The organism is Paenibacillus koleovorans NBRC 103111 (genome assembly GCF_004000845.1).
GTDB classification, from domain to species: Bacteria; Bacillota; Bacilli; order Paenibacillales; family NBRC-103111; genus Paenibacillus_AA; species Paenibacillus_AA koleovorans.
On record NZ_BIMA01000005.1, the window covers coordinates 1 to 115,343 of the forward strand.

Here is a 115,343-nt window from a genome sequence, read left to right on the forward strand (position 1 = left end):
CGTAGGGGTCACCGGCTATAAGGTGTACAGAGGCTCAACACTGCTTACAACATTGACGGGTGAAGCATCCAGCTTTAATGTTACCGGGCTCACGGCGGGAACAGTCTATACTTTCGCAGTTCAGGCCGGGGATATGGCAGGCAACTGGACTTCAACCGGGCCGAGCGTAACGGTTACAACGGTAGCGGACAATGAACCGACTACCCCTTCGGAACCGACGCCAACACCAACGCCAACACCGACGCCAACACCAACACCGACGCCAACACCATCGCCAACACCGACGCCGACGCCAACGCCAACGCCAACACCAACACCAACACCTTCAACAGCGCCGGTTGTAACGACAACCCCGGGTAAACCGGCTTTCGATCTGAGCCAACCCGAGTCGGTTTCCTTATTGAAGGAGGTTCTGGAAGGCAAAATACAAGCTGCCAGTGATGATTCAATAACGTTCCAGGATGTATCGAATCATTGGTCGGTTGAGAGCATTGAGGTGTTTTCGAAGCTTGGGGTCGTTAATGGTTACGAGGATGGCACATTTAAGCCGGATGCTCAAATTACACGCGGCGAGTTTGCAACTATCGTTTCCAAAATCTTCAATATCGGCGCGGGCGAATTGAAGGATGCCCAATTTAGCGATATCAATGAAAGCTGGGCTAAGGAAGCGGTCCTCGCGCTTGCATCGAATGGCATCATCAACGGGTACGAAGACGGCACGTTCCAACCGGATGCTAACATTACCCGTGCCGAAATGGTTGCCATTATCGCAAGAATTATTAACCTGACCAATGTTCAAGGAACAAGCAGTACGGCGTTTACCGATATCGGCGGTTCTTGGAATAAGGATCAGATCGAAGCGGCGGCAAAGGCCGGCATTATTAACGGCGCAGGCGAAGGTTCCTTTGCACCGGACCAAAACTCGACTCGTGCCGAAGCTTTAACCGTATTGCTGCGCTCCATAAAATTGAATCCTGAAATCGCTGCTTTGATTAACTCGTTGACGTAGAGACAAATACAAATGAAGTGTCGGGAGCTATCGTCCGACATCACAGGCTGCCGGAAGACCCGGCAGTCTTTCCTTTTGGGCACCGGAAAGGCTATTGCATTTTTTGCACTCGATACTCCTTTTTTAACTTGGGTAGTCAGTCTGGATTCGTGTCGGGCAATTATTAAATCTTGCGGATTGACGTGATCTCGCATCAGCCTTAAGCTTAGAAGACCTTCCTAGTTTATTCGGCTGATTGTCGATATGAAGTTATACATTTTTCGGAAAATTATATAACATATGGGGGTCGAGTCATGGAGAAGTCGGCAAAGAGGAAATGGATGCCAATAGTCTCGATTGTTGCGGCAGCCTCGGTAGCTGCTACCGCATGCGGAGGGGATGAGGAAGCGGCAAAAAATGGCGCGGAACGTTCATCTTCCTCGACAAGCTCCATGGCGGCTCCCATTAAAATTACTTGGATGACGCCTCTGTATACCCAATTTGTTCCAAAAGACACGGTGCTGAAGCTGGTTGAAGAGAAGGTTGGCGCTAAATTTGAGATTACATGGGTGCCGGATGCGGTCAAGGAAGACAGATTGAATACGGCGATTGCGTCCGGCACCCTGACTAAAATCGTAGGGGTACAGGACATCAAGATGTCATCGTTTCAGAGCGCGGTGAAGGCCGGCATGTTCTGGGAGATCGGATCGCGGCTGAAGGATTATCCGAACCTGAACCAAATTAATCCAACGACGCTGGAGCATATTAAAATAAATGGAGAAATATATGGGATTCCGCGGGAACGTCCGCTATCTCGTCAAGGCGTTGTCGTCCGTCAGGACTGGCTGGACAATCTCGGTCTGAAGCAGCCCAAGACGATCGATGAGCTATTTAACGTATTGAAAGCGTTCACACTTAACGACCCGGACAAAAACGGCAAAAACGATACATTTGGCCTGACAGAGCGTTTTGATCTGAAATACGGCGCGTTCAAGACGGTGTCCTCCTACTTCGGTACTCCGAACGAATGGGGTTGGAAGGACGGCAAGCTATTGCCGGAATTTATGTTTCCGCAGTATACCGAAACTTTGAAGTTTTTTAATAAGCTGTACAAAGAGAAGCTGATGAACGACGATTTTGCGGTTACGAGCAAAACGCAGCAATGGGAAAAGTTCTCTAAAGGCCAGGCCGGGCTGTATGTCGGCAATATGGTAGACGGTAAAAACTTGTACAATGACAGCTTGAAAATAAATCCGAACGTTAAAATCGATATCTTCAACCGCATAGCAGGTCCTGACGGAAAAGAAGCAGTATGGGCGCAGGCGGGTCATAATGGCATTTTTGCTTTTCCGAAAACGTCGATCAAGACGGAAGAGGAGCTGAAGCAAATTCTTGCCGTGATGGACAAAATGAATACCGTTGAAGTGTTCAATCTGTTGAAAATCGGCATTGAGGGAATTCATTACAAGCTGCTCGGAGACAACAAATTCGAGAAGAACTTGGATGCGAAGGATGCATTCGAGCAGGAGGTTCGTCCGCTCGACTCGATCGTCGGTCTCGAGTTGAAGAACCTGAAAGCTGCCAACGATCCGCTGCGCGAGAAGTACGAGGCGCTTACGCTCGACAATGACAATATCGTCGTAACTAACCCGGCGGAAGCTCTGGTCTCCGACACGTTGACCATTCGTGGGACCGAGATGAGGAAAATAATAGATGACGCCACTATTAAATTTATTATGGGTCAGATGGATGAAGCCGGCTTCCAGTCGGAAGTGACGAAATGGCAGAGAAACGGCGGAGACCTCATTATCGAAGAGCTTAACGCTTCATACGCGCGGTCCAAGTTAATCCCATAACCCCCTGCGGCTGCTCTCCCTAAGGTGTCGGCCGCATTTGTATAAGAAGCCGAAATGCAACCAAGGGAGGTGCACCATGTCAAAGTTTTTGTTGCGACTGCTCTCGTTCAGTATTTTACTAGGTGCATTACCTATTATTTTTATAGGTGTTATTTCTTACCTGATTGCTTCCAGCGACATCGAGGAAAAGGTCAAGGAGGGAAATGAGCAAATATTGCTGCAGACGCGGATGCGGGTGGAGCAAGTGATGCGGACACTGGAGCTTTCGGCTGTCCAGTTAGCCAATTCTCCATTGACCTTGAAATCGATGACACAGACGCTGACTCCGGAAGATTACCAGCAAGTTCGTGATTTGTCGCAGGGGCTGTACAGCCTGCAGTCGTTCGGCAGTATCAGCGAGGCGTATTTGATGAGCCTGGATAGCGGCTGGTCGATCAACTTCCGCTCCTTTCAGCCGATAGACTCGTTGTCGAACTACAACGAACTAGTGGCATATGCCAGGCTTCCGAACACTCTGACCTGGATTACCCCGGTGATGGAAGAGGAGTCGTACAGCACCGAGCAGTTGCCTCAGGACATCATCCGGATGGTGCTGAAAATTCCGTTTGTACAAGCAGAGCGACCTCAAGGAATGCTTGTGACCGAATTGCCTAAAAACGAGATCAAGCAGTTGTTGACAGAATCGGTGAACTTCGGAGAAGTCATGGTGTTGGATGAGAAGGGCCATGATTTCCTGTTTGGCGAAGAAGAAGGGAAGGAGGACCGTGGCACCATAGCTCGGGAAATTTTTTCAGCTTCCCAGCTTGATGCGGTCGGTCAAGGCTCCTTCGAGATGGAGCGTGAAGGGGAAAACGTCCTTGTGACGTACCGCGTTTCGCCTTACAACAGCTGGGTGTATGCTTCGGTTGTTTCGATCAGTGAAATTACGAAGCAGTCGCGCAATATCGGCTGGATTACCTTTTTTGTGTGTCTGCTGATTCTGTTGGCTGTAGCGAGCTTTGGATTTTATGGAAGCCGCCGTATATATTCACCAGTCCATCGGTTGTTTGAATTTACGCGGGAGATTGAGCCGGAGTCGTCGGGAGAAAGCCGGCCGGCGACGGGCCAAGGCAAGGATGAATTTGTATGGATCGAAGATCGGCTGCGGCAATTATCCAGCAAAGGGCAACAGCTTCAGCAGCAAGTTCGTGGACAATATGTGCAGCTAAGAGAATTTTTTATGCTGAAGCTGTTTACCGGTCAATTGTCGGAGAGTGACGATGCGTATCGTTCGACGATGTATGGGCTGCCAACGGAATGGAAAAAGCTCGGAGTATTGACGCTGCAGATCGATACGCTGCAGTCCACGCGTTATGGCGAGCACGATCGCGAGCTGCTGCTGTTCGCCATTAACAATATTGTCGGCGAGCTGGTCAACGAGGAACGCTCGTTTAGTCCCATTGTGCTTGGCCAGTCGCAGGTGACGCTGCTCTTTCTGCGAGGGGATCATAATGCGGCCGCGCAAAAACAGGAGCTGCATGAACTTGCCGGCATTATTAAGGCGAAGGTGGACGAATATTTGCATTTGACTGTCAGCATTGGCATCAGCAGGCCGTTCGAGCGCATAACCGATGCCATGAAGGCGTACACGGAAAGTCTGGAAGCGTTGAAGGTAAGAATCAGCCTGGGCAGCGATCTGATCATTCATGCGGAGGATATTGAAAGCGGCAAGGAAATGAAGACCGCCATCTACGCGCATCTCAAGTTTATGGAGGATCAGCTTGTGCAAGTCGTGAAGCAAGGCAACAGGGAGAAAGCGGACGCTTTATTCAGCGAATATATAGCGACGATCGTTGTGCGAGATGTTCATTTTAATGAATACCCCGTACTAATGCTGCAGCTTGTGACCAAGATGTATCAACTCGTGCACGAACAGGGCAGCACCGTGCAAAAAGCGCTAGGCGAAGGCGCTACGGTGGAGGAGTTCCTTAGACTGACGACGCTGGATGCAATCGTGCGATGGTTCAAGCAGGCGCTGTTCGATCCGCTGTTTGCATTCTTGGAGCAGCGAGCGGAGTCGCAATATTTAGGAATAGCCAATCAAATGATCAATATGATTCATGAGCGCTATGAGGAAGAATTATCGCTGGAGATGTGCGCGTCTATATTGAATTTTCATCCGGTTTATTTGAGCCGGGTATTTAGAAAGGAGATGGGCGTCAACTTCGTCGATTATCTCGTCGAATACCGGATGACCATCGCCAAAAACTTGCTTGAGACATCGACGGACAAAGTATCTGAGATTGCCGATCGACTGCGTTATACGAATACAAGCTCGTTTATCCGTACGTTTCGCCGAATTACAGGGATGACTCCGGGTCAATATCGGGAGAAATTTCAACAGAAATGAGGGAGCGACATTTAATGAAGCTTTTTTCGACAATTAGGCTGCGATTTCTTGACTTTCCGACGCGCCAAAGTTACAATACAAACTAATATATGGGATTCATTGATGGGAACAAGTACTTCGGCGCCAAACCCGCAGAGAGGAAAGCCTTCGGCTGCAAGCTTTCCGGTTATGACCGAACGAACAGACATCCCGGAGAACCGATGGTGAACACGCGTTGCCTTAGCTGAAGGCGGCGAACCAGTAGCTGTTGTGCGTAGGCGGGCGTTAACCGCGTGAAGTGCGTGCCGGGCGGACGCCGATGAACGAAGTCGGATGGCTGCAGGCGCGAATGTGGGTGGCACCACGGGTGATTTCGCGAAATCGAATCTCTCGTCCCTGACAACAGTCGGGGAGGGAGATTTTTTTGTTTTTCCCGGACGGGAGAGAAAAGGTGGAGAGGGGTATGGCACGATGAGCATTCAAAAGCCGAAAGGCACACAGGATTTGCTGCCGGGCGTGGTGGAGAAGTGGCAGTACATCGAGGAGAAGGCGCGTGACATCTGCGCACGCTTCAATTACAAAGAAATCCGCTCGCCGATCTTCGAGAATACGGAGCTGTTCCAGCGCGGGGTAGGCGAGACGACCGACATCGTCGAGAAGGAGATGTACACATTCCTCGACAAAGGCGACCGCAGCATGTCGCTTCGTCCGGAAGGGACGGCCGGCGTCGTTCGCGCTTATGTGGAGAACAAGCTGTACGGGGAGCCGGACATCGCCAAGCTGTACTACATCGGCCCGATGTTCCGCTACGAGCAGCCGCAGGCCGGCCGGTACCGGCAGTTTCACCAGTTCGGCATCGAGGCGTTCGGGTCGACCGATCCGAGCCTGGATGCGGAAGTGATCGCGATGGGCTACTTGTTCTATAAGGAGCTTGGGCTGCAGGGCGTGCGGGTCGAGATCAACTCGGTCGGCAATCCTTCGTGCCGGTCGGTGTATCGCGAGGAGCTGCAAAAGTTTTTCGCGCCGGTCAAGGACCAGCTGTGCAAAGACTGCCAGTCGCGTTATGACCGCAACCCGATGCGCATCCTCGACTGCAAGAAGGACCAGGCTCACGGTGTAGGCGCACCTTCGATTCTGGATTTTCTAGACGAGGAGTGCAGCACGCACTTCGAGAAGGTGCAGCGCCACCTGACCGACATGGGCATCGAGTATGAGATCAATCCGCGTATGGTGCGGGGACTCGATTACTACACGCACACGGCGTTCGAGTACAAGTGCGCAGGCATTGGCGCGATCGATACGATCAGCGGGGGCGGCCGGTACAACGGATTGGTGGAGCAAATCGGCGGGGACGATCAGCCTGGCGTCGGCTTTGGGCTTGGCCTGGAGCGGGTACTGCTCGTGCTGGAGGCGCAAGCTGTCGCGATTCCGGCCGGACGTCCGCTGGATGCGTATATGATCGGCATGGGCGAGCAGGCGGAAGCCGAGGTGGCGAAGCTGCTGTTCCGGTTGCGGGCGGCAGGGTTGACGGCGGAGAAAGATTACCAGGGCCGCAAGATGAAAGCCCAGATGAAGTCGGCCGACCGGATGCAGGCGCGGTTCGTTGCGATTATCGGCGACGAGGAGCTTGCGCAGGGCGTCATCGCTTTGAAAAACATGGCGACCGGCGAGCAAGTCAAGGTTACGTTTGAAGAGATGGTTACCGCGTTAAGCGACAAGTAATTTAGTGAACAAACCCCTAGGAGGCAACAATTATGCTACTGAAAACCCATCATTGCGGCAAATTGGACAAATCGCACATCGGCCAGTCCGTTATTCTGAACGGCTGGGTGCAAGTGCGCCGCGACCTCGGCGGCGTCCTGTTCATCGACCTGCGCGACCGCAGCGGCATCGTGCAAGTCGTATTCAACCCGGCATTCTCCGGCAAAGCGCTCGAAGTGGCGGACAAAGCCCGCAGCGAGTACGTCCTCGCGGTGCAAGGCAAAGTCGTACAGCGCGACCCGGCTACGTTCAACCCGAACCTCGAAACCGGCGAAATCGAAGTGCAGGCTCATGAGATTGAAATACTGAACGCGGCCAAAACGCCTCCGTTCTTCATCGAAGACGGCGTGGAGATCGACGAGCAGCTTCGCCTGAAATACCGCTACCTTGACCTGAGACGGCCGGAAATGCAGAAGACGTTAGTGCTCCGTTCGAAGGCGGCGAAGTTTTTCCGAGACTTCCTGGACGACAACGGCTTTCTCGAGATCGAGACGCCGATCTTGACGAAGAGCACGCCGGAAGGCGCGCGCGACTATCTCGTACCGAGCCGCGTGCATCCGGGCGAGTTTTTCGCCTTGCCGCAATCGCCGCAAATTTACAAGCAGCTGCTGATGGTGAGCGGCCTCGAGCGTTACTATCAGATCGCTCGCTGCTTCCGCGACGAAGATCTGCGCGCTGACCGTCAGCCTGAGTTTACGCAAGTGGACATCGAGACTTCGTTCCTGTCCCGCGACCAGTTGCTTGACATGATGGAGCAGCTCGTACAAAAGCTTTTCATGTCGACGCTCGGTGTGGACATCCCGCTGCCTTTCCAACGTCTGAGCTATGCCGACGCGATGGGCAAATACGGCTCCGACAAGCCTGATCTGCGCTTCGGTCTTGAGCTGCAAGACATCTCCGATATTGTGGCGGAGTCGGGCGTACAAGTTTTCGCCAGTGTCATCAAGAAGGGCGGCCAAGTGAAGGCGCTGAACGCCAAAGGCTGCGGCACTTGGAGCCGGAAGGAAATCGACGATTTGCTGCCTTTCGCGGCTCGTTATGGAGCCAAGGGCTTGGCTTGGATTCAAGTGAAAGACGGCGAGTTCAAGGGGCCGATCGTCAAGTTCTTCAGCCCGGAAGAAATCGAAGCGTTGAAAGAGCGTCTGAATGTGGAAGAAGGAGACTTGCTCTTGTTCTCCGCCGACACGAAGAAAGTCGTCGCCGACGTGCTGGGCAACCTGCGTCTGAAGATCGGCCGCGACCTCGGCTTGATCAACGACAAGGAGTTCAAGTTCGCCTGGGTCATCGACTTCCCGCTGCTCAGCTACGACGAAGAGTCGAAGCGTTACGTGGCCGAGCATCATCCGTTCACGCGTCCTCATGAAGACGACCTGCCGCTGTTCGACAGCGACCCGGGGCAAATTCGTGCCCAAGCGTATGATCTCGTGCTGAACGGCTACGAAGTCGGCGGCGGCTCGATGCGGATTTTCCGCCGCGACGTGCAGGAGAAGATGTTCTCCGCACTCGGCTTCTCCAAGGAAGAAGCGAGCGAGAAGTTCGGGTTCCTGCTCGACGCGTTCGAGTACGGCACGCCTCCGCACGGCGGCATCGCGTTCGGCTTCGACCGGTTGGTCATGCTGATGGCCGGTCGCACGAACTTGCGCGAGACGATCGCCTTCCCTAAGACGGCAAGCGCGACCGACCTGCTCATGAACGCGCCGTCCGAGGTGGATGCGAAGCAGCTGGACGATCTGTCGATCCGCTTGGCGCTGAAGCAGCCGACGGGCAAATCATAAGATTCGGAGGATACGGATCGATTATGCTGCATCAATTTTCTAGAACGGAACTCGCGATCGGGCCGGAAGGATTGGACCAGATGCGCGGCAGCACCGTTGCCGTGCTCGGCATCGGCGGCGTCGGCTCAATCGCTGCGGAGGCGCTGGCACGGACCGGCGTCGGCCGCATCATTCTGGTGGACAAGGATGTCGTGGACATCACGAATATCAACCGCCAGATTCACGCGCTGACGACGACGGTCGGCCAGCCCAAGGCGGAGCTGATGCGCGACCGCATCAAGCTGATCAATCCCGAGTGCGACGCCATCGCGCTGCGGATGTTTTATACGGAAGAGACATACGAGCAATTTTTCAGCTATCCGCTGGATTATGTGCTTGACGCATCAGATACGATATCTTATAAGATTCACTTGATCCAGCAATGCCTGGAACGGAAAATTCCGATCGTTTCGTGCATGGGCGCGGCCAACAAAATGGACCCGACCAAGTTCCAGGTGGCCGATATTTCCCAGACGTCGATGGATCCGATCGCTCGTGTTGTGCGGCAGCGTCTGCGCAAGGCGGGTATTAAAAAGGGCGTAAAGGTTGTGTACTCGCTGGAGGAGCCGATGAAGCCGCGCGAGGACGTTACCCAACGGATCGTGCCGGAAAATGCGCCGGAAATTCGCAAAGCGCAGCAGCCTCCAGCAAGCAATGCGTTTGTACCGCCGGTCGCCGGGCTTATTATGGTGAGTGTGGCCGTGCAGGATTTGTTGAAAAAAGCGGGAAAGGCCTAGAATACGGGCTTCGCAAGCTTTTCGGCGAAGCAAGTGATGTGGCGAGTAGGAGAAGGGAGTCGGATAGCAAATGAAAATTTTCGCGGTGTTTCTGTTTATGCAGGATGAGGAGAAAAGCCGGGTTCACCGTCCCGAGCATTTGGCGTACTTGGATGTTAAGCGGGCGGAAGGGCGCATTTTCGCAAACGGTCGATTCGTCGACGGCTGGGGCGGCATGGTGCTGTACTGGGCGAACGACGTGTCCGAGGTCGAGAAGCTGGCGATAGAGGATCCATATGTGACGACTGGGGCCAGACGGTATGAGATCCACGAGTGGGATATGGTGCCGGGGCGGTTGAGCTTGGAGTAATAGAGTGTTGGTAGGGGAGCGCAGAAAAGAGAGCTGTCATCGCAGGATGGCGGCTCTTGCTGCTTTCCGTATAGGAGAGGGGACGGACAGATGAGGGACGATTTCGATTTGTTTTCTACGCATGAGTCGAATTCCTCCGCCGGCAAGCTGCTAGCCGATCGGATGAGGCCACAGTCGCTCGAGGAGTACTACGGCCAAGAGCAGATCGTCGGCCCGGGCAAGCTGCTGAGGCGGGCTATTGAGGCGGATCAGGTGTCATCGATCTTGCTGTACGGCCCGCCGGGGACGGGGAAGACGACGCTTGCGCATATTATTTCGAAGCATACGAAAGGGGACTTCGTCCGGCTGAACGCGGTTGACGCTTCGGTGAAGGATGTGCGCGAAGTGATCGAACAGGCGAAACAGACGAAGGCGATGTATGGGCGCAAGACGATCCTATTCCTCGACGAGGTGCATCGCTTCAACAGCTCGCGGCAGGATGCGCTGCTGCCTGCCGTCGAGCAGGGCGTCATCGTCTTCATCGGCGCGACGACGGAGAATCCGTTCCATTACGTGAACGGGGCGCTTCTGTCGCGCTCGACGCTGTTCCAGCTGCAGCCGCTGACGCATGAGCATTCGCTCGCGGCGATGCAGCGGGCGCTCGCGGACCGGGAGCGCGGCCTCGGCTTCTTGCCGATCGCCGCGGACGAGGCGGCCCTCGAGCACGTCGCGCGTATGGCCGGCGGCGATATCCGCCGGGCGCTCAACGCGCTCGAGCTGGCCGCGCTCACAACGGCGCCGGATGCGGAAGGGACGATCCGCATTACGCTCGAGGCGGCCGAGGAATCGATCCGGCGGCCTACGGTGAAGGCGGACGAGTCGGCGCAATACGACGTCCTGTCCGCCTTCCACAAGAGCGTGCGCGGCTCGAGCGACGCTGCGCTGTATTGGTTTCTCCATGCCGTAGAGAACCTCGGCATGGACCCGATGGTGTTCATTCGCCGGCTGATCGTCGCCTGCAGCGAGGACATCGGCCTCGCCAACCCGCAGGCGATGGTGCAGGCCGTCTCGGCGCTCGACGCGTTCCGCAAAATCGGCTGGCCGGAAGCGAAGTACAACATTGCGCAGGCGATCCTGTTCGCCGTCGAGAGCCCGAAATCGAACTCGGTGGCGATGGCCATTTCCCGGGTAATGGACGCCTTCGACCGTCCGGGCTTCGGCAATGTGCCGCTGCATTTGCGCGATGCGCACTACAAAGGCGCGGCCCAGCTTGGGCATGTCGGGTACAAGTACCCGCACGACTATCCGGGCCATTTTGTAGCGCAGCAGTATTTGCCCGACTCCGTGCACGGGGAGCGCTTCTTCCTTGCAACCGAGCAGGGGATGGAGGACAAAATGCGGCAAAACCAGCAGCTTCGCCGCCGCGAGGAAGAGAAGGGCTGAGAAAAGGGAATAAGCTTAGACACAAGCTCAACGTGCCTGATCCTAGCCGAGTTGGTGCCAAAATGGACCCGTTCAAAACTAATCCCTGTACAACCGTATCACGGCAACATGCTCATAAACTGCTGGGCAGCCGAAGACAAAGGAACGTCCCGCAGCGTGACGAGGCCGACGCGCCGGGGCGGGATCGGCGGCTCCAGCGGCACCTCCTGCAGTGTGCCGGCGAGCAGCTCGTCCTCGATGAAGTTGCGGATGACGCAGGCGAGACCGAGGCCGATCCGCGTGAACTGGACGAGCAGCTCGATGCTGCCGAGCTCGATCTCCGGCTGCAGCTCCAGCCCGTGCCGCGCGGCGAAACTATCGACGTAGCTGCGGGTGCTGCTGCCTCGTTCCAGCATGATGAGCGGATAGTCCGCCAGCATTCGGATCGGAGCGGGACCGGTCGGCACCTCATAAGGAGCGTCGGGGCTGACGACGAAGACGTCCTGCAGCTCCATGCTCTCTCGAATGTCCAGCATAAGATCGTGCTGCTCCAGCGGGAGATTGACGATGCCGAAATCGATCGCGCTTTCTTTCAGGAATCCGATCGTCTCTTGCGTTGTGCGATTCGTCACTTGGAACCGGATGGACGGGTACAGCCGATGAAATTGCTCCAGATAGGGCAGCAAAAAGTACCGGCACAGCGTATCGCCCGCCCCGATGCGAATTTCCCCTTGCTCCAGCGCTTGCATCTCCGCAAGCTTCTTTTCCCCGGTCTCGATGAGCTGATACGCCTGAGCAATGAACCGATACAGCACTTCTCCTTCGGCTGTCAGCCTCACCCCTTTGGGCATCCGTACGAACAATGGGCCGCCCAGCTTCGTCTCCAGCTGCTTGATCGCGTGGCTCACGGCAGGCTGTGTAATGTACAGCGTTTCAGCCGCCTTCGTAAAGCTCCCGGTTCGTGCCGTCATATAGAAAACGCGGTAACTCTCCAAATTTTCGATCATCTCGACATAAACCTCGCTAATGTAATGTATGAAAAGGATTCATTTTTCTAATGCCTACACTTTCATTATAATGGGAACTGGGAAAAGGACACAACCGAATCCAAGTGTTGGGGAGGATGATTTATATGCCGGTTACGGCAATTGTAGGAGCGAACTGGGGAGACGAAGGCAAAGGGAAAATGACGGATGCGCTGGCGTCGCAGTCGAAGATCGTTATTCGCTATCAAGGCGGCAGCAATGCGGGACATACAATCATAAATGAGTATGGCAAGTTTGCTTTGCATTTGCTGCCTTCAGGCGTGTTTACGCCGGGGGCGATCAATGTGATCGGGCCGGGGGTGGCGTTCCATACGGGCGATTTCTTCAAGGAGCTGGAGCAGCTGCTGGCCAAAGGAGTGCCGGCGCCGGATATCCGTATATCGGACCGAGCTCAGCTGGTGCTGCCGTACCATCAGCTGTTCGACGAGCTGGAAGAGGGGCGTCTCGGCGATCGTCAATTCGGTTCGACCAAAAAAGGGATCGCGCCGTTCTATTCGGACAAATATTTGAAGCTGGGCGTGCAGGTGGCGGATCTGTTCGAGGAGCAGCGGCTGCGCGAGCGGCTGGAAGCGGCATTGGCAGCGAAGAACGTCCTGCTGCCGCATCTATACGGTCATACACCGCTCAGCGCCGACGACTTGATTGGGAAGCTACTGCAAGACGGAGCCAGACTCGCCCCTTACGTATGCGATACGGGCAAGCTGGTGCGCGACGCACTCGCCCGTGGTGAACAGTTGCTGGCGGAGGGGCAGTTAGGCGCGCTGCGCGATCCGGATCACGGGATTTACCCGTTCTCGACATCTTCCTCGACGTTGGCCGGCTTCGCGACGGTCGGCGCCGGAGTGCCGCCGGCTTCGATTACGCGCATCGTCGCCGTGACGAAGGCGTACTCCAGCTGCGTCGGCGCCGGCCCGTTCGTCACCGAGCTCAGCGGCGACACCGCCGACGAGCTGCGTCGCCGGGGCGGAGACGCCGGCGAATTCGGCGCCACGACCGGCCGGCCGCGTCGCATGGGCTGGTTCGACGCCGTCGCGACGCGCTACGGCTGCGAAGTGCAAGGCGCGACCGAGGTCGCGCTGACGAACCTGGACGTCCTCGGCTACTTGGACGCCATCCCGGTGTGCACCGCCTACGAGCTCGCCGGCGGTGCGCACACCGAACAGTTCCCCGTCTCGGCGAGGCTCGACGAGGCGCGGCCGGTGCTGCGGACGCTGCCCGGCTGGAACACCGACATCTCGGCTGCACGCCAGTTCGCCGAACTGCCGCCTGCGGCGCAGCAATACGTGCTCGAGCTCGAGAAGCTCATCGGCGTGCGCATCCGCTGGGTGTCCGTCGGCCCGCGCCGCGAGCAGCTGATCGATCGCGGGTAGCCGTACTACTGCTGCCCGTGGCAACATTAAGCCCAGCGTCTTGCTGCCGCCACCACCCGCTTGTGCTGTGCTGGACGCAGAGTGTTGATTAGAATTACCCGGTTCGGACGAGTAACCAGCTTCCACTCTGTCATTCAAAGCAGCCGCTCCACCACCCAAAAGCCACCCACCGCGATTATCGCGGTGGAGCCGAGCGCATAGCCGCGCGGATAAATCCGGCTGCGCTGGAACAGCGCCAGAAACGGGCTGGCCGCCGCGATCAGCCCGATCTGCATAACCTCTATGCCGACATTGAAGCTGACGAGCGAAGCGGCGAGATGCGATTTCGGGATGTCCAGCTCGGCGAGAATACCCGCGAAGCCGAGCCCGTGCACGAGCCCGAAGGCGAATGTCAGCTGCCAGCGGCGGCCCCGGTTCCAGCCCATCATGTTCTCGACTGCGACGTAGACGATACTGAGCGCAATCAAAATCTCGACCAGCTTGCCGGGCATCGGGTTCCAGCCGAGCACGGCGAGCGTCAAGGTCAGACTGTGGGCCAAAGTAAACGCCGTTGCGATTTTGACGTAATCGAGGAGCGGCTGTTTGCGCAGCAGTAAGGCAAGCAGGAACAGCAGATGGTCATAGCCGGTCAAAATATGATGCATGCCTAAAAGGAAAAAGGAGTACCAAGCGGAGTCGGATGCTCCGGAATCGGAACTGGACGGAGCCTCGCTGGAAGCGGGGGCTCCTTTTCCCGTTGCGGCAGGATTGGCCCCGGAAGCAGTCCCACCGGAAACGCCATCCCCAGTCGTCGACCAGCGGATACCTCGATCGTCAACCGTGAAGGCCGCCAGCCGGCCGGAGCCGGAGCCGTTCAATGCTCGCTCCGCGACATGGCTTCCGGACCGAACGACGAGCAAGTTTACATATGTAGTATTGTTGTCGGTCGTATACAGCTTATCTTGCAAGGTAACGGCGCTTGCGGAAGCCGGCTTGTCATAACGAAGTTCACTGACGACCATCCGTTTCCCGCCTTTAGCCAGCAACGCGATGTCGATGACCCGCCCTTGGAGCGCGGTGCCGTCGGCCTTCAACGTCAAGCTATCGGCAACCCAAGCTCCAATTGCCGACTGACCGGCCGACACTTCGGAGTCTTCCAAAGCCTCATCGCGGTTCCGGTCAACTCCCGGCACAGATTCGATAACGGACAAGTCGTCAATGGAGAATTGCAGCAGGAGGGAATCCGCCGTCACTTGCAAGGCTGTATTGCTGACACTGAGCGGATGTGCGGAGACGGAAGCGCTGGCGGAGGCGGCGAAAAGGAGCGCAAAAACGGCGATGGTGAACAAAACCGATCTAGTTAAACGTTTGAAGGGGTGCAAATGCAAAACATACATAAACGATCCTCCTTGGCATGTCGATTCGTCTTCATGGCGGGTAGATCTGGATGTATGAGAAGCGTTGGTGTAGCTGTGCAGCTCGATGGATTACGGCGAAACGAGGCTGCGGACACAGAAGCCGCTATTTGTGAACAAAGAGGCCATAATGCCAGATGAGCGGACATACGATTCGCTATTTCGCCTAAAATTGAGGTTTTCGAGCATCAGAAGAGGAAATAAGAGCTTCTGTGTCCGCCAAAACACGGATTGCCCCCTGATTGAACACAATAAGGGCTCCTATGTCCGCTCCACCACCTCCACCACCTCTACCTTCGCTATTCCGTCCCGCCGTCCGCTAACCAATCCCCGCACCGGCATACCGCCCTCCGGGCCCCACTTCCCTTCTTAAAAAAACTTTAAATTTTTTCAACACGGCGGAAGGAATATGAAAACGTTTGTCAAACTATATATAACATATAGTGGTCTATACGTCTACATCATTGACGGTCGACTGCTAGAACAAGGATAGAAAGTTGGTCGCTGTACATGAAACCTACTCTGAACAAAAATATCCCGGTCCCGCTTTATTTTCAGCTGAAGCAGCATCTGATCGAGCTGATCGAGAGCGGCGAAATGAAGCCCGGCGACAGCATCCAGTCGGAGCGCGAGCTTAGCGAGAAATTCGAGATCAGCCGCATGACCGTTCGGCAGGCGCTGCTGGAGCTGGTCAACGAAGGACGGCTCATTCGGGAGCAGGGCAAAGGCACATTCATCGCCCAGCCCAAGATCAACCAAGGGTTGTTCAAGCTGACGAGCTTCAGCGAAGACATGGTGAGCCGAGGGATGAAGCCAGGCGCCTACGTTGTGGACGTGGTTGTGAATCAGCCGTCTTCGAGCGTGATGGAAGCGTTAAGACTGAAGCCAAGCGCAGCGGTCATTATTTTGACCCGTGTCCGGTTGGCCGACAACAAGCCGATGGCGCTGGAAGTGACGCATTTGCCGCTGCGACGGTTCGAAGGTTTGGAGCGGGAAAGCTTCGAGGGCGTATCGCTCTACCAACTGCTCGAGAGCAAGTTCGGCGTCAAGCCGTACTCCGCTACGCAGACAATAGAGGTAGGGATGCCGACTCCGCGGGAGACGAATTTGCTGCATGTCAGCCCCGAGGTGCCGGTCTTGTTGATCAAGCGGGTGACCTGCGATCAGGAAGGCGTTCCTTACGAGTTTGTCAAATCGATTTACCCGGGAGACCGCTACAAGTTTCACGCGGAATTGGTCCGCTAGCCTTGGGCTAGCGGGATGAATTACTGAAGGAGGTGAGGCGACAGCAGACAGAGCACAACGATCTTCATATAATCTTAACCTTCAGTGAAAAGATCTTCTGTTAGTATGGACGTATAGATGTATACATATAGTGGTCTATACGTATAATCCACCTAATCTATCGATCGGTTAGCTTGGGAGAGAAAGCGAGGACTATACGCCTATGAGCATGAGTATGGAACGTCCGCCGACCGGCGATTTGCAAGGCTTGTCGTCCGAACAGGCGAATGGGAGCTCTACAGACCTCGATCTGATGTCGACGGAGCGCATTCTGACAACGATGAACGAGGAGGACGAGAAAGTAGCGGCTGCTGTTCGTGCGGCGATCCCCCAAATCGCTCGGGCTGTCGATTTGACCGTCGGAAGATTCAACAGCGGCGGCAGACTGATCTACGTAGGCGCGGGAACGAGCGGCCGGCTTGCGGTGATCGATGCACTGGAATGTCCGCCGACCTTCGGTACGCCGCATGAGCAAGTATCCTTCCTGCTGGCGGGAGGCGATCAAGCGATGCTGGAAGCGATCGAAGGCGCGGAGGATGACCGCGAGCTTGGTGCGGCAGACCTGGAGCGAATCGGGCTGCGCCCAGAAGACTGCGTAGCGGCGATAAGCGCCAGCGGCCGCACGCCGTATTGCCTGGGAGCGCTGCAATACGCTCGCGAGCTTGGCGCCGCCACGATCTCGATCTCCTGCAACTCCAATGCCGCCATGAGCGCCTTGGCGGACACGGCGATCGAGGTGAACACCGGCCCCGAGATTTTGGCAGGGTCGACCAGACTCAAAGCCGGCACGGCGCAGAAGCTCGTGCTGAACATGCTGAGCACCGCCAGCATGGTTAGAACCGGGCGCGTATACGGCAACCAGATGGTCGACATGCAGCCGACCAACGTGAAGCTGCGGCACCGCGCCAAGCAGATCGCCGCAGGCGCCGCAGGCGTCGACGAGATAACCGCCGAGCAGGCGCTAGAAGCGACGGGCTGGAGCATCAAACAAGCGATCGTCTGCCTGCTCACCGGTGCATCGCCGGAGGAAGCGAGGCAGATGCTGAACGCGGCCGGAGGATTTCTGCGGCATGCGGTGGACACGAAATCTTAACCTGCACCATACCCACACAACTTGCACCTAGATCGCACACTAAACATAACACCCAAAACTCAAAACCGAAGCTGCCGGCCGCCAATGGCGCTACGCTTCCACTACCAACCAAGACTAACACACTACACGGGGACTAACACGCTGCACCCAGACCAACTCAAACATCAAACCAGGCCAACACAACCGAGAACCGCACAGGTTATAGAAAGGGGTTCCTCACACATGCATGCTGCCACGACAGAGCCGTGCTCGCCTCCGCGTATGACGATGCTCATGCGCATCCGCCGCTTCCTGAACCGGGAAGGCGTAGCCGGCTGGCTGTTCATCCTTCCGGTCGTCATAGGGGTAGCGATTTTCACATACTCGGCCCTCGTCTATTCGCTCTACTTGTCGCTAACCGAATGGGATTTGCTGCGGCCGCCGAAGTGGACCGGCTTGTCCAACTACCACACGCTGCTCACGCGGGACGAAGAATTTTTCGCCGCGCTCAAGAACACGCTGTTCTTCGTCGTGACGCTCGTCCCCGCAGGCATCGTCTGCGCCATGTCGCTCGCGATTCTGATGAACCGCAAAATCAAGGCGATCGGCTTCTTCCGCGCCGCGTACTACATGCCGCACATCACCTCGACGATCGCGATCGGCATGGTATGGCTGTGGATCTTCAACCCGGACGTGGGGCTGATCAACACGCTCCTGAAAGGGATTGGCGTTAGCGATCCGCCGCAATGGCTAAGCAGCGTGTTCTGGGCGAAGCCGGCCTTGCTGCTCATGCGCATCTGGCAAGTGACCGGCTACTACATGATTCTGTACATCGCGGGGCTGCAGACGATTCCGGACGAATTGTACGAGGCGGCCTCGATCGACGGCGCCAGCCCGTGGCAGAAAGCCCGCTACATCACCATTCCGCTGCTGGCGAACACGACGTTTTTCGTTACGATTATGCTGACCATCGAGTCCTTCAACATTTTCGAAGCGGTATATGCCATGACCGAGGGCGGTCCGGGAGGATCGACCAATACGCTGCTCTACTACATTTATACCGAAGCGTTCGAATCGTACCGGATGGGGTATGCGGCTTCCATCTCGTGGGTGCTGTTTCTGATTATTTTCAGCCTGACCCTGGTCCAGTTCGCCATTCGGCGCCGAAGAGAGCGCGAGCGGATGTAGCCCTCACCTCCCTCCACAGACAACCGTTATCGAAAAGAAAGCGAGGTAGATTCGATGAAAGCAAGACGCGCGATCTTGGCGACGCTCCTCTATGTCATCCTGATCGGCATAACGGTCATCATGATATTCCCGTTCATCTGGGCGTTCACCGCCTCCTTCAAGATGAGCGCGCAAATATTCAACGGCAATCCGTTCGACCTGATCCCGAAGCCTTTCACCTGGCACAACTATGAACGGGCCTGGACCGTGCTGCCGTTTTACCGATTCCTGCTGAACTCCGTCATGCTGTCGCTGATCGTACCGACCGGCATCATCATTCTGGCGTCGCTGTCCGCGTATTCGTTCGCCAGACTGAATTTCAAAGGCCGCGATATCGTATTCATGCTGCTGCTTGGCGTCATGATGATGCCGGGGCATATTACGCTCATTCCGAACTATTCCTTGATGCGGATGCTCGGCTGGATCAACGATTACAAGGCGCTCATCGTCCCGATGATGTTCCAGGGCTCGCTCGTGTTCAACATTTTTTTCATGCGCCAATATTTCCTCTCGATTCCAAAAGAGCTGGATGAGGCGGCGATCATCGACGGCTGCAGCCGGTTCGGGGTGTGGTGGAGAATCATCATGCCGAATGCCCGCCCGGCGCTCGCCACAATCGCGATTTTATCGTTCGTATCCGAATGGAACACGTTCCTGTGGCCCGTCATCGTCATCAACGACTACTTGAAGATGCCGATCCAGGTCGGAATTTCCTATTTCAGATCCAATGTCAACGACTGGGGTGTGCTCATGGCTGCGACTTCGATGGCGATCATCCCGCTTGTCATCGTGTTCGCCGTGTTCCAGAAGCATTTTATCAAGAGCATGCTGACCTCGGGTCTAAGCGGCAAATAAAGGCCGAGATGTCCGATCCGGAAAGGATGTGATGGAGTTCCGCCGCCGAACATGCAACCGCAAGAATAGTTGAGTTAAACCACCCATGTGCAGCAAGTAAAAGGAAGCGCTTTATTAAAATTATGAAAAAGGGAGTTCATCCGACATGTTGAAAATGAGCCGAAAATCGAGATTCAACCCGCTGGTGCTTATGACGCTGATCGTCGCCCTGGTAATTTCCATCACGGGCTGCGGCAGCTCCGGCGATTCCAAGGATTCGGGAGCCGCGACGCCGTCCGCCGGCACGACTTCCAGCTCGCCAACCGCAACACCGCCGAAGGAGAAGAAGAAAGTCCAAGTGATGTCCTGGTGGGATTTCACCACATCCGAGCCGCTTAAGCAGCTGAAGGCGAAGTTCGAGCAGATGAATCAGGATCTCGAGCTCGAGTATATGCAGATCGGGACCGGCTACGCCGACAAAGTGCTGGCGATGGTCGCAGGCGGCGGCGACCTGCCGGACGTCATGATGCTGGCAATGGACAAAGTGCCGGTGTTCGCCGATAAAGGCGCGATCCTGTCGCTGGAGAAGTACGTGACGAAGGACTATACGAGCAACCTGTACCCGGTCGTCTCGGACGCGCTGACGTTCAACGGCAAGCCGTACGCGGTAGCCCGCGATATTACGAGCAAGGTCATGTTCCTGAATAAAAAAATGTTTGACGACGCCAAGGTGCCTTACCCGGACGCAAACTGGACGCTCGACGATTTCCGCAACATCTCCAAGCAGCTGACGAAGAAGGATTCGACTTGGGGCTTCTATTTCCCGAAAAATGCGGACGGCTTCACTCATTTCCTGGTCGCTACGGGCGGCGGGCTGGTAACGCAGGACGGCAAGTCGCTGATCGGCAAAAAAGAAACCGGCGACGCGCTGCAGCTGCTGCAGGATATGGCGGTCAAGGACGGCTCGATTCCATCGGAAACGCAAGCGCAGCAGTTCGGCAAAACCGATCAGGCGGTGTTCATCGCGGGCAAGGCGGCCATGATCGCAGGCGGGCTGTCCTATACGACGGCGTTCCAGCAAGCGAAGGTCGAGTATCTGGTCCGTCCGCTGCCTCGCAAGGATAAGCAGACGAGCACATCGTTCGTCAACTCGTGGGTCATTCCGAAAGGCGCCAAAAACCCGGATCTGTCGTGGCGCGTCATGCAATTCATGTCGAGCAAGGAAGCGCAGCAAATCGCTCTCGATACGGGGATGGGGCTGCCGGCTACGAAGAGCGTGGACACGGCGGCATTCCTGAAGCAGCACCCGGACAACAAATATTTCATCGAATCGCTCGGCTACAGCGTACCGTTCCCGACCCCGGTCTACGGCGCGGACTTCAATAACGAAGTGCAGAAGCAGTTCGACCTGATGTGGCTGGGACAAAAATCGGTGGCCGATTCGGTCGCGGCGGTTGAGAAGACGGCGGCGAATGTGCTGTCGGGTAAAAAATGACGGCGCGGTTCGTAATCGGAGTGGACGGAGGCGGGACGAAGACGGCCGCGGCGGCAGCCGATCTCGCCGGCCGTGTGCTGGCGCGGGCGGAGGGGCCGGGCTCGAACCCGAACTTCGTCGGGCGGGAAGCCGCTTTCGACGCGCTGCGTAAGGTGCTGGACACCGTACGGAGCGAGCTTCATGCTGGCGTCGTAGTAAACGACGGCGACGGCGAAGAGGGCGGAGGCGGTTACGCAACTGGCGACTCGGACGCACAACCCGTGCATATCGCCCTGTGCGTGCCGGGCTTCCGCAATTACGAGAGCGAGGCGGCGGATGTGTTGGCGCTTTCGCCCGACCGCGTCTCGTACAGCGGCGACGTCGACAGCACGTTCTACGGCGCGCTCGGCCGTGAATACGGGCTCGTCGCCTTGGCCGGCACCGGGTCGTTCGTGACCGGCGCGAATGCGGCCGGCGAGCGGGCAAGCGCCGGCGGCTGGGGGCCGGTCATCGGCGATCCCGGCAGCGGCCAGATGATCGCCGTGCAGGCGCTGCAGGCCGTCGGCCTGCAGTACGACGAGCGCGGCCCGGCGACGGCGCTCACCCCCAAGCTGCTGCGCCACTACGGCGCGGCGACCTCGCAAGAGCTGAAGCGCCTCGTCAAGCTCGACAACGTCAGCAAGCTGACCGTTCTCGTGCGCGAGGCTGCAGACGAAGGCGACGCCGTGGCGCAAGCGATCCTCGCGGCGGCAGGCGGCAGCCTCGCCGAGATGGCGGCGTCGGTCGCGACCCGGCTCGGCATGGCCGGCTCGCCGTGCGACCTCGCGCTGGCCGGCGGCCTGCCGCGCATCGGCGAACGGTACACGCGTCCGTTCGCCGCACGGCTCGCCGAGCTGTGCCCGGCCGTGCGCGTCGCGGAGCCGCTCCTGCCGCCGCTCGGCGGGGCGCTGCTGCTGGCGCTGCGGGCCTGCGGCGTCGCCTGGTCGGCCGAGGTGCTCGCGGCGCTGAGGCATAGCCTCCATAACGCATAATCCCATTCCCATTTCCCAAGAGGTGACGCAGATGAGTCTTGTACACAACTATTTTACGAATATGAAGCAAGTGTTGGAGCGGATCGAACGCACACAGCTGGACAACATCGAACGGGCGGCCGAACGGATCGCCGACAGTCTGGAGAACGGCGGCATCTGGCACCTGCTGGATACGGGCCATATGCTCATGTACGAAGCGGTCGGACGGACGGGCGGCATGATGGCGGTGCGTCCCGTGCGAGTGACGGTCGAGGTGGACAATCCGACTCGCTATCGGGAAGAGGATATCGGCAAGAAGAAGCGGGTGTTCATGGACGAAGTCGCCGGCTTGCCCGCCTTCATTGTCGGGAAGAGCAAGATGATGCCGGGCGATGTGCTGATGATCGGCTCGGTGTCGGGGATCAACATTTTGCCGGTCGAGATGGCGATCTACGCGCGGGAGATGGGCATTACCGTCATTGCACTAACGTCGGTGGAGTATTCGGGTTTCCTTCAACCGATGCATCCCGGGGGCAAACGGTTGTACGAGGTATGCGACATCGTGCTCGACAACTGCAGCCAAGTCGGCGACACGGTCGTGCAGGTGGAGGAGCTGGGCCAAGGGTTATGCCCGTCGTCCGGCATCGCCGCTTCCTATATGATGTGGGCGATCCAGACTCGCGTCGTCGAGCTGCTGCTGGCCCGCGGCAAGAAGCCGAGCGTCTACGTGAGCAATCATATGCCGGGCGCGGCCAAACACAATAGCACGGCCTGGGCGAATTACGAGAAGGAAGGGTACTGACGCCGATGATGCACACGCATACGATCGAGAACAGCCGCCTGCGGATCGCGGTCGACTCGGGAACCGGGGCGCTTGTGTCGCTCGTCAACAAAATAACCGGGGACGAATATTTGAAGCATCCCTCCCGGCAGCCGTTGTTCAAGCTGGTGACAATGGCTTGGCAGGCCGACGAAGGCGGCTCCGGCGAGCGGGTGGAGCGGCTGCCGGAGTCGGAGCCGCGCGTGCACGTCGCACGCGATCCGGTGACCGGCCTGCAGCGGCTGCAGATCCGCACCGAGGAGCTAACGCCCCTGGCAGCCGGACCCGACGGCGGTTCGATGCGAGTCGAAGCCGTCGTGACGATCGAGCTGGAGCCGGACGCCTGCGAAGCCGTGTGGTCGCTCGAGCTTGTCAATCGCGATGCCGGCCATCGGATCGTCGAGGTGCTCTTCCCTTATATGCGGGGGCTTGGACTCGGGGAACGATGGGACGACGACACGCTCATCTATCCGCATCACGCCGGCGAGAAAACCGACAATCCCGTCGCCCAGTACGCTTCGGACAAGTACCGCGGCTTCTGGCGCGCCGAAACGGTGCTGGAGCCGGACGGTATATACAGCCGCGAGATCAATTACTGCGGGCTCGCCTCCATGACCTGGATGTATTTGTACGACCGAGACAACGGACTGTACTTGGGCTCGCATGACGAGCGATTCCCGCTTACCGGCCTCCGGGTCGAGACCGGCGGTCCGGAGCAGCCTTGGATGGGATTCGGCTTCCGCAAATATTCCGTGATAGGCGAAGGCCAATCGTGGTCTTCCGGGCCGTCCGTCATCGCGCTCACCGAAAGCGACTGGCGCTGGGGCTCGAAGCGCTACCGCGGCTGGATCGACCGCCATATCGAGATGCCGGTCAATCCTTCTTTTCTCGGCAAGGAGTATGTGCTGAACCAGTGCTACAACTTCAAACGCGGGGATCATATCGCCAACCGGTTCGCTGATATTCCGTCGATGTTCCGAGCCGGCCTGGAGCAGTACGGGATGAAGCATATGTTCATCGCCTCCTGGAATCGCAAGGGCTTCGACCGCGACTACCCGGAATACCAGCCGGACATGGAGCTGGGCACGCCTTGGGAGCTGTATGAAGGCGTCCAGGCGGTCAATGAGGGCGGCGGGTTTGTCACTTTCTACATTAACGCCCGCATTTTTGACAAGGACCATGATTTTTTCCCGACGCTGGGCCACAAATGGGCGATCAAGGATCATGCACAAGCCTTCATGAACGAGACGTACGGTCCGGTGGAGTTCACCGTCTCCTGTCCTTCGCATGACGAGTGGCAGCAGTACTTGCTCGACATGAGCCGCTGGATGGTGCGCAGCTACGGGGCGACCGGCATCTACCTCGATCAGCTCGGGTCGGCGGACCCTTATCCTTGCTATGACGCCGGCCATTCGCATCGGGACATCGGCGAGTTCAACACCGGCTACTTGCGGGTGCTGCGCGAGCTGCTTCCGGAGATCAGGCGGATGAACCCGGACAGCTTCCTGATGATTGAGAACTGCGGCGACATCTACGGCAGCTATGTGTGGGGCAATTTGACCTGGAACGGGGAGAACTACGACGAGTTCTACAACTTGTACAAATATACGTTCCCCGAATACGTCCAGGTCAACATGGTGAATCCGCGCCGCGGGCTGGAAGGGGACGCGCTCGAATGGAAGCTGCGCTGGGACATCGCACGGGCGATGCTGATCGGCTCCGTGTTCTGGATCGGGATGTACCGCTTCGAAGGGCCGGAGAACGAGGCGATGCAGCGTTTTCTGCTGCAGGCCGTGGAGCTGCGGGCGGCGCTTCAGCCGTATATAGAGAGCGGCGTGTATGTGGACAACGACGACGTAAGGGCGGTGTCGGAAGGGATCAACGTGGCGCGCTGGAAGCTGGCGGATGGCGGGAATCTGTACATTATTTCGAACCTGGACAGTATCGAAGGGGCTGTGTTTGAAGTGGCGCGGCAGGGGACTGCATCCGCTGAAACGACCGTCGTCGGAGCCGAGCTAGGCGGCGCCGCTCAGGCAGCGCCAGCGCCATTCACCGTTCAAGCCGAATGGCTGCAGCTGCCTGTACCGGCCGCCGCGATCAGCTACCGGGTGGTGAGGCCGTGATGCGTTTGACCGTGTTAGGCCGCTACGGGACGTTCCCGGCGGCAGGAGGCGCCTGCTCCGGCTATTTGCTGGAGCGGGCGGGCAAGTTCGTTCTGATCGACTGCGGGAACGGCGTGATGAGCCGCCTGCAGTCGTTTTGCCCGCTCGAACGTTTGGAGGCGGTCGTCATTTCCCATCTGCATGACGATCATGCAGGCGACCTGCGCATTTTGAAATATGCGATCGAGACGAAACGAGCGTTCGGCACGATGGATCATCGGTTGAAGGTGTATTTGCCTCCCGAGCCGGCGGAGGTGTACCGAGGGCTCGTCTACGACAAAGCGTTCGAGATGACCGAAATCGACCCAAGCCACGTGGTCGAAGCTGCCGGGATCACGTTCCGGTTCTCGCCGATGCGTCATTCGATCCCGTGTCTCGCTATCGCCGCGGAAGCGGATGGGAGGAAGCTGGTCTACTCCGGGGACACCGTGTTCCACGAAGGTTTGATCGACTTCGCTCGTGGAGCGGACACGTTCTTGTGCGAAGCGACGACGGCGGTCGAAGGACCGGTGCCGATTCCGCACTTGACGGCGGGGCAGGCGGGCCGGGCCGCACGGGAAGCGAATGTGGGGAGGCTGCTGCTTACCCACTTATGGTGTGAGGAAGAGGAAGCCGCTTGTTTATCGGAGGCGCAAGTCCATTTTGCGGGATCGGAGGTGGTGAAGGAGCTTTACGCGTATGACATTTGAATAACGATTCATCATTTTTCCTTGGGAGGGGAGAAAGTTGAAGAGCAACCGTTGGAAGAAACGGGTTCTATTGCTGACGCTAATTATGTCGCTCGGGCTGCTTCAAGTTCCATGGTCCTTGTTTCCGCGCGAAGCGCAAGCGAGCGAGCTGACCGCCTACACCCAGGCGCTGCGCTCCTTCGTGCCCGGCTCCGTGATGATGGCGACCGGGACGCTGTCGTCCGGTACCGTCTCGCTGCTCAGCCAGAACGACCAGCAGTACATGCAATTCGCCTCTTCGTTGTCCGGGAGCGTGCACAAGGTCGTCTTTACATCGGACATCACCCTGCAAACATCCGGCACCTCGACGAAGAGCCTGCAAGTGGCGCTGAACGGCAAAGCTTCGGCGAGCGGCGGAACGGCGACACTGGAGCTATGGAACAACGGCACATCCGCCTGGGACGTCGTGAAGACCATCTCGCTCGGAACGGTGGATACGGACGCAAGCTACGCCACCGCCACAGCGGCGACGATCGCCGGCTACATCTCCGGCACGAACGTGCTCAAGACGCGCGTCTCGATCAGCCGCAGCGCCTCGTTCACCGGGTATTGGGATTACTTCAATGTCGTGACGGAATCCGCCGCGCCGTCCGACTGGTACGCCGCTTCGTACGATGCGAAGCAGGCGACGCTGGAGAACGGCTCGATCTCCGCCAATACGGCGGCGAAGCTGACCGATCGCGACAAATCTTATTTCAGTGTCCAGTCCGACGGGACGAACAAAGCGGCCTGGTACTCGACCTTGACGCTCGCGGAGTCCGCTGCCGACATCAAGACGCTCGTCGTACGGTATTCCGGCAAATATTCGACGGCCGCAAACACGACCTGGATATCGCTATGGAACTATGCGACGGATAATTGGGATTCCGTATACGACGCGGATTCGACTACGACTTACGGAACGGTGGAATGGTCCACATCCGATCCGACGCTTATAGCGAAGTTCGTCTCCGCCCACAACGACGTGAAGGTACGGCTCTATAACTCCGGCAGCGGCAGCTTTGTGCGGGATGCGGACGCGCTGAACGTGACCGTCTATTACGGCGCCACATCGACGACCAAGACGTTCGCGCCCGACACGGTGACCGCCGAATTCGGCTCGATCACATCGGGCAATGCCGCCAGTCTGGAGCAGATCGACGCTTCCAGGCTGGTCATGTCGAGCAGCGTCGACAACAAGATCGCTTGGAACGCTGAGGTGACGCTAACCGGCGTCGATCGCCTGAAGGTCCGAGCGCTGACGCTGTTCACGAAGGCGAGCACGAGCTCGGCGGTCGCCAACAACTTGTACTTGTCCTTCTGGAACTACCAGGACAGCACTTGGGACGTAGTCCGTACGCAGACGCCGGATGCCGGGTCGGATACATTTCTCGCTACGATTCGCGATTCCGATTTGATCGAGAAGTACATTTCTTCATTAGGCAAAATGAAAGCCCGGCTCTACAATTCCTCCGCTACCACGAATCCTTCCTTTACCCGGCAGACCGACGTACTTTCCTTCATCGTGGAAACCGGAGACGTCTCAACCTTCACCTTCGCCCAACTGAGCGACGTGCACGAGCCGATCGGACACAACAACTTCCTGGCCATTATCAATGAGCTTAATACGACGATTCAACCCGCCTTCACCGTTGTGACCGGCGACATTTCCGATCACGGCACCGATGCGCAATACGCGCAATACGAGGACGACATGGCTCTCATCGACAGTCCGGTGTATACGACGCCGGGCAACCACGATGTGAGGTGGTGGAATTCCAACGGCAAGGATGATTTCACCGACCGAATCGGCTCGCTATACTCTTCCTTTAATTACGGCGGCGTCCACTTTGTACTGCTGGATACGACGGTGACGCTCGAGCTGGACGAGAAGTTTTCCAAGAAGATGCTCGATTGGCTGGCGGTCGATCTACAGGGCATCCCGGCGGGCATGCCGGTCATTTTCTTCGCCCATCATCCGTTCGAGATCCAGAACAATGTAACGGGCAAATCGGAGCTGCTCGATCTAGTGGAATCCTACAATGTGGTGGCTTTCCTGAGCGGACATCTTCACAGGTGGGGCAATCAGCTGGAGAACGGTGTTCCGTGGGTTTATATCGGCCAGATCAAGGATTACCAAGAATATACGACGGTCAAAATATCCCCGAACAAGCTGACGATCACTCGCAGGGACGCTTCGAACGGCTCTTCCAGCCTGTATTTGACCGCCCCGATGAACAACTATCGCAAGCCTGAAGTTTCCATTACGAGCGCTGTAGCGGCGACGAACGGCAATGTTACGGTAAACGTGTCTATCCCGGACGCTCCGGATGGTGTAGCTTCGGTGCAGGCGAACATCGACAACTACGGCTCCTGGACGACGCTGACGAAAGGGGGAGGCAACGTCTGGTCCGGGACGGTCAGCATATCCAGTATGTCTCCGGCGCTCCCGAAGGGGTACCATTTTGTGGCGGTCAAGATGACGGACGAGAAGGGCGGCGTATGGAAAAAATACAAAGAATATTTGTGGACCGGAACGGGCGGGGATGTCTACAGGAAGTGGACGTTCCAGACGGGCGGCCTCATCCAGGCGCCGCCGACTTATGACAACGGCACCGTCTACGTAGGCTCGGAGGACGGCAAGCTGTACGCGATTAACGATTCGAACGGCACGCAGAAATGGGCGTACACGACCGGCGGCGCGATTATTTCGTCCCCTGCCGTTGTCAACCTGGCCGCGCCGGCTGACGATGTCGTGCTCATCGGCTCGAATGACAACAAGCTGCATGCAGTCTATGCGACGACAGGCACGGTCAAATGGACGTACGAGACCGGCGGTAGCGTCATCTCCAATCCGGTTGTCGACGCAGGCGTTGTCTACTTCGGCTCCGGCGACAAGTACATCTACGCCGTTAACTTGTCGGACGGCAGCCTGAAGTGGCGCTACCAGACGAACGGCCTTATGCGGCAGCGTCCGGTCATCCAGAGCGGCAAGCTGTACGCCAACGTTCGCGACACATATGTGTGGTATGCGCTCAACATCAGCGACGGCAGCTTGTACTGGAGGGGCAACGCCAACACCGACGAATCGCTCTTCGTCGTCGCCGACGTCGAGCCGATCTATGCCGGAGGCCAGCTGTGGACGATCAATCCGATGCCGACCGATCTCAGCACGCTGAACCCGACGACCGGCGCGGTCACATGGACCGATTCGATCGGCACCGATTTCTCGGCCCGCGGCGGATCGACGGACGGTACGCTTGTGTTCTTCCCGGCGCACGGCGGCCGGTTCCTGTACGCGTTCAACGCGACGACGCGCAGCCTCGTCTGGTCCAAGGATCTGCGTGCCGGCGCGACGGATTCCGATCTTCAGGAATACCAGATCGACAGTGCGCTTGTGTACGACAGCGGCATCCTGTACCGGGTGGCCGAGCGGGGCCGGGTAACCGGCTATAATCCATCGAACGGTACGCTCCTGTTCAAGTACGACGCCGTCGGCTTCCCGGAGCGGGTGCTCTGGTCGACTCCGGAGGTGCATGACCAGACCGTCTATGCCGGCGGCCTGGACGGCAAAGTGTACGCAGTCGAGTACACCGGCCCATAAATGAAAGAGGGGATGCCGATCCGGTCAAAAATGACCGGTCGGCATCCCCTTTGTATGTGATAAGGTGATGACGTAGCGCGTTATCAGGCGAAAGCCACAAAAAAATAAGGTGATAGCTCGTTCGCAAAAAAATAGCGTTATGAAAACACCTTATTTGCTCGCCTTGTAGAGAATTCGGAAGAATAGCGTTATGGGATAGCGTTATTTCGACCTAAACAGCCGGATTTCGCTCCATTTGACCGGAATAACGTTTTTTCGTAACGTTTTTTATTCGTAGATCATGCATGTGGAGCAAATAGCGTTAAGGCAGACCTTTATTTGGCATTTCACGTAACCGCACCTATCTCCCATCTACGTGTATTCGAATGGTTAGCGCTTTTCTCCCATCACCGCCGCAGCAGTTGGCGCCATCGGCTTCACCTTATCGATGATCGCCCCGCCCAGACAAACGTCGCCGTCATAGAACACAACCGCTTGCCCCGGCGTTACCGCCTTCTGCGGCTCGTCGAAGATCACTTCGCATGTCGAGTCCCCGGTGAAGCGAATGCGGACACCCTGATCCGGCTGGCGATAGCGGAATTTCGCCGTGCACCTGAACGCAGCCGCTCCCGTCTCCGGCCGCGAAGGGCTGATCCAGTTCAAATCCGTTGCCTCAAGCCCGACCGAATACAGGCTCGGGTGTTTCTCGCCCTGCACGACGTAGAGAATGTTGCGCTCGAGGTCCTTGCCCGCTACGAACCAAGGCTCGCCGCTGCCGGAGCCGCCGATGCCGAGACCGCCGCGCTGGCCGAGCGTGTAATACATGAGCCCATCGTGCGTCCCTTTCACCGTGCCGTCCAGCGTGCGCATTTCTCCAGGCTTCGCAGGCAAGTAGCTGCTCAGAAACTCCTTGAAGTTGCGCTCGCCGATGAAGCAGACGCCGGTACTGTCTTTCTTCGCGGCAGTAGCGAGTCCGGCTTCCTGTGCCATTCGACGCACTTCCGGCTTCGGCAGGTGGCCGATCGGGAACATCGCCTTCGACAGCTGCTGCTGGTTCAGCGCGTTCAGGAAGTACGTCTGATCTTTACCTGCGTCCACTCCACGCAGTAATCGGTACTGGCCGTCAATCGGTTCGACTCTCGCATAGTGGCCCGTTGCCATGTAGTCCGCACCCAACGCCAGCGCCTTGTTCAGAAACTCGCCGAACTTGATTTCCCGGTTGCACATGACGTCCGGGTTCGGGGTGCGCCCCTTGCGATACTCGTCAAGGAAATACGAGAACACTTTGTCCATATATTCCTTCTCGAAGTTCACCGTATAGAACGGGATGCCGATCTGCGCACAGACGCGACGGACGTCTTCCGCATCCTCTTCGGCGGTACAATGGCCGAACTCGTCGGTGTCATCCCAGTTTTTCATGAATATCCCGATTACGTCATAGCCCTGTTGCTTGAGCAACAAAGCGGTGACCGAAGAGTCGACGCCGCCCGACATGCCTACAACTACTCGTATATGAGAACGATCGATTTCGTTCGAATGGTCCATCATTTGGAATACGCCTCTTTCAAATTTGAATACATTGTCGGATAGTGGCCGACTGACTATTTATTGTACCATAATTAAGATGAAATTTCGCATTGTGCAGGCAACTGATAATGTCTACAAAGCGGATCGGATTTTTGAAAAACTTTTCATGAGTTTGTCAAGGATATGGATACCACAATGCTGGGAACTATGTTAACATATAAATTGTAATGCTTCTTATCTTTTAACATTTCTAGTGAATGGACATAATAGACGATATAGAGTCGACCGGACAACCGGCGGTCTTACCAGAATTGCAGTTGTGAATGAGGTGCTTGCTTGAAGATTTCGACAAAAGGCAGATATGGACTTACCATCATGATGGAGTTGGCTTCCCGCTTCGGCGAAGGCCCGACTTCCTTGAAGAGCATAGCCGAGAAGCATCAGCTCTCGGAGCATTATTTGGAGCAATTGATCGCACCGCTGCGCAACGCAGGGCTCGTGAAGAGCATTCGCGGCGCTTATGGCGGCTATATTTTGTCCAAGTCCCCTGAGGAAATTTCGTCCGGCGACGTGATCCGCGTCCTGGAAGGGCCGATCAGTCCGGTCGATTTTACCGAAGAGGACGACCCGGCCAAGCGGGATTTGTGGATCCGCATCAAGGACAGCATCGCCGAAGTGCTGGATTCCACGACTTTATCCAGCTTGATCACGTATCAGGACGAAGGCAAGAACAGCAATTACATGTTCTACATCTAGCGGACGGATGAATCGATGATTTATTTGGACCATGCGGCGACTACGCCGGTTCATCCCGAAGTGCTGGAAGCGATGCTGCCTTACTTTACTTTGCAGTTCGGCAATCCGTCCAGTCTGCATGCTTACGGCCGCGATGCGAGGATCGCCGTGAGCCGGGCACGCGACGAGATCGCCGGATGGCTGGGATGCTCGCCGTCCGAGTGGCTGTTTACCGGCAGCGGAACGGAGAGCGACAACACCGCCTTGTTCGGCGCCGCCTCCCGTGCGGGTGAGAAGCGCCATATCGTGACGACGCAGGTGGAGCATCATGCGGTGCTGCATGCCTGCGAACGGCTTGAACAGCTGGGGTTTGAAGTGACTTATTTGCCGGTCGATGCGACTGGTCGGGTTTCGGTGGAGGAGGTACAAGCCTCTCTGCGGCCCGATACGTTTCTGATCAGTGTGATGTACGCAAACAACGAAGTCGGGACGGTTCAGCCGATCGTCGAGATTGGTGAGCTGGCTCGTTCACGTGGGGTTTTATTTCACGTCGATGCGGTGCAAGCGCTTGGGACGTTGCCGATTCGGCTGAACGAGCTGCCGGTCGATCTGATGAGCTTTTCCGCTCACAAAATTTACGGACCGAAGGGTGTCGGCGGCTTATACGCGCACAAGGCCGTGCACATAGCTCCGCACTTGTACGGCGGCTCCCAGGAACGCAAACGCCGGGCTGGCACCGAGAACGTCCCGGGCATTGTCGGCTTCGCCAAGGCGATGCGGCTGGCCGGCGAGTCTCGCGACATTCGCGTTCGCCTGCTGGAGGAGCTGCGCGAAGAGCTGATCGCCGGACTGAACGCCGAGGTTGGATCGGAGCACTATCGTCTGAACGGCCATCCGACCGAACGATTGCCCCAAATCCTGAATGTAAGCTTTCCCGGGGCTTCGACGGATACGATGCTGATGAATCTGGATTTGAACGGGATCGCCGCCGCCAGCGGCTCGGCATGCACCTCCGGCTCGCTGGAAGTATCGCATGTGCTTAAGGCCATGCAATTGCCGGACGAAGTGACCGGTTCCGCCATCCGGTTCAGTATGGGAACGACTAACGAACCTTCACATATGCGAGAAGTTTCCCGCCGAATTGGAACCATTTTGCGGCGAGTTCGTAGTAGATAGAATCATCATCCGAGTTGACTAAGGCGAAAGGAGGTATGGCGGCGACGCGATCAGCCTTATTGGACGGTTACCGCCCATAGAAGCCGGCGAGGCTTTGTACATCTTGTGTCAGGCTTTTGGAACAGCTTTCCCCGATACCGTACAGATGCGCTAGGATAACTTCACAGCTCGGGATAATTGTCCCGTGACGCGTGCAATATATAGGGTGTTAGTCAGCAACTTTGCCAGGCAAAGGGTTCAGGAGGATTCGCTCTTGCGTAAAGCACAGGACATCATGGGATTGCCGGTCATCGAGATCGAGACAGGCAAGCAGATCGGGACGGCCAAGGATTTCTTGATCGACCGCGACTGGAACTTGCAAGGTGTGCTGCTCGAGACGAAGCATTGGTTCTCCGCCCCCCGCTATGTCAAGTGGGACCATGTCATCTCCTTCGGAGCGGACGCCGTGACGATTCCGGACGGCCAGTCCGTACAAACACTGGAGGATGGGATGGAGCTCTGCTACTTCGAGCACGGCTCGTCCAAGCTCAAGGGGCTACCGATCATCACCGTGAACGGTACGAATCTCGGCATGGTGGAGGATGTTTATTTCGGCGAACAATGGGGTAAAAAGATAGTAGGTTATGAGTTATCGGACGGGTTGCTAGCAGATTGGAAAGACGGGCGCAAATGGCTGCCCGCTCCGGAGGACGTGACGATCGGAGCGGATGCCATCATCGTCCCGGGCGACTGCGACACCCAACTGCAGGATGTACCAACATTTCAGTGAAATCAGGTGAAATCTTATGTTAAAATGCCCGAACTGCAACTCCAAAGATATCGGTAAAATCGGCTCGCATCAATTTTATTGCTGGGGCTGCTTCATCGAACTGACCGTGAACGGCGAGAAAATGTCGGTCTATCAAGTGGAGGAAGACGGTACGCTCAGCTCGCTGGACGACTTGTTCTTCGAAGACGATATGCCGGAAGTTCACGCGAACTAATACGAAACAAAAGAACACCCGCCGCCTGAGCGATCAGGAGCGGGTGTTTTTTTGGTTTGCGTCGGTGCGATTCTTTTCATAGGCAGCATCGTATACTGTTCGCTTATATAGGCGGTTAGGCTTCGAGCTTCTCGCGCCACTTCGTATAGTGCTTCCAGGCAAGCCCGTTGTCCAGCGCGGACTTGGCGTGTTCGATCCCTTCCTCGATCGTGTCCGTCCGATCAGCGATCCAGAGTCGCATGGCGCTGTTGAGCAGCACGGCGTTGCGGTAGGCAGGCGCCGCACGCCCGGCAAGCACGTCAAGCGTCGTCTGCGCCTGCGCGCCGGCGGTCCAGCCGGAAGCGGGCGGTGCCGGGACGACGGCGTGCAGGCCGAACGTGTGCGGGTCGATGATGTGGATGTCGCTCACTTCGTCGCGCAGGACGACGACGCGTGTCCGACGATCGACCGGCACATCCTCCGAGCCTTCGGCACTCTGGACGATCAAGGCGCGCTGGACGCCAAGTCGGCTCAGCAAGTCGGCTGCTTTCTCCGAGCCGCTGCCGGACGGTATGCCGATCGCCATATAAGGGGCGTCGGACGGGCGGAGCAGCTCCTCCGCCGTATCGAACAGCGTGCGAATGCCGATCTCCTCGCGCACCGCCCGGATGCCGGAGAGCGATGGGCACCAGCGCTCGGTAGGCACGAACAGGAAGCAGCTTCTATCCGCAGCAGCAATCCAGCGATCCTGCGGGACGGCATCGACCGCGATGCCAAGCGCGGCCACCACCCCGACTAGCGCAGAGGCGGCATGTGGCGGCGCGGAGGGGGTGCTGTGAAGCGTAACCGGCTGCCGGCAAGCGGCCAGCACGAAGGCGGTCGGCAGCGTGGCGAGGAACGAGTGCCCACGGCTGCAGAAAGGACCGGCGCAATCGATCGAACCTTCGACCGGATGAAGGCGCGACCGTTTCCGCAGCGAATCGATGAATGCGATTATTTCCTCAGTTGTCTCTTGCTTGAGCTTCTGGGCGGTCAAAAACGCGGCTGTCTGCGCGGGTGTAGCTTTGCCGTCCAGAATGCCGGCGGCGGCATTTGCCGCTTCCGTATATGTAAGACTCCTGATTCCGCGTTTTCCTCTTCCGATTTCCCGCAGCCAATCGATCATGAGAAGGGCTCCTTTCTTACATACCCCAATCGAAACATAACACGATAATGTAGAAAATATAACATACAATCGTGATTTTGTCGATTTATTGAATTATTCTGAACCAATTCCATATTTATATGTTATATTTATTGACATAAAACTGAATCATCCCTTATACTTACACTATCAAGCTTCGGTAAGCGATAGGTTTGCACGAAACAATCGCGGCCTACCGCAATTGCTCCACTCCGTCGGTTGAAACGGCTGCTGCTCTTGATACGTATAAACTATACGCCAGTATTATTATTACCGATTCTATCCATCCGACAACTTGGTTTGTCCCGTTCCACTGGGATGGCGACTGGTCCGTGAACCGTCTGACCGACGATGCTCTGCATCCCGCGGTCGGCAATTGCGGGATTCAAATATGCGCCGTTCGAGTGGAGCGTGTGGATGAGTTCGACTGATCCATTCGCTTCACCCACCCATCCCGGCTTGGCCGGGACTCCCTATCGTGAAGCTGTCCGACCATACCCCAGGACTTCTTCAACCCTTGTCGCCCGGCCTTTATTGGCTGGGTCCTTTTTTTTGTCTTGAATGAAGAAGGGAGGGTTGTACATATACTGTTCTAGAGGGGTGAGCTTCCATGGATAAAATTCTCAAGAGCCGGCTGTTCGCATGGCTGGCCTATTTGCTGCTCATACTGCTGGCGCTGTTCCTGCTGCAGCAGCTGAAGCCGATGCTCTCCGCCACCTATGGATTTCTGAAAGCGGTTCTGGCCCCGTTTCTTATCGCCATCATCATCTCTTACGTGCTGAATCCGATCGTGAATATGCTGAGCGCGCGCAAAGTGCCGAGGACGATGGCCGTGCTCTTGATTTATATCGTGTTCATCGCTTGTGTCGTCGTCGTACTGATGAATCTGATCCCGATGTTCATCAAGCAGCTGCGGGAGCTGAACGAGCATATGCCGGATTTGACGATGCGGGCGCAAGGGCTGTACGACGGGCTGAACGACAATCGGCTCATTCCGGAGAGCGTAAGGGTAGGGCTGGAGAAGGCGCTATTGAAGCTGGAGGACAATTTCTCGAGGACGGTGTCGGAAGCGGTGGGCGGGATCGGCTCGACGATCAGCCTGATGCTGGTAGCGTTCATCGTTCCATTCCTGGCGTTCTATATGCTGAAGGACTTTCAGTTGTTCGAGAGGGCGATACTGCGGTTCGTGCCGGCCAAACATCGCAAGAGCACGGTGAAGCTGGTCAAAGACATCGATACGGCGCTCGGCCACTATGTGCGGGGGCAATTTATCGTGTGCGTGATGATCGGGCTGCTCGCCTACATCGGCTACTGGATCATCGATATGCCTTATGCGCTGCTGCTCGCAAGCATTGTGGCGGTGTTCAACATTATCCCCTATATGGGGCCGTTCTTCGGCGCGGCACCGGCCATTATTATGGCGACGACGATTTCGCTGAAAATGGTCGTGCTCGTGGCGATCGTCAATCTTCTCTGCCAAATTCTCGAAGGGAACGTCATCTCGCCGCAAGTCGTCGGCCGCTCCCTGCACCTGCATCCGATGGCGATTATTTTCGCGCTACTGGTTGGGGGGGAGCTGGCCGGCGTCGTCGGGCTCATTCTGGCGGTGCCGTGCCTCGCGGTGCTGAAGGTCGCGGTGCATCATTTAATCGCTTATTTCGTGCAAAGGAAAACTACGTAACACAGATTGCCGTCATTGACTGGTATGGGCAGCTGCGGCTTGGCGGTACAGCTCCGGTCGGCGATCGTAAAAGGGGGCTACAGCGCCTTCCGTGCGATTGTAGCGCAGCTTCTCGAGGTCGGCTGCTGCGGTAGCGAGTCCGCTTCGGTTGACCGGCCCTTGGGCGAGCACGCCGTTCGGTGGGAAAGGGCGGTCGCACGGCGCGAAGATGCCCGCTTGGCAATAGCCTTCGTCAACCTGCGCAACACCCGGCATTTGCCCTACGAGCCCGCTCAGTGCGACATACAGCTGGTTCTCGACGGCACGGGCCTGGCTGCAATGGCGAACGCGGTAATAGCCGGCAGCGGCGTCGGTGTAGGAAGGACACAGGATCAGCTCGGCGCCTTGATCCGCCTGCAGGCGGACGCCTTCCGGGAATTCGATGTCATAACAAATTTGGATCCCCACACGTCCGAGCGGGGTATCGATCGTCTCGAACCGGTCCCCTGCCAGAAGCGGCCATGTGCGCTGCTCCTCCGGCGTCAGGTGGACTTTTTTGTGCCGATGCAGCCTTCCGTCAGGCAGGAACAGGAACGCCTCGTTGTAATAGTGGAGCGCAGAACCGTCGTTAGTGGGAGCGCCTTCCCGGTGGATGTGCGTACCGGCCAGAATCATCATCCCGGTTTCCCGGCTCCACCCGGCGAATTGCCGTTTGTACGTCTCCGTATAACCGTGCATGATCTCGCAGGCTTCCGCGTTCGTCGCAGGCGGATGCAGAGAGAGTAGCTGACCGGTCAAGTATTCGGGGAATACGATTAGACGGGATCCGAGATAACAGGCTCTGCTAATGTAGGTGCGGACTTTTGTCCAAAATGCGCTCTCACTCTGCAGCGGTCCGATTGTGAATTGGACGGCGGAGACGGTGCTGGTCTTCTGCTGCTTCAGTTTCGGTTGTTTGCCCATAGGTTTCCTCTCGCGATCAGTTTTGTTTCCGTGTTGGGCCATTCCACGAGAACGCCGTAATGGAGCGATTCTTCGTCCTCCAAGTAATGCTCCAGCACCTGCAGCGGCCGCATCCCTTGCTTCAGCATGAAGCTGAGCACGAGGTCGCGGCGTTTGCCTTCGGCCACTTCGCGGACATAACTCTCCACGCTCAGCTGATCGGCGACCGCGTGAAATCCGGGAATGCGGCAGCCCGCCATAAAACGCCGGAGCCCAAGCCGGACGACGAGCTGCTTCCGCGCCTCATAGAGCGCCTGAGCGACTCCGCGCCCGCGAAACGCGGGACGTACGCATACGTCGATCCCGTACAGGCTGTCGCCGTCAGGCTCATGGCTGCCGGCGATATAGCCGCGGTCGGACACCTCTTCCCAAGTGTGGGGTTGTCCCGTATACCGGACGAGGAGCGAGGTGGCCGAGCCGGCCGGCACTCCGTCGCAATAGGCGATCATGGCTCCGTCCGGGAACGTCCGTACATGAGCGGCGACCTGCTCCTTTCTCCACCATAGCTCTTCGGGAAAAGGCGGCGGAAACGCCTCGCGCTGAATGTCGAGCAGCGCCTCGAAGTCATCGCTTGTATAAGTTCGAACCAGAAGGGACATGCCCGTACCTCCGTTCTTTTCCACATGTCGCTGCATGCTTTCCAGTATACTACAATGCGCGGCATGTCAAAAGTGAGCAAAATTGTACGAACGACTCCTAAAACTTAGCAAATTTGGTGTCTCTGACCCTTTCGACTTCGTGATATAGTTGCTTTGAAGCGTTTACATTAAATGAACTGGTGGTGAATGATGAGCTTATCCGGATGGATTCAACTGTTTCTCGCTTTTTTGTTCGCGCTTGCCGGCGCGGCCAAGCTCACCGCTTGGCAATCGTTTTGGCAAACGCTTACAATGCTGCAAGTGCCGGCCGGTCTTCGCGGTGCGCTTGCGGTGCTTATCCCCGTGCTGGAGCTTGCGGCGGCATGCATTTTAGTGCTTGGCCCCTGGAGCTTGCTGGGAGCATGGCTGCTGCTCGCGCTCCTCGTTTTGTTCGCCGCTGCCGTCGGCCTTGTCATGAAGAGCCGGGCAAACGTGACTTGCAACTGCTTCGGCAACCTGCTTCCCGGCTACTTGGGGAAGAAGACGCTGGCGCATATCGCCGTATTGGGGGCGCTCGACATCTATCTATTGGCGGCCGGGGAGTCGGATGCTCTCGCCTCGGCGTCGCCGATGGACTGGACTCTCGGCCTGGTGACCGCCGCCGGCCTGTTCACCTTATATGCATTGGGCAGCGCCGTGTACGGTCACTATACGTTTATGGCCAAAATGCAAGCCGGCGGCAGGAAGGGGTGAGCGCGGATGAAGCTTGATTCGATGTCCGTTTCTTATGTGTTTCTATGGCTGCTCGTACTCGCTCTCGCCTGGACCGTCATTTACATGCTGAACAGCCGGAGGCCGCCGAGAAAGCCGGATACGCCGGGCGATCACGGTCTGCCTCTCCAGAAGCCGTTTCCCGAGCAGCGCATGACCTCGTTCTATGGAGAGGAGATCGCTGTCGTACCGCCGGACAAGCAGGGGGCAATTCTGCTCTTTCTCTCGGTGACCTGCAAGTCCTGCCAGCCGCTGTATTCGGTTATCCGCAAGCTTCCTGTTCTGTATCCGGACTATCAGGTCATCGTCTGGATTCTGGGCCGAAGCGAGGACGTCAGCGAGAAAATCAACGAAAACTCCTTGCACAGGTCGAACATCGTTCATCAGAAGGAGCTGCAGTATCGGACAACGACTTATCCTTACTGCTATTGGATCGACAAGGAAGGAAGGGTGGTTGCGAAAGGAGCGGTAGGCTCCGAGGACGACATTGCCAACTTGGGCAAAAGCACGACCGATACTACGGAAAGGAGGTGATATTAATGGCTTGCAATCATCCATCCATCTGCGGCGTTTGCACGTATTACTCGATGTGCGACAACGATCCGATCAATGGGGTCGCCTACTACTGGTATTTCGACAACTGTCTGGGAGACTGGGTATGCGATTGTCCTTGCACGTACTAGTTGAACAAATGACTGCCCGGCAAAGAGGTTCCGAAAGGAGCCTCTTTGTTTGGCGTTCCGGCTTTCATTATAGAATCAAGGAAGGAGGCCAGCCATGAATGCTCCCGCGAGGACCCCGGCAGGCGCTGCCGCCGGCACGGGCAAGGTGCGGCCGTCGCAGCTGATGCGAACGCTGATTCGGATCTTTCCGTTGATCTGGCAGGCGAATCGTACGTTGCTGCTATTGACGCTTGCGCTCCGGCTCGTGCAGGCCGCGCTGCCGGCAATGCAGATCGTCGCGACCAAGTGGTTCTTCGACGCGGTCGCGCTCGCCGTCGAGCAGGGAGGCGGACAGCTGCAGCGGGTTATGTCGATCGTGGCGCTCCAGATCGGATTGGCGCTGGCGGGCATCATCGCCCATTCCGTACAGCAGGTATGGAAGGAGCAGCTGAAGCGTCACTTCAAGATGCTGATCGACGGCAAAATTGCCGCCAAATCGACCAAGCTGCCGCTTTCGTTTTTCGATAACGCGTCTACGTACGATTTGCTGAAGCGAGCCTCCAACAACTACTCGCTGCTTCATCTGCTGGAGGCGCAGCTGCAGCTGCTGCAGGATGTCCTGTCCATGGCGGCGCTGCTCGCCGTCTTGGCCGGCTTTCACTGGTCGCTGATCGGGTGTCTGCTCCTGTTCATGGGTACGACGGTGTTCGCCAATATGCGAATCGGTCATTCGCGGTATCAGCTGATGCGCGCGCAAACGCCGAATGTGCGCCGGATCGGCTACTCGTTCGGCTTGATGACCGACCGCGAGACGGCCAAGGAGCTTAGGCTGTTTGACCTGCAGACGTATTTTACGGAACGGTGGCGCCGGATTTTCTGGCAGGACGCCGCGCTTCAAGCCAAGCTTGATCGCCGTGCCGCGTGGACGCAAGTTGCCGTTAAAGGGCTGGGGGCGGTGATGCCCTTCGGAATCGTCATGCTGTTCCTGTGGTTCGGGCTGTCCGCCGGGACGATTACGATCGGAACGGTGGCCGCGCTGATCCAGGCGCTCACCTCCGCGCAGCAGAACGTCCAGATGATGGCCGGAGGAATCTCGACCTTGTACGAGAACACGCTCACTGCAGCCGATCTGTTCGCCTTTCTTCAAATGGAGGAGGAGTCTGCTCCTGAGCTCCCGATTCCGGTGCCGATCCCCATGCGCAGCGGCATTCGGGCGGAAGGGCTGACATTCGCCTATGCAGGCATGGAGAAACCGGCGCTGCGCGAATTGAATTTTACGATCCGGCCGGGTGAAACGATTGCGATCGTCGGCGAGAACGGAAGCGGCAAGTCGACTTTGGTCAAATGCCTGCTTGGGTTGTACTCGCCTGACTCGGGCCGCATCTTGTATGACAATGTCGATCTGAAGGAGCTGTCGCCGGCTGAACTGCGCGGACATGTGAGCGCGGTATTCCAGGATTTCGTCCGTTATCAATTCACCGTCCGGGAAAATATCGGCTTTGGCCGTATGGAACGGATGGAGGACGTGGCGGCGATGGAGCTGGCCGCTGCCAGAGGCGGGGCTGATGAGGTAATCGCCGATCTCCGGGGCGGATACGACGCCGAGCTCGGCGCTCTGTTCGAAGGCGGCCGCGAGCTGTCGTACGGGCAGTGGCAGAAGCTTGCGCTTAGCCGCGCGTTTTTTCGCGACGCATCCGTCATCGCTCTGGACGAACCGACGGCCTCGATGGATCCGGCGGCCGAGGTGGCCGTATTCGAGCGGTTCCTGCGGCTGAGCGAGGGCAGAACGAGCCTGATCGTCTCGCACCGGCTGGGCATTTGCCGGCTGGCGGACCGGATTTTCGTCATGAAGGACGGAGTGCTCGTCGAGCAGGGCAGCCATGAGGAGCTAATGCTTCGGGAGGGGGAGTACGCGAGAGCTTTTCGGCTGCAGGCCCAATGGTATTTGAATACATGAACAGGAATATACAACCAAATCGCTGCTAAAGTGAAACTTTGTTTCTTGCCGGGCGTATATAGGATTAGGCAACCTTGTTAACAACTGGCACGATATGGAGGAGAGGCATGGAGCCGATTTACTGGATGTGCTTGAGCGGCGGTATCTTGCTCGCCCTTGTCACGGTCGTGTTTGGGGATATGGTCAGCAATGCCGTGCACGGAGCGCTAGATTTCATGTCGCTGGACGGGTTGCGGTTTCTGCAGCCGATGGTGATCGGGTCGGTCATCACCGTCTTCGGCGGTGCAGGCCTTATGCTCGAGCATTACTACGTCTGGGCGGCGATATGGGACATCGCGGTGGCGATCCTGGCATCGCTCGTCATAGGCTGGAGCGTCTACGTGTTCTATGTGCGTCCGATGATGAACAGCGAGAACTCCACCGGGTTCTCCATCCACGACTTGACGGGTAAAATCGGGGAAGTGCTGGTGCCGATTCCGGCCAGAGGTTACGGCGAAGTGCTCGTTCGTGTGGGAGCGGCCAATACGAATCAGATCGCGGCGAGCTTCGACGGGCAAGAATTCCGTTCTGGCGAGCGCATCGTAGTCGTGGAAGTGAAGGACGACACGCTGTACGTCTCCCGATTGGAGTAGAAGGGCAAGCAACAGAGAAACGAATGCGAAACAGAGAGAGGAGAATTCGTAGAGATGATACCGGAGTACTTATTGATTCCATCCCTTGTAGTAGGCGTAATTATTGTGTTGGGCTTGGCGTTCTGGGCCCGATACAAGACGGTCAGTCCGGATCAGGCGATGATCGTGACCGGGACTTTTCTCGGCAGCAAGAACGCCTTGATCGACGAATCGGGCCGCCGGATCAAGATCGTGCGAGGCGGAGGCGCGTTTATCTTGCCGATCTTCCAGAAGGCGGAGTTTCTGTCCCTGCTCTCGCACAAGCTGGACGTTTCCACGCCGGAGGTGTATACGGAGCAGGGCGTGCCGGTCATGGCGGACGGCGTTGCGATCATCAAGATCGGCGGGTCCGTCGAGGACGTAGCGACGGCTGCGGAGCAGTACATGGGCAAGCCGCCGGAGGCGCTTCGAAGCGAGGCGCAGGAGGTGCTGGAGGGCCATCTGCGGGCGATTCTCGGAACGATGACTGTCGAGGAAGTGTACCGGAACCGCGACAAGTTCGCGCAAGAGGTGCAAGGCGTCGCAGCCAAGGATCTGAAGAAGATGGGGCTGCAGATCGTCTCGTTCACGATCAAGGACGTTCGCGACAAACAAGGCTATCTTGATGCGCTCGGTAAGCCGCGGATCGCTGCGGTGAAGCGGGACGCGGAGATCGCCCAGGCCCAAGCGATTCGGGATGCGCGGATTCAGAAGGCGCGCGCCGAAGAAGAAGGGCAGAAGGCGGAGCTGCTGCGCGATACGAACATTGCCGAAGCGAACCGCGAGAAGGAGCTGAAGGTAGCTTCCTTCAAGAAGGACCAGGATATGGCGAAGGCCGAGGCGGACCAGGCGTATCACGTCCAGGAAGCCCGCTCGAAGCAAAGCGTTGTCGAGGAGCAGATGAAGGTCGAGATCGTGCGCAAGGAACGGGAGATCGATCTCGAGACCAAGGAAATTCTTCGCCGCGAGAAGCAATACGATGCCGAGGTGAAGAAGAAGGCCGACGCCGATCGTTATGCCGTCGAGCAGGCGGCGGAAGCCGATAAGGCGCGTCGAATTCGCGAGGCGGATGCTACGCAGTACAAGATCGAGGCGGAAGCGAAGGCGAATGCCGAGCAGAAGCGGCTCGACGGTCTCGCGATCGCCGATGCGGAGCGGGCGAAAGGGACGGCTGAGTCGGAGGTCATCCGGCTGCGCGGTCTGGCGGAAGCGGAGGCGAAGGAGAAGCTCGCCCAAGCGTTCGAGAAGTTCGGTCAGGCCGCGGTGCTCGACATCGTCATGAAGATGCTGCCGGAGCTGGCGGGCAAGATCGCCGAGCCGATGCAATCGATCGACAAGCTGACGATCGTCGACACCGGCCACGGCGAAGGCGCGGCGCGCGTCAGCAACTACGTCACGTCGCTGATGGCGACGGCGCCGGAGATGCTGAAGAGCGTGTCGGGGCTCGATGTGGAGAAGCTGATCCAGGGGTTGACCGGCAAAATCGGCGGCGGAGCGCAAGCACTGCCTTCACCGACGCCGGCTGCACCATCGAAGCCGGCGCAAGCGCCTGCAGCCGCTATCCCGCCGGAGTCCAACTAAACGTACAAAAAAACGCCCGAGCTTGGGCGTTTTTTCATTGGCCGGCTAGGCGGCAAGCCGACTCCTCACAAGCGGTCGGGCTTTCGCTCGCCCTTCTGCAGCTCTGCCAAGTACTCGGACAATCCGTCGAACTTATCGTCCCACTCATTGCGGAACTTATTCAGCCACGCATCCAGCTCCTGGAGAGGCTCGGGCCTTAGCTGATAAATGCGCCGCTGGGCGATCCTGCTCACCTCGACGAGGCCGGCGTCGGCCAGCACCTTCAGATGCTTGGACGCTTGCGGTTGCTGGAACTTAAGACGGTCGGCGATTTCGCCTACGGAGAGCGGTCCGTTCCGCAGCAGTTCGACGATGAGCAGGCGGTTCGGCTCGGATAGAGCGCTTAGCGTTGTTGTTTTCATGGCGGGATCGACACATCGCTCTGAATCATAGGACGAATCACCTCTCTATTCGAATATACTCTAAATAGAATATTCCTGTCAAGGAATATAAAGTGTCTATGAGGAATTTACTTGAAAAATAGGCGCTGCGATTCTACGATCCAGCTTTCACTCTGGATGCCATGACGCGAGCTTTCACCGTCCGGGCATATTCGCTAGGGTTGGAGCCTGTCGCTCTTTTGAACGTCTTCGAGAAATAGTGAAGGCTGCTGTACCCGAGCGTGCGGGCGATTTCCGTGAAGTTGCTGTTGTCCTCGCGGATCAGCTCCTTGGCCCGCTGAATCTTCATCCGCGCGAACGTGTCCATGATCGTCTGGCCGGTTTCCTTCTTGAACGCTTCCTTGAGCCGCGTCTTCGCGATGTGAAGCGCTTCGCTGATCTCGTCCAGCGTCAAATTCTGATCGAGCCGCTCGGTCATGTACCGTGTCACCAGGCTGGCCAGCTGGGCGCCGCTCTTTTCCTTCACGGCCGTAGACAGCTCCAGCTCCCGTACACCGACCCGTTCCTTTCCCCAGTCCCCGTCCGCCAGCCCGAGCTCGCTCGCCCCCAAAGCGGTTTTGAAAGGCTGAAACTCGTTCTTGCGCAGCAACCGGATGAGAAATGCCGTCAAGTAGCACTGGAGCAGCTGCTCGCTGCCGATCGGCGCATCCTTGCGACGGTAGATCGGATATTTGAACGGAAACTCGAATGCATTCATCCCTTCCTTCACCACGTTCGCCAGCATGTTGCGCTCCTCGTCGTTCAAGGCGATGACTTGATTCTCGAACCGCTTCATCGCGCGGGAATGGCAGTCGAACGTCATAACGATGACGCTAGGCGCCGTCCCTTGGCGGGCATAGAAGCTATGGAATTCGTTCGGCTTGTGAAAAATGATGCTCCCCTGCTTCAGCCAGTACCGGTCGGTGTCGGCGACGACTTCGATTTCCCCTTTGTCTACATACAGAAATTCCCAAAAGTTGTGCTTTTCGCCGCGGAACACGTACCCTTTGCCAAATTCGAAATAAAACATCGTGATCAGCTTGTTGATGACGATCGTCGGCGTCAGTTTGGTTCTCAGATGCTCCATGCGAAACCGGCCTCCAGTCCGAAAGTTCTCCTGTATCCATCATACTGGCTGCCGTCCGATATGGAAAGCACATTCCGGCCGATATGACAAATTGTCTGGCTTCCGAGACAAAGCCAACGAAGCGGGTCCGTCCTATAATGAAGGCAAAATGGATGCGCTGCCAAGACGGGCGGGGCGTCAACTAACATGGGGGGCTTTACGAGATGAATATCGGTGTTATCGGATATGGATCGAGAATATCGCATGTGATGAACGAGCTGCAGAAGCAGCATCCGGAAGCGAAGCTGTCGGCGATCGTAGATGTGCGCCAGAATGCGATTCGGGAAAACCAGGAAGCCCGCGGCAACGGCGGTGTGCACATTTACGATACGCCGGAAGAGATGCTGAGCGCCGAAGAGCTGGACGGCATCATGATCGGGACTCGCTGCTCGCTCCATACGGATATGGCGCTTAAGGTGCTGCCGAGCGGAATCCCGCTGTTCCTGGAGAAGCCGGTATCCACTACGATGGATGATCTGCTCCGGTTGAAAGCCGGCTACGAAGCTTCGAACACGCAAGTCGTCGTCTCTTTCCCGCTGCGCGTCACTACGATCGTCCAGTTTATCAAGGAAATCGTCGACTCCGGCAAAATCGGCACGATCGAGCATGTACAAGCGGTCAATAACGTGCCATACGGCAATGTGTACTATCAGAACTGGTACCGCGACGAAGCGGAGACCGGCGGCTTGTTCCTGCAGAAGGCGACTCACGATTTCGATTACATCCAGCATGTGCTGGGCATGGAGCCGAACGTCATCAGCGCGATGAAATCCAAACAAATTTTCAAGGGTACGAAGCCGGCCGGACTGAAATGCGTCGATTGCGATGAGAACCGCACTTGTCTCGAGAGCCCCTACGTGAGCACGAACCCGCACCTGAGCAAATCGTGGCAGCATTGCTGCTTCGCCGAGGATACGGGCAATGAGGATTCCGGCAGCGCCTTGATCCAATACGAGAGCGGCATGCATGTGTCGTATTCGCAAAATTTCTTCGCCCGTCGTGGAGCCGGCGCTCGCGGGGCGCGATTCTTGGGGTATAAAGGTACGATCGAGTTCGATTTCATGAAGTCCGAGGTCAAAGTGTTCATGCACCATACCCCGCGGGTGGAAACGTATGAATTCCAGGCAGGCGACGATCATTTCGGCGGCGATTCCGTGCTCGCTCGAAACTTTGGCGATATCGTGAAGGGCAACGCCTCCTCCATCAGTCCGCTGGAAGGCGGGCTGCTGAGCGCCTTGCTGTGCTTGAAGGCCAACGAATCGGCGGCGACGCATACGTTCCGGGAAATTCGGTTCTAGTTCCATGCAGCAATCAACTGAACTTCTGTCTTAGAGGACCATCCGTGAGGACGGTTCTTTTTCTTAATCCCTGTTGATAATTGTTACGAGGAGGACTATAATCACAATTGTTTAGTAACTAAACCATTGGCTGACTAAACCGTTTTGCGATAAAGGAGTGAAGCCACGTTCATGGAGCTGGATCATCAGGAGCTCATTGAATTCGAAAATATTTACAGACAGGTCAACCGCCGGATGGCGATCGAGTGGAACAAGCTGCTCGCCCATCCGCTCAATGGCTCGCAGGTTTACATGCTGGAGAAGCTGGAATCCGAAGGCCCGCAGAAAAGCTCGGGTTTGGCCGAAGCGCTCGGGGTTACCGCCGGGGCGGTGACCGGGCTGTCGGATAAGCTGATCGCAGCCGGGCTCGCGGAGCGCATTCGCACGGACGAAGACCGCCGCGTCGTGTTTCTGGCGATTACCGAGCATGGCCGGAAGACGCTTGAGACCGTAAGGGAAACCCGGCTCAACATTCGCAAGCTGTTTTTCAAAGATTTGCCCGCCGATGATATTCGCCATTTGACCCGCATTTACCGCGACATTTTATCGATTTACGAATCGCATAAAGATGAGCCCCTGGGAGGCGATTGAATGGAACACCTGGATCATCGCACCAAAGTAACGATCATGATCTCGATCATGGCGGCGATGCTGTTCGCGGCACTCAATCAGACGATCGTCGGTACGGCGTTGCCGCGCATTATCGCGGAGCTCGGCGGCCTGGAGTATTACAGCTGGGTGTTCACCATCTACATGCTGACCTCCAGCGTCACGACGATTCTGGTCGGCAAGCTGTCCGACATGTACGGCCGCAAGCCGTTCATCCTGATCGGCATCTCCATCTTCATCCTCGGCTCGTTCTTGTCCGGCACGTCCGCGTCGATCATCCAATTGATCGTCTATCGCGGCATTCAAGGCTTCGGAGCCGGGATGATCATGTCGACGGCGTTCGCCTCGATCGGGGACTTGTTCGCGCCGCGGGAGCGAGGTCGCTGGCAGGGGCTGATGAGCGCCTCATTCGGTCTCGCGAGTGTGTTCGGCCCGACGCTGGGCGGCTATATCGTCGATCATTACGAATGGCATTGGGTGTTCTGGGTGTTCCTTCCCGTCGGTTTGATCGCGATGGGTCTGATTTGGTGGCTGTTCCCGCAAGTGCCGCGCAAGGAAAAGGCGCCGATCGACTATGTCGGCTCAATATGCCTGACGCTGACGATCGTGCCGATGCTGCTTGCGTTCTCGTGGGCGGGGACGAAGTATGAGTGGGGCTCGGTCGAAATTGCAGGGTTATTCGTAGCCGCTGTGGCGGCGTTGATGCTGTTCGTCTTGGTGGAACGGCGCGTGTCGAACCCGGTGCTGCCGATCGGCTTGTTCCGTATTCCGGCGTTTACGCTCTCGAATGCGGCGGGTTTCCTGATGGGCTCCGGCATGTTCGGGGCGGTCATGTTCGTTCCGTTCTACGTGCAAGGGGTAAAAGGAATGACCGCTACGCATTCGGGATTCGTGACGATGCCCATGACGCTAAGCTTGGTGATCATGAGCGCGCTCGGGGGCCAATGGATTTCCCGGACGGGCAAGTATAAGGGGATCGCGATACTGGGGATGGTGATGATGACGGTCGGCCTGCTGTCGATGTCGTTCATGACCGGGGATACTCCGGTATGGCTCACGGTGCTGCTGCTCATTCTGGTAGGCGGCGGCGTCGGATTCGGGATGCCGGTGTTCACGCTGACGGTGCAGAACTCGGCCGAACCCCGCTTGCTGGGCGTAGCTACGGCGTCGTCGCAGTTGTTCCGCTCGCTCGGAGGCACGATCGGCGTCTCGATCATGGGGACGGTTCTGGGGCATCGGATTGGGGTCAAAATGAAGGAGTTGGCGGCAACCGCAGGCGATGGAGCGTCCGCGTCGATGCCGCCGGAGACGGCGGAGAAGCTGCAGGCGCTCCAGGACCCGCAGCTGCTGCTCGATCCGCCGAAGCTGGAGCAGCTCCGGCTGGCGCTGCCGGAATCGCTGCAGGCGACGTTCCGGGAGATTGTAGCCCAGCTGCATGAATCGCTGGGGTATGCGCTGTCGGGGGTATTCCTGACCGGCGCGTTTATCGTCGCCGGCGCGCTTATCTTATCGTTCTTCCTCAAGGAAGTGACGCTCCGAAGCGGCAAACGCAAGCAGGAGGACACACCGCCGACAGCCCCGGCTGCGGCGCCTGCGAGCGTCAGCACCGGCGTGGCGCAGCAGGCGGAGTGAAAGCGTAAGCGGGGAGCAAGCTGCTTACGGCTTGAGGCCGAGCAGCTTGTTGACGCGCTCGAGGAACAAGGCGGGGTCGATCGGCTTCGAGATGAAATCGTTTACGCCCGCGCGCACCGCTTCGGTGAGGTTGTTCCGGCTGGCATCGCCGGTGACGAACAAAACCGGCACCGATGCCGTGAGCGGCGATTGTTTGATGTTCTCGACCGCGCTTACGCCGTTCATCCCTGGCAAATTCAAATCGACGATGATCAGGTGGTAGCCGGGCGGCGTCCATTTCTCTTTGAAGAACAGCTCGGCTTCTTCGAACAGATGCACATCATACTCTTGCATTTCCAGGATGTTTTTGACGAGCCATCGGAACGGCGAACTATCGTCAATCACGGCAATTTTTTGTAAAATAGGTTTCATAGACTTTCCTTTCTCGCGGGAGAGTGGGTACAGGGAGGCAACGACCGATGCAAAATCCGGAGTTCAACCAGAAGATGAAACGGATAATCGAACAGTCCCAACGCATGTATTTGGCTGATGCCGCTCCCCGGATCGCAGCCGTGCAAGCTGCATACGCCGAATGGCTGGCCGGGCGCGTAGAACGGGCCGCCGCAGCCGAGTCCATCTACTCGCATGTGCATGCGATGAAGGGAGTGGCGCTTACTATCCATTTTGAACCAATGCATGTCATTTGTGAAGCGTTAATTGAACTATTGCAGGAACGAAAATTGGAAGAGGCGTCGTCGCTGGTCGGCGAACTGCCGGCGCGGCTGGTGGAGTGTAAGGGGATCGCGGAAGGAAACGGAAACGGGGAATAAACTAATTTTTAGGTTGCCATGTGGCGCCGTCTATTCTGGATCCTACATCCGGAAGGGCGGCTATTTTTTTCGGAAAAGTATTCTTTTCCGACATTTATCCCCTCCTGCCGCTCTCCCTTGCCGAAGAGGTTTCGCTCGATTGACATAGAAAAATGTTGGTCTTATGATGATCCTTATTCCAGCACTGGGAAGGGGAACTCCATATGACTACGAAACCAAAAACGTATATTTTGCCGTTCGGCGCCGCACTGGACAAGGTTTGCTCCGAGGAAACGATGAAGTGGATCGACGAGCATTTCGATGCGGTATGGAACGAGCAGAACGAGAACTACACGCCGGAGCAGCTGCACCAAATGATGGAAGACGCCGAAGTCATCCTGACGAGCTGGGGCTCTCCGAAGCTGACGGAGGAGATGCTGCAGAAGGCGGACAAGCTGCGGTATGTAGGACATGCCGCCGGCTCGGTGAAAGGCTTCATGCCGCGTTCCGTATTTGACCATAATAGAAAAGTGTTCTCAGGCGCGCCGCGGCTGGCGCTCAGCGTGGGCGAATATTGCATGACCGTGCTGCTCGCCATGCTGCGCCGCATCCCGCAGGTCAGCAAAGCCGCACAGCAAGGCGGCTGGTGGGAGGTCGGCCCGCAATTCATCGGGCACGAGTTGACCGGCGCGACCATCGGGATCGTGTCCGCCAGCTCGACGGCCCGCGCGTTCCTGCAATTGCTGGCGCCGTTCCGTCCGAATGTGCTGCTCTATGATCCGTTCCTGAGCGAGGAGAACGCACTGAAGCTCGGCGTGAAGCTGGCAACGCTGGAGGACGTGATGCGCTGTTCGATCATCTCGATCCATGCGCCGTCCCTCCAGTCGACGGAGAACATGATCCATGCCGATCTGATCCGTTCCATTCCCGACGGTGCCGTCTTGATCAATTCCTCGCGCGGACTCGTGCTGGATGAAGAGGCGCTGATCGCCGAGCTGCAAACCGGACGGTTCTATGCTGCTCTTGATGTCCTGCGCAAGGAAGCGCCGGACCCGAAGCATCCGCTGTTTCGGCTCGATAATGTGCTCATCACGCCGCATATTGCAGGCAGCACCTTTGAGTGCCGCAGGGCGCTTATGCCGGAAATTGCGCAGGACATTTTGCGGAGCATTCAGCACGAGCCGACCCGCTATGAAATCTACGAGCGCATGTGGGAATTTCTAGCCTAACCGATACGAATTGCTGCTTTTTAAACCATAAGTACGGTTTTTATACCATCACCCATGCAGGTTGTCACTTTACTGTACCAGATAGCGGATTTGGATCATTTTTATTGCTTCCGAAATGTTGAATAATAACCCTGAGAGCGCTTTCCTGTATCACAGCATGCAGGATCTACCCTCAAACATCATTTAGGGAGGTTTAAGTACATGCCTAAAAAGAAAAAAGTGGCGCTGGCGACGGCAAGTGTGGTGCTGCTAACTGGAGTTCTGTCGGCATGCGGCAGCTCAGGGAATGAAGGGAACAATACAACGACACCAAGCGAGAGCGCAAAGCCGACGGCTTCCGCCGCATCCAACCCGATGCCGATCGTGAAGGAGGGCTCCGTCACGCTGTCCATCGGTGTACCTGACAACCCGTATGCGCCAAAAAGCTACACGCAAAACTTGCCGGTATGGGCTGAAATTGAGAAACGTACCGGCGTAAAAATCAAATGGGATGTAACGCCTTCCGCCCAGTACAACCAAAGCATGAACATCCGCATGGCGGCGGCAACGGAACTGCCTGACATCTTCCAGCTGCCAAGCGATCCGGTCACAGCAGCCGAGGACGGCCTCATCATTCCATTGAACGACCTGATCGACAAACATGCTCCGAACATCAAGAAATACTTCGAGACCTATCCGAACATCAAGAAGCTGCTCACAGCACCAGACGGCAAAATCTACACGCTGACCAACGACGTAAGCGGCACCGGCATATCCGATCCGTTCGGCTGGCTCATCCGCAAAGACTGGCTCGATAAATTGGGGCTGAAGGAACCGACTACCTTGGATGAATGGTACACCGTTCTGAAAGCGTTCAAGGAAAAGGATCCGAACGGCAACGGCAAGCAGGATGAGATCCCGCTCGCTCCTCAATACAACTGGGCCGGCTTGTCCAACTTCGGCAAAGCGATGGGGCTCCAGCTCGGCAACAACTACAGCGACGGCTGGGCCGTCGACTCGGCCGGCAAAGTATCGTATGAGTGGATGAACCCGAAGACGAAGGATTTGATCGTTTGGCTGAACAAGCTGTACAACGAGGGCATCATCGATCCGGAATTCGTAACCAAACGAACTTCTACCCAAATTCAGCCTGATATCGTCAAAGATTTGGTCGGCGTAACTCAGGGATTCGTCAACAACACCGCGAAGTTCGAAGCCGCACAGAACAAGCCGGGCGTGAAATGGGAAATCGTAGCGCCGCCAGCCAACGCTGGAGTCAAAGGCTACTACGAGAAATACGGTCCGATCTCAGGCTACTACGGCATCAGCAAAACGGCCAAAAATCCGGAAATCGCCATCAAATGGCTCGACTACGTGTGGGCTAGCGAAGAAGGCGCCCGATTCACGAACTACGGAATCGAAGGCACCAGCTACACGATGGTGAACGGCAAGCCTCAATTCACTGATTTCGTTCTGAACAACCCGGATAAGCTGGCGGCAACCGATGCCCTCAGAAGCATCGGCGCCTTCCCGTCCTTGCCGTGGATTCGCGACGACAAGGCGGTCTTGTCCAATCAGGCGATCGATCTGATCAAAAATCAGCCGAACCTGATGGCGCAAGTGAAGAAGATGGAGCCGTACATGAAGGATCCGATTCCATTCCGCTCCATGATGGCGACCAAGGAGGAAGCCGAGAACTCCAAGCGTCTATCCACGGATATCAATACGTATCTGGAAGAAACGATGCTCAAGTTTATTATGGGCAAGGAACCGATCGATTGGGACAAATTTACGAAACGCATGAAGGAACTCAAGATCGATGACATTGTAGCTATCAAGCAAGCCCAGTACGATCGTTATCTGAAAGCCAAGTAACATCTTCGGTAGGGGGAAAGGGCGTGTGTGCAAGCCGCATGCGCCCGATCTTCTCGGAAAGTGGAGGAAATCATCTTGAGACAAGCACTCCGAATACTAAATAGAGATAAATATTTACTCATCCTCATCCTTCCCGTACTGCTTTATTATTTCATTTTTCACTACATTCCGATGTATGGCGTTATCATTGCGTTTAAAAATTTCAAGCCGTTGAAAGGAATCCTCGGCAGCGACTGGGTCGGGTTCAAATATTTCATCATGTTTTTCGACTCCGTCTATTTCTGGCGGCTGCTCAAAAACACGCTCTTGATCAGTATTTATTCGTTTGTGTGGAGCTTTCCGGTTCCTATCTTTTTCGCTCTGATGTTGAATGAAGTAAGAGAGGGTCTTTTCAAAAAAGCGGTACAGACGATCAGCTACTTGCCCCACTTCATCTCGATCGTGGTCATTTGCGGGATGATCGTCAATTTTACGGGCCAACACGGGATCGTGAATACGGCGCTCGGGTGGATCGGGATCGGGCCGATTCCATTCTTAAGCGAACCAAGCTGGTTCCGCGATATATACATCTCCTCGGGGATATGGCAAGGCTTCGGCTGGGGCTCGATCATTTATTTGGCGGCCATCGCGGGCATCGATCCGCAGCTGTACGAAGCGGCGAATATCGACGGAGCGAACCGTTGGCAAAAAATGTGGTACATCACGCTGCCTTGTCTCGTACCGACCATTGTGATTTTGCTCATTCTGAATGCAGGTAATTTGATGGATGTAGGCTTCGAGAAGATCAACCTCCTGTATAATCCGACTACGTATGAAACGGCGGATGTGATTTCGACCTACGTGTACAGACAGGGCATTCAACGTGCGGATTACAGCTACTCGACGGCGATCGGTTTATTCAATAATGTGATCAATCTGATCCTTCTCGTCATCGTGAACCGCATCAGTCGAAAAGTATCGGAAACGTCGTTGTGGTAAGGGGGATAATGAAATGGTAGCTGGAATCAGACGGTCGACTTCCGATAAAGTATCTGACACTTTAATTTACTGCTTGATGCTCTTCGTCATCGTGATTACGCTCTACCCGTTTGTGTATGTATTCAGCATGTCGATCAGCGCGCCGCAGTATGTCATCTCCGAATCCGTGTGGCTCTTTCCGAAAGGCTTCTCCCTGGAGAGCTATAAGCGGGTGTTTGAGAACGATGATATCTACATTGCTTACTACAACACGATATATTACACAGTCGTCGGTACTTTCTTGAACGTCGTCTTCACTATACTGGCGGCTTATCCGCTGGCGAGACGAACGTTCTTCGCCCGCAAATGGATCATGACGATGATCGTCATCACGATGTTCTTCAGCGGCGGCTTGATTCCGAGCTTCCTGCTGATCAAGGAGCTCGGGCTGTACAACACGCGGTGGGCGCTTTTGCTGCCCGGTTTGACAAGTGCTTTCTACATCATCATCACACGTACGTTTCTTCAGGGAATTCCGGAGAGCCTGAGCGAATCCGCCCGCATCGACGGAGCCAATGACATCAAAATTTTAACTAGCATCATCTTGCCTCTATCCAAGCCGATCATTGCCGTACTGGCCTTGTTCTTCGCGGTTGGCCATTGGAACAGCTACGTCTCGGCGATGATCTACTTGTCCGATGTGAAGCTCCAGCCGATGTCCGTCTATCTGATGAAGGTCGTTGTGCAGAACAATGATATGATGGTCGACAATATGAGCGATTCGCTGGATCGCACATTATTCTCGGCGCAATTGAAATATTCGATCATCATCGTGTCGGTGCTGCCGATCTTGCTCGTTTATCCGTTCTTGCAAAAATATTTTGTCAAAGGCGTCATGATCGGTTCTTTGAAAGAGTAAAACAGCTGCCAGACGGCAGGGGGCACCGGAACCGATGTTCAGGGGTGCCTCCTTTCTTTTTAAGACCTATCGAAATCATTCAATCACCTGGGAGGTCATCAAGTTGTTAAATATCGGAATTATCGGATATGGGTCTCGTATACGCAACGTATTCTATAAAGTGAAAGAGAATTTCCCGGAATGCAAGTTGGTAGCGATCGCCGACATTCGCAACGAAGAGATTCGCAGCAAGTACGATGGCCTGGAAGAAGTTCGATTCTATGACACGTTCGAAGACATGCACGCCAATGAGAAGCTGGACGGCATCATGATCGGCACGCGCTGCTCGCTGCACACGACAATGGCGCGCAAAGTGCTGCCGACGGGTATCCCGCTGTTTCTGGAGAAGCCGGTTTCGACGACGATGGAAGATTATTTGCTGCTTCAAGAGAGCGCTGCATCGGCTAAATCGGAAGTCGTAGTTTCTTTTCCTATGCGGCTGTCCCGGATCGTCAAGCTGGCGAAGGAGATTATCGACTCGGGCAAAATCGGATCGGTGGAGCATGTGGCGGCGCAAAATTATCCCGAATACGGCGGCGTGTATTTCCACAACTGGTATCGGGACGAGCAGGAAACCGGCGGTTTGTTCCTGCAGAAGGCGACGCACGATTTCGATTATATCAATTATTTGGTAGGCCAAAAGCCGGTAAGCGTCGTTGCGATGACGTCGAAACAAATTTTCAAGGGGACGAAGCCGGCGGGATTGAGATGCGTCGATTGCGCGGAGAACCAGACTTGTGAAGAAAGCACGGTTCACTTGAAAGGGATCCGTCGGGAAACTTGGGCGTATTGCGCCTTCGCCGAGGACACCGGCAACGAAGATTCCGGCAGCGCCTTGATCCGCTACGAGAACGGCATGCATGTGTCGTACACTCAAAACTTCTACAGCCGCAAAAAGTCGTCTTTCCGCGGCGCTAGATTTACTGGCTATAAGGGTACGTTGGAGCTTGATTTTCACGGCAGCCAAATTAAAGTGTACATGCATCACACCCCGCGCGTGGAGACGTATGACATCGAGATGGGGAACGACCACTTCGGCGGCGATACGGAGCTGGTGAAAAACTTCGTGAAGGTGATGAAGGGCGAGGGACGTTCGGTCAGCACGCTCGAAGACGGCCTTTTAAGCGCGTTGATGTGTTTGAAGGCCAAGCAGTCGGCTGAGACGGGAATGCTTCAATCGATCGAATAGCAATAAGGAAAGGCGGCGCCAACATGAACAGACCTAATATCGTCCTCATTACGGTGGATCAGATGAGGGCGGATTTGATGGGATGCGCCGGGCATCCGGTTATTCAGACGCCGCATATCGACTATTTGGCCAAACGCGGCGTCCGGTTCGAGCAGGCTTATTCGGGGACCCCGATCTGCATTCCGGCGCGGGCGACGATCATGACCGGGCTCGAGGGACATAGCTTGGGCATCACGAGGTATGTGGAGGGTTTCGCCCTTCCTACGGAAGCGACGATTCCGAAGCTGCTCGGAGATGCCGGGTATGAGACGCGGGTGGTCGGCAAAATGCACGTGTATCCGGAGCGTTGCCATTACGGCTTCGATAGCATGCTGCTGTGCGAGGAGGGACGAATGTTCGGCGCTGGATCGCCGGAGAAGCGCGGGTACGACGACTATGAGCTATGGTTGGCCGAGCAAGGGTATCCGGGGCAAGCGTTCGCCCACGGCATCGCGAACAATGAGTACACGATGTCGCCTTGGCATTTGCCGGATCATCTGCATCCGACGGAATGGATCGCCGACCAGAGCTGCAAGACGATTCTGCGCCGGGACTGGACCCGCCCTTTGTTCCTTTGGGCGTCCTATACGGCTCCGCATCCGCCCCTTACGCCGCTGCTGCGTGATCTGTACATGTATGAGCGCGACGAGATGCCGAAGCCGGTCATCGGCGATTGGGTCAACCGCATGTCGATCTACGAGCAGCGTATAGTGGCTAACTATGCAGGAGCGACGCGTACGGAGAAGCAGACGGACATGGCGTATCGCGGCTTCCTCGCTTCCATCACGCAGGTGGACCGGTCGATCAACCGGATCATCGGCACATTGCGGGAAGCCGGCATGCTGGAAAACACCTGGTTCATCTTCACGTCGGACCACGGCGACAATATGGGCGATCATACGCTCTGGTTCAAGGGGAACTTCACCAGGGGCGCCTGCAACATCCCGATGATCGTCGTTCCTCCAACGAAGGGCGGCGGATTGGATGCGGCTATGGGGAAGGAATGGGTGCCGGGCAGAACGAACGTCTCTCCGGTCGGTCTGCAGGATCTGATGCCGACCTGTCTCGACATCGCCGGCGTCCCGATCCCCGGCCGTTTGGACGGCCGGAGCTTGCTGCCGCTCGTCCGGGAACCGGCCGATACGTCGGTTAGGGAAAGCTTGTTGGGCGAATTCGGCACCATCGGTTCCCGCTCTTTTATGGTGACGGACGGCAGTTGGAAATATATTTGGGCCGAGGAGGACGGACGAGAGCTGCTGTTCGACTTGGTGCACGATCCGCTCGAGCTGACGGACCGCTGCGGCTCTGCTCCGGAGCAGCTGCACAGGTGGCGGGCCGAGCTCGCCGGCCGTTTGGCCGCGCGCGAAGCCGATCCGGCTGTGAAGGATGGTCAGCTGGCTCCATCGGGGCCGCTGCGGAATTTGAGCGAGCTGGAAATCGCCAGAAGCGCGCAGGATTACAATCCGCGCGGATTGCACTGAAAGGAAGTGAACGCTTGAAAGCCGCAACGAAAGTGAATTTCAGACCGTATGCAGCGGGTCGGACGGCGTATCCCGTCACGATCATCACGCCGGAGGACGGCTGCTTTATCCATACGTTCTTCGATGTACGCCCTTGGAGTCCGTCCGGTCGGTACCTTGCATGCCTGAAGCTGCCGTTCCAGGACCGCCTGCCGGGTCCGGACGATGAGGCGATCGTATGCGTCATCGATCTGGTCGAGATGACCCTCGTGGAGCTCGATGCTACGAAAGGCTGGGGGATGCAGGTCGGCGCGCATATTTGCTGGGGAAGCGAAACGCTGCTGTATTACAACGACCAAGAGGGCTGCGACGTGTTCGCGGTCGAGTATAATCTGGAAACCGGCGAGAAGCGGCGAATGGCCGGGTCGGTGTACCAGATCACGCCTGACGGAGCTTCCTTGCTGAGCCCGTCGCTGTCGCTGATCAATGCGTCGCAGAACGGCTATGGGGCCACGATGCCGGCTAGCTGCGACTGTGTGCCGCCGGTGGGGGCGCCGGAGGACGAGGGCTTGTGGGAAGTCGATGTGAAGACGAACACGAAGCGCCTGCTGTTCAGCTTGAAGCAAGCGTATGACCTGCTGCCGAACAAGAAGCCTTTCGAAGGCTCGCGATTTACATTTTTCCACACGAAGGTGAACCGCCAGCAAGATCGGATTATGCAGGTTGTGCGTTGTTTGTTCGATGACGGCCGACCGCAGCTGAAATACATCCTCACGATGGCGATGGACGGCAGCGATGCGGCGGTCGCGCTGCCTTACGAGATGTGGACGAACGGCTCTCATCATCCCGATTGGCATCCGGACGGCCGCGGCATTCTGATGAACATCAACTACAATGAGCTGCGTTTCGCGGAGTTCGACAGCCGGGGCGAGAAATTCAAGCTTGTGGCGCCACAGGTGCCGGGCGGCGGCCATCCGAGCTACTATCGAGACGGGCTGTATGTGTTGACGGATGCCTATACCGGGGAGCGTGTCGTGAATGAGAACCATGAGGTTCCGATCCGTCTGGTCGATACGCAGAGCGGGCACGAAGAGGCGATTTGCTGGATCTGGACGCTGGGCGGCACGAGCATTCCCGCCGAATTGCGCTGCGATCCGCATCCCGTCTGGAGCGAGGACTATCGGTATGTGTGCTTCAACGGGACACCGGAAGGCAATCGTCAAATTTTGATCGCGGACTTAAGCGGTCTGGGGGAGCGAAGTTAAGATGATACCCTTTATTGCGAAGCAGGATCAATTGGAGCAGAAGCTGGCGGAATGGCGGCAGCTGCCTGAGAGCTCTCTGATGAAGGTGGAGCATCTCCTTTCGTTCACGGGCCACAAAGTATATGCGATCACGATCTCGGATTTCTCCATTCCGCGCGAAGGCAAAAAAGCGATCTATGTCACCCAGCCCCATGCGCATGAACCCGGGACGACCGCCGGCATGGTCGATGTGATCGAGCAGCTGCTGACCGGCCGAGATTTGCTGGGGCAGTCGTGCACGTTTGATCGAGAGAAGGTGCTGGAGAGCACCGTCATTACGTTCAATCCGATCGGCAATCCGTTCGGCCGCGAGAACGCGCCGGAGCTCTATTACGACGGGACGAAATACAGCATGAACGAGTTCCGCTGCATGATCTTCGGCGAGGACCCGGAGAATCCGGGCGTGCAATGGAAACGGGTCGACATCTGGGACATTCGCGAGGAGAACGCGCCGAATCCGCTAGGCATCGTCTATGAGCCTGTCGACGAATTCCGCTACGTGGAGCCTAATCGTCATCAGCTCTCTTCTTATTTCAAGCTGTTTTATCAGATGGATGCGCAGTATCAGTACAACTATTGGCTTGATCTGCACCAGATGATGTTCGGGCAGCAGGACGCGGAGCAGGGCTACAACTGTATCATTTTCATGCCGTATCCGGACAATGTGGCGCCGCAGCATGCGGAGGAGAACTCACGCTGGGCGGACGACATCACCAAGGTGTGGCTGGAGCGGGGCTTCGGGGCCAAACCGCCGATCACAACGCCGTACACCGACATCCAGGCCGAATATTTCCGCCGCAATTACGCCGAGATCAACAATCGGATGAGCCGTATTACGACAGAAGTCGTCACCAATCGGACGCTGTTCCCCGTGGACGTGCAAGTGAAGGCGCAATCGGCGGCGATCGAGACGACGCTGGCCCGGCTGCTGGACAACTAAATCGAAACGACAAGGGGACGGACACATGCTTACCTTTTGCTATGACCAGGCACAGCATCAAAGCTTGGATGCGCAACTGCTGGATGCTTATGCCAAACAATTGGCGGAACGAAACACGGACGCGCTGATCGTCATGCGGAACGACAAAATCGTCAAGGAGTGGTATGCCGACGGCTTCGGTCCGGAGCGGCCTCATTACACCGCTTCGCTAGCGAAGACGATTGTGGGAGGATTGGCGCTTGCCGTTGCCGTGACGGAAGGATATATCAAATTCAATGACCTGGCGTGCACCTATATTACGAGCTGGCAGGACGATCCGCTCAAGTCGAAGATCACGATCCGACAGCTCGCCACGCATACATCCGGACTGGAGGATACTTCGGCGCTGGACACCTTGTCCGGCTGGACCCTTATGTTCTGGCAAAAGGACCCGAGTCCGGACGCATTGGATCCGATCACATGCGCTTTGGAAAAAGCGGAGATGCTTCATCTGCCGGGCACCAAGTTCGTGTACAGCAATCCTGGTTTTGCAGCGCTATCGTATGCCATTACGGTCAGTCTGAAGGATTCGCCCTATCCGACGATTGAAGCCTTGCTGCGGGAAAAAATCATGAAGCCGCTCGGCATTTCCGAGGACGAGTGGAGCATCGGCTACAAGAAGCCGTTTCATGTTAACGGCTTCGAAGTATACGGAGCGTGGGGCGGTGGCGAATTTACACCTCGCGCCGTGCTGCAGCTGGGGCGGTTGTACATGAACAAGGGCAAATGGGAAGGCAATACCCTCATCAAGCCCGAGGTGCTGAAGCCGATGATGACGAGCAACGTCCATTCGGTTACGCAGGAAGGGTTTCCCGACACGTTCCTGCTCACGCCCAGCATTTGCGGCTTCTCGAACTACTGCACGCTTTTCCCGCGGATTCCGGATTGCTCGTTCTTCGGCGCCGGCGCCGGCCATCAAGTGATGCTCGTCATCCCGAGCCTGGACATGATCGTCGTGCGCATGGGCAATTGGCTGACCAAGAAGGTCGAGGATACGACGCAGTTCTGGACGGAGATCAAGGACTACATCTGCGATCCGCTGACCGACATGCTGCGGCACGCAAGTCCGTTCCCACCTAGCGACAAAGTGCGGGGCGTGACGTTCGAGGACGCCTCTGACATCCGCTTCACCGGCGAGGACAGCGACAACTGGCCATGCACCTGGGCGCAGGACGGAGACTTGTACACCTCCTACGGCGACGGCTACGGGTTCGTGCCGAATACGGAGAAAAAGCTGAGCCTGGGTTTCGGTAAAATTATCGGGATGCCGGACGATTACAAATGCGTCAATCTACGTACGGAGACCGGGGAGCGGGAAGGCGACGGGCCGCATGGCGAGAAGGCTAGCGGCCTGCTTATGGTGGACGGCGTGCTGTATATGCTGGCTCGGAACGCGGGCAACTCCCAGATTGCCTGGTCGGAAGACAACGGGTTCACTTGGGAATGGGGCTTCAAGTTCGAGACGAGCTTCGGCTGTCCGACGTTCGTGAACTATGGCCAGAACTATGACGGTGCGCCCGACGATTACGTCTATGTCTATTCGCCGGACGGGACAAGCGCCTACGAGGATTACGACCATATCGTGCTGGCCCGCGTAGACCGGCGCAAGGTCAAGAACAGAGCCGATTATGAATATTTCAAAGGGTTGGACGATGCGGGAGACCCGTTGTGGACGCCGCATATCGAAGAGAGGGGGGCGGTCTTCACCTTCCTTAAGCATTGCCATCGCCTCGAGGCGCTCTACCACAAGGCGACGCAGCGTTATTGGCTCGTACCGGCCTGCAATCATGAGGGCGGCTGGGGCATCTTCGATGCGCCGACACCGTATGGTCCATGGACAACCGTCTATTTCACCGAATATTGGGGGCTGGCGAAGACGCATTCGTACCGGTTCCCGACGAAATGGATCAGCGAGGATGGCGCGAAGCTGCAGCTTATTTTCTCCGGCAGACGGTTCAAGCAAATCGATTATGATGCGATGTGCGTGCGCGCCATGTCACTGGAGCTGATTCCATGACGAACAAAAAACCGCTGATCGCGGTCACCACAACTAACGATAAAGGCCATACGTTTCTCCACCGCGATTATTCGGACGCCATTCTTCTGGCAGGTGGAATCCCCTTCGTCATCCCCTCAATGGGAGACGCGGATATTGAGGATGAACTCGTCGAAGCTGCGGACGGGCTGCTGCTCACCGGAGGCGAGGACATCGATCCGAACTTGTACGGCGAGGAGCCGGCCCCGGGCTTGGGGACTTTGACGCCGGAACGGGATGCGACGGAAAAACGGCTGCTGGTGAAGTTCATGGCGGCCGACAAGCCGGTGTTCGCCATCTGCCGCGGCTTGCAGCTGCTGAATGCGGTGGCCGGCGGCACGCTCATCCAAGATATCGAGCGGGCGTTGCCGAACGCGCTGCAGCATCGACAGCTCGCGCCACGCGACCACCTTTCGCATCAAGTAGAGGTGGAGGAAGGCACGCTTCTCATGAGCATCGTTCGAGCTTCGCGCGTCCGGGTGAATACGTTCCACCACCAGGCGGTCAAGCAGCTCGCGCCGGGCTTCCGCATCAATGCTACGGCTGTCGACGGCATCGTGGAGGGGATCGAAAGCTTGTCGCAGCGGTTCGTGCTCGGGGTGCAGTGGCATCCGGAAAATCTCGCCCGCACCGACGCCGCGGCGATTCGCCTGTTCGAGGCGTTCGTGCAGGCTTGCAGGTTTAAGGAATCTATAGGAGCGGGAGGACATTCGCGATGAGCGAGAACGGAAAGTCGTATCCTCCTTATTCAGCGAGCAAGCTCATCAAGGGAGTTACGTTCGACTGGGCGAGTCGGAAGCGATTGGCCCCGGGCAGCGACAACTGGCCGCTGACTTGGGCGGACGACGGCCATCAGTACACGTCGTTCGGCGACGGCGGAGGCTTCGGCGGCACGAATGAGATCGGCCGCGTCAGCATGGGGGTCGCTCGTATCGAAGGCGATCGCCAGAGCTACCGAGGCTTCAACGTATGGGGCGGCAAGGATGCGGAGCAGCCGGCTACGTTTCCCGGCAAGTCTTGGGGAATCATTTGCATCGACGGGATGTTCTACATGTGGCGCAGCGGAGAAGCTTCGGCCGACTGTTACGAGTCGCAGCGGCTGTATCAGTCGAGCGACCGCGGTGCAACGTGGACGTTCACCGGCGTTGAGTTCGACAACGATTCTTTTACCCGTTCCAGAGGCTTCTTCGTTCCCACCTTCCTGCAATTCGGGCAAGATTACCAAGGAGCCAGAGACGAATACGTCTACATGTACGCGCCGGAAGTGAAGAGCCTCGTCTGGGAGCTGCAGGTGCCGGGGGAGATCAACCTGATTCGGGCGCCGAAGGATAAGATTACGTCCAAGCAGCACTATGAGTTTTATGCCGGCGGATCGGACGGCGGACCGAAATGGACGAAGGACGGCGATCGCCGCAAGCCGGTGTTCTACGACGCGAACGGGACGATGCGAGTGAATGCGGTGTACAATCCGGGGCTTAAGAAATACATTCTTACGGCACAGCATACCGCCCGCAATTACGGCTGGGGCATTTACGAGGCGAATGAGCCTTGGGGCGCCTGGAGAACGATTTATTACTCGAATGGCTTCGTCCCGGGCGATTGGGAGTGCCAGAAGGTTTCCTATTTGAGCTTTTCGCCGAAATGGTGGGATAACGACGGTTGGGATTTTGTCCTAGTGTTCTCCGGCCGCGAATATAACGACGCTTGGAATTCCGTGGAAGGAAGCTTTGTTCTCCATGGGCTGTCCTAGGTAGGAGTACGCCATCATGAGCTATTTTCTTCATATTTTACTGTCCAACGTGCTCCCTATCGGCATAATGATTTCGGTCGGCTTCCTGATGGGCAAGAAATATTCGATCCATGCCGGTTCCTTGTCCAAGCTGGTGTTCAACCTGTTTATGCCGATCTTCATGTTCGCCTTGTTACTGGAGGTTTCGATCACTTGGGGACTCGTTTTGAAGGTTGTCCTCTTCAGCCTTTCCTTCACGGTGCTGTCTGCCATCGCGGCGGAGGTCGTCATCCGGCTGCGGAAGTATAACGCCCCTATGAGGGGAGCGATGCGGAACACGATCCTGTTCTACAACAGCGGCAACTATATGATTCCGCTCAACCAGCTGGTGTTCTCCGGAAATCCGGTTACGCTGGCCGTGCAGATCATCGTGTCGGTCATTCAAAACTTGCTGCCGGGTACGTACGGTATATATAACGCGAACGCGCATAAAGGCAAAATGACGGGTGCGTTCAAAACGATTTTGCTGTATCCGGGCATCTATGCGGTGCTGGCGGCTGTCGCCATTCGTTTGCTGGACGTGACGATCCCGGAGCCGATTTATTTGCCGCTGGAGTACATCTCGAACGCGACGATCGCGTTGGCCTTGATTACGCTCGGCGTGCAGCTCTCGCTCTTGAACTTGAACATCCGCTACTCGGATGTGCTTATTTCGTCGGCGCTGCGACTGTTGGCAGGACCTCTGCTAGGCTTCGGGCTCGTCAAGCTGATCGGGTTCGACAATTTGATCGCGAATGCGCTCGTGCTGTCCTGCGCGGCGCCTACTTCTTTGATCTGCGCGCTGATTGCGATGGAATACGACAATGAACCGGATTTTTCCGCCCACGCCGTATTGTTCTCGACTGTAGCCAGCATGCTGACGGTGACCGTTACTATTTTTGCTTTAGGGTAAGGAGGGGGATCATTATGGCATTGTCTTCGATAGCCTTTTCTGTTTTTACCAAGCCCTGGAAAGATATATCCATCGATCGTTTGGCGGAGAAAGCCGGGGGACTCGGCTTTGACGGCATCGAGTTCCCGATCCGAGAAGGGTTCCAAGTGCAGCCGGATCAGGCGGAGAAGGAGCTGCCTGCTCTTGCACGCCGGTTGGCGGAGCATGGATTGAGGATCTTTAGTGTGGCGAGCACGACCGATGAGAACATTTTCGCTGCCTGTGCCGAGGCTGGAGTGCCGACAATACGCATAATGATCGACGTGAACTTGGCGGAAGGCTTCCGGGCATCCGAGAAGCGGATCCGTCTGGAGCTGGAGCAGGTTCAGGAGCTGTGCCGGAGGTACGGCGTCAAGGTCGGCATTCAGCAGCATATCGGGCATACCCGGATCAAAAATGCGATGGGGCTTCACCGCATGCTCGACGGGCTCGATCCCGCTTGCTTCGGCGCGATCTGGGATGCGGCTCATGATGCGTTGACGGGCGAGCGGCCGGAGATCGGGTTGGACGTCGTGTGGTCTTATTTGTGCATGGTGAATTTGAAAAATGGGTATTACCGGAGGGTTAGCGGACCGGAAGCCGAGCAGGCGCTCTGGGAGCCGTATTGGACGACTGCCCGCCAAGGGATGGCTTCGTGGCCGACGGTTATGAAGGTGCTGACGGAGCGACAGTATGAAGGCGTCATCTGTTTGACGGCCGAGTACCACGAGGAAGCGAACGTCGACCGGTATATCGCCGAAGACATCGCCTTCGCGAAATCATTGTTAATTTAAGCGCATCGGATGCGATAGTAAAGGGGAGTTTTGCGATGAGCAAGAAACGGATTGTGTTGGTGGGCTGCGGCATTCGAGCGAAGTTTTTTTATAGCGCCATGGTGACGGAATTCGAATCGACGGTGGAGCTGGCGGCGATCTGCGACATCAATCAGACTCGCATGGATTTCACGAATCGCGTCCTGGTCGAAGAATGCGGCTATCATGCCGTTCCAACGTACAAGCCTCATGAGTTTGAAGAGATGATCCGCCGTGAAAAGGCCGACATCGTCTTCGTGGCCTCGATCGACCGCACGCACCACACTTACATTATCAAAGCGATGGAGCTGGGCTGCGATGTGATTTCCGAGAAGCCGATGACGACCGACGCGGAGAAATGCCAGGCGATCCTCGACACGGTGAACCGGACCGAACGCAAACTGACCGTCGCTTTCAATTACCGATACGCTCCTCAGTTTACGAAGGTTCGCGAGCTGATCTTGGACGATGCGGTGGGTCAAGTGACGTCCGTCCATTTCGAGTGGCTGCTCGACATCAAACACGGCGCTGATTATTTCCGCAGATGGCATCGGGACAAGCGCAACAGCGGCGGCTTGCTCGTGCATAAGTCAACGCATCATTTCGACTTGGTGAACTTCTGGCTCGGGACGAAGCCGAAGCGGGTCGTGGCGACGGGCGGCTTGATGTTCTATGGGCGGGAAAACGCGGAGCAGCGCGGGGTACAGCAGTTTTATCAGCGCTCTACCGGGAATGAAATCGCTAAGGATGACCCGTTCGCCATCGACCTGGCGGAGAGCGATACGCTGAAGGCGATGTACTTGGACGCGGAGAAGGAAGACGGCTATCAACGCGATCAAAGCGTGTTCGGCGACGGAATCAGCATCGAGGATACGCTTGGCGTCATGGTCGAGTACGAGAACAAGGCGATTCTTACTTATTCCCTGAACGCGTATACGCCATGGGAAGGGCTGGTGGTGAGCATCAACGGCACGAAGGGCCGGATGGAAGTGAAGCTCATCGTCAAACATCTGAACAATCCGGACGGCACGCATGCCCAGGAATTGTCGATGGAGGAGTCCATCCACGTGTTCCCGATGTTCGGGGAGTCCTACGAGGTGACATACGAACAGGGCGAAGGCGGCCACGGCGGCGGAGATCCGGCGCTGCTGCGCGACATTTTCGACGAGCCGGTGCGGGATCGCTTCAACCGCGCGGCAACGCATGTGGACGGCGCCATGTCTATCCTAACGGGCATCGCCGGCAACGTATCCATGCAGACCGGGCAATGGGTGAGCGTCGATAAGCTCGTCAAGTTTTAACGGTTGGAGGGATTGACTTTGAAAATTGCCGTAATCGGTTCAACCGGTCATACCGGCTATGTGTTGAAGGGGTTGCGCGGCCAAGCCGACGCGGAGCTGGTCGGGATCGCCCCGGGCTCCGTCGGCGAGGATATCGAGGTGCTCTACGAGTATGCCCTTAAGCAGGGGCTTGCGCCTCGGAAGTTTGAACAGTACCGGGACATGCTGGACCAAGTGAAGCCGGATGTCGTCGCGGTGGCCTGCTATTTCAACGATCATGCGGCGGTTGCCGTGGAGGTGCTGTCCCGAGGCATTCATCTGTTCGTAGAAAAGCCGGTTGCCACAACGCTGCAGGATCTGGAAAAGGTGAAGGCGGCACACGAGAAGTCCGGCGCCCAATTGGCTGCGATGTTCGGCATCCGCTACTCCTCTTGGTTTCTGACCGTCCAGCGATTGATTCAGGAGGGCCGCATCGGCGAGATTCGGATGATGAATGCGCAGAAGTCGTATCGCCTCGGCGAGCGCAGCGAGCTGTACCGGCGCCGTGAGACGTATGGCGGCACGATCCCTTGGGTCGGCAGCCATGCGATCGATTGGATGTACAGCTTATGCGGCGAGAGCTTCGTCTCAGTGTTCGCATCGCATTCGACGCGAGCGAACCGCGGTCACGGCGAGCTGGAGACGACCGGGCTATGCCACTTTACGTTCACCAATGAGGTGTTCGGCTCGGTGAACATCGATTATTTGAGGCCGCAGCAGGCGCCTACGCATGCGGACGATCGCATTCGCATCGCAGGGTCGAACGGCGTGCTGGAAGTGGTGAACAACCAAGTGCTGTTGATTAATGGAGATGCGGACGGGATTCAGCATGCTCCGTTGCTTTCCGCGCAGGAGAGCTTTACGGATTTTTTACAGCAGGTTCGCGGCTCTTCGTCTTGCCTGGTTACTGCGGAGCAGTCGTTTACGGTTACGGAAGCCTGTCTACGCGCGAGGATGTCGGCCGACAAGGGGCGCGTCGTTTATTTTTAAGCCAGGCAGGAGAAATGACTCTCTGACAACAATGGAGGCGACTATGAATACACAAAAGGTAGATCCGAACGCCGAGGTTGGCACTCCTCCTTATCCGCGCAGTACGGCTATCAAGAAGCTCGTCTGGGAGCCGGCTGAGAACGTAATCCGCATGGGGCTTGGCATCGAGATCCACGATGTGCCGGGGAGGACGCATGACGGGGGCGACAATTGGCCGGTCACTTGGGGTGATGACGACCGTCTCTATACGACGTATGGCGACGGCTATGGCTTCGATCCGGTCATCCCCGACAAACTGGGCCTGGGGTATTCCTATTTGACGGGGAATGCGCCGGACATTCAAGGGTTCAATGTACGCTCCTCCAACGGGGAGAATACCGGCTGGGGAAGAAAAGGCAAAAAGGGCAGCGGCTTGCTGATGGTGGATGGCGTGCTCTATATGTGGCTGTTCCACGCCGACGAGATGGGCGGGCAATCCCAACTCGCATGGTCGTCCGATCACGCGGCCACGTGGACGTTCGCCGACTGGAAGTTCGAGGAGATGGGGCTGTGCGCTTTTATCAACTACGGGAAGAACTACGAGGGCGCCAGGGATTCCTACGTGTACACCGTCACCCACGACAAGCGCAAAGCCGACGATCCTTCCGATCGGATGATCCTTATGCGCGTACCCAAGGATCGGATTGCGGATCGGGACGCCTATGAGTTTTTTATGGGGTTGGACGGGGAGGAGCCGGTTTGGACCGCGGATGTGGCGGAACGCGGTGCCGTCTTCGAGCACAAGGACGCTTGCTGCCGCTCCGGCATCAGCTACAACCGCGCGCTGGGGCGTTACGTGTGGTGGCAGCACGTCCCGAACGCGCCGGGTCACAAGGACCGCGGCGACACGCGGTTCATCGGCGGCTTCGGCATCTATGACGCGCCGGAGCCTTGGGGACCCTGGACCACGTTGTATTACACCGAGAAGTGGGACATGGGCCCGGGCGAACGCGCGGAGTTCCCGACGAAGTGGATGAGCGAGGACGGCAAAACGATGTACCTCGTGTTCTCCGGCAACGACTGCTTCAGCGTACGGAAAGCGGTGCTGGAGCTGTAAAAGCGTACAAAGGGGTAGAGCTGATCATTCCAAGTTCGTGATTTCGGCAATATTGTATTCGTTCCCGCTTTCCAATGTCAGACGGCAGGGGCACCGGAGCCTTCATTCAACGGTGCCCTCTTTATTTTCTTGAGGCAAATTGCAAGTGACTTCAGGAGATGGTGTCGGGCATGGACTATACGGCGCAGAGCGAATGCCGCAGTCCTGCAATCCGAGTTTAGTACAAATCCTTGGCGAGGATAGCCGAGCCCTTGTTTTTGGCGTACCAGTCCGCATACCACTGGTCGACCTTCAGTCCGCCGGACTTCTCCCAATAGGCTTGGGCGTCCTTGACCGATTGCTCGACGGAATATTTGCTTCCGCCAATCAACGCCTGCTGGTAGTAGCTCTCCATCTGTGCCGAAGTGTTCGTTACGATCAGCTGCAGATCGCTTGGCAACGACGGCATGTGCTCGGGATGGGTGATTTCGGCAATCGGCCGGGCCGGGTTCAAGTACGCGGTATCCGACTGCTCGACAATTTTTTTGAACCCCATGTCGAACAGGTTGTTCGGGTTCAGCGTACTCTTGTAGGTGCCGCATTCGCCGAACGCCGTCGTCGACACGAGCATCCGCATGTCGATGTTCCAGTCCAGTTCCTTTTTCTTTTTGTCCGCATCGAGGATAACCGGGCACGAATTGGGCACCGCTTTGTAGTGTACGCCCTCCAGCCCGTAGTTCAGCGTCATCATCGTCGATTGCTTGACCAAGAAGTCGACGAACTTGATTACCGCCACCGGATCCTTCGCGTTTGCGTTGATCGCCGCCGTCGCCTGCGCCGGGTTGCCGATGGCCGGACTGAACTGTCCTAATTGGGTGGCCGGCAGCTCAATCGCAATAATTTCGGCTTTCGGATTGTTTTTCTTCAGAGCCTCCACCACGGTGTAGCCGCCGGCATTGCCGCCGCCGTTCGCGCCATAGAAGCCGATTTTACCGCTGATAAAGTCCTGCTTTGCCTTTTCCCCGTTTTTGTCAGTCAGGAAATCTTTGTCTATCAGCCCGTTGTCGTACAGCTTCTTGACAAAGTTGTTGCGCGCGATCTTGTTCTCCCACGTGCGCACGATCGTACCGTTCTGCACTTTGTAGCCGACATCCTGGAACATCGAGTTCAGGTTGAATCCGCCGACAAAGGTCACATCCATCGCGAGTGTGTCGTCTTTGCCGTTGCGGTCGGGATCCTGCTTGACGAACGCTTCCGCCACCTTGTACAGCTCGTCGACCGTCTTCGGCACGTCCAGCCCGAGCGCGTCCAGCCAATCCTTGCGCACGTATTCGACGAGGCTCGTGCGGACGCCGTTAAGCCGACCGAACTCGTACATGTTGCCGTCCTCGCGCGTCGCCATTTTGCGGAGAATCGGATTTTTTTGCAGCATCGCCTTGTATTCGACGCTGTACTTGTCGATCAAATCGCCGATTGGCATCAACTGCTTCTGGCCGATCAGCTGGTTACGGTAGTTCGTGTCGAATTCCATGATCAGATCGGGCGCCGAGCCGGAAGCGAACAGCACGTTGAACTTCTGCTTCGATTCGTTGCGCGGTACCGCCACGAACTCGACGTCCACCGGACCGTTCTCGTTGATCCATTTGGTCCAACGGTTGTTGATCGCCGTGCCTTCTTCGGCCGCAATCGTGCCGCGGTCATAGACTGACACTGTAATTTTCCCACGCTTCTCCGGCGTCGCAGAAGCCGTCGGTCTGGCGCTGTCAGACACGCTCGGACTGCTCGCCGTACCGTCGCCGCCATTGGAGCAACCGGCCACAACAGTAAACGTCAACGCCAAAGTCCACCATTTTGCATGAACCCATCGTCTCATCGTTCGTTTCCTCCTCGTTTTTCGTTTATCCTTTGATCGCGCCCACCAGAACGCCTTTGATGAAATACTTTTGCAAGAACGGATAGATCACCAGCATCGGCATGAGCAAGACGATTACCCCCGCTGATTTAATCGTCGCCGGCGCCAGCTTCGCCGCGTCCTCCGGCTGCAAATTGTTCAGTTCCTGCAGAAACGACTGGTTCTGCACCATCATCTGCACCAATACGGTCAAGTTGTATTTGGTCGTATCGTGCATATACAGCAGCACGGTCATAAACTGATTCCAGAAGCCGACCGCGTAGAACAACGCAATCGCCGTCAGCACCGGCAGTGACAACGGCAGCACGATACGTGACAGCATCCGCCATTCGCCGCAACCATCGATTTGCGCCGCTTCCTCCATCTCCACAGGCAAGCTCTCAAAATACGTTTTCAACACCAGCATGTTGAACACGCTCACCAGCGCGGGAAACCAGATCGCACCGTACGAGTTGATCAGACCAAGCGACTTGATCAGCAAGTAGTTTGGGATGATGCCTCCGGAGAACAGCATCGTAAACACGATCGCCAGCGTAAGCAGGCGCCGGCCGTGCATGTCCCGGCGCGACAGCGGATATGCCGCCAATACGGTGAAGATCATGCTCAGTCCGGTGCCGACCGTCGTCAGCACCACATTGTTCTGGAAGGCGCGCACGATATCGGTTCCCGCAATGAGCGAAGTGTACGCTTCGAGCGACCACGACACCGGCCAGAACGCCACTAGTCCGGCTTGAACGGCATGGGCCTCACTGAGCGACAGCGCCGCAATATGCACCATGGGCAGCAGACAGAGGAGACCGACCGCGCTTAATACCGCATAGTTGATTGCGTAAAACAGTTTATCTCCAACGGAAGGTTTCATTTGCTCCTCCTACCATAGCCCCCGTCCGTACCGGCGGGCGACGGCGTTCGTCATCAGCACGAGGACAAACCCGACGCTCGATTCGAACAGACCGATCGCCGTCGTCAGACTGAATTGCAGGCTTTGCAGCCCGATTTTGTAAGTGTAGGTGCTGATGACCTCCGATACGCGGAACACTGCGGAGTTTTGCAGCGTGTACACCTGATCGAACCCCGCCTCCATCACGTGTCCGACGGACAAAATGAATACGATGACAATCGTCGGAGCGATGCTGGGCAGCGTAATATGGCGTATTTGCTGCCACTTGTTCGCGCCGTCCATTCCGGCCGACTCGTACAGGCTCGGATCGACGGACGACAGCGCCGCCAAATAAATGATCGCGCTCCAGCCCGCTCCCTTCCATATGCCGGCTCCGACATAAATCGTGACCCACGACCCCTCCTTGTACAAAAAAGCAACCGGCTCGCCCAGCTTGCTGACGACGAGATTGTTGATGACCCCGTCCAGAGCAAATATTGTCACGACCATCCCCGCCACGATGACCCAGGATAAAAAATGGGGCAAATAGACGAGCGTCTGAATCCAGCGCTTGAATGCCGACCTGCGCACCTCATTGAGTAAAATCGCCAGCAGGATCGGAAAAGGAAAGCCGATCAGCAGACTGAGCATGCTGAGTATAAACGTATTGCGAATGATTTGCAGCGTCTGCGGGTTGGCGAAAAGCGTCGTGAACTGGCCGAAACCTACCCATGGACTGCCGAACAAGCCGTCGGCAAAGTTGTAATTTTTGAAAGCGATTATCAGACCGCCCATCGGTACGTACTTGAACAACACGAAGTACACCGCAACCGGGAGAAACATTGCCCAATACGACACATTCCGCTTCCATCGTTTGCGTTCTGGCCGCCTGCCGCTCCATGGGGATGTATCCTGAGCGGCAGTGGCCAATTCCGGCGCGTTCACGGTACGGATGACCTCCTTTTCTGTGGACTGGCACACAACCGCGACCGTCGACTGTGGCGATCGTTTGCCGATGTCTCACACTATAGCCGCCGCCCGCTTCCCGGGTCAATGCACACGTTTCCGCAGATGCCCCAAATTCCGCCAAGGCCGTAACCGTGTTATTGCATATGCTTGCGGTAGTCGCCGGGCGTCATGCCGGCCGCTTTTTTGAACACGCGAATGAACGAGAAGGAATGCAGGTAGCCGACCTGCTCGGCCACATCCTGGATCGGCAAGTTTGTCCTGACGAGCAGTTGCTTCGCTTTTTCCATGCGGATATTCGTCACATAGTCGATAAACTTGTCGCCGAATTCCTCCTTGAATAACTGGCTGACGTATTTGGGGCTGATCGCGAAAGCGTCGCTCAAATGATTGAGCGACAAATCGGGATTATTGAAATGATCGGCGATGTACTGCCGCACGTTTTTCATCGTCGTCGAGCGCGTCCGTTCTTCCCGTACCTGCTTCATCCGAGCGAACGCCTCGGCCATAATGGCCCTCAGGCCTTCGCGCAGCTCGTCGAGCGCATCCATCCGCTTCAGGAAGCCGCGTATCGCCGGCACTGTCTCCTGCAGCCAAATGGCCTGATAATCGCTATGCAGCTCGAGCAGCTCGTTCGACAATTGAAACACGAGGTAATCGATTTGATACAATAGTTCGCCCCTCGGAGCCGCAGATGTCTGCAATTGCCCCATAAACCGCTGAAACGCCGCCTCCCAGTCATCCTCCCCAAGCTTGAACATATGGACGAGCTCCCGGTTGTCGGCCAACTGACGACGGAAATCGCGATCGTTAAAATTCGGTACCTCCCAGTAGCCGATGACGCGGTCGCTGCCGAAGGTAATTTTGTATTGCAGCGCATCGAGCGCCTGCGCATACGACGCCGGAATACGCTCCGCGCCGGCGACGATTTCTCCCAGCCCGAGCGTGGCGCGAAAGTCGAGATTGTGGTCGATCCACGACACAAGCTGCTGCGCCAGCAACGCCGTTTGTTCGACGGATGCCGCCTGCTCCGCGTAGGTGAAGGCACACCATTTGTCCGGAAACAACCATTCGCCGAACACCTGCATTCCCTGGCGCTCGGCCAGTTCCTCGGCCACGTTGCCGAGCACGAACTTCAGCAGCGACTGGTCGCGCTTCGAGTACCGGCCGCAAAACTCCGCGTACCGGTCCAGCTCGAGGACGAACGCAAATGCAGCGGTCCGCTCCGCCCGCCAGCCGAGGCGCTCGGCCGCTTCCGCCCAGCGCCCGTCGGGCGTGCCGTTGTCCCCCTCCAGTGTGTCTCTGATCCACTGCCTGCGGCGAATTTGCCAATGCTCCTCGCGCTGTGTCGCCAGCTCGTCCGACTGCTCGATCATCCGGTCCAACGCTTGGTCAATGACGGTAAACTCGTCTTTGCCGCCGCTTTTCAGCAGTTGATCGGCTCGCACCCGGGCGTAAGCGTGAACCCGCTCCGTAAGCGAGCGCAGCGGCAAGTAATTGCGTCGGGAAATATAAACGATGTAGAAAATCGCCACAATTACCGCCACAATACCGCAAGCGAGCAGCGCCCGATTGAAGCGGCTGGAAAACTGGTAGAAGGCGCCGACTTGCAGCCGGCTCTTGATGATGAGTCCGGAGTAGGCGGAACGCGCCTCCGTAAACGTGCTATCGAAGTACGGCTGCCGAGGGAAGGAGGAGCCGAGCAAAACACCGTTGCGGTCCTCCAGCAGGGCGTAGATGAACCCTGTGCCGTACGTGTCACCGACTTCTTCGGCGATTGCTGCGGTTCGCACGTTTACCACCAGCCCGCCCTGATTGCCGGCCGGCACCGGGTACGGCTTGACGAGCGTCACGACGTCGACGGCGTTCTGGCTGGCAAATTCGCGGTACGCACGCGAAGCAGTCCAGCCCGTCCCTTGCTGGCGCTGCATATACGCTTCGACAAAGCTGCGGTCCGCGAATTGCTCCAACGCTACCGCCGCATTGTCCGTCAGCACCATCCGGTCGTCCCAGCGGACCATATACATCGAATGAATCAACGGATACTGCAGCACCAGATCGCGCAGCCGCTCCGACGGCTCCACCATCCGCCGGTACGGGTCGTCGCGAAGCGTAGGATTGTAGAAGGGTTGAATACCGTCCTTGCTGCCAAGCTCCTTGATCATCATCTGTTCGACGGAGCGCAGAGCATGGTCGATCACCTCGAGCATATGCTCCGACGATCCACGATTGACCGCCTCTGCAGCTTTGCGGGTCACTTCTCCGATACTGAAGAAGAAAACCGCGATTAATAGGGAGACGATACCTAGAAACACCGGCATGTACGAATAAAGCAGCTTGTAAAACCATGATCTTCTAATATCCGTTCCCCCGCTCCCGTTGCAAAAAAATTTTGTTCACCTCCAGTGTAAGCAGGAATCGCGGTTCGGCACAAGCGGTTTCCAATCCACAATATTCCGGTGATCCACTATATGCCGAAACGCCCGGCCGGGCGTTTCGCAGTGTCGGGTCTGCGCTAATACTGATGGACAGTAAGCGACTTTCGTTTATGAAGAAGTTCAAGTCCATGTAGAGAAAGCTATTCGATTTTTCAAACAATATTTTATAGAAGGAGTCGGGAGCGTGAAACTATCATTACAGCAGTACAGGGAGATAGTACGCGGGTTGGACGGGGAAAATAGCGGCGGCAACTCTGGGAGCACCGTTCGAATACGCGATTGTCGATCATGGCGGCGAAGGCTACACGATCGAGATGCGGGAAGGCGATGCCTTACTCCATCGCTCCACCCGTGTAAATTACTGGGAATCAAGAAACTTCAAGGAGCTCTGCTCACCGGAAGCCCTTTTGTTGCAAAGAACAGCTTTGTCATCTTCGATACGTATCTGCGTTATAAGGATAGTTTAAAGGTGAAACTGGGGAGTTCTGCGTGCTTCAATCACAGTGCGGGCTGCCCTCCCACGAACTAACCCTTATACGGCATAGGTTCCGGCTCCTTGCTTACACCTGCAAAGTCGAGATCCGCACCGTAATCTCCGTGCCCTTCCCAAGGTAGCTGGCGATATGAAGCCCACTGGATTCTCCGAACGTCAGCTTGATCCGCTGGTTCACATTCTTCACCCCGATATGATTCCCGCTGATCCAGTGCTTGTCCGCCAGCTCCCGGTTGATCTGATCCACCTTCTCGGGAGCCATCCCGACGCCGTTGTCCGCGACGCGCAGCACCGCATGTCCGCCCTCGAGCGAGCCCTTCACCGTGATCAGCCCTTCGCCGTTCATCGGCTTGATCCCGTGGTAGATGGCATTCTCGATCAGCGGCTGGAGCGTTATACGAGGGATTTTCAACCCGTACAGCTTCTCATCCATTTCCCATTCCACCACAAATTTGCGCGGATAACGGATTTTCTGGATATCGATGTAATGCTGGCAGTTCGCCATCTCGTCCCGGATCGAGACCAGATGGTCTTCCCCGTCCAAGGAAAAGCGCAACAGCAGCGAGAGCGATGTGATCATCTCGGACACCGGGTTGTCGCCGTTCGACAGCCTTAGCGCCTGCCAATTGATCGTCTCCAGCGTGTTGTAGAGGAAATGCGGATTGATCTGGGACTGCAGTGCCACGGCATACGCCCGGTCCAGAAGCGCGAGGCGATGGCGCAGCTCGTTCTCGAGCTCCTGTTTCTCCCCATAGGAGCTCAGAATGCTCGACGTAATGTACTTGATCTCATTGAGCTGAGGTTTGTCTTTGTCCGTCTGGAACATGCTGCCCCGCTCCGACTCCTGCAGCCATTCGCCCGGTCGGCTGACGACGGACATGATCTGCTTGATCGGGATGAACATTCGCCAGGACACGATCAGCGACATCACCAAGGCGACCAGCACGCTGAAGAACGAGGAGACAAGCAAATAGTTGCGGATGTAAACCGCCTTGTCCTCATACAGCTTCAAGGGCACGATCGAGATAAACCTCCACTTGTTGTAAAGCGAATTGACATGAGAGACGGACTGTTTGGTCTGCTCATTGTACACAAAGGCCGGCTCGTTCGGGTTGTCGTTCATGACCTGGGTGTTCGGCAAAATCTCCGTAATCGAGTGATTGATCAGCTTGAAATTGTCGTGAGCCAAAATAAGGCCGTTCTCGTCGACGATATAAATATTTTCCAAATAGTGGTCGCTGGTGTTGTGAATGATGCTCATAAACTTGGCCGTATCGATATTCATGACGATACTTCCGGATTTGTCATAGAGTAGAGGCGCCGTACGAACGGAGGTAATAAGCGGCTTCGTCGCCGTGACCGTATAGTGGGTCTGCGCCGTTCTGGCGATTGTCCATACCCGAGAGGTCTCGCGCCGCTTGCTGAAATCCGCCGCCCACTCGCGATCAATGTATTCGCTGAATGGCCATCTCCGTAGGTCGGATGTATACAAATATTGGTTTTTCTCCGAGTACACGTAGATCGAATCCAGGAAGTTCTGGATGTTGTTGTTCTGAAAATTGAGCTTGGCAAACAGCTTGCTGATCAACATATTCATATCGTAATCGGGCGGGCCCTCATACTCCGTCTCCAGCAGGTCGGCCACGACCTCGTCGGAGGCGAGGCGGACGGAGAAGTCGTCCACTTCCCGCACGAGCATGTCGACCATATCGCGGATTCGCGACAGCGAGCTCAGATGGGCGCTGCTGATCTCTTCGGTCACCATCTTGCTGTACAAGTTGTAAATCCCTACACTGAGCCCGGTAACGGGCAGCAAAATAAGCGCCAAAATGATAAAAAAGTTTTTGATGAAAACGCTGCGGAACCGATAGTTTTTCAAGATAAACCAAAGGCTTAACGGATCTCTCATCACTTTTCCTTATTAATGGACTTGCGCCTGTACTCGGAAGGCGTGTATCCGGTATGTTTTTTGAACAGCTTGAAAAAATATTTGGTGTTTTTATAGCCCACGATCGAGCCGATTTCATAAATTTTGAACTGCGGATTTTGCAAATATTCAAGCGCCTTGTTCATCCGATACTCCGTCACAAAGTCGGTGAAGCTGCTGCCGGTGTACTGCTTGAAGAGGCGGCCGAAATAGTCGGGACTCAAGTACACTTGCGAAGCCGCGCTATCGAGCGAAATATCTTTGTCGAACGACTGGGCGATGTATTCTTTCGCTTTCTGAATCATAGTCGGCTCAGCAGCCGTGTGGTTCACGATATAGTCGGCAATCTCGCTCAGCACGCCGATTCCCCATTGCTGCAGCTCCGCGTAGCTGTTCAGCCGAAGAATCGTCTCGTAGTAGAAAGGCTTGTTCGTTATTTTATCGATCGGCAAATCCATCTCGTTCAACTTGGCGCACAATGTGGAGAACAGCTCGATCAGCATGTTTTTCACAAAATGGTTAGGCAGGCTGCCTAGTTTGATCGTGCTCAGCAGCATCTCGAACTGGCCGGGAAGCGCCTCCATATTACCCACGTTGATGTAGGACAGGAACTGCTTGCGCTGCTCCGCCAGCAGCGGATTTTCCTTGAATGAAATTTCAGTCGGATCATACTGCAGCTGGTTCTCGTCCTTAACCGCGTAGGTCGTGCTGGTATGCATAAGCTGACGCAAATTGTCGAAGGTTCCGACGATTTCCGGCTTGGCTTCAATGCCCAGCAACGTGTAAATGCGCTCCGCCGCCGTCTGCATGCTCGACAGCACGGAGCTGCGGAACGAGGCGGTGTCCTGTCCGGGCTGCAGGTCGAGGGCGACAATATCCATATGATCCGGGCTGATGAACACCGGGATGATGAGCCGATCGGCCGCCTCGCTGCGGATCATATTCTCGATCGAATCGGAGGCGAAAGCCTCTTCCGTCTCTTGCTCCTCCGTCTCGGATGGCAGGAAGGCCAGGCGGACAACGGCGCAGCGGTGATCCGCCGTATTCGCGCGCACTTCGGTCAGCCGCAGCAGCTTCTCGGCTTCCTGAGCGTCGTTCAATTTGCCGGTGGACAAGTCGCGGAACAGCTGCTTGCGGATCAGCGGCAGCAGCTCGTTGTTGTGCTTCATCACTTTGGACATTTGCTGCTGCTCCTCCGCTTCCTTGTCCAGCCGTGCCTTGACGTCCTGGAATACAGAGCGGATATCGCTCAGCTTGGTCGGCTTCAGCAAATAATTGACCACATTGTAAGCCATCGCCTGCTTGACGAATTCGAATTCCTTGAATCCGCTGATCAAAACGATTTTCGTTTTCGGATGATGCTCATGCACGTGCTTTGCCAGCTCCAGGCCGGACATATGCGTCATTTTCACATCGGTCAGGATAATATCGATCTTCGTCTTCTCCAGCAAAGCCTTCGCATAAATGCCGTCCTCCAGCTTGGCGACCAGCTCGAAGCCAAGCGAGGTCCAATCGACCAGATCGCTTAATCCTTCACGAATATGCTCTTCATCATCCACAATAATCAGCTTGTAAGCCATGTGAATCAGGACTCCCTATCTGAAAGCGGTTTAATATACTGATTGTCTATATTTTATACTTTAACCTTTTCAAGTTGTCAATGCACGAGACGAAAAAGCGGCTTTGTACCATTTTACCACCTGGGCTGGCAATTATAATAAATAGTGAGGGAGTAGCTTCAAATTTGGATTATGAATTGATGAGGGTAGTCAGCATGAAATCCTTTCCATACGGTGCGGTACTGAAGGTGTAGAGGGAGTTCTCAATCGAGGACGTCAAACGGAAAATGGACGATATGAAGCGGTGCGGCATGAACATCGCGGTGATCTGGCCGGCCGTGTTCTGGTGGGAAAATAAGGCGCATGCCCACTACCCGTTCCAGACGGGGATCGAAATTCTGCAGTACGCCGAGCAGATCGGGATGCAGGTTATCATGGAGCTGGCCGGGCAAATCACCGCCTTGGAGTACGCGCCGGATTACCTGATGAAAGAAGACTACTACACCGTCAAATTGGACGGCACCTATGACAAAACGAAGCTCGTGTTCGATGCCTTGAACTACAACCACCCGGAAGTGAAACAGCTGATCAAGAAAAATTTCAGCGAGGCCGCGCAGGCTTATAAGGGATTCTAGGCGTTGTACGGCTATGATATTTTGAATGAAACCGGATTCACCTCTTACGACCGATATACATTGCAAGTATACCGAGGCTGGCTGGAGGAAAAGTACGGCACGATCGAGCGGCTGAATGATGCATGGGACCGGGTGTATTACAGCTGGCACCAGATCGAGTACAACTTCTGGCAATGGCCGAGCGTGATGCCTCTCGTCGATTGGCAGCAATTCCGCAAAGCGAACATGGGGATGATTTTGCGGGAGTGGAGCGGCTACGTGAAGGCGGTCGACCCGGATCGTCCTACTATCGCCGACAACATCAACTCGATGGTCGCGACGGATATGTTTTATGGACGGCCGCATGACGACTGGAACGCGGCGGACAATGTGGACGAGTACGGCATCTCGTTTTATCCGAAAGAAAACTTGGCAGGCTCTCCGGCCTATAAGCGTTGGCTGACCTTTGTCGGGGTGCACTCGGCTACGAGGAGCGGACGGTTTTGGATTTCCGAGCTGCAGAGCCATCATCGCAACATGTTCAATCCGAGTAGCATCGTGTACCCTTATGAGCTCAAATGGTGGGCCTGGGAGGCGATCGCTCACGGCGCCAAAGGGATGATCTACTGGAAGTGGGATCCGTTCATCAAAGGAAATCAGACGGCGGCTCGCGGCTTGGTCGATTTGAAGGGCAACTTCACACCGAGGGCGAAAGCCGCTCAAGAGATGGCGTCCGTCCTGGAGGAGCATGCCGACGCTTTTACCGCGTATGAGCCGGTGAGGCCGAAAGCCGCCATTTTATACGATAGGCTGACCCATGATTTCACGAAGTCGTATACCCATGCTTTGCCGGACGAGACCAGCATTTATCTGAACTCCATCGCGGGGCTGTACGAATGCTTGTGGGAGCTGAACATTCCGGTGAAATTCATTACGCCTGACGATGTGAAAAGCGGTAGGGCGGGAGCGTTCGGCTTGCTGATCTTGACCAATCAGCTGACGATCGGCTCGGATCTGGCGGTGGCGTTGCAGGGGTACGCCGAACAAGGCGGCACGATCGTGGCGGACGGGAAGTTCGGAGAAATTGCAGAAGACGGCGTTTTGCACGAGGATTGCCCGGGTGGCGCTCTGAACGAGGCGCTTGGGTACCGGTTGATCGACATTGATCCGCTCCAGTTGGATTTTACGGTTGCTTCGGCAGACGGACGGGCTGGCGGTCTTGCAGGGGGTACGGTTCCCGGTTATTTCGAGAGAAAATTGCTGAGCGTGGAAAGTGACGGTGTGGAAGTTTTGGGCCGCTATGAGGATGGCTTCCCGGCTATTCTAAGCAGCACGATGGGACAGGGACGTGTCGTCTATATTTCTACTATGCTGTGGTACGGCTACTATAAACGGCCGGATGCCAGGGTGCTGGATTGGTTTCGTGAGCTGAAGGCGGAGTATGGGCTGGCACCATTCGCGAGCAGCGATCCGCGCTTGAAATTGGCGGCCATGCGTGGAGAAGACGGGTTGCTGCTGTACGTATTCAATTATGAGTCGGATTCGATTGCAGCGGAAGTCGTGCTGGAAGGAGTCGGCACTCGGGTGAAGTCCGCGGTATGCGTGACGGATGGCAGTCTGCATCCGGTGCACCAGGAGCAAGACCGGATGGCGATGCATATCCAGGCTCCCGAGAAGGACGTGGCGATTTATCGGGTGACTTGGGCGAAATAATCGTATGGGAAAAAGACCGTTCGACGCTGGGCGGATTTTTTCCTTCATTAATATAGTTTTGTGGGACGAGAAGCTGGCGCTAAAAAACTTGGGGATGAAACGGGAGTTGATACGACATGTCGGCTATTTTTATGTCCAACCCGACGCAATTGGAAGCGAAGCTGGAGGAGTGGTTGAAGCATTCTCCGGACCGTATTCGGGTGGAATATGAAACGGCTTACTCGGGGCATAAGGTGTATGCGATTTCTTTGTCAGATTTCGCGGTGCCCGATGAGAAGAAGAGGAAATTGTATGTCGCGCAGCCGCATGCGCACGAGCCGGCTACAACGGCGGGAATGATCGATGTTATTGAACAATTAGTTGCGGGGTATGATCTTGCCGGTCGGCCAACGTTGCTAGATGTGGGGAAGGTGCTGGCAGGCATGGTAGTGACCTTTAATCCGATCGGGAATCCCGGCGGCGTGGAGCGCTCCCCTTACCCGTATTGGGATGGGACGGAAGTGCCGAACGAGCGGTTCTGGTGCATCATGTTCGGAGAAGATCCGGATGCGCCTGGACAACGATGGAATCGCGTCGATCAGTTCGATACGAAGGAGCTCCAAGCCCCCGATCCGATCGGCATAGCCTACGAACAGCTGGATGCGTACACGTATGTAGAGCCGAACCGGACGCAGCTATCGTCGTACTCGAAGCTTTTCCGGCGTATGGATGCGGAGTATAGGTACGACTATTGGCTGGATCTGCATCAAACGGAGTTCGTGAACTCGGCAACGCAGTGTCAAATCCTGCTTCCGACAGTAGGCCTACAGACCGATGAAATTCGTATTCAGTGCGAGGCTTGGGCCAACCACATCTCGGAGGTTTGGCGCGAGGCCGGTTTTGTTGTGCGCCCACCGGCTCCGCTCGGGTATACCGGCACGCAAGCCGAGTATTTCCGTCGCAATTGGGGAGACATCCACCGACGGATGTGCAAGATGACGGTCGAGGTGAAGAACAACTCCGCCTGCACGCCGCCTGAGCGACAGATGGAAGCGGAAGCATTGGCGGTTGTGGCGACGATCCGGCGGATTTGCGGCGAAGTTTGAGAGGGTTTATGTGTGCGGAGGCATCCTGTTTACGCGGTTGGCGTAGCGGGATGTTTTTTTGTGCGTTGATGAAGTTAAGGCGTCTTGAAAGGGGAATTAAAGTTTGCTGTTCATAAATATTTTTTGTTTTTTTGTGAAGGACCTAGCGATTTTGTGGTATACACCACGTTTTCCCTGTAATTGACTGTCATTAGGACATTGGTCCCTCAAATCTTGTGAGTTTTTTGTCAGGAAAGTATTTTATAATTTTATACGATAGGAAAATCGCACTATCTTGTCGAATTGCGTCGCATGGACTAATTTACCTTTAAGGAAGAAGAGGGGCATCGGGATGATCAAGAAACGAACTTTTCGGAAGTGGACGGCGGCTGCCTTGGCTTGTTGCATGCTACTTGGCCTGTTGCCTGCTGGGCAACCCGCTACAGTTGAGGCGGCGGACGATGATTTGCTTGTCATGTTTGGTAATAACGTGACGGTGGGGAACAGAACGAGAGAAGCAGGAAATGCGTTTGTGAATTTTAAGCCAGATAACACTGCTCCTGGATTTTCACGTAAAGAGAGCGGATATGTTGAGCGAATTGTTTATGACTCTGGTGATTTTCAATTAGGTACTGATGACGATGAAACTGCATATGCGCATTTTGAAATTAATATTAGTGCTAATCCGTATCTCTCAAAGCTCGCGGCTTCTAACGAAGCTGAAGTGATTTTTGGATGGGATAAACTACGCTACTACAGTGGAACTTCATGGGGGTTTCCCTGGGAAAATAATACATGGGTAAAGCTTATTATTGATGGGAAAGAAGTTGTTAACAGGGGGACAAATAATAGGAGCGTGGAAGCAGAAAGTAGAACTTTTCCAATAAAAACTACAAGTATTATTCGGATTGAAGTATATGGTGACGGAACGGATGAAGGAAACTTTACTGGTCCAGACAAGCTCTTTGTTGGTTTTCAAGACAAAACGGCTCCTAAAATCGAAAACTATACATTCAAGAGCAACGGAACCACAAGACATAACGATACGATCGATCAAAGGCAGTTATTCATTAAACAAAATGAGTATGTCTCGTTAACGTATAACTTTAGCGAACAGGTTCAGCCTTCAGCCTACAGCAAGCTGACAGGAACTGCTGCTGAGACCCTTAGTTTACCGTTCCGACAGCATTATTTCTTTAAAAATGAGGACGGAACTTTACTGCCCGGGGAAAGTCAAGAGCAATACCTAATCAATGAAACCTATAACAAAACGAATCTTGCAGATTTCCACAAATCAGTGGAGTACAAATATACGGGCATTCGGTTCCATAATAGTGCAAACAATCCAACTCAACAACTAATGCTTGGCAACGACCCGGGTTCTCTTGAGACTAAGCTTAAAAATGCTAAATTCGCAGATGTTGCCGGGAACTTAGCGACCATAAATATACCACGCAAAGTTACTGATGACAGTGCAACTTATCTTAAGAACAACACTAACCCGCCTGCGGATCCATTCGACTACTCTAATAAAGGCTTTCGTGTAATCATAGATGCAGTCCCTCCTAAATATACAAAGGTAGGCAACGGCATACAACCAGAGATACTAACGGGTGTGACTCTAAATAACAAGGACGAGATCCTTTTCACGGTTCAGTTTACGGAAGAGACTATAATCAGAACCGGCTACACGTTAGGCGAGACCTATCTCCTATTTAGCAACGGACAGAAAGCTACATATGTTGACGCAGACGATACGAAAAAGTGGGGGAACGGTACGAAAGAGTGGAGGTTCAAAGCTACAATCACAGATTTGAAAGAATGGGAGAGTCCCTTGCTGAAAGTCGTAAAATTAACAAATAAAGGATCGGGAAACCCGTCAACCGAAGCCGACGATCAAGACACCGAAGTGCTGCAAGACTACGCTGGCAACTTTTTGATCGAGCCTGCCAACTACGATGGCAACTTCACAGACGGCAATCTCTCAGGAGACCATTTCACTTCCCGCGTAAACACCAAAATCGATTGGGCACAATTATCGATCGATAACACTAAACCTGATATTTTGTTCCGCTATGAGAACCAGAATGCGACTGATGCGGTGTATCGAAAGAGCGGCAAAATTACAATTGATGCTACTGATTCGCAATTAATGGATCAGGGCCAACCGTCTACACTTGCGCCGAGTAAAGGGATCTACAGACCTTCCAATATGACAGGCTCCTCCGCGCCTACAGTAGGACTAGTCTACTACTATTGGAGCGATAAACCTGAAGATCCGTTCCTAGGTAAAGATACGGTTAAAAACTTTGCAGCAGTAAAGCGGTTCTCCCTATCCGCTAAACAACCTGTTGAACTCGATAGCAATTTGTCTGATGTAACCCTAAAGGTAGCCAACAACAAGACGAATCTGATCGCTCCGCCGCCAGGGGCATTGCAAGACGGAACAGCCAAGCCGTGGTATCTGCATACTTGGACAGCGGACATGACATGGGATTCGGCGCGTGAATTAAAGCAGTACGAGAAGATGAAGACATATATCAAGGATCACCCTACCGAGTATGCCAATTGGATAGCGGCGGCTCCAGGCTCAGAGGCGGATAAGATCGTATATGCCAACAATGAGGCGATGAAAAAAGTCGGGGATTACGGTGACATTCTGGAATGGAAAGTAGAAGATTTCCAACAGGAAGATTCCAATTGGACCTATAAAAGGGGAACTATCTTATATGACAACCAAGTCCCTTCCATCACCTTCGGCACAATTAATGGTGACGGAACATCAATCGCTGACGTTATGGTCAGTGTAACCGATCCACACAGTGGAGTTGCCCTTAATTCTGATTCGAACCCGGAAATCAAGTACATGTGGGTTAAGTCGGGAGAACAGCCAACAGGACCGGATTGGTCTACGGCAGTCCTAACTGCAGGCACAGTCAATCTCAATTCCATCAATAAAATTGTTGAGGATGGAGACTATGTCCTGGCTGTCAAGGCAATTGATCAGGCTGGGAACGAAGCAATCCAGACAAGTAGGGCAGTAAAGATTGATTCGAATGCACTAGTTCCGGGAAATTTTGAAACTACTTCTAATTTGAACATTTTTAAAAAGAGCCATAATGTCGAGTTCAGAATCAAAGGCATAGGTGCACAAACGGTTAGCTCAGTAACCTATGCAACCTATTCCCAGACCGTCACCGATTCCACATACGGTACTTATGTAGCTTTTTCGCTGAGCTCCAATTCGACTAGGCCGGAAGACAACAGCGCATACACTACGCTCACTGCATTTGATCTGAAAGACGACTACTATCACTATGATATCCCGGTCGACAGCACATATAACGGTGTAGTTTACGTGCATATGAAAATTCGCGTAGTTTCGGATTTGTCTCCGGTAGTGCCTGATCGATTCTATTATTTCAGCAAGGAATACTATTTCGATAATTTACCGCCGTCCGTTTCCTTCAGCACGAATGGGGTCCCGTATCCCCAATCCAGTCAAAAAGTAACGATAGCGGTATCGGAACAATACGGTCAGTCACCAACAACCCTAAAATACATCAAGCAAGAGAGTTCGTTACCGGCTCCTACGGAGAGCTCGACATGGACCCTTCTTCCGCCCGAAAGAGTGGTCACGATTGATAATGATGGGTTCGCTGACGGCGAAGAAAAGGATTTCAAGCTATATATCCTTGCGGAAGACCAAGCTGGCAACCGGATCATTAAAGCAACAACTGGCATCTTCAAAATTACCAAAGTGGGGCTAGGAGCGGCTCCAGCTCCGATCCGTTCCAATCTGATTTACCTCTACGGCGATCAGACTGAGGGTTACACGGCCGTAATAAAGGTCGATATCGACTCCGTGGATAAAGAAGGTTATGAGTACTCTGTCTCTTCCGATGGTGGCGAAAGTTGGTTGAAGTGGAAGCCTTACACTAACTTTGTAGCCGTCAAGGTACCAACGAAAAACGCAGCGGATTTGAAAATTCAATTTAAAGTCCGTACTCCGTTTGGCGTAATCGGTAACCCGATGAGTATGACGACTATCGGAAGCTTTATCCAAGAGCCGGTTTATGCTTTGGCAAGCTTGAGCACCACCAGGCCGGTGAATTCGTCTACGGGAGTTGATATTTTCGTCGCACCGCCACTCGGCATTCGAGCTGTGGCTTCAGCAGCGAATCCTTCCGTACCGGTCCGCACAGGAAATACATTCCATGTAACGAAAAATGGCTACTACTCATTCGATCTCACCGATCTGGCAGACCCGACCAGAACCGACAAGCTGTACATCGTAGTTGCCAATATCGATGATGTCGCCCCGATCGGCAGCGTCGAGAAACTGGTGCCGGACTTGAAAACCAATGGCAACGTACCGGTCAGGCTTAATACCAATGAACCGGTTCAGATCACCAATAACGGTGGCAAGTCGATCTATACTTTTACGGAAAACAACACATTCACTTTCGAGTTTAAAGATGAGGCGGGCAACGTTGGTTATGCCCCAGTAACCGTAGATAGTATTGATCGCGAAGGTCCTGAAGTGAAGATCATCCGTTCCTTTGCCTACGGGGAGAACCATAGCCTGACTTACGGCACGATCAAGGATGCGCAGGACAATGTGCTGTATGCACAAGGAGTTACGCTCGAAGTGGTGAAGAAGAACGCGAGCAGCAAAGACTTTATTGTTCCGAATGGCGGACCTACGCTTTCGGTGAAAGAGAATGGAACGTATTCTTTCCAGGCGGTTGACCCTGTGACTGGAAATGTAACTGTAGTTGAGGAGACAATTGAAAACTTTATCGTCAATTCGCCTCCGGCTGTCACCAATGTTCATTACGAATTCGTGGACGATAACGGGAACCCTGTGGATCAAGCACGTAAAGCTATTATTAATGGCAAAGAAGTGGCTAGAGGTCAGGTAAAGGTTACACTTAGCGGGACTACTACTCCGGATAATCCTGTGATTACAGGCCTCGTCCCGATTTATGACGAGAACGATGCGGTCACGAATCGAATTAGCGATTCTTCAGGAGCGTTCTCTTATTCTCGCGTCTATGGTTCTGAAGGCAAAGCTAGGATAGCGCTGTCTGACAAATTGGGTAACGTTAACCGAGTCGAAGTCAACATAGGCGGACTGGACAACAAAGCGCCAGAGCTTCAACTGAAGATGCCGATCACGGCTGTACAGCGAAACAAAGCAGACTTCAATTTTAAAACCGATCTGGGCGGGTATTCGGTATCTGATAACTTCTCTGCTTCGGAAAACATCAAAGTCACAATTAGCGGATTGGACCTAACTCAGACCGGGCGTTATGATGTCACGTACACCGCTGTCGATCAGGTAGGGAATGAAACCGTTGCTAAACAAAGCGTGTTTGTGGTCGACCAGGATGGCGTGCTTGTTTTCGCGAACGACATTCTGATCTCTTCTTCGATTGGCGAGACGGCCTTGTTCGATACGAACAAGCTCACGTTCCGAGTTCTCGGCTTCGAGTTCATGGAAGTAGATGGTGTCAAACAGGTCAATGAACGGGCGACTTACGATGTTTACTATCAAGACGGATTATACCGAGAAGGCATTATGAAGAACATCGCGACAAAGCTGACGTACCAGCAACTGAAGAATGGTCAATACAAGGTTACTTTCCCTAAGACGGGCTGGTATACCATCATAGTCAGAAGTCAAGAGAGGGATCGGGAATTCGCCACCTTCTTCATCGGAGGAATGCAATGATGACCCGACTAGGAGGAACCCAAGTGGCTCTTTTTAAAAAAGTATTCGCATTATTTCTGGCACTTGTAATTGGATTTAGCACATTCGCGGGGGCAACATTTGTATTGGCTGACGAGTTGACCGCTCCGGACGTAACGGTTTTGCAAAATGACTACATTAAAGTAACGGTCGACAACAAGACAGGGAGATTCGGAGTTAGGACCGTTGAAGGTCAACCGATTCGGAAGAAGGACCAAAATGTAGATTTAATGTTTCGCGGCGATAATCCGGAAAGCTCGTTTACGACTTTCCGGATTGACGGAACGGATTATATTTTCGGCAATCCGTACAAGTTCGGAGCGAGCTTCTTCTCGGAGATTACCCGTCCTCAAGTGGTTCTTAATCTGGATGGAACGCGGCAAATCGAGACAGTCTGGAAGATCAAAGGCGTAGAGATCAAACAGATTCTCAAGCTCTATTCCAATCCTAAGGATTTGCTGAACGCCGGAAATGTCAGCATCCGCTACGAAGTGGTCAATCGCAGCGGGGTCAGCGTAATGCTTGGCTCGCGAATTTTGCTCGATACGATGGTAGCCGGCAACGACGGTCCTCTTTTCCAGATCGGTACGGGCTACAAGGTTCCTCTCATGGTGGAGAGGAGGCTCGTGCAGCATCCTGAGAATAATCCGGACATTGCGGTCGACGATCGAGCGTACTATCAGCTTCCGCCTTACTGGGTCATGCGCGATAAACTCGATCTGACCAATCCGTTGGCGACCAATGTAATGGCCTATGGGTTTAACAGCTTTGGCGAGATCAATGTGAATCCGGTCGAAGAAATGATTGTCGGCCATTGGAATAGCTTGGCTAACACCAAGTGGGACTACACGCCAAACGGCAACTTGGATTTCACGCGGGATACCAACGATTATGGAACGGCGGATTCTGCCGTGGCGTTTTATTGGATGCCGCTTCCACTCGCAAATCAAGCCAAACAATCCTTTGAGACGATCTACGGTCTTGGTGAAATCGTGGAGCCGGACAAAGTATTCTCTATCCGGTTTATGGATACTCCTCAGCAGCTGGCTCCGTTGCCGGACAACAGCGGATATGTAAATGGGGGTGTCTTCGATATTATCGCAGAGGTCGAAAACTTGGCCATGTACGATATGGAGCACTCCAACATCGAGGTCGAGCTGACACTAGAGAACGGACTGAGCTTTGTCAAGCTGGATCCTTTCGGCAATATCGTATATAAGGATGGGAAACCGGAGACCGAACCGATTCAGAGCAAAGCGCTCATCTTCAACAAGGCTGCTACTCCGCAAGAACAGGAACAGGGTATTATCCCGACTTACAAGCCCGGCGATGCAATCGCGACGAAGTTCAAGGTTATGGCAAAGGGCAAACCATGGCCGACAACGAAGCAGTATATGCTTACAGCTAAAAGTCCGGAAACGGCGGCGAAGCTGGAGCGACTTCCGGATGCCAGCATCAAGGCCCAGTACGAATCTGTAAAATCGAACTTCATGCTCCTTCCGCCGATCGGCCAAGCGTTTGCAACCCAAATATATGGATTGGCCCCTAAGGAATTATTTTCTACCGACGTGAAGTATATTACGGTCAATCTGACGAACATAGACGCCTACAACACAGGCATTGGCGTAGCGAATCCTAATTTCGATTTGTACATTAAAGAAATTGCAACGGCCAAGCGATACAAGGTAGACGTTGAAAATGCAGTTCTGCTGCAGCCGGCTGATGATGGATTTTCAGGGGATATGAAGATTACGTATCGCGGCGGAGCTCTGGTGGACGCCAAAGGAAATGTGGTGGAAGCGGGTTTAGGCCCGGAATTGCCGCAGGGCGAGTATCAGGTTCAGATCGACTTCAAGGGAGACACCGGTGGAGACGAGGAGATGGCTGCGCTGTTTGATGTGACCTCCTCTCAGACGTTCAAGGTGACGGACAATCCGAAAACGCGTGTGCGTGAAGCGAATATTGTGGCCGTGTATAAGCAATATGTTGATTTGAGCGGATTGGATAATGAGAACTCAATCACTCCTGACCGAATCAGGGAGTTCAACAAGGAGTTTCCGGGCGCTGACATCCTGGATAAACATTTGCTGTGGCGATCGGTTGACTTCTATGAACAAATAAAAGATATGTTTGAATTAGTAGGCGCCAAACGAGACCCGAAGCTGAAATTCGAACACTTCAAAGAGCAGGCGCTGGAAAAGGTGCCGACCTACGCCGTCCAAATTTTTGAATCGGAGCAGGATTTAGAGGCTTTCTTCCCTTCCAGCAACACGAGAAGAGAAAAGCTTGTTGTCATTCGCGGCATGGTCAAGCAAGTGGGAACCGGGGCGGACATTCAGACCATTATAGATACGCGGACAGAGCCGGCCATTATTAATAATGCGGTTGCCTACCGCGGAAAAGATCTCGTCTTTACAAAGGGCAAGTTGGATATTTTTAACGTTTCTAAAGAACTGATTAACGGCTCCCCCTTCTTCGACTCCTTATTCGTAAGGGGAGAAGGCAAGCTTAGCGTGGCCAACAGCGGCTTCACGTTCTATAACGGGGAATGGACGCTGGACTTCAATAATGGCTTCGAGAAAAAAATCGGTCAAGGGTTCGAGATCGAGAACGATGTGTTCCCCATGAGCGATGATAACCCGGAGGACAACTCTCTTAACGGAAGCTATACATGGGCAATTGGCCGATTAGGAGACCGAATCAATCCGTTGCGCCAATTAATGATAGAGGATGTTTATTTTAACCGGCATAGTCTGTTTGCGAATCCGACGTTCATGGTCAACGGATTTGGGATCAGCTTTAATGATTTCATCCTGCGTCCGGGCGGTATTTCGTTCGGCGGCAAGATGACGCTCAAGATCGTAACGGCTGAGGCGAGAAATGTCATATTTAACGATAAGGGCTTTGTCGGGATTGATGCAAGCTTGAAATTTAACCTGGACAACGCACTGGGCCTGCTAGAGAGTCCTAAGGATAAGGAAGGAAACGGCGGAGAGATCTATATCACGCACTACGTACAGAAAGTAGATGATATAAACAACCGATATGGCATCAAGTTCCATGCCGAGATCGATAACGTAGTGGAAGTTGGCGGGGAGCTGGCCTTCAAGCAAGTGGATGACGGTCGGATTTTGCCGGATGTCATTGCATTTAGTACGACACTGCCTAAGCCGGGAGTCGTGATATCCGCGGCCACTTATTTGACTGCGATTCGTGGTGCGATTCGCGAGCTGGCCGATACGATCGCCGGCGGCTCGAAGAAGGACCCGTTCCCGCTCACGCTCCAGGCCGGCGTAGATATTCGTTTCGGCGTCACTCCTGCGAACCTGTACGGAAGCATCGACCTGACCTTGAAGCGAACCGGCATCAAGATTGTAGGTAAACTGGATTATTCACCGAAAGCCGATGCCGATAAGGATGACCTAATCCCGATGGTTACGAAGGCTTTGCTGGAAGCCCAATGGGTAACGCCTTGGTTCATCATGGCGCAGGCGGAGGTGGACGTACTTGGAATTGGCGTCATCATAGGCGAAGCGGGTTTATTCGTCGGACAGAATTTAAAGCTGAATCGAATCGATTTCGAGGGCTATATCGGAGCAAGACTCCAAATTCCCGATAAAGTTCCTGTTGTAGGCGGTTTGCCGCTAGCGAGCGTCTTCTTGGGTGCCAATAACGACAAGCTCTGGGGGAGTGTAGGTATTCTGCTGATCAAGCTCGGAATCACTTACTACTGGGGCGGCGGCGTCGAATTTGGTACATCCGGCGAGGGTCTCCCGGAAGGTCTGGTGCACCTGGTGGTAGAGGACCCGGAGAAAGGACCACAGCTGCTCGTAATTGGTGAAGGAATTGAGACGCTTGCGACATCGAAGATTAGTTCGGAGCAGGACTCGCATGAGATCGTGTACCGCAATATTGGTCAAGGACTTAGCCTGTTGGAAAACGGCGTGATTGGAGTAGGCATTGGGAATATCAAGGTGTTGAACGGCGGACGGAAGCATGAGATTCCGATGAATGGCGTTTCAGGCAACGCGATCATTGAAGTGGAGTACGAAGGAAATACGACGCCGGGCCTCGCTTTGGTGGACGGTTCCGGAAATCCATACACGATCGTGTTCGACAATACGAATACGAATCCGAACGCGAATGCGTTCACGCAGCATATTACAGCGCAACAAAATGTGAACTCTTCCGATTGGGATATGAAAACCGACGAGGTCGACCGTCGTCGGGCGTATATCATCATACCGAAGGAGAGAGCGGAGCAAGGCGGGACTTGGACGTTGACCTCCCTATCTACACCGGTGGAGACGAGGCTGCTTAATGTACCGGCGTTACCGGAATTGAAGGAAGTATCGCTTTCACCAAACACTAGTGAGGCCAATAAGTTCACGGCAAGCTGGAAAGTCGACAATGCGAAGCAAGGCGATACGATCAATCTGTATTTGGCTAAAGACTCCGTAGACCCTTCTCGCATGAAGACTATAGTAAGAATAGTAGACGGTAAAGAAATCGAAGAGCAAGTACCGGATGCCGGTGATCCCGGTCTGCTGATCGCGAAGGATGTGTCCGTCAACAATTTGGGCAGTGTTAGCGGATCGACCACTTCCGGCAGTAAAGTAATTGATGTGACAAACGTTACTCTGATGGGCAATGCGGAGGATATTCGCGGCTTGCTTCGTTCCGGCGATTATTATTTAAGAGCCGAATTGAAATCTAGTTCTTCTTTCGGAACAAAGACTTCGGCGAACAAGTTCACGCTGATCGATCCGCTGGCGCCTACGCCTGTGAGTGACGTGAAGATTGAACCGGCGGGCAACGGGTATTTCGCTCTTTCGTTTACCCCTGCGGCTGTTAAATCGGGGCAAGACGGATTCGGACGATTCTATCAGATCGAAGCCTATCAAGAGCAGAACGGCAAACTCGAGCAGTACTCGAGCTTCCCTGAGCTTCTGTATTCGAAGGAAGAATTCGATCCGTATTGGAATGAGCAAAGCGGGCGATATGAAGGAATTCCGGTTGGGGGCTGGACAGCTCAGACAACAAGCAATGCTATCAAACCTGAATCGCTGGAAGGTTCTGATGCAAAGGTACCAGTCGTGAAGCCGGAAAGTTTCGTGTATACAGGTTTGGAAGTCGGACATGAATACGTAATCGGAGTCACCTCTGTAACGAAGCCGGACAAAAACGCAGATAAAAACGAAAACTTCCATTTTGCTGCTGCGACGAATAGTTCGAAACGACTGCTGCCGATACCGGCGTTGCCGCGGATCACAGATAGTTTTAAGGACGCTGTTCCGGAAAAGAAGAACAAAGTGAATATTTTAACCAAGCAAACGCAACAAACGGTAACCCTCTACTCCGATCAACAAGACTTGGAAGTAGAAGCGTTCCAAGCCGAGCAGTCCATCGGGAAAATCAACTTTACTAATACATCTTACGGCAGCACGGGAACATTCAGCTTCGATCAGTTCCAGACAGACGGGGAGTATGGTATTGAGCTGGTGGCGACGAACAAACGGACGAAGGATGTCCATACGACGATGCTCTATTTGACGGTGGATACGATTGCGCCGGTTTTGTATCTCGATCAGCCGACTACGGGTCAGCGGACAACGGATGGCAAAATTTTTGTATCAGGTACGACGTCGAGCGATGTCATGTTTTCAGGCGTAAAGGCGATCTCAGTAAATGGCGAAACCGTTCTGATCAGTAAAGAGAAGAATTCAGTTGGTGATTACATCTCTGACGGAACCTTTTCTGGCTGGGTCTCTGTGCCTTCCAGCGAACCGAATGTGGAGCTGAACATTGTAGCCCGCGATGCGGCTGGCAATGAGAACACGGCAATCGTCGTGATCACGAACGATTCTTACAATGTGCCGGCAGGCCTCGTGCTGAGAAGCATTACAAGCTTGCAGCCTGGCCAAAAGGCGAGCATAACACCGTTCTTGGTGATGCCGGACGGCCGCGATGGCCAGAACAAGCCGAAGTTTAAGGAAGTGGCCATGACCGAGGAGGAACGGTCACGGTTGAGCTATTCGGTCACAGCCGGTGATGCGGTAACATTAAGCGGCAGTGAGGTAACTGGTTTTAAGGTTGGCACCAGCTTCATCGAAGGCAAGTATCGAGTTGCCGAGGGCATCACTCTTGAGGCAATGACCTACGCGTCGGTGGAAGTGCCAGCCCCAACTTCATTGCAATCCATTTCGGCAATAACGCAAGAGAACGGCTCGTATACGTCGACTCGCGTTGTCATCGGCACGGACGAAGATTTGGTGGGTTATCAGTTACTTTATAAGAAGTTCCCGAACGCCCAGAGCGTAACGGCTCCGACCTTCAATCAAGTGCTGACCGATTGGAGCTTTGTCCCTCCTACCGGCGATATTGAGGCGCAATCGAGCGACAAAATCGTGGTAGTGAAACGAAATACGCTGACTCAGAAGGTTGTAAGCGTGTCTGCACCGTTGCCGGTCAATATCACACAGGAAAGCCCTGGCGGAGGACTCCCAATCGGAGGCCCAGGTGGCCCAATCGGTGGCCCAGGCGGCCCAATCGGTGGCAATCCTGGAATACCTGTTCCTCCAGGGCCGAAGGACGACAAGGGGAACGTCACCTCCGAAATCAAGCTTGAAGACATCCTGAAAGCCGGCGACAAAGAAATCAAGCTTGTCTCGGACGACACTTCAGCTAAAGGCTTTAAATTCAAGCTGAACAAAGATGTAAGAGACCATGCGGTCAGCAATGACAAACCGATCACGATTCAAGTGCCGATGGCTACCTTCGTACTGACGCCGAAGATGTTGGCAAGCTTGCCGCAAGATTTGGAAGTCAGCATCACCTCGAATGACGAGCAATCGATCAATGCCGGCAAAATTGTGGCGGATTCGACGAACAGCTCTTTATTAGGCGGTGGACAAGGCGTAATGATCACAACAAATATTCCTGAGGATACATGGACGTCCTACGCTCGCACCAAAATCCGTGTGCCGGATGGAATCAAGGCGGACGAAATTACCGCGCTTGTTCTGACCAATCCGGATGGAAGCTGGACTACTGTACCATGGAAGCTGGAGTACGACGAGAAAGGGTTGCCGGTGGTTGACGTTCGGATGAGCGGCAACGGCAGCTTGAGCTTCATTCGCAGCACCAAAACATTCACGGACGTAGAGTCTGGCTCATGGGCAGAAGAAAGCATTCGTCAAGCGGCAGCCAAGCTGTTCGTACAAGGCAAGGCGGATACGACATTCGAACCGGACAGTCAGATTACGAGAGCCGAGTACCCAACTTTGCTGCTCCGCGTAGCGGGACTCATGAACAAATCCGGGCACTCCGAGTTCACGGACGTAGGTAATCAAGACTGGTTCAACCGCAGCGTATCGGTAGCCGCCAAGCTAGGTATCGTAGAGGGCTTGGAAGATGGCAGCTATGCGCCGGAAGCAACTATTACGCGTGTCGAGGCGATGACGATGATCGGGCGGTTAATGGCAGCGCTTGGCATTGGTCAGGACCTTTCGGAGAATGAGGTGGACCGCATTCTCAGCACGTTCGACGACCGCGATGCGATCCCGGACTGGGCTAGAAAGCCGACGGCCATCAGCATCATGAACGGCATCATTGAAGGCGACGGCAATTGGGTGAATCCGGGAGACGCGCTGACAAGAGCGCAAGCGGCAGCGATTTCGATCAGGCTGGACCGTTGGATCTCCGGGCAGTAAGTAAACCAGGCTCCCTCACGAGTCAATATGATTGTGGGGGCGCCCCCATTTAAGCATTGGAATACAACTGAGGCGGTGTAACAATGGCTCTGCAGCCAAAATCAAAAATTGCGCTAGTACTTATGGTCCTCTTGCTGGCGCTCGGGGGATTGCTCGGAAGCAGACTGGTGCAGGCGTCCGAGTGGTCAAGCGTAGCGGATGCGAACTGGTACAATACGCTCAACGATACATTTACGATCGACTCGGCCGTAAAGTTAGCGGGAGTAGCGAAGCTGGTCAACAACGGGAATCCCCTCGAAGGGATCATCCTTGAGATAGACCGGGATTTGGATTTGTCGGCGCATGAGTGGATCCCGATAGGAACTGAGGCTAATCCGTTCAAGGGAACGATCTATTCGGCAGACTTGAATCCGAAAAAGATCTCCGGTCTCCATGTAGGCAGCAATTCTACATATGCCGGATTGATCGGCTACATGGATGGCGGCACCATCGCGGAGCTCGAGTTCTCACCTACCGGCACAGTCCCTACTTATAATGTGACCCAAGCCGTATATGCAGGTGTCGCCGTAGGCATGATGGTCAACGACAGCACCGTGCACAACGTTCGCAACTCGATGCCAAGCTCCTATACGCAATCTACCTATGTAGGCGGGATTGTCGGGATGGGGGAAGGAACCATCTCGAGCTCGAATAACGATCAGACCATTACGGTCAACGGGGTAAACACGAACGTCGGTGGAATCGTCGGACAATCGACTCGAACCGGCCTTATCGTCAAAAAGGTTGCAAACAACGGCGCGATTACAGTGACTGGAGCTGCTGGCACTATTCAAGCCGGCGGTATCGTCGGTTATGTATCAGGACCTTTGTTGATGCACGACGAGAATACGCCAATCCTGAACACCGCGGCCATTACAGTGAACTCTTCCACTACTACATATGCAGGGGGGCTTATCGGGAAAGCGGACGGCAAACTAACCCTTTCCGCGGTATCGTCCAACTCAGGCGCGCTTTCGATTCAGTCTTCGACCGGGACAGGCTCTTTCCTCGGAGGTCTGATCGGTGGGTTCGGCACCGAGCAGCCGGATGGCACCGGGTTCAACATCAACTTCGCGAGCACAGGCGCGCTCGTCAATAACGGGGGCACGAATGTATATACGGGCGGAATTGTCGGGCGGTTGGACAGTACGCTGACATGGGGCAACAACTTCACGAATACGGTGTCTATCAGTACAACAGGTACGGCTCAGCTCTACACAGGCGGACTAATCGGTAAAGCAACGAAGCCGATCACATTCAGCGGCATTGCATCCAATCAAGGGTCTTTATCCGTTCAGGGTTCTACCCCTATGATTAATCCTAGCGAAGTGTATACAGGTGGTTTAATCGGATCGACGCTCCATTCGGCCCTACTGAACAGCTCGACGGTAAACGCGTATAGGAACAGCGGTATTTTTTCAGTTACCGGGGGAGTCGGAGTATATACAGGAGGGATTACGGGGGAGGGAGCCTTTAATTCCCCGAACTCCATTGCAAGCAACACGGTCGACCTCAACGTTACGGGGCAATCGAAAATTTATACAGGTGGTTTCATAGGTGTGATTTTGGATGGGGGACTCGGCAAATCGCTGAAAAACCTTTCCTATGCCAAACAAATTACGGTAACAGCGTCTTCATCCAGTACCGCAGGCACCATCAGCACCGGTGGTATCGTGGGCTATTACGAGAACATCAGCGGAACGGATGCTATTGAAGATGTAGGCTTCACAGGCAAAATCAATGCAACCGGTGGAGATCACGTCTACTCAGGCGGGATCGTAGGCAACATGCAAGGCGGCACGCTCAAAAATGCGTCGGTCGGCAAAACAGCTACCGATTACGCGACGATCCAGGCGGATGGCGTTGTCGGCGGTGTCGCCGGTTACTCGAAAGGCACCATTGATACCCCAACCGTGAAATACATCGGCCTGACAGTAAAGACGATCAACGGATTTGCCGGAGGGATCGCAGGGAAAGCGCAAGGCGCAATAACTGGAGCGACTGTAGGAGATGCGAACTACGTCAATCCAAGCGCGCCAGCCGATCCTTACGCTATCAGCATGAAGCTGGAAGTTTCCGTTCCAAGTGCGACGGATGGACAAGACCGTTTCACGGCGGGCGGCATCGTCGGGATTAACGACGGCGTATTGACGATTGGCGCGGGAACCAGCAACAAGGTGTCCCAGATCGGCCTGATCAACGAAGTCGGTCGCAGTCATTATGATCTCGGCGCAATTGCCGGAGCATTGACTGCGGTTGCGACTGTAGGCGCGGCAGGGGCTCCGATCCTGATCGAAAATGTCAAGGTGACGGTAAACGCGCTTCAAGCGAACGTCGGCGGCGCGGTAGGCCGAAATGCTTCCACGAAGCTGTCGATTTCGGCGGACGGCATGCAGCTTGATGTGCCGACGGCAGGAGTCAATGTCGGTGGTCTAATCGGCTTGAACATAGCAACTACTGTAGAGCTCGACCCGAATCGGAAAATGGCCGTGAAAAACTTGACGATCAACGGAACGGCCGCCAACCTCGATTTGGGCGGTCTCGTGGGTGAGAACACAGGAAAAACGCCAAACGGTTTGGCGAATACGATTAAAATAACCGCGTCGGGAGCCAACAACCGAATCGGCGGAGCGGTCGGGTACAACACCGGCACCACAACCGACGCTAAAGTGGAATACGCGTCGCTGGAGCCGCTTGGCGCGGGCATTCTTGCAGGCGGGATTGTAGGTTATTCGGAAGCGCCTGGCGGTGGAACACCGCTTGCCTATATTAAGGATTCTACTCTGTTGATGGGGTCCGATCCGTTGATGACGGCAACCGTAGCGAACAGCCCGATAGGCGGTATCGTAGGATATGCGAAGACGACCGAGATTTCGAATCCGTCCGTCCAAGCGGTCGAACCGGACTATGCCATGATGATCGTAAACGTTTCGAACGTCAAGGCCGGCGGCATCGCTGGACTCATTGAGGAAAGTTTCATCTTGGGCGATGGATTCCAGGCAAACTTACAGAACGTAGCGATCACAGCTTCGACGAACGCTACCGATGTCTACATCGGCGGGATCGCCGGGTACAACAATCGTACGAAGATCGACAAAATATCAGGCTACAAAGTGAACCTTTTCGCCAATGGTCCAAGACCGATCGTAGGCGGGATGGCGGGATACAACATCGGTACGGCCACGGCCATTATTTCTAACAATTATATGGAATCGCTGAATATCAAGATCAACAGCGGGGGCACGCAGGCGAAAGCGGGCGGTTTCGTTGGTCTGAACGATGTGCGCGCCATCGATCCTACCGTGGATCCGACAACGGCGGTCAGCTCGATTCAGAACAGCCGCTTCGTCGGCACCGTTCAATCGTTTGCAAACGATGCGCTGCTAGGCGGGATGGTGGCGGAGAACCGCACCTTGATCGCGAATAACAGCATTACGGACAAAAACGGAGTCATCTCTTGGGGCGACAACAGTACGATCGGCGGTCTGGTCGGTTGGAACATTGCCGGCGCCACCATGTACTACACGTACTCCAACGCCAATCTGACGGTTGAGGGCAATCACAGCTTGGCCGGCGGTCTCGTAGGATTGAACGACGGCAAAGTCATCTCCTCCTACGTAGATATCGACGTAACGGGCAATGCAATCGGTACGGACGGCAATCCCGTCTATCTGGGCGGTCTGGCCGGACGGAATACGAGCACGATTGAGAAATCATACACTTCCTCCAGAGTGACCGCGAACGGGCCTTACTCGATCGTCGGCGGCTTGGTCGGCGAATTGCCGACAGGAACGGTAGCCAACTCCTATGTAGCCAAAGAAGTATCGGCAACGAACGCGAACTCGTACGCCGGCGGTTTGCTGGGCCGAATAACGAATGGACATGTAGCGACCAGCTACTCTGCCGGTCATGTCTCGGGCTCGAACGGTGCCTTGGCTGGCGCCTTCATCGGACGTTACGACAACCAAGCGACGGATTTGATCGATACGAGCTTTTATCTGAAGGATGGGGAAATCAATAAAGACTTGCCGGATTTCGCCGAGGGCAACCACATTTGGCTCAATCTTCAAGCGCGCCTTAGTACGATTCTGAAAGAGACGCTTGAGGATCGCGAAGTATTTCCGGTGTGGGCAGCTACCGGGGTAGGGCCGGATTGGGATTTCGTCAACGTATGGAAGTACGGATCCCCGAACGCGCAATATAAATTCCCGGAGCTCATCCGGACGGCCAACACCGGCGGCGATACCGGCAGCGGCAGTGTCAATGCGAATGTCAACTGGTTCATGAAGGATAAGAGTGCGCTGTTCTTCGACATCAAGACGGAGGCGGAGCTGGCCGGTCTGGCTGCGATCGTCAACGGATCGGTACCGGGGATGGAGCCGTTTAACTTCGCTTTGCGCACGGTAAGGCTGTTGAATCCCATTCATATCCAGTCGTCTCAATGGGAGCCGATCGGCAACAGCGAAGCGAATGCGTTCCAAGGCACATTCCTGGCGAACAATCACTTGATTGACGGCTTGTCGATCCAGGCGGCTCACAACTATTCCGGATTATTCGGGGTTATAGGCAATCAAGGGCGAGTCAACAAGCTCTATATGGAGCCGATCTTCGTGGCAGGCAACCAACATACGGGGATTGTAGCCGGCTGGAACAAAGGGACGATCGACACGACGGACATTCGTCTGCTGGACGGTATGACGGTTCGAGGCAATGTGGCCGGAGCGCTTCTGGGCAAAAATACAGGCACACTGACCAACATTCATGTCGTCGTAAAGGATGGCAGCCGAGTCGAAGCATCGGGCAACAACGCCTATGTCGGCGGCATCATCGGGGACAACTATACGCAATTGGCAATGAACAGCTACGATTATCAGGTTATAAAAGGCAGCGTGGGCAGCTCGGTGGCGAATGCGACAGTAGGCGGGTTGATCGGCCGTCAGACAGGCGATGCGACCAACCTGCAAGTGGAAATCGTAAATAAGCTGACGATCTCGGCATCCGGCACGAACAATACGGTCGGAGGTTTGATCGGACGTTACGCTTCCGGGCACGCGGAGAACATTACGCTGACATACGGTGGCGGTGTGTTAACGGCTACCGGTGCCGGATCGACGATCGGCTCGCTGATCGGACAATCGGATGCAGGCAATACGCTCCGCAACATTAAGGTGACCACGGCTAGCGCAGGTCAACATCTGAGCGGTAACGGCACGGTAGGCGGCATCGTCGGGTTGAAAATCGGAGCGGGCACAACAACCTATGACGCGGAGAATGTGAAGGTGGAGAAAATTAATCTCTCTTCCTTGAGCGCCAGTCCGCAGGCGACGGTCGGCGGGGTGTTCGGCAAGCTCGACTCGGCGGCGGTTGTCAAGCCGGTGTTCGCGGCCCATATTCAAGCGGTCGGCGATAACGTAATCGCGGGCGGAGTTGCCGGACATAGCCTCAACTCCATCGTGAATCAGGCGGACGTCGATTCGGATATCGCAGCTACGGTGCGTACGGAAGGCGCGGTAGGCGGAATCGCGGGCGTTATCGAAGCTAGCAATGTCAATCAGGGTCTCGATTTCGGCAATTTCGCTCCTTTCTACAAAGGCATTTATGATTCCAAGGTTCACTCGCACGCCATCGTGGCGGACGGAGCAAGTCTAGCAGGAGATTTGTACGTAGGTGGACTTGTCGGCAAAAATAGCACGGCATCCATCTACCATTCGACCGCAACGTCGAAAGTAGAAGCGCATAACGCTAAAACCGCTACTGCAGGCGGGTTGGTCGGTCACAGCAACGGCATTATTGTCAGCTCGTACGCCCGAAACACGGTTAGCGCCGATACCAGCGTTTACTACCATGTCGGCGGCGTTGCAGGTCGGACGGATGGAGGAGAGTTCCATTATACGAATGCGGCAGGCGGTTCGGCAAACAGCGTTACTGTGGGCACTGCAGCAAGCAAGTCCGGTCATATCCCGGCTACTCGAGTGGGCGGATTCGTAGGCACGAGCGATCGGACCAAGTTTACTTACTCGTATGCCAGTACACCGGTTACCGTGCTGGACACGAACCAAGACAATACAATTTACGTCGGCGGATTCGCCGGTGTACTCGGGGAGTCGACCGTAGGGACCGGAACGATCCAATGGTCTTATGCGGATGGGCTCGTGACCGTAGAAGGCAAAACAGGCGTACAAGCCGGCGGATTCGTTGGGTTGATCGACCGGTACACGATTACGGATTCGTATGCAAAAGCGAACGTGATCAACTCCGGCTTTGACACGCGGACGGCAGGCTTCGCGGCATCCGTTGAACGTCGTGGCGTAATCAAGAACGCCTACGCGCTCCCGGCTTCGCTTGTGACGAATGGGATCAACCATGCGACACGCGCTTATGCAGGAGGCTTTGCAGGCTACAACGACGGTCAACTGGAAAATGTATACTCGGATGTTCCTACCATTACCATGAATGTAACAGGAGCGAACGTTTATAAAGGCGAACTGGTCGGATATAACTTCCGAGACGGCAAAATTATAACTTCGAAGTATAAAGTGGCTGGGAATGCAGTCGGGCATAATGCCGGAACGGCTCCAGGGGCAACGCAGGCCGATCTGACAAGCTCGCTTGGGCTGGAAGATTGGACTTTGGATCCCGATCCGGTGTTCCTGGATCAAGCGCGCACAGGCGAGGCCGTCATCATGACGCCGGCTCAGCTGCGTACCGCAGCTCTGCTGCACAATGATACTTCCTTGAACTACTATCGTCTTTATGATAGAAACCCATCGGTACGTCCGGCTCTCAACTTGATCACCTTGGGTGCGGATCTGGATTTGAGCGGTAAACGATGGATTCCGTTCGATAGTTACTCTGGTGTAATTGACGGCAAAGGCTACAAGCTGTCGGGCCTCAAGCATGTGATTGGCAGCGAGTCGGTATATGGCTTCGTCGCCGAGAATACGGGCACGATCAAGAACATCAACTTCGTGAACGCCGAGATCACATCAGGCGCTACGGTCGGGATTGCAGCCGGCATCAACCACCCGGGCGGCGTGCTCAGCAACTTGACCGCCAGCGGCCAAGTCAGCGGTACTACACTTGCGGGCGGCATCGCCGGTCAGAACGGCGGTACGATCACTCGCGTTACGATGGCTGGCACTGTAACCTCTAGTGGCACTGCGGCAGGGGGATTGACAGGGAATAATCTGGCGTCGGCCACGATCTCCGAGTCGTTCGCTTACAGCGATGTGAGCGCGACTTCCGCGCAAGCAACCGCGGGCGGCATTGCGGGGATCAACAGCGGAACAATTTCCGATGTGTACAATGCAGGCCGCATCACAGCAACGGGCACCTCATGGGCCCGTGCTGGCGGCATCGTTGGTTATGCATCAGCCGGCAGCATCAGCCGCGCTTTGAACTACGGCGAGGCGGTTGCCGGGGTAGGCGGGAAGCTCATTCCCGGCCAGACGTTCTACGGCGGCATCGCCGGCTTGAAGGAAAATGCAGCGGTTGTCTCCGACTCGGCCTTCAACAGGCAAATGCTCAAGTCGAACACGGCCTACTACAACGCGGCGGGCGGACGTACGACCGGATCGGCTGCAGGAGCGGCTGGTTTGTCGGCGAGCGCGCTTACTTCCGGCACGCTGCCTTTGCAAGCGAATCTGAACGGCGCGGTGTGGCAGGCAACAGCCGGCTACTTCCCGACGCTGAAGGCGTTCGCCGGTTCCGATCATGCCAAGCTCAGCTCGGCGGCGATTATCTTGAACGCCAACGATATCGTGAACCGAATCGATTCCGCGTTTGAATTGACCAAGGATAGTACGATTGCATGGACGGGCAATCCGGCGGAAGTTACGATCGGTCTCGTTTCCGGCAATCTGAAAGGCACATTGAAAACCGATGGCAGCACCGTTCTGAAAGCCACCACAAATGGCTTGAGCCGCAACATCCTTCTTCACACGGAAGCGCTGCGCTATGATCCTGTTGCCGTTATGCCGAAACTCGTGTCCGGCAACACAAGCTTCAGTACCTTAACGTCGGTTGTGCTTGCCACGGACGAACCGAGCGGAGCGATCTACTACACGCTCGATGGCAGCGAACCAGACGAGAGCTCGACTCTCTACACCGGTCCGATCTCATTGACGGCTACCAAGACCGTCAAGGCGGTTACTTTCGTAGAGAACAAAGAACTTAGCGATGTATATAGCGGCACATTCACCCTTCAAACCGGTGGAGGCGGCGGTGGAGGTGGAGACGTACCTATTCTGCCGACGCCAACCCCAACACCAAAGCCAACCCCGACACCGGCACCGACACCAACGCCTAAGCCGGGCACCTCGGTCAACATCGGCGACGGGTCGACGGATGGGGACGGCAAGACGCCTTACACCGTACCGCGCAACAGCAAGCTGGAGCTGGTTACGGAGGAAGACGAGATCATTTACTACACGACGGACGGTTCGACGCCGACGAAGGATAGCCCGATTTACAAAGGCGATCTGCTGATCACCGGCAAAATGACGATCAAGGTGATCACGAGCAAGAGCGACAAAGTGACTACGATCCAGTACGAGACGGAGTACGCCAAATTCGACATTAAACCGAATGCCGCGGACATTCCGTACATATCGGGATATGATGAGACGACGTTCAAACCCGACGACGCCATCTCGCGTTACGAGCTGATCGACGTGATCGCACCGCTGCTGGACAAAGAGGACGTCAACGTCGGCAATCTGTTCAGCGATGTGAATAAAGGTTCGGAAGATTTGGTCGCGTTCTTCACATCGGCGGGCATTATCGAAGGATATCCGGACGGCAGCTTCGGCGGCGCCAACGGACTGACGCGAGCGGAATTCGTCGTCGTCATGTCCCGCGTGCTGAAGCTGGACATCCAGAATACCGGAGACACCGTGCTGGGCGATGTGCAAGGCCATTGGGCCGAGAAGTACATCAACGCCTTCACGGCGGCAGGGTACGTCAATGGCTTTCCGGACGGCACGTTCCAGCCGGAAGCCGAGATCACACGCGCGCAAGCCGTCGTCGTGATCAACCGAATCATCGGCGCGGTCAAGAAGAACGTGCCGGCGAAGTACAACGACTTGACGCCTGAGCATTGGGCGTTCGAAGACATCATGTCCGTTTCGAAATAATAGGGAGGAGAACGGAACGATGAGAAGGAAGCTGCTAGCTATCTGCTTGTTTGTCACTGTACTGTCCGGCAGCTTCTTCTTCCTTCGCGCGGATGCGGATGTGCCGCCGGTGTACGATGCGGAGCAGATCTACGAGCGCTCGGAGAGCGCCGTCTTCTACATCCGCGTCTTGTACGTGGACGACAAGGTGCAGTCGACGGGAACCGGAGTCCTGCTATCCCCGGAAGGGATAGCGGTCACCGCGTTCCACGTGCTGAAGGAAGAAGGGCGTATTATGGCGACGCTTTACGACGGTCGCGTGGTTGGACCGCTAGAGGTAGTCGCGACTGATGAAGAGCAGGATCTGGCTGTACTGAAGCTGCCGGACCCTGCACCGGAAGAGTCGCCATACCCGATGCTGGAGATTCGCCGCAATCCGGTCAAACATGGGGAGAAGACGTTCGCGATCGGCTTCCCGTTCAAGAACACTTCGATCATTACGGAAGGAATTGTCAGCACACCGAAGGTCGATATCAATGGCCGCGACCGAATTCTGACCACCGCCCAGATCGCGAGCGGCATGTCCGGCGGACCGCTGATCGACAAGCAAGGCCAACTGATCGGCGTCATCTCCGGCTCGCTCCGCACGATGAACAACATTCATTTGATTGTGAGCACCGAAGCATTGCTCCGACTCTGGACTCCGGAACCAAAGTAAGCATTCGTACAATCGATCAGCTCAGTTGACAACCGCTCCCGCCGCTACCTATAATAGTAGGGAATAAAACGTAGACGAAATCAAGTAAGCCGCAGCCCTTGCACAAGAGAGAAAGCTCCGTGCCCGTCCAGGCATCGTGGTGAGAGAGCTTTTCGCGAGAAGAACGGCTGAACGCTAATTTCCGAGTGCGAGGAGAGAAACCCGCCGGCCCAGGAACCGTTACAAGCCTGACTAAGGCGATTGCAGGCACGTGATGCAATAACCAGGGTGGTACCGCGAGTATAGAACTCGTCCCTGTTTCAGGGGCGGGTTTTTCTATTTTTCCGGATTTTCTCATTTCCTTTTCAATTTTATGCATAAAATGGAGGCTGGGTAGCGATGAAAGCAAGTGAAATTCGCAGCAAATGGTTGGAGTTTTTCGCCGGCAAAGGACATCATATTGAACCGAGCGCTTCGCTCGTCCCGCATAACGACCCGTCCCTGCTCTGGATCAACGCCGGGATGGCGCCGCTCAAGGCTTATTTCGACGGTCGCGTGAAGCCGGAAAACCCTCGCATCGCCAACTCGCAGAAGTGCATCCGGACGAACGACATCGAGAACGTGGGCAAGACGCGCCGACATCATACGTTTTTCGAAATGCTCGGCAACTTCTCGATCGGCGACTATTTTAAGGAAGAAACGATCACATGGGCTTGGGAATTCCTGACAGACAAGAAGTGGATTGGCTTCGATCCGGAGCGACTCTCCGTTACGGTATATCCTGAGGATGAAGAGGCATTTGCGTTCTGGAACAAAAAAATCGGCATCCCCGAAAACCGCATCTACAAGCTGCAGGACAACTTCTGGGACATCGGTGAAGGCCCTTGCGGCCCTTGTACGGAAATTTTCTACGACCGCGGCGACAAATACGGCGATTTGAACGATCCCGAATGTTGGCCGGGCGGCGAAAACGAGCGTTTCCTCGAAGTATGGAACCTCGTGTTCTCGCAGTTCAATCATAACAAGGACGGCAGCTACACGCCGCTTCCGAACAAGAACATCGATACCGGCGCCGGTCTCGAACGGTTCGCTTCTATTCTCCAGGACGTCGACTCGAACTTCGACACCGACCTGTTCCAGCCGATGATCCAGGAAACGTGCAAGCTTGCCGGCATTCAGTACAAAACGAAGCTGGAATTCGACATCGCTCTGAAAGTGATCGCCGACCACATTCGAACGGTTGCCTTCACCGTCGGCGACGGCGTGCTGCCTTCCAACGAAGGCCGCGGCTACGTCACCCGCCGTCTGCTCCGTCGCGCGGTTCGCTACGGCAAAGTAATCGGTATGGATAAACCGTTCCTGTATAAGCTCGTGCCGGTCGTTGGCGTTGTGATGGGCGGCTATTATTCGGAAGTCGTCGAGAAGCGCGAGTTCATCGAGAAGGTGATCCGTACGGAGGAGGAGCGGTTCCACGAGACGCTGTCCGACGGGTTGGCCATTCTCGCCGGTATGCTCGAGGAAGCGCGTCAAGCGGGCAGTACTTCCATCAATGGCGCACAGTCGTTCAAGCTGTACGACACGTACGGGTTCCCTCTCGATCTGACGGAAGACTTCGCGATGGAGAACGGCATGACCGTCGACCGCGAAGGGTTCGAGGCGGAGATGGAGGAGCAGCGCAACCGTGCCCGCTCGGCCCGTCAGGACACCGGCAGCATGAAGGTCCAAGGCGGAGCGCTAGCCGATTTCACGGTTAAAAGCGGGTTTGTTGGTTATACTGACTTGGTAACAACTGCTAAAATTACGGCGATTATCGCGAATGACAGCCTTGTCGACCTGATCGGCGAAGGAAACGCATGCCAGGTGCTGCTGGACCGCACTCCTTTCTATGCCGAGAGCGGCGGGCAGGTGAGCGACCTGGGCATCATCCGCGGCAACGGCTTCGAAGCGCAAGTCGATGAAGTGTTCAAGGCGCCTCACGGGCAGCATGTGCATGTCGTGCGCATTATGAGCGGCACGGCTCGCAGCGGCGAGACCGTGACGGCGGAAGTGTCGCAAGCGGCACGCGAAGCGACGGTCAAGAACCACACCGCCACGCATCTGCTGCACAAGGCGCTGAAGCAAGTGCTTGGCGAGCACGTCAACCAGGCGGGCTCGCTCGTCGAGCCGGACCGGCTGCGGTTCGACTTCTCGCACTTCGGCAGCATCAGCGCCGAGGAGCTCGCCGACATCGAACGCCGCGTCAACGAGCAGATTTGGGCGCAGACCGGCGTTGTCATCGAGCAGAAGGCGATTGCCGAAGCGAAGGCGATGGGCGCCATGGCGCTGTTCGGCGAGAAATACGGCGACATCGTGCGCGTCGTCCAAGTCGGCGACTACAGCATCGAGCTGTGCGGCGGCTGTCACGTACGCAACACGGCTGAGATCGGGCTGTTCAAGATCGTCAGCGAGAGCGGCATCGGCTCCGGCGTCCGCCGGATCGAAGCGGTCACCGGCCGCGGCGCCTACCTGTACATGGAGCAGCAGCTCCAGCTGCTGAAGGAAGCGGCCGGCCAGCTGAAAACCGGCATCGCCGACGTACCGAAGCGCGTCGAGGGCTTGCTGCAGCAGCTGCGCGAGCTCGGCCGCGAGAACGAGTCGCTGCGCGGCAAGATGAGCGCGGTCGAGGCAGGCTCGCTGACCGACCAAGCGAAAACTGTAGGCGGCGTCACCCTGCTTGCCGCACAAGTGAATGCCGGCGACATGGACTCGCTGCGCTCGATCGTCGACCAGACGAAGGCAAAGCTCGGCTCCGCCGTCATCGTGCTCGGCGCCGTCAGCGAAGGCAAGGTGAACCTGGTTGCGGCGGTCACGCCGGATCTCGTTGCCATCGGCCACCACGCCGGCAAGCTTGTGAAGGAAGCGGCCGCGATCTGCGGCGGCGGCGGCGGCGGCCGCCCCGACATGGCGCAAGCCGGCGGCAAGGACCCTTCGAAGCTGCAAGACGCGCTCGAAGCCGTTGAACGAATGCTCGCAGGCAACGCCTAAGACTTCGATTCGATTTTTCAGACCTTAGCGCTCGCCGCCAGGCAGGCACACCAGGACGACGGTGGCGCCTGCCTGAGGGAGTTTATAGCCTGGCAATTGTGAATTTTTCAATACCTGACAGGAATTTTACACGAGGTAGAGAATAATACAGTTATATGATCTAGGAACGGGGGTGGCTAGGCGATGAACCATATGGATAAAACGATGAAATTTGATGTGAAAGCAGATGACGTAGAGACATCGCCCAAGGAAGTCATCTTGACAGTCTATGACGCCCTGCAGGAGAAAGGATACAACCCGATCAACCAAATCGTCGGCTATTTGCTGTCGGGCGATCCGGCCTTCATCCCGCGCCACAACATTGCCCGCAGCTTAATTCGCAAGCGGGAGCGCGATGAACTGATCGAGGAGCTGGTCCGCAGCTACTTGCAGCATCACAAGTAGAGGGACATCGGATACAATGACCGTTAGAATCATGGGATTGGATTACGGAGACAAGACGATCGGGGTTGCGGTAAGCGACGCGTTCGGCTGGACTGCCCAAGGCGTGGAGACGATACGCCGCAAGCGGTTGGAAGACGATCTGGGTCGCTTGCAAGTGATCGCCCGAGCCTACGAGGTAGCCGAGATCGTCGTAGGGCTGCCGAAAAATATGAACGGCACCATAGGTCCCCGCGGCGAAATTTGCAAGGAATTCGCCGCGACCTTGCAACAAATACTAAATGTGCCAGTGCACCTCTGGGATGAAAGGCTGACAACGGTTTCGGCGCAGCGAACGCTGATCGAAGCCGACGTAAGCCGGAAGAAACGCAAGCTGGTCATCGATAAGATGGCGGCTGTGTTGATTTTGCAAGGATTTTTGGACTACAAATCGAAGAAGTGAGGTGTACCATGGCTAACGACGATCAAAACTTCGAAGAACCGGAAATCATCTTCATTCCGGATGACGACGGCAACGAAGAAGAATTCGAAGTGATTATGAAATTCGAGGTTGACGGCTCGGACAAGAAATACATGATGGTCGTTCCTGTGGACGGCGACGAAGATACCGACGAAGTATATGCATTCCGCTATGAGGAAGACGGCGAGGACCTGCAGCTCTTCACGATCGAAGACGAGGAAGAGTGGAACATGGTCGAAGAAACGTTCAACACGCTGGTGGCCGAGCTCGAGGAAGAGGACAAAGGCTGATGGCTGCAGGCGTTTGGCCGAATGTGAAGGAAGTGCGGGTGCTGCGCGAGCAGTACGGAGCCGAGATCGTCCTCTTCGATGAGCAGGGCGAATCCGAGGTGCACCGGATTCTCGCCGAATTCTCGCTCGACTCTCAGCTATATGCGGCGCTTCAATCTCCGACACTGCGCAAGGAGCACGAGTTCGCCTTATTCAGAGTGCAGGCAACGCCCGGGGAGGAGCCGCAGCTGGAGACGATCGAGGATGACGACGAATGGGAGATCGTCTCCGAAATCGTGGATGACATGATGTATCCGGCGGGCGAGTAGAACAAACCGATCCTGAGGCTGAGAGGACTTGGACGAACGAGCGGTGCGAACCGCTCTTTTTGTTGTTTGAGAGAAGAGAAAGCTATCAGGGGGGCATATGGAACAGGAAGAGCAACAACAACCTTCGCGTACGCGATGGAAAACGGTGTTGTGGGTCGTCGTTATTCTGATCCTGCTGGGAATCGGAACTGTTGCTGGTGTGGGGCTTTATGCCGCATCCTCACTGGAGCCGGTGGCCGCGACAGACGAGCAGGTGGAGCTGACGATCGAGCCGGGAACCGGGTCGGCCGGAATCGCCGATCAATTGGAGACCAAGGGCCTTATTCGCGATGCATTCATTTTTAAAGTATACTTGAAGTACAAGGGCGAAGGCTCCCGCTTCCAGGCAGGTACTTACGCTATCGCCACCGGAACGACGCTCGATGATATCATCGCCATGCTGAACGCCGGAGATACGGTGAAAGCCGAGATGGTGCGGTTTACGATTCCGGAAGGGTTTACGGTGCTCCAGATCGCGGACAAGCTGGCGTCGCAAGGCGCGGTCAACCGGGACGTATTTCTGCAGACGGCGGAGGATAAGGCGATGTTCGTAGCCACGCATCCATGGATTGCACAAATCCCGGACTCCGCTTCGATGAAGCATCGGATGGAAGGCTATTTGTTCCCGGAGACTTACGAGATGAAGAAGGGCAGCACGGAGAAGGACATTGTCGAGCGGATGCTGCAGGAGCTGGACCGCAAGCTGGCCGGACTGCCCGTCGATTGGAAGGACAAGCTGCAGGCAAGCGGACTGACCTTCCATCAAATGATGACCATCGCATCGCTAGTGGAGAGGGAAGTGGCGGTGGACGCGGAGCGCACGCTCGTGGCTGGCGTTATTCATAACCGGATGAAACAGAGCATGAAGCTTCAGATCGACGCGACGGTCCAATATGCTCTGGATGCGCCGAAGGACAGATTGTTCGAAAAAGATTTGCTGATCGAGCATCCTTACAACACGTATTACGTGCAAGGGCTGCCACCGGGTCCGATTGCGAGCCCGAGCCTGAAATCGATTCAAGCGGCCCTCTATCCGGCCGAGACCAAATATTTGTACTATGTGACCAAGAAGGACGGGACGCAGGCGCATTACTTTGCCGAGACGTACCAGCAGCATTTGAACAATATCGATTTGAGCAACAAAAAGAGGTGATCGGGTTTGACTTTAACGGAATCAGGCTACAAACCGGAGCTGCTCGTGACGGCTGGCTCCATGGACGAGCTCATTCGGCTGATCGAGGCAGGCGCTGACGCCATCCAGATCGGAGATCCGCGGTTCGGCATGAGGCTGAGCGGCCATTTCCCAGTCGAAGAGCTGGGGCAAGCGGTAAAGGCGGCGCATGAACGCGGAGCCCGCGTGTACGTCGTCTGCAACAACATCATGGACAATGCGATCCTCCCACAGCTGCCGGACTATCTGAAGCAGGTGCAGGAAGCAGGCGCTGACGCGATTGTGTTCGGTGATCCGGCAGTCCTCATCGCGATGAAGCAAGCCGGCGTGTCGTTGCCGCTTCATTGGAACGCCGAGATGACTTCGACCAACTATGTGACCGCCAATTATTGGGGCACGAAGGGCGCCGTGCGCGTCGTGCTCGCGCGAGAGCTGAACATGGACCAAGTGCTCGAGTTCAAGAACAACGCGAAGCTCGAGGTGCAAGTGCAGGTCCACGGCATGACGAACATTTATCATTCGAAACGGGCGCTTGTGAGCAATTACTTCGTCCACCAAGGCCAAGACCCGACCGATGCGAATTTGAGCCAGGACCGCAAGCTGTTCCTCATCGAGGAGGAGCGGCAGGACGAACGGTTCCCGGTCTACGAGGACCGCAATGGGACGCATATTATGAGCTCGGACGACGTCTGCATGGTGGAGAATATGCAAGAGCTGCTGGAGGCGGGCATCGACAGCTTCAAGATCGAAGGGCTGCTGAAGCCGATCGAGTACACGGAGACAGTCGTTCGATGCTACCGGGCGACGATTGACGCATACATGGCCGACCCTGAGGGGTTCGAGTTCGACGAAGAGCAATGGCTCGAGCCGATTCGCGCTTTGCAGCATCCCGAGCGGGAGCTGTCGTTCGGCTTTTTCTATAAGGAGCAAGTGTACTAAAGGGAAGGAATGGAGGTGAACGAACGATGAGTATGGTGATGAAAAATAATGCGGCGGACGATGCCGTTTCGGCCGGCAAGCGGAAGCTGCCGCCCAAGCCGGAGCTGCTCGCTCCCGGCGGCAGCCTGGAGAAGCTGAAATTCGCCGTCCGCTACGGCGCGGATGCCGTCTACATCGGCGGACAAAAGTACGGCTTGCGCTCGAGCGCCGATAACTTCACGTTCGAAGAGATGCGCGAAGGGGTCGAGTTCGCCAAGCAATACGGGGCTAAGGTGTTCGTGGCCGCTAATATTTACGCGCATAACGAAGATATCGCGGGCATCGAGGATTACCTGCGCAACCTGCAGGACGCGGGCATCGCTGCGATCATCGTAGCCGACCCGGCCATTATCGAGACTTGCAAGAAGGCGGCGCCCAAGCTGGAAATCCATCTGAGCACGCAGCAGTCGACGATGAACTGGCAGGCGGTGCAGTTCTGGAAGGACGAAGGCGTACATCGCGTCGTATTGGCGCGGGAAGCGAACATGGAAGAGATTCACGAGATCAAGCGTAATGTGGACATCGAGATCGAGACGTTCATCCACGGTGCGATGTGCAGCTCCTACTCGGGACGCTGCGTGCTGTCCAATCATTTCACCGACCGAGATTCGAATCGCGGCGGCTGCTGCCAGTCTTGCCGGTGGAAGTATGATCTGTTCGAGGACGGCGGCATGAATGTCGGGACACTCGTCTCCGAGGAAGCGGCGATGGCGGACGAAACGCTGAGACGGTTCAAGGAAGGCGCGCAGGAAGTGGCGCTGTTCCCGAACGAGGATCCGTTCATGATGAGCGCGAAGGACTTGTGCATGATCGAGTACGTGCCGCAGATGATCGAATCCGGTGTCGAGAGCTTCAAGATCGAAGGCCGCATGAAGAGCATTCACTACGTCGCTACGGTCGTGAACGCCTACCGTCAAGCGATCGATGCTTATTATGCCGATCCGGACAACTACGAGCTGAACCCGCTTTGGCTCGAGGAGATTTATAAGGCGGCGAATCGGCCGTTAAACACCGGCTTTTTCTTCGACGATCCCGGACATGAGGATCATATTTTCGGACCGGAGGACAAGCGGGTCGATTACGATTTCGCCGGGCTAGTACTTGCATACGACGAAGAGACAGGCATCGTGACCGTGCAGCAACGCAACCATTTCAAGCCGGGTACGGAAGTCGAGTTTTTCGGTCCGGGCGGCACGTTCTTCCGTCAGACGGTAGGCGAGCTGAGGGACGAGGAAGGCAACCTGCTCGACGCCGCGCGCCATCCGCTGCAGCCGGTGCGGTTCAAGGCGGACCAGCCGGTCAAGGAATTCGATATGATGCGCAAGCGCGTCGGGAAGAAGCAACCTACTTAACCATCAGAGAAAGACCGTCATGGGAACGAGGTTGGAGCCTGTGGCGGTTTTTTTGCATTATGTCGGTTCGGCTCGGCTCGGATAGGTTCTGATCATTGCGGATGGGGAAGAGGGGGAGGGTTTTACCATGACACCGGAAAAAATTCGCCAGGCGGCGCTTGCCATGCCGGAGGCGGAGGAGCAGGATCATTGGGGCAAAAGCTCGTTTCGTGTAAGGGGTAAAATATTTGCCGTGTTCCAGGAGGATGGCGTATCGCTTCTCTTGAAGGCGTCGCCCGAGACCCGCACCGCCTTTACGACGATGGATCCCGATGTGTACACCGTGCCTTCGAAGTATACGACCTTGAACTACATGATCGCGCGGATGGACAAGGCAGATGACGAGGAGCTGCGACAGCTGCTGATCCAGGCATGGCGGGAAGTGTCGCCCAAACGGCTGGTGAAGGTATATGACGAGGCGATAGGCGGCAAACTGGGCAGCTTGGAGAGGAGATGACGGGGATGAGCAAGCGTAAGAAACAACCTTCGCATCAGGCGGGGGCAGGACGGCGAGAGCCTCAGAAGCGCCTAGAGCGCCAAGAGGAGAAGGCGGCTACGCTGAAGGATTTGCTGAATCCGGCAGTCGTGGAGAAGCTGAAGGCGCAAGCGGATCAGATGAAAGCCGACGAAGAGGCGCAAAAGCAAGAAGCGAGGCGACTCGTAGAGGAAGCCCGGAAAGCCGAGCAGAAGCGGCTCGAGAACGATTTTGCGCATTTGTTGAACACAAGCGGCACGGATTGGCGTAAATATAAATAAAGCCGCTCGGATGAAGAAGCGGAAAATGGATCAACTGGAGGCGAAAGCGGCATGACGGCTAGTACGGTGGAAGAAGTGCAGGCGCTGAAGGAAATCGGCCGAATCGTGGCGACGACCGTTCAGGAGATGAAGCAAAGCGCGAGGGTCGGCATGACGACGCTGGAGCTCGACGAAATCGGCGGCCAAGTGTTGAGCCGTTATGGAGCCGTATCCGCACCGAAGGTCACGTATCAGTTCCCGGGCTACACCTGCATCAGTCTGAATCATGATGTGGCGCACGGCATCCCGGGCTCTCGCAAAATCAAAGCCGGCGATCTTATCAACATCGACGTGAGCGCGCAATTGAACGGCTTTTATGCCGATACGGGCCATTCGTTCCAGATGCCGCCTTACGATCCGGCGCTCACGCGCTTATGCCGCTACACGCATGACACGATGATGAAGGTGATCCACTCATTGACGCACGGTGTACGGGTGAGCGAGATTGGCCGGCTGATTGAGCAAGAAGCGGCTAATGGCGGGTATAAGGTGATCCGCAACCTATGCAGCCACGGCATCGGAAGAGCGCTCCACGAGCCGCCGACCGAAATTCTGCCGGTGTTCAGCAAACATGAGAAGCGGCTGCTGCGGGAAGGGCTGGTGCTCACGATAGAGCCGTTCCTGTCCACGGGGGCGGAGCATGTGGCGACGCAGAAGGACGGCTGGACGCTGTCCGTGCCGGATCGGAGCTATGTGGCGCAGCACGAGCATACGATTATGATTACGCGGGGGAAGCCGGTTATTTTTACGATGGTTTAAAGGTTGATGAGTTGACACGGATAAGCGAAAATGGTATAACCTTATTCAAACGTTAGATTCAAACGCGAAGATGGGAATGAGTAGCGCTCAAGATCAGTGCTTCAGAGAGCCGGCGGTTGGTGCAAGCCGGTGCACGAATGAACGCGAATTACGTCCCGGAGCATCTTGTTCCGAAGCCCGGCATCCGTCATTTGACTGGAGCGCTATGGAAGGACAGGACGGTGTCGGCCGTTATCCGAATGAGTGGAGCGCGCTTTTGGGTCGTGCTCAACTAGGGTGGTACCACGATGACTC

Annotated in this window: 84 protein-coding genes and 1 other annotated feature (1 of these 85 running past the window's edge); of the genes, 69 read left to right on the forward strand and 15 right to left on the reverse strand. The window is 55.6% G+C overall.

Annotated elements, in window-relative coordinates:
* From PKO02S_RS02655 to PKO02S_RS02690, 8 genes are all read left to right on the forward strand, one after another.
* A partial coding sequence (locus PKO02S_RS02655; protein WP_174819870.1) for an S-layer homology domain-containing protein occupies positions 1-1,009 on the forward strand: 1,009 nt, incomplete at its 5' end.
* Between the two features lie 293 nt (positions 1,010-1,302).
* On the forward strand, positions 1,303-2,844 hold the full coding sequence (locus PKO02S_RS02660; RefSeq protein ID WP_127579542.1) for an extracellular solute-binding protein: 1,542 nt from the start codon (positions 1,303-1,305) through the stop codon (positions 2,842-2,844).
* A 76-nt stretch (positions 2,845-2,920) separates the two neighbouring features.
* Positions 2,921-5,233, forward strand: a complete 2,313-nt coding sequence (locus PKO02S_RS02665) for an AraC family transcriptional regulator (protein ID WP_127579543.1) — start codon at positions 2,921-2,923, stop codon at positions 5,231-5,233.
* A gap of 450 nt (positions 5,234-5,683) precedes the next feature.
* Entirely contained in the window at positions 5,684-6,934 is a 1,251-nt protein-coding gene (gene hisS, locus PKO02S_RS02670; protein WP_127579544.1) for a histidine--tRNA ligase, read from the forward strand.
* A 32-nt stretch (positions 6,935-6,966) separates the two neighbouring features.
* A complete protein-coding gene (gene aspS / locus PKO02S_RS02675; RefSeq protein ID WP_127579545.1) occupies positions 6,967-8,748 on the forward strand; it encodes an aspartate--tRNA ligase in 1,782 nt (593 codons plus the stop codon).
* Positions 8,749-8,771: 23 nt separating this feature from the next.
* Positions 8,772-9,524, forward strand: coding sequence for a tRNA threonylcarbamoyladenosine dehydratase (locus tag PKO02S_RS02680; protein WP_127579546.1), 753 nt, complete (start codon positions 8,772-8,774; stop codon positions 9,522-9,524).
* Positions 9,525-9,594: 70 nt separating this feature from the next.
* Complete coding sequence (locus PKO02S_RS02685) at positions 9,595-9,873, forward strand: YciI family protein (RefSeq protein WP_127579547.1); 279 nt, start codon at positions 9,595-9,597, stop codon at positions 9,871-9,873.
* 90 nt (positions 9,874-9,963) lie between these two features.
* Positions 9,964-11,295 carry a replication-associated recombination protein A gene (locus tag PKO02S_RS02690; protein WP_127579548.1) on the forward strand — a complete coding sequence of 444 codons (1,332 nt, stop codon included), beginning with the start codon at positions 9,964-9,966 and terminating at the stop codon, positions 11,293-11,295.
* A gap of 98 nt (positions 11,296-11,393) precedes the next feature.
* Here the strand turns inward: PKO02S_RS02690 and PKO02S_RS02695 are convergent, their stop codons facing one another.
* The gene (locus PKO02S_RS02695; protein WP_127579549.1) at positions 11,394-12,281 is read right to left on the reverse strand and encodes a LysR family transcriptional regulator; all 888 of its coding nucleotides are present in this window, start codon (positions 12,279-12,281) and stop codon (positions 11,394-11,396) included.
* Positions 12,282-12,406: 125 nt separating this feature from the next.
* On the opposite strand from PKO02S_RS02695, the gene PKO02S_RS02700 reads away from it, so the two are divergent.
* Positions 12,407-13,690 carry an adenylosuccinate synthase gene (locus PKO02S_RS02700; protein ID WP_127579550.1) on the forward strand — a complete coding sequence of 428 codons (1,284 nt, stop codon included), beginning with the start codon at positions 12,407-12,409 and terminating at the stop codon, positions 13,688-13,690.
* 134 nt (positions 13,691-13,824) lie between these two features.
* Here the strand turns inward: PKO02S_RS02700 and PKO02S_RS02705 are convergent, their stop codons facing one another.
* Positions 13,825-15,066, reverse strand: coding sequence for a HupE/UreJ family protein (locus tag PKO02S_RS02705; protein ID WP_127579551.1), 1,242 nt, complete (start codon positions 15,064-15,066; stop codon positions 13,825-13,827).
* A gap of 528 nt (positions 15,067-15,594) precedes the next feature.
* On the opposite strand from PKO02S_RS02705, the gene PKO02S_RS02710 reads away from it, so the two are divergent.
* From PKO02S_RS02710 to PKO02S_RS02755, 10 genes are all read left to right on the forward strand, one after another.
* Entirely contained in the window at positions 15,595-16,329 is a 735-nt protein-coding gene (locus PKO02S_RS02710; protein ID WP_127579552.1) for a GntR family transcriptional regulator, read from the forward strand.
* A 202-nt stretch (positions 16,330-16,531) separates the two neighbouring features.
* On the forward strand, positions 16,532-17,461 hold the full coding sequence (gene murQ, locus PKO02S_RS02715; protein WP_246066806.1) for an N-acetylmuramic acid 6-phosphate etherase: 930 nt from the start codon (positions 16,532-16,534) through the stop codon (positions 17,459-17,461).
* Between the two features lie 222 nt (positions 17,462-17,683).
* Positions 17,684-18,628 carry a carbohydrate ABC transporter permease gene (locus tag PKO02S_RS02720; RefSeq protein ID WP_218033903.1) on the forward strand — a complete coding sequence of 315 codons (945 nt, stop codon included), beginning with the start codon at positions 17,684-17,686 and terminating at the stop codon, positions 18,626-18,628.
* A 54-nt stretch (positions 18,629-18,682) separates the two neighbouring features.
* The gene (locus tag PKO02S_RS02725) at positions 18,683-19,522 is read left to right on the forward strand and encodes a carbohydrate ABC transporter permease (protein ID WP_127579553.1); all 840 of its coding nucleotides are present in this window, start codon (positions 18,683-18,685) and stop codon (positions 19,520-19,522) included.
* Positions 19,523-19,667: 145 nt separating this feature from the next.
* Complete coding sequence (locus PKO02S_RS02730; protein WP_127579554.1) at positions 19,668-20,996, forward strand: extracellular solute-binding protein; 1,329 nt, start codon at positions 19,668-19,670, stop codon at positions 20,994-20,996.
* Positions 20,993-22,006 carry a BadF/BadG/BcrA/BcrD ATPase family protein gene (locus PKO02S_RS02735; RefSeq protein WP_127579555.1) on the forward strand — a complete coding sequence of 338 codons (1,014 nt, stop codon included), beginning with the start codon at positions 20,993-20,995 and terminating at the stop codon, positions 22,004-22,006. The genes PKO02S_RS02730 and PKO02S_RS02735 overlap by 4 nt, the downstream gene beginning before the upstream one ends.
* A gap of 31 nt (positions 22,007-22,037) precedes the next feature.
* Positions 22,038-22,787: a sugar isomerase domain-containing protein gene (locus PKO02S_RS02740; RefSeq protein ID WP_127579556.1), complete on the forward strand. Its 750-nt coding sequence runs from the start codon at positions 22,038-22,040 to the stop codon at positions 22,785-22,787.
* Positions 22,788-22,792: 5 nt separating this feature from the next.
* Positions 22,793-24,928: a DUF6259 domain-containing protein gene (locus tag PKO02S_RS02745; protein WP_127579557.1), complete on the forward strand. Its 2,136-nt coding sequence runs from the start codon at positions 22,793-22,795 to the stop codon at positions 24,926-24,928.
* Entirely contained in the window at positions 24,928-25,656 is a 729-nt protein-coding gene (locus PKO02S_RS02750) for an MBL fold metallo-hydrolase (RefSeq protein WP_246066810.1), read from the forward strand. Before PKO02S_RS02745 ends, PKO02S_RS02750 begins: the two co-directional genes overlap by 1 nt.
* 37 nt (positions 25,657-25,693) lie before the next feature.
* Positions 25,694-29,278: an outer membrane protein assembly factor BamB family protein gene (locus PKO02S_RS02755; RefSeq protein ID WP_127579559.1), complete on the forward strand. Its 3,585-nt coding sequence runs from the start codon at positions 25,694-25,696 to the stop codon at positions 29,276-29,278.
* A 369-nt stretch (positions 29,279-29,647) separates the two neighbouring features.
* Here the strand turns inward: PKO02S_RS02755 and mnmA are convergent, their stop codons facing one another.
* Positions 29,648-30,805, reverse strand: a complete 1,158-nt coding sequence (mnmA, locus tag PKO02S_RS02760; RefSeq protein WP_373865181.1) for a tRNA 2-thiouridine(34) synthase MnmA — start codon at positions 30,803-30,805, stop codon at positions 29,648-29,650.
* 315 nt (positions 30,806-31,120) lie between these two features.
* Between mnmA and cymR the strand changes: the two genes are divergently transcribed.
* From cymR to PKO02S_RS02780, 4 genes are all read left to right on the forward strand, one after another.
* Positions 31,121-31,540, forward strand: coding sequence for a cysteine metabolism transcriptional regulator CymR (gene cymR / locus PKO02S_RS02765; protein ID WP_127579560.1), 420 nt, complete (start codon positions 31,121-31,123; stop codon positions 31,538-31,540).
* Positions 31,541-31,555: 15 nt separating this feature from the next.
* Positions 31,556-32,695 (forward strand): cysteine desulfurase family protein, encoded by a 1,140-nt coding sequence (locus PKO02S_RS02770; protein WP_127579561.1) that lies wholly within the window; start codon positions 31,556-31,558, stop codon positions 32,693-32,695.
* Between the two features lie 253 nt (positions 32,696-32,948).
* Entirely contained in the window at positions 32,949-33,464 is a 516-nt protein-coding gene (locus PKO02S_RS02775; protein ID WP_127579562.1) for a PRC-barrel domain-containing protein, read from the forward strand.
* Between the two features lie 16 nt (positions 33,465-33,480).
* Positions 33,481-33,678 carry a YrzR-like zinc ribbon domain gene (locus tag PKO02S_RS02780; protein WP_127579563.1) on the forward strand — a complete coding sequence of 66 codons (198 nt, stop codon included), beginning with the start codon at positions 33,481-33,483 and terminating at the stop codon, positions 33,676-33,678.
* Between the two features lie 115 nt (positions 33,679-33,793).
* Here the strand turns inward: PKO02S_RS02780 and PKO02S_RS02785 are convergent, their stop codons facing one another.
* On the reverse strand, positions 33,794-34,822 hold the full coding sequence (locus PKO02S_RS02785) for an anthranilate phosphoribosyltransferase (protein ID WP_127579564.1): 1,029 nt from the start codon (positions 34,820-34,822) through the stop codon (positions 33,794-33,796).
* Between the two features lie 191 nt (positions 34,823-35,013).
* Between PKO02S_RS02785 and PKO02S_RS02790 the strand changes: the two genes are divergently transcribed.
* Both PKO02S_RS02790 and PKO02S_RS02795 read left to right on the forward strand, forming a co-directional pair.
* Positions 35,014-35,271, forward strand: coding sequence for a molybdopterin dinucleotide binding domain-containing protein (locus PKO02S_RS02790; RefSeq protein ID WP_246066807.1), 258 nt, complete (start codon positions 35,014-35,016; stop codon positions 35,269-35,271).
* Between the two features lie 179 nt (positions 35,272-35,450).
* The gene (locus PKO02S_RS02795) at positions 35,451-36,521 is read left to right on the forward strand and encodes an AI-2E family transporter (protein ID WP_127579566.1); all 1,071 of its coding nucleotides are present in this window, start codon (positions 35,451-35,453) and stop codon (positions 36,519-36,521) included.
* A 12-nt stretch (positions 36,522-36,533) separates the two neighbouring features.
* Here PKO02S_RS02795 and PKO02S_RS02800 read toward each other — a convergent pair whose 3' ends face one another.
* Positions 36,534-37,463, reverse strand: a complete 930-nt coding sequence (locus tag PKO02S_RS02800) for a carbon-nitrogen hydrolase family protein (protein ID WP_164821265.1) — start codon at positions 37,461-37,463, stop codon at positions 36,534-36,536.
* On the reverse strand, positions 37,442-38,101 hold the full coding sequence (locus tag PKO02S_RS02805; RefSeq protein WP_127579568.1) for a GNAT family N-acetyltransferase: 660 nt from the start codon (positions 38,099-38,101) through the stop codon (positions 37,442-37,444). The genes PKO02S_RS02800 and PKO02S_RS02805 overlap by 22 nt, the downstream gene beginning before the upstream one ends.
* Positions 38,102-38,290: 189 nt before the next feature.
* Here PKO02S_RS02805 and PKO02S_RS02810 point away from each other — a divergent pair, with 189 nt between their 5' ends.
* The 6 genes from PKO02S_RS02810 (at position 38,291) to floT (ending at position 43,701) form a co-directional block, all read left to right on the forward strand.
* Positions 38,291-38,833 carry a MauE/DoxX family redox-associated membrane protein gene (locus PKO02S_RS02810; RefSeq protein WP_164821266.1) on the forward strand — a complete coding sequence of 181 codons (543 nt, stop codon included), beginning with the start codon at positions 38,291-38,293 and terminating at the stop codon, positions 38,831-38,833.
* A 6-nt stretch (positions 38,834-38,839) separates the two neighbouring features.
* Positions 38,840-39,385, forward strand: a complete 546-nt coding sequence (locus PKO02S_RS02815) for a thioredoxin domain-containing protein (protein ID WP_127579570.1) — start codon at positions 38,840-38,842, stop codon at positions 39,383-39,385.
* Positions 39,386-39,390: 5 nt separating this feature from the next.
* Complete coding sequence (locus tag PKO02S_RS32215) at positions 39,391-39,534, forward strand: hypothetical protein (protein ID WP_164821267.1); 144 nt, start codon at positions 39,391-39,393, stop codon at positions 39,532-39,534.
* A gap of 94 nt (positions 39,535-39,628) precedes the next feature.
* Positions 39,629-41,470 carry an ABC transporter ATP-binding protein gene (locus PKO02S_RS02820; RefSeq protein WP_127579571.1) on the forward strand — a complete coding sequence of 614 codons (1,842 nt, stop codon included), beginning with the start codon at positions 39,629-39,631 and terminating at the stop codon, positions 41,468-41,470.
* A 107-nt stretch (positions 41,471-41,577) separates the two neighbouring features.
* A complete protein-coding gene (locus tag PKO02S_RS02825) occupies positions 41,578-42,102 on the forward strand; it encodes an NfeD family membrane protein (protein WP_127579572.1) in 525 nt (174 codons plus the stop codon).
* A gap of 54 nt (positions 42,103-42,156) precedes the next feature.
* Positions 42,157-43,701 (forward strand): flotillin lipid rafts scaffold protein FloT, encoded by a 1,545-nt coding sequence (gene floT, locus PKO02S_RS02830; protein ID WP_127579573.1) that lies wholly within the window; start codon positions 42,157-42,159, stop codon positions 43,699-43,701.
* 65 nt (positions 43,702-43,766) lie between these two features.
* Here the strand turns inward: floT and PKO02S_RS02835 are convergent, their stop codons facing one another.
* Together PKO02S_RS02835 and PKO02S_RS02840 are read right to left on the reverse strand one after the other, a co-directional pair.
* Positions 43,767-44,102 (reverse strand): ArsR/SmtB family transcription factor, encoded by a 336-nt coding sequence (locus PKO02S_RS02835; RefSeq protein ID WP_127579574.1) that lies wholly within the window; start codon positions 44,100-44,102, stop codon positions 43,767-43,769.
* A 133-nt stretch (positions 44,103-44,235) separates the two neighbouring features.
* Positions 44,236-45,207, reverse strand: coding sequence for an AraC family transcriptional regulator (locus tag PKO02S_RS02840; protein WP_127579575.1), 972 nt, complete (start codon positions 45,205-45,207; stop codon positions 44,236-44,238).
* Between the two features lie 203 nt (positions 45,208-45,410).
* Here PKO02S_RS02840 and PKO02S_RS02845 point away from each other — a divergent pair, with 203 nt between their 5' ends.
* From PKO02S_RS02845 to PKO02S_RS02855, 3 genes are all read left to right on the forward strand, one after another.
* Complete coding sequence (locus PKO02S_RS02845) at positions 45,411-46,544, forward strand: Gfo/Idh/MocA family protein (RefSeq protein WP_127579576.1); 1,134 nt, start codon at positions 45,411-45,413, stop codon at positions 46,542-46,544.
* 171 nt (positions 46,545-46,715) lie between these two features.
* Positions 46,716-47,174 (forward strand): MarR family winged helix-turn-helix transcriptional regulator, encoded by a 459-nt coding sequence (locus tag PKO02S_RS02850; RefSeq protein WP_127579577.1) that lies wholly within the window; start codon positions 46,716-46,718, stop codon positions 47,172-47,174.
* Positions 47,175-48,824 (forward strand): MDR family MFS transporter, encoded by a 1,650-nt coding sequence (locus PKO02S_RS02855; protein WP_127579578.1) that lies wholly within the window; start codon positions 47,175-47,177, stop codon positions 48,822-48,824. It begins immediately after the preceding gene.
* A 24-nt stretch (positions 48,825-48,848) separates the two neighbouring features.
* Here PKO02S_RS02855 and PKO02S_RS02860 read toward each other — a convergent pair whose 3' ends face one another.
* Positions 48,849-49,235: a response regulator gene (locus PKO02S_RS02860; RefSeq protein ID WP_127579579.1), complete on the reverse strand. Its 387-nt coding sequence runs from the start codon at positions 49,233-49,235 to the stop codon at positions 48,849-48,851.
* Between the two features lie 47 nt (positions 49,236-49,282).
* Between PKO02S_RS02860 and PKO02S_RS02865 the strand changes: the two genes are divergently transcribed.
* From PKO02S_RS02865 to PKO02S_RS02945, 17 genes are all read left to right on the forward strand, one after another.
* Positions 49,283-49,633 carry an Hpt domain-containing protein gene (locus PKO02S_RS02865; protein WP_127579580.1) on the forward strand — a complete coding sequence of 117 codons (351 nt, stop codon included), beginning with the start codon at positions 49,283-49,285 and terminating at the stop codon, positions 49,631-49,633.
* Positions 49,634-49,836: 203 nt separating this feature from the next.
* Positions 49,837-50,841: a hydroxyacid dehydrogenase gene (locus PKO02S_RS02870; RefSeq protein ID WP_127579581.1), complete on the forward strand. Its 1,005-nt coding sequence runs from the start codon at positions 49,837-49,839 to the stop codon at positions 50,839-50,841.
* Positions 50,842-51,042: 201 nt separating this feature from the next.
* Positions 51,043-52,695, forward strand: a complete 1,653-nt coding sequence (locus PKO02S_RS02875) for an extracellular solute-binding protein (protein WP_127579582.1) — start codon at positions 51,043-51,045, stop codon at positions 52,693-52,695.
* A 75-nt stretch (positions 52,696-52,770) separates the two neighbouring features.
* On the forward strand, positions 52,771-53,673 hold the full coding sequence (locus tag PKO02S_RS02880) for an ABC transporter permease (RefSeq protein ID WP_246066808.1): 903 nt from the start codon (positions 52,771-52,773) through the stop codon (positions 53,671-53,673).
* A 13-nt stretch (positions 53,674-53,686) separates the two neighbouring features.
* Positions 53,687-54,571: a carbohydrate ABC transporter permease gene (locus PKO02S_RS02885; protein ID WP_127579583.1), complete on the forward strand. Its 885-nt coding sequence runs from the start codon at positions 53,687-53,689 to the stop codon at positions 54,569-54,571.
* 103 nt (positions 54,572-54,674) lie between these two features.
* Positions 54,675-55,799 (forward strand): Gfo/Idh/MocA family protein, encoded by a 1,125-nt coding sequence (locus tag PKO02S_RS02890; protein WP_246066809.1) that lies wholly within the window; start codon positions 54,675-54,677, stop codon positions 55,797-55,799.
* A 23-nt stretch (positions 55,800-55,822) separates the two neighbouring features.
* Positions 55,823-57,319: a sulfatase-like hydrolase/transferase gene (locus PKO02S_RS02895; protein WP_127579585.1), complete on the forward strand. Its 1,497-nt coding sequence runs from the start codon at positions 55,823-55,825 to the stop codon at positions 57,317-57,319.
* A 14-nt stretch (positions 57,320-57,333) separates the two neighbouring features.
* Positions 57,334-58,563 carry a TolB-like translocation protein gene (locus tag PKO02S_RS02900; protein WP_127579586.1) on the forward strand — a complete coding sequence of 410 codons (1,230 nt, stop codon included), beginning with the start codon at positions 57,334-57,336 and terminating at the stop codon, positions 58,561-58,563.
* 1 nt (position 58,564) lies between these two features.
* Positions 58,565-59,542, forward strand: coding sequence for a hypothetical protein (locus PKO02S_RS02905; RefSeq protein WP_127579587.1), 978 nt, complete (start codon positions 58,565-58,567; stop codon positions 59,540-59,542).
* Positions 59,543-59,567: 25 nt separating this feature from the next.
* Positions 59,568-61,598 (forward strand): serine hydrolase, encoded by a 2,031-nt coding sequence (locus PKO02S_RS02910; protein ID WP_127579588.1) that lies wholly within the window; start codon positions 59,568-59,570, stop codon positions 61,596-61,598.
* On the forward strand, positions 61,595-62,335 hold the full coding sequence (locus PKO02S_RS02915) for a gamma-glutamyl-gamma-aminobutyrate hydrolase family protein (protein WP_127579589.1): 741 nt from the start codon (positions 61,595-61,597) through the stop codon (positions 62,333-62,335). Before PKO02S_RS02910 ends, PKO02S_RS02915 begins: the two co-directional genes overlap by 4 nt.
* Positions 62,332-63,366 (forward strand): glycoside hydrolase family 183 protein, encoded by a 1,035-nt coding sequence (locus PKO02S_RS02920; RefSeq protein ID WP_127579590.1) that lies wholly within the window; start codon positions 62,332-62,334, stop codon positions 63,364-63,366. Before PKO02S_RS02915 ends, PKO02S_RS02920 begins: the two co-directional genes overlap by 4 nt.
* 16 nt (positions 63,367-63,382) lie before the next feature.
* Positions 63,383-64,297, forward strand: coding sequence for an AEC family transporter (locus PKO02S_RS02925; RefSeq protein WP_127579591.1), 915 nt, complete (start codon positions 63,383-63,385; stop codon positions 64,295-64,297).
* Positions 64,298-64,311: 14 nt separating this feature from the next.
* Positions 64,312-65,109, forward strand: a complete 798-nt coding sequence (locus PKO02S_RS02930; protein ID WP_127579592.1) for a sugar phosphate isomerase/epimerase family protein — start codon at positions 64,312-64,314, stop codon at positions 65,107-65,109.
* Positions 65,110-65,144: 35 nt separating this feature from the next.
* Positions 65,145-66,428 carry a Gfo/Idh/MocA family protein gene (locus PKO02S_RS02935; protein WP_127579593.1) on the forward strand — a complete coding sequence of 428 codons (1,284 nt, stop codon included), beginning with the start codon at positions 65,145-65,147 and terminating at the stop codon, positions 66,426-66,428.
* An 18-nt stretch (positions 66,429-66,446) separates the two neighbouring features.
* The gene (locus PKO02S_RS02940; protein ID WP_127579594.1) at positions 66,447-67,436 is read left to right on the forward strand and encodes a Gfo/Idh/MocA family protein; all 990 of its coding nucleotides are present in this window, start codon (positions 66,447-66,449) and stop codon (positions 67,434-67,436) included.
* Between the two features lie 43 nt (positions 67,437-67,479).
* Positions 67,480-68,532, forward strand: a complete 1,053-nt coding sequence (locus PKO02S_RS02945; RefSeq protein ID WP_164821268.1) for a glycoside hydrolase family 183 protein — start codon at positions 67,480-67,482, stop codon at positions 68,530-68,532.
* Between the two features lie 217 nt (positions 68,533-68,749).
* On the opposite strand, the gene PKO02S_RS02950 is transcribed toward PKO02S_RS02945, so the two are convergent.
* From PKO02S_RS02950 to PKO02S_RS02975, 6 genes are all read right to left on the reverse strand, one after another.
* Positions 68,750-70,384, reverse strand: coding sequence for an extracellular solute-binding protein (locus tag PKO02S_RS02950; protein WP_127579596.1), 1,635 nt, complete (start codon positions 70,382-70,384; stop codon positions 68,750-68,752).
* A gap of 25 nt (positions 70,385-70,409) precedes the next feature.
* A complete protein-coding gene (locus tag PKO02S_RS02955; protein ID WP_127579597.1) occupies positions 70,410-71,285 on the reverse strand; it encodes a carbohydrate ABC transporter permease in 876 nt (291 codons plus the stop codon).
* A gap of 9 nt (positions 71,286-71,294) precedes the next feature.
* A complete protein-coding gene (locus PKO02S_RS02960) occupies positions 71,295-72,257 on the reverse strand; it encodes an ABC transporter permease (protein WP_373865182.1) in 963 nt (320 codons plus the stop codon).
* A gap of 149 nt (positions 72,258-72,406) precedes the next feature.
* On the reverse strand, positions 72,407-74,590 hold the full coding sequence (locus PKO02S_RS02965; protein ID WP_127579598.1) for a helix-turn-helix domain-containing protein: 2,184 nt from the start codon (positions 74,588-74,590) through the stop codon (positions 72,407-72,409).
* A 677-nt stretch (positions 74,591-75,267) separates the two neighbouring features.
* Entirely contained in the window at positions 75,268-77,109 is a 1,842-nt protein-coding gene (locus PKO02S_RS02970) for a cache domain-containing sensor histidine kinase (RefSeq protein ID WP_127579599.1), read from the reverse strand.
* The gene (locus PKO02S_RS02975; protein ID WP_127579600.1) at positions 77,109-78,707 is read right to left on the reverse strand and encodes a response regulator transcription factor; all 1,599 of its coding nucleotides are present in this window, start codon (positions 78,705-78,707) and stop codon (positions 77,109-77,111) included. Before PKO02S_RS02975 ends, PKO02S_RS02970 begins: the two co-directional genes overlap by 1 nt.
* Before the next feature lie 266 nt (positions 78,708-78,973).
* Between PKO02S_RS02975 and PKO02S_RS02980 the strand changes: the two genes are divergently transcribed.
* The 18 genes from PKO02S_RS02980 to map all read left to right on the forward strand — a co-directional run bounded on the left by PKO02S_RS02980 (position 78,974) and on the right by map (position 115,049).
* Positions 78,974-79,321 (forward strand): hypothetical protein, encoded by a 348-nt coding sequence (locus PKO02S_RS02980; RefSeq protein WP_127579601.1) that lies wholly within the window; start codon positions 78,974-78,976, stop codon positions 79,319-79,321.
* A gap of 3 nt (positions 79,322-79,324) precedes the next feature.
* Complete coding sequence (locus tag PKO02S_RS02985) at positions 79,325-81,013, forward strand: beta-galactosidase (protein ID WP_127579602.1); 1,689 nt, start codon at positions 79,325-79,327, stop codon at positions 81,011-81,013.
* Between the two features lie 116 nt (positions 81,014-81,129).
* Positions 81,130-82,098, forward strand: a complete 969-nt coding sequence (locus PKO02S_RS02990; RefSeq protein WP_127579603.1) for a M14 family zinc carboxypeptidase — start codon at positions 81,130-81,132, stop codon at positions 82,096-82,098.
* A gap of 331 nt (positions 82,099-82,429) precedes the next feature.
* Positions 82,430-87,814, forward strand: coding sequence for a hypothetical protein (locus tag PKO02S_RS02995; RefSeq protein WP_127579604.1), 5,385 nt, complete (start codon positions 82,430-82,432; stop codon positions 87,812-87,814).
* A 23-nt stretch (positions 87,815-87,837) separates the two neighbouring features.
* Complete coding sequence (locus PKO02S_RS03000) at positions 87,838-95,544, forward strand: S-layer homology domain-containing protein (RefSeq protein WP_127579605.1); 7,707 nt, start codon at positions 87,838-87,840, stop codon at positions 95,542-95,544.
* Between the two features lie 83 nt (positions 95,545-95,627).
* Entirely contained in the window at positions 95,628-104,717 is a 9,090-nt protein-coding gene (locus PKO02S_RS03005; protein WP_127579606.1) for a chitobiase/beta-hexosaminidase C-terminal domain-containing protein, read from the forward strand.
* Positions 104,718-104,736: 19 nt separating this feature from the next.
* Positions 104,737-105,414, forward strand: coding sequence for a S1 family peptidase (locus tag PKO02S_RS03010; RefSeq protein ID WP_127579607.1), 678 nt, complete (start codon positions 104,737-104,739; stop codon positions 105,412-105,414).
* Between the two features lie 378 nt (positions 105,415-105,792).
* Entirely contained in the window at positions 105,793-108,417 is a 2,625-nt protein-coding gene (gene alaS / locus PKO02S_RS03015; RefSeq protein WP_127579608.1) for an alanine--tRNA ligase, read from the forward strand.
* Between the two features lie 183 nt (positions 108,418-108,600).
* The gene (locus tag PKO02S_RS03020; RefSeq protein WP_127579609.1) at positions 108,601-108,861 is read left to right on the forward strand and encodes an IreB family regulatory phosphoprotein; all 261 of its coding nucleotides are present in this window, start codon (positions 108,601-108,603) and stop codon (positions 108,859-108,861) included.
* 16 nt (positions 108,862-108,877) lie between these two features.
* Positions 108,878-109,300: a Holliday junction resolvase RuvX gene (ruvX, locus tag PKO02S_RS03025; protein ID WP_127579610.1), complete on the forward strand. Its 423-nt coding sequence runs from the start codon at positions 108,878-108,880 to the stop codon at positions 109,298-109,300.
* 8 nt (positions 109,301-109,308) lie between these two features.
* Positions 109,309-109,608: a DUF1292 domain-containing protein gene (locus PKO02S_RS03030; RefSeq protein WP_127579611.1), complete on the forward strand. Its 300-nt coding sequence runs from the start codon at positions 109,309-109,311 to the stop codon at positions 109,606-109,608.
* Entirely contained in the window at positions 109,608-109,916 is a 309-nt protein-coding gene (locus PKO02S_RS03035) for a DUF1292 domain-containing protein (protein ID WP_127579612.1), read from the forward strand. The genes PKO02S_RS03030 and PKO02S_RS03035 overlap by 1 nt, the downstream gene beginning before the upstream one ends.
* Positions 109,917-110,013: 97 nt before the next feature.
* Positions 110,014-111,108 carry an endolytic transglycosylase MltG gene (gene mltG / locus PKO02S_RS03040; protein WP_127579613.1) on the forward strand — a complete coding sequence of 365 codons (1,095 nt, stop codon included), beginning with the start codon at positions 110,014-110,016 and terminating at the stop codon, positions 111,106-111,108.
* A 60-nt stretch (positions 111,109-111,168) separates the two neighbouring features.
* Entirely contained in the window at positions 111,169-112,065 is an 897-nt protein-coding gene (locus PKO02S_RS03045; protein WP_127579623.1) for a peptidase U32 family protein, read from the forward strand.
* Between the two features lie 32 nt (positions 112,066-112,097).
* Positions 112,098-113,456, forward strand: a complete 1,359-nt coding sequence (locus PKO02S_RS03050; protein WP_373865183.1) for a peptidase U32 family protein — start codon at positions 112,098-112,100, stop codon at positions 113,454-113,456.
* 127 nt (positions 113,457-113,583) lie between these two features.
* Entirely contained in the window at positions 113,584-113,952 is a 369-nt protein-coding gene (locus PKO02S_RS03055; protein WP_127579614.1) for an MmcQ/YjbR family DNA-binding protein, read from the forward strand.
* A 5-nt stretch (positions 113,953-113,957) separates the two neighbouring features.
* Positions 113,958-114,251: a YqkE family protein gene (locus PKO02S_RS03060; RefSeq protein ID WP_127579615.1), complete on the forward strand. Its 294-nt coding sequence runs from the start codon at positions 113,958-113,960 to the stop codon at positions 114,249-114,251.
* A gap of 51 nt (positions 114,252-114,302) precedes the next feature.
* Entirely contained in the window at positions 114,303-115,049 is a 747-nt protein-coding gene (map, locus tag PKO02S_RS03065) for a type I methionyl aminopeptidase (protein WP_127579616.1), read from the forward strand.
* 58 nt (positions 115,050-115,107) lie between these two features.
* Positions 115,108-115,343 (forward strand) — a binding site (T-box leader) (it continues 9 nt past the right edge of the window).

Bases quoted from the DNA above. Each gene is read 5' to 3' on its own strand.
- PKO02S_RS02660 (WP_127579542.1), top strand. From the start codon at position 1,303: ATGGAGAAGTCGGCAAAGAGGAAATGGATGCCAATAGTCTCGATTGTT.
- PKO02S_RS02665 (WP_127579543.1), top strand. From the start codon at position 2,921: ATGTCAAAGTTTTTGTTGCGACTGCTCTCGTTCAGTATTTTACTAGGT.
- hisS (WP_127579544.1), top strand. From the start codon at position 5,684: ATGAGCATTCAAAAGCCGAAAGGCACACAGGATTTGCTGCCGGGCGTG.
- aspS (WP_127579545.1), top strand. From the start codon at position 6,967: ATGCTACTGAAAACCCATCATTGCGGCAAATTGGACAAATCGCACATC.
- PKO02S_RS02680 (WP_127579546.1), top strand. From the start codon at position 8,772: ATGCTGCATCAATTTTCTAGAACGGAACTCGCGATCGGGCCGGAAGGA.
- PKO02S_RS02685 (WP_127579547.1), top strand. From the start codon at position 9,595: ATGAAAATTTTCGCGGTGTTTCTGTTTATGCAGGATGAGGAGAAAAGC.
- PKO02S_RS02690 (WP_127579548.1), top strand. From the start codon at position 9,964: ATGAGGGACGATTTCGATTTGTTTTCTACGCATGAGTCGAATTCCTCC.
- PKO02S_RS02695 (WP_127579549.1), bottom strand. From the start codon at position 12,281: ATGATCGAAAATTTGGAGAGTTACCGCGTTTTCTATATGACGGCACGA.
- PKO02S_RS02700 (WP_127579550.1), top strand. From the start codon at position 12,407: ATGCCGGTTACGGCAATTGTAGGAGCGAACTGGGGAGACGAAGGCAAA.
- PKO02S_RS02705 (WP_127579551.1), bottom strand. From the start codon at position 15,066: ATGTATGTTTTGCATTTGCACCCCTTCAAACGTTTAACTAGATCGGTT.
- PKO02S_RS02710 (WP_127579552.1), top strand. From the start codon at position 15,595: ATGAAACCTACTCTGAACAAAAATATCCCGGTCCCGCTTTATTTTCAG.
- murQ (WP_246066806.1), top strand. From the start codon at position 16,532: ATGAGCATGAGTATGGAACGTCCGCCGACCGGCGATTTGCAAGGCTTG.
- PKO02S_RS02720 (WP_218033903.1), top strand. From the start codon at position 17,684: ATGCATGCTGCCACGACAGAGCCGTGCTCGCCTCCGCGTATGACGATG.
- PKO02S_RS02725 (WP_127579553.1), top strand. From the start codon at position 18,683: ATGAAAGCAAGACGCGCGATCTTGGCGACGCTCCTCTATGTCATCCTG.
- PKO02S_RS02730 (WP_127579554.1), top strand. From the start codon at position 19,668: ATGTTGAAAATGAGCCGAAAATCGAGATTCAACCCGCTGGTGCTTATG.
- PKO02S_RS02735 (WP_127579555.1), top strand. From the start codon at position 20,993: ATGACGGCGCGGTTCGTAATCGGAGTGGACGGAGGCGGGACGAAGACG.
- PKO02S_RS02740 (WP_127579556.1), top strand. From the start codon at position 22,038: ATGAGTCTTGTACACAACTATTTTACGAATATGAAGCAAGTGTTGGAG.
- PKO02S_RS02745 (WP_127579557.1), top strand. From the start codon at position 22,793: ATGATGCACACGCATACGATCGAGAACAGCCGCCTGCGGATCGCGGTC.
- PKO02S_RS02750 (WP_246066810.1), top strand. From the start codon at position 24,928: ATGCGTTTGACCGTGTTAGGCCGCTACGGGACGTTCCCGGCGGCAGGA.
- mnmA (WP_373865181.1), bottom strand. From the start codon at position 30,805: ATGATGGACCATTCGAACGAAATCGATCGTTCTCATATACGAGTAGTT.
- PKO02S_RS02770 (WP_127579561.1), top strand. From the start codon at position 31,556: ATGATTTATTTGGACCATGCGGCGACTACGCCGGTTCATCCCGAAGTG.
- PKO02S_RS02780 (WP_127579563.1), top strand. From the start codon at position 33,481: ATGTTAAAATGCCCGAACTGCAACTCCAAAGATATCGGTAAAATCGGC.
- PKO02S_RS02785 (WP_127579564.1), bottom strand. From the start codon at position 34,822: ATGATCGATTGGCTGCGGGAAATCGGAAGAGGAAAACGCGGAATCAGG.
- PKO02S_RS02795 (WP_127579566.1), top strand. From the start codon at position 35,451: ATGGATAAAATTCTCAAGAGCCGGCTGTTCGCATGGCTGGCCTATTTG.
- PKO02S_RS02800 (WP_164821265.1), bottom strand. From the start codon at position 37,463: ATGGGCAAACAACCGAAACTGAAGCAGCAGAAGACCAGCACCGTCTCC.
- PKO02S_RS02805 (WP_127579568.1), bottom strand. From the start codon at position 38,101: ATGTCCCTTCTGGTTCGAACTTATACAAGCGATGACTTCGAGGCGCTG.
- PKO02S_RS02810 (WP_164821266.1), top strand. From the start codon at position 38,291: ATGAGCTTATCCGGATGGATTCAACTGTTTCTCGCTTTTTTGTTCGCG.
- PKO02S_RS02815 (WP_127579570.1), top strand. From the start codon at position 38,840: ATGAAGCTTGATTCGATGTCCGTTTCTTATGTGTTTCTATGGCTGCTC.
- PKO02S_RS32215 (WP_164821267.1), top strand. From the start codon at position 39,391: ATGGCTTGCAATCATCCATCCATCTGCGGCGTTTGCACGTATTACTCG.
- PKO02S_RS02820 (WP_127579571.1), top strand. From the start codon at position 39,629: ATGAATGCTCCCGCGAGGACCCCGGCAGGCGCTGCCGCCGGCACGGGC.
- PKO02S_RS02825 (WP_127579572.1), top strand. From the start codon at position 41,578: ATGGAGCCGATTTACTGGATGTGCTTGAGCGGCGGTATCTTGCTCGCC.
- floT (WP_127579573.1), top strand. From the start codon at position 42,157: ATGATACCGGAGTACTTATTGATTCCATCCCTTGTAGTAGGCGTAATT.
- PKO02S_RS02835 (WP_127579574.1), bottom strand. From the start codon at position 44,102: ATGAAAACAACAACGCTAAGCGCTCTATCCGAGCCGAACCGCCTGCTC.
- PKO02S_RS02840 (WP_127579575.1), bottom strand. From the start codon at position 45,207: ATGGAGCATCTGAGAACCAAACTGACGCCGACGATCGTCATCAACAAG.
- PKO02S_RS02845 (WP_127579576.1), top strand. From the start codon at position 45,411: ATGAATATCGGTGTTATCGGATATGGATCGAGAATATCGCATGTGATG.
- PKO02S_RS02850 (WP_127579577.1), top strand. From the start codon at position 46,716: ATGGAGCTGGATCATCAGGAGCTCATTGAATTCGAAAATATTTACAGA.
- PKO02S_RS02855 (WP_127579578.1), top strand. From the start codon at position 47,175: ATGGAACACCTGGATCATCGCACCAAAGTAACGATCATGATCTCGATC.
- PKO02S_RS02860 (WP_127579579.1), bottom strand. From the start codon at position 49,235: ATGAAACCTATTTTACAAAAAATTGCCGTGATTGACGATAGTTCGCCG.
- PKO02S_RS02865 (WP_127579580.1), top strand. From the start codon at position 49,283: ATGCAAAATCCGGAGTTCAACCAGAAGATGAAACGGATAATCGAACAG.
- PKO02S_RS02870 (WP_127579581.1), top strand. From the start codon at position 49,837: ATGACTACGAAACCAAAAACGTATATTTTGCCGTTCGGCGCCGCACTG.
- PKO02S_RS02875 (WP_127579582.1), top strand. From the start codon at position 51,043: ATGCCTAAAAAGAAAAAAGTGGCGCTGGCGACGGCAAGTGTGGTGCTG.
- PKO02S_RS02885 (WP_127579583.1), top strand. From the start codon at position 53,687: ATGGTAGCTGGAATCAGACGGTCGACTTCCGATAAAGTATCTGACACT.
- PKO02S_RS02895 (WP_127579585.1), top strand. From the start codon at position 55,823: ATGAACAGACCTAATATCGTCCTCATTACGGTGGATCAGATGAGGGCG.
- PKO02S_RS02905 (WP_127579587.1), top strand. From the start codon at position 58,565: ATGATACCCTTTATTGCGAAGCAGGATCAATTGGAGCAGAAGCTGGCG.
- PKO02S_RS02910 (WP_127579588.1), top strand. From the start codon at position 59,568: ATGCTTACCTTTTGCTATGACCAGGCACAGCATCAAAGCTTGGATGCG.
- PKO02S_RS02915 (WP_127579589.1), top strand. From the start codon at position 61,595: ATGACGAACAAAAAACCGCTGATCGCGGTCACCACAACTAACGATAAA.
- PKO02S_RS02920 (WP_127579590.1), top strand. From the start codon at position 62,332: ATGAGCGAGAACGGAAAGTCGTATCCTCCTTATTCAGCGAGCAAGCTC.
- PKO02S_RS02925 (WP_127579591.1), top strand. From the start codon at position 63,383: ATGAGCTATTTTCTTCATATTTTACTGTCCAACGTGCTCCCTATCGGC.
- PKO02S_RS02930 (WP_127579592.1), top strand. From the start codon at position 64,312: ATGGCATTGTCTTCGATAGCCTTTTCTGTTTTTACCAAGCCCTGGAAA.
- PKO02S_RS02935 (WP_127579593.1), top strand. From the start codon at position 65,145: ATGAGCAAGAAACGGATTGTGTTGGTGGGCTGCGGCATTCGAGCGAAG.
- PKO02S_RS02945 (WP_164821268.1), top strand. From the start codon at position 67,480: ATGAATACACAAAAGGTAGATCCGAACGCCGAGGTTGGCACTCCTCCT.
- PKO02S_RS02950 (WP_127579596.1), bottom strand. From the start codon at position 70,384: ATGAGACGATGGGTTCATGCAAAATGGTGGACTTTGGCGTTGACGTTT.
- PKO02S_RS02955 (WP_127579597.1), bottom strand. From the start codon at position 71,285: ATGAAACCTTCCGTTGGAGATAAACTGTTTTACGCAATCAACTATGCG.
- PKO02S_RS02965 (WP_127579598.1), bottom strand. From the start codon at position 74,590: ATGCCGGTGTTTCTAGGTATCGTCTCCCTATTAATCGCGGTTTTCTTC.
- PKO02S_RS02970 (WP_127579599.1), bottom strand. From the start codon at position 77,109: ATGAGAGATCCGTTAAGCCTTTGGTTTATCTTGAAAAACTATCGGTTC.
- PKO02S_RS02975 (WP_127579600.1), bottom strand. From the start codon at position 78,707: ATGGCTTACAAGCTGATTATTGTGGATGATGAAGAGCATATTCGTGAA.
- PKO02S_RS02980 (WP_127579601.1), top strand. From the start codon at position 78,974: ATGGACGATATGAAGCGGTGCGGCATGAACATCGCGGTGATCTGGCCG.
- PKO02S_RS02990 (WP_127579603.1), top strand. From the start codon at position 81,130: ATGTCGGCTATTTTTATGTCCAACCCGACGCAATTGGAAGCGAAGCTG.
- PKO02S_RS02995 (WP_127579604.1), top strand. From the start codon at position 82,430: ATGATCAAGAAACGAACTTTTCGGAAGTGGACGGCGGCTGCCTTGGCT.
- PKO02S_RS03005 (WP_127579606.1), top strand. From the start codon at position 95,628: ATGGCTCTGCAGCCAAAATCAAAAATTGCGCTAGTACTTATGGTCCTC.
- PKO02S_RS03010 (WP_127579607.1), top strand. From the start codon at position 104,737: ATGAGAAGGAAGCTGCTAGCTATCTGCTTGTTTGTCACTGTACTGTCC.
- alaS (WP_127579608.1), top strand. From the start codon at position 105,793: ATGAAAGCAAGTGAAATTCGCAGCAAATGGTTGGAGTTTTTCGCCGGC.
- PKO02S_RS03020 (WP_127579609.1), top strand. From the start codon at position 108,601: ATGAACCATATGGATAAAACGATGAAATTTGATGTGAAAGCAGATGAC.
- ruvX (WP_127579610.1), top strand. From the start codon at position 108,878: ATGACCGTTAGAATCATGGGATTGGATTACGGAGACAAGACGATCGGG.
- PKO02S_RS03030 (WP_127579611.1), top strand. From the start codon at position 109,309: ATGGCTAACGACGATCAAAACTTCGAAGAACCGGAAATCATCTTCATT.
- PKO02S_RS03035 (WP_127579612.1), top strand. From the start codon at position 109,608: ATGGCTGCAGGCGTTTGGCCGAATGTGAAGGAAGTGCGGGTGCTGCGC.
- mltG (WP_127579613.1), top strand. From the start codon at position 110,014: ATGGAACAGGAAGAGCAACAACAACCTTCGCGTACGCGATGGAAAACG.
- PKO02S_RS03045 (WP_127579623.1), top strand. From the start codon at position 111,169: ATGGACGAGCTCATTCGGCTGATCGAGGCAGGCGCTGACGCCATCCAG.
- PKO02S_RS03050 (WP_373865183.1), top strand. From the start codon at position 112,098: ATGGTGATGAAAAATAATGCGGCGGACGATGCCGTTTCGGCCGGCAAG.
- PKO02S_RS03055 (WP_127579614.1), top strand. From the start codon at position 113,584: ATGACACCGGAAAAAATTCGCCAGGCGGCGCTTGCCATGCCGGAGGCG.
- PKO02S_RS03060 (WP_127579615.1), top strand. From the start codon at position 113,958: ATGAGCAAGCGTAAGAAACAACCTTCGCATCAGGCGGGGGCAGGACGG.
- map (WP_127579616.1), top strand. From the start codon at position 114,303: ATGACGGCTAGTACGGTGGAAGAAGTGCAGGCGCTGAAGGAAATCGGC.